We start from the raw sequence: 115,343 nt of genomic DNA, 5'->3' as shown, positions 1-115,343 counted from the left end.
CCCCGACGTATCCGGGCACCCTGGCCGTGGCGCGGGCGGCGGGGCTGCGGCCGGTGCCGGTCCCGGTGGACGCCGACGGGATCCGCACCGACCTGCTGGCCGACGCCTTCGCCGCCACCCGCGCCCGTCTGCTGGTGTGCCAGCCCCTCTTCCACAACCCCACGGGCGCGGTGCTGTCCGGGCCCCGCCGGGCCGAGGTGCTGCGGGTCGCGCGCCGGGCCGGCGCCTTCGTGGTGGAGGACGACTTCGCCCGCCGCCTGGTGCACGCCGGTTCGCCCGTGCCGGCGCCGCCGCTGGCCGCGGAGGACCCGGACGGGGTGGTCGTCCACATCCGTTCCCTCACCAAGTCGTCCGCGCCCAGCCTGCGGGTCGCCGCCCTGACCGCGCGCGGCCCCGCGCTGGAGCGGCTGCGCGCGGTGCACGCCGTGGACAGCCTGTTCGTGCCCCGGCCGCTGCAGGAGACCGCCCTGGAACTGGTCGGCTCCTCCGCCTGGGCGCGCCATCTGCGCGCGCTGGCCGCCGCGCTGCGCGACCGGCGCGCGGCCCTGCTGGCCGCCCTCACCGCCCGGCTCCCCGCCCTGCTGCCGGCGCGCCCGCCCCAGGGCGGGTACCACCTGTGGCTGCGCCTTCCGGAGGGCGTCGACGAGCGCGCCGTCGCGGCGGGCGCCCTCCGCCTCGGCGTGGCCGTCACCCCGGGCGCCGCCTACTTCGCCGCCGAGCCTCCCGCGCCGCACCTGCGGCTCAGCTACGTCAGCACCCCGGGCACGGCCCAACTGGAGGAGGGCGTCCAGCGGTTGGCCCGGGCGGCGGACGCGTGGGTCAGGCGGTGAGGTAGGCCATGTCGGCGGCCACCCAGTCGCCGCCGGTGCCGTACTGCGTGGAGATCATCACCTTGGTGCCCTCCGGCAGGTCGCCGGTCCTCCAGGAGGTGCAGTGACCGGCGGTGTGGCCGGAGGTGTTCACCTCGCGGGAGTGGGTCACGTGCGAGTAGGTGGTGAGCGTGGCCCGCACGGCATACCCGTCGGCCCTGGTGTCGCAGACGCGCAGCGCGTCGCCCGGGATGCCGCCGCTCGGGTCGGCCTGCCAGTACGCCGTTCCGCGGCCGTCGATCGGGATCGCCGTCGCGGCCGACGCCGACGTGGTGCCGCCCAGCGTCAGGGCGAGACCCGCCACCACGGTCACCGCGGCCTTCGGCCTCCGGTCGGTCCTCATGCGCTGTTCCCCCTTCCGGTCGCGAGTGCGGTAGGCACTCGTACGCGGGCGGCAGCCTTCCCGGCCGGCGCGTGGGGGGCCCACCGCTTTTCCGCCGACCGGCGCGATGTGGTCACCTGCCGGCCAGGGCTCGGAGGCCGTCGGCGGGGCCGTCGGCCGTCCCGCCGACGGTCTCCGGACCGCCCCGGACCCCGGTCCGGCCGGGGCCGGGACGACCGGGAATCGCCCCTCGGGAAGGGTACGCCCGCGCCGGTGCGGAACGCCCGTTCCCGTACCGCCACCGCACCGGCGCACCACCGCCGGCCACCCGCACCCCCACCGCGCCCTGCCGCGGTCAGAGCCCGATGCGCGCGCCCCACCGCATCGCGGCCGGTGCGAGCCGGCTGGTGACGCGGGCCAGTTTGGACTCCACGGTGACCGGGACGACCGGGCGCCGGCGCCGGACCGCCCGCAGGATCTGCGCGGCCACCTTGTGCGGCGGGTAGCCGCGGCGGGCGTACAGGCCCGTGAACCGGTCCTGCCGGGCGGCCTGGGCGTCGGCGTCGAGGCCGGAGAAGGTCGCGGTGCGGGTGATGTCGGTCTGCACGACGCCGGGGCAGATCGTGCTGACGCCGATCCGCTCGGCGGCGAGCTCGGCCCGCAGGCAGTCGGAGAGCATGAAGACCGCGGCCTTGCTGGTCGCGTAGGCGGCCAGCATCTTGGACGGCAGGTAGGCGGCGGCCGAGGAGACGTTGACGATGTGTCCGCCCTGGCCGCGCCGCCGCATCATCGCGCCGAACACCCGGCAGCCGTGGATGACGCCCCACAGGTTGACGTCGAGGACGCGCTGCCACTCCTCCTCGGTGGTCTCCAGGAAGGTGCCGGAGTGGCCGACGCCCGCGTTGTTCACCACGATGTCCGGCACGCCCTGTTCGGCGGCGACCTTCTCGGCGAAGGCGCTCATCGCCGGGCCGTCCGAGACGTCGACGCGGTGGGCCGTGACCTCGGCCCCGAGCAGGCGGGCGAGTTCGGCGGTGCGCTCCAGCCCGTCCGGGGCGACGTCGCACAGGGCGAGGGAGGCGCCGCGTTCCGCGAAGGCGAGGGCGGTGGCCCGGCCGATGCCGCTGCCGGCGCCGGTGACGACGACCAGGCGGTCGGCGAACTCGCCCGTGCGGGCGTCGGGGCGGCCCTGCCGGGCCTTGGCGAGTGCGGGGGTGGCGGGCGCGCCTTCGTGGTGGGCGGCGAACTCGCGGATCATGCCGGCCACGACGGGGCCCTTCCCGAGCAGCGCCGACCAGTGCGTGGCGGGCAGTTCGCGGCGCCACAGGGACGGGGCCCACTGCTCGAGCCCTTCGGTGAGGGCCGGGCTGACGTAGTTGTCCCGGGTGAGGGTGACCACCTGGACCGGGACGGAGGTGGGGCGCCGCCGCGGCTTCGACAGCCGGGGCAGCATGTTGGCGCGGTAGAGCTGGATGCCGCGCACGGCGTCGGCGGCGAGCGTGCCGTGCGGATGGCCGGGGCGCGGCGGGACGCCCTCGAGGACCCGCAGCACGGTGCCCCAGTTGCGGGCCAGCCCGAACCGCCAGGCGGCGGGCGCGACCACCGGCAGGTGGAAGAGGTAGATGTACCAGGAGTGCAGTGCCTGCGAGGAGAGCTGCCGCAGGTGGCGCGGGGTGGGCCTGCGCATCCGGTCGCGGAGCCAGTGGCCCATGTGGTCCAGGCTGGGCCCGGAGAGGGTGGTGTAGGAGGCGATGCGCTCGGCGGCCCGGGGGTCGGTCACGGCCTCCCAGGACTGGATGGACCCCCAGTCGTGGGCGACGACGTGCACCGGCCGGTCCGGGCTGACCGCGTCGGCCACCGCGAACAGGTCCTGCGCGAGCAGCGCGAGCCGGTACCCGTCCCGGCGGGCGGGGGCGTCGGAGTCGCCCGCGCCGCGGACGTCGTAGCGCACCACGTGGTGGTCGGCGGCGAGGTCGGCGGCCACGTCGTCCCACACGCGGTGGGTGTCCGGGTAGCCGTGGACCAGCAGCACGGTCGGCGCGGCGGGGTCGCCCTGCTCGTGGACCGCGAGGGAGAGGTCGCCGGACCGGACCCGGGTGACGCGCGGCTCGTGGACGGCGCTCATCGGCCCACCGCCCCGGCCGCCGCGGCGGTGAGGGCCGGGGTTCCGGCGAGGGACGCGCGGGGCCGTGCTTCGATCCTGCTCATGGAGAGAAGTCTCGCCTTCGTCACGGGAACGGCGGTGTTTCGGACGTCGATGTCGCAGCAGGCGCCCTCGTCGGCGCGGCGCGGACGGCAGCTCCTGGAGGGCGCAGGAGGCCGGTGATCCGCCCATTGACGGTTACTCAACAGTAGATTTCTTTGATTTCCTGTCAATAGTCCGGACGAACGGCTCCACTGCGGGGCGGTGGGGTGACCGGGCCGCGGCCGTCACCGCGGCGTCGATCGCGAGCGGCGGCCGTGACGACGTGGCGCCGCCGTCACGGGCCCTGCTGCTCGGCTCCTCGGTCACTCCGCCGTCGTGAGGCTCCCGCCGGCCGCGCCCAGCCGGGCCTGTTCCTCCTCGACGATCCGCCGGGCCAGCTCGGTGTCGGAGACGTCCACCGCGTCCGGGGTGGCCTCGGCGACGGCGGAGCGCCGGGCGTAGGCGTCGAACAGCCGGGTCTTGCGTTCCAGCATCCGCACCATCCGCTCGTCCACTCCCCCGGCGGCCAGCAGGCGGTACACGCGAACCGGCCTGACCTGGCCCATCCGGTGCGCGCGGGCCACCGCCTGGTGTTCGACGGTCGGCTTGACCTGCGGCTCGCAGATGATCACCACCGAGGCGGCCTGCAGGTTGAGGCCGACCCCGGCGGCCTGGATCTGCGCCAGCAGCACCGCGGGACCCTCGACGGCCGCGAAGCCGTCGACGATCCGCTGCCGCCGCTCCGCCGGGACGCTGCCCGTGAGCGGGCCGAACACGGGCGCGGCGGTGTCCGGCCGGGGGGCCTCCCGTCCGCCGTCTCGTGGGGCGAGCGCGCCCTCCACCACGCCCAGCACGTCCCGGAAGTGGGAGAACACCACCGTCTTGTGGCCGTTCTCCGCGGCCTCCTGGACGATCTCCCGCAGCCGGCCCAGCTTGGCCGACTTCTCGGGACGCGCGTACGCCGCCCGGCGCATCGCCATGAAGTTGCCCGCCAGCACGGCCTCCTGGTACGCCTCCTCGTCGGAGGCGCTCAACTCCTCCCATTCGTCCGTCTGTTGCAGGCTGGGCAGCTCGGCGAGGACGTCCTCCTGGTTGCGCCGCAGGTAGACGGGGGCGACGGCCTCGCGGAAGGCGACCGACCCGGCCGGGGCGTCCCGTCCGCCCAGGGCGTCGGCGATCCCGGGGTCCAGCATGCCGACCAGGTTCCGGAACTCCGCGACCCGGTTCTCCATCGGCGTCCCGGTCATGAACAGGGCCCGCTCGCACCGCTCCACCCACCGCGCGACCGCCTGCGACCTTTTCGCCAGGGGGTTCTTCACGGAGTGCGCCTCGTCGACGACGAGCAGTCCGACCTCGCCGCTGCCGTCACCGCCGTCGTCGCCGTCGCTGCCGCCGTCACCGGGCGCGGGGAAGCCGCGCAGCGCGTCGAAGGTGGTCACCGCGACCCCGCCGCGTTCCCGCCAGTCGGCGAACGCCTCGTGCCGGTCGGGTCCGTGGAGCACGGTGACCCGCAGGGCGCTGCGGGCCTCGATCTCCCGGGTCCAGTTGACCAGCACGCTCGCCGGGCAGACCACCAGGAAGCGGTTCCGCCCCTCGGCGGCCAGGTGGGCCAGCACGGCGATGGCCTGGACGGTCTTGCCGAGACCCATCTCGTCGCCGAGGATCACCTTGCGCTGCGCCAGCGCGAACCGGGCGCCGAACGCCTGGTAGCCGCGCAGCGAGACCCTGCGGTGGGTGTCGTCGAGGCGCTGGGCGCGCACCCGTTCGGCGATCTCGTCGGGCAGGAAGCCCTCGGCGGCGGCCCTGGGCGGCTGCCGCCCGGAGACCTCGGCGAGCAGGCCGTAGTACTCGGCGGACCTGAGGGCGAAGTCGACCCACGCGGCGGCCTCGGTGGCCGGCCCCCGCAGCAGGTCCACGGAGGCCTGGGCGAGCAGTTCGGGCACGCCCTCCCGTTCCGCCTCCTCGGTCAGCGAGCGGACGCCGGCCACCGCCGAGAGCGCGCGGGTCCGCGCCTCCCGGCCCGCCACCAGCATCCGCAGCCGCCCGGTCGCGGGTCCGGCCTCCGCCAGCAGCGGGCCGAGCCGTCGTTCCAGGCCGGCGGCCCGGTCCACCGCGCGCCGGACCTCCGGACCGGCCTCCACCAGGACGTGCAGCGCCGCGACCAGCGCGGTGGTGCGCGGCTCCGGCCGGTCGACGTCGAGGTGGACGGCGACCGTCTCCTGCGCGGCCTCCGCGAGCCGGCGGGCGGCGGCCAGCATCCGGTCCACGGTGCGCTGCCCGACCCCGGGTATCTGCCGCAGCCGGTAGGGGCCCGCGTCGAGCACCTCCCCCACCGTGCGCAGGCCGCTGCCGCCCACGCTGCCGAGCCGGAGCCGTCCCTCCGTCACGTCCTGCAGCCGGGACACGGGGATGGCGTCGAGTTCGCGCCGCACCGCCGCGTCCCGCAGCGGTTCCAGGGCGGCCCGGACCGCCTCGACCGCCCGTTCGTGGTCGGCGGTCAGGGCCCGCGCCGCCTCGTACAGCCGCGCGCCCCGCGCGACCGTGTCCCGTTCGTCCCGCCCCACGCTCCCCGCCCCTCCCACCGTTCCGGCTCCGTCCATCGTCCACCACCGGCGGCGCGGGCGGCCCCGGATCCGCGGCGGGCGGGGCCTGCCGGCGAGCCCCCCTGTCAGGACGGAAGAGCTTGAAGTAAGGTAAGGCTTACCTGACCTGAGTACGCCGAGGGCTGCGGATTCGGCCCGTACCGCCTGGAGTTGTCTTGCGCCCCTACACGACAGACGCCCTGCCCGGCCCGAGCGCCGCGGAGCGCGTGCGGACGGTCCTGGCCCGCGCCTCCTCGCTCTCCCTCACCACGACCGGGCAGGACTACGACCTGCTGGGCATGCACACCGTGGACCGGGACGGCCGGATCAGCCTGCACCCGCCGGCCGGGGACCCGTTGACCCGCCAGGTGGCCGAGGCCCCGCACGGCACCCTGGCCTGCCTGCTGGAGTTCACCGACATCGCCCCCACCGCCGCCCGCGAGCGGGTCCGCGCCCGGGTCACCGTCTCCGGCGTCCTCTCGGCCGCCGCCGTCCGCGACACGGACCGCCACGACCACGGCTGCGACCACGGCCACGGTGGCGGGACTTCCGGAGACGGTGACGGCGGCGCACTGCGCCTCGACGCCGGCTGGGTCCAGCTCCGCACCGCCACCGGCTCGGTGGACGTCCCCCTCGACGCCTACGCCCGCGCCGAGGCCGACCCGCTCGCCGTCGAGGAGGCGGCGATGCTGACCCATCTCGCGGACGCCCACGGCGATCTGGTCGGCGGCCTGGTCGAGGCGGCCGGCCTCCGGCTGCCCCGGGACATCGTCCGGACCGTCCCCTACGCGCTCGACAGCCGGTCCGTCACCCTGCGGTGCGAGCACGCCCACGGCCACTGCGACCTCCGCCTGCTCTTCCCCGCGCCGGCCCGCGACGGCGCCGAAGTGGGCGAGCGCATCCGCCAGTTGCTCACCGCTCCCCGCACCTGCGCGCACCGGCACCACACGACCGGCACGCACTGACCCCGGCCCCGGCCCCCGGCCCTTCGCCTCCGGCTCCGCCCCCGGCTCCGGCTCCGGCTCCGCCTCCGGCTCAGCCGCGTTCTTCGGCCTCCAGCAGCTCCGCGGCCCGGGCGCGCGCCTGGCGCAGCCACGCCTCGCGGGTCGCCCGGTCGGAGCCGGCGACGGTCCGGAACACGGTCCGGCGGACGTCACGGACCCCCACGTAGGGCAGCACGCACGCCGACCAGACGGAGTGCAACGGGTCGCCGAACTCGGTCTCCTCACGCTCGGAGGGGGTGTCGGAGGTGTTGAGCACCAGCGCCCGCCGGGCCTTCAGCAGCCCTTCGGGCCGGCCTTCCCCGGTCCCCAGCTTGTAGGCGACGCCGGGCGTCAGCACCCGCTGCACCCACCCCGTGAGGACGGCGGGCGGCATGCCCCACCAGTTGGGGTGGACGAACACGAGGACGTCCAGGGTGGCCACCTCCGCCCGGTGCAGCGCGACCTGCGCGTCCGCCGTGCCTTCCCCGCCCCCGACGGTGTCCGTCTCCTCGGCCCGCAGCACGGGCGCGAACCCCTCGGCACACAGGTCGTGCGCCCGGACCTCGCAGCCGCGGCCGCTCAACTCCTCCACCACGGCGTCGAACACCGCGTGGTTGAAGCTGCCGGCCCGCGGATGCGCGAGATACACCCCCGCACGCGTCATGCGTCCCCGTCCCCCTTCCGCCGCGGCGGAGCGCCGTCCCGCGACCGCCGGGTCCCATCATGCCGACACGGAGCCGCCCTTGCATCCCACACGTCGATCCCCTCCAGCAGCGGGAACGGCCCACCAACTCCCCGTGAGGGCACGCTTCCGGACGTCCCGTCACAGCAGACGCCCATGACGGCGGGGGACGGCGGGGGACGGCGGGGGACGTCACCTCACCCGCCGGACCACGCACAGCGCCCACACCACGAACCCGGCGAGCGCGATCACCACCAGCGACCACAGCGGGGCGTACGGCAGGGAGAGGAAGCCGGCGAGGACCAGGAAGACGGCGACGGCCACCCCGGCCACCCTCGCCCAGCGCGCGGACCGGAGCACCGCCGCGCCGACGAGCACGGCGAGCACGCCGAGCGCGAGGTGGATCCACGACCACGCCGTCAGGTCGAACCGGAACGCGTACTCGGGCGTCCGGAGGAACACGTCGTCCCCGGCGATGCCCATGATCCCCCGGAGGGCGTCCAGCAGACCGGCCAGGACCAGCATCACGGCGGCGAAGACGCGCAGGCCCCCTGCCCGCCCGGGCTTCACCGTGTACGCCGGTCCGTCGTGTGTCGCGGTCATCGTGCGCCTCCTCACGCGCCCACCGGGCGTTCCCGGCCTCCCCGGGTCCCGCGCGGGGGCGGGGCTCCGAGGGCGTTCCCGCGGTGGTGTCCGTCCGTTCAGCCTGCGCGGGGCGGACGTCACCGTGCCTCACCCGGCGCGGGTGAACCGGCGGGGCCGCTCCGGCGTGGTCACTCCGGCAGCTGCCGCATCTCCACCACCCGCAGTCCCAGCGACTGGCACCGCGCCAGGAGCCCGTACAGGTGCGCCTCGTCCACCACCGGGCCGTACAGCACGGTGTGCCCGGCCATGACCACGTGGTCCAGCTCCCGGAAGGTCTGGGCGAGCGTTTCCGACAGGTGGCCCTCGATCCGGATCTCGTAGCGCACGAGGTGTCCTCCCAGGAACGGCGTCGGCGACGGGTGGACGGTCCGCCCTCCCCCGCGATCCTCCGCCCCCCGTCCCGCGCGGGCCTCACCCGTCGGAGGTGACCGCCACGGAGGACCGCCACGGAGGACCGTCACCCGTGGCCGTCACCCGTGGCCGTCACAGGGTGGCCGTCACAGGGCTTCCCGCACGCCCGGGTCGGCGGGCGGGCGGCCGGTCGCCAGCCGCAGCACGCGCCGCCAGTCCGCGACGGCCGCCCGCGGCCGGCGGAGGCCGCCGTGCCGCACCGGGATCCGGACCCGCAGCGCCCTGGGGACGATGCGGCACACCACGGGGGACGGCAGGACGACGTGTTCGCCGTCGATGCCGACCGGCAGGGTGTCCGTGCCGGAGGTGACGAGGACCTGCGGGGCGGTCAGCCGGGTGAGGCCCTCGGCGTGCGGGCCGCGGGCCAGGCCCGCCGCCTGGGCGGCGTTGGCGACCCGCACGCCCACCACGCCGAGCAGCCCGGAGTCCAGCCGCTCCCGGCGTCCGGGATGGGACGCGTCGACGGCACGGCCGTAGGGGTTGTTGCTGACCAGCAGGGCCTGGAGCCCTTCCACCTCCGTCCCGTCGGCGCGCATCCCGAGCCGGGGCGCGTCCGGGCCGGTGAGCAGCGCGGGCAGGTTGCGCAGGGCGGTGCCGGCCTTGGCGTCGCGGTAGGCGGGGTCGGTGACGACGAAGGCGTACACGCCGAACGAGGCGTTGTTGACGAAGACCCGGCCGGCGGCGTAGCCGAGGTCGACGCGGCGCTCGGTGCCGTGGGCCAGGGCGTCCAGGGCCGCCGCCGGGTCGTCACGGTCCAGACCGAGGTCGAGGGCGAAGTGGTTGCGGGTGCCCGCGGGGATCACCAGGAACGGCAGGTCGTGTTCGGCGGCGACCTCCGCCACCAGCGCCTGCGTGCCGTCCCCGCCCGCCACCGCCAGCAGGTCGGCGCCCCGGGCGACCGCGTCCCGGGCCAGGGCGGTGACGTCCTGGCCCCCGTCCAGCAGGGTCACCCGGCAGCCCGCGGCCTCGGCCTTCTCCACCAGGCGGAACCGCTCCACCTTCCCGCCGCCGGAGCGCGGGTTCATCACCACCCACGGCGCCCGGGGCGCCTCGGCCACGGTGCGCCCGAGCCCCTTCGCGGAGTCCAGCGGGACCACGGCCGAACGGGCCGCCGTGACCGCCAGCACCCACAGCGCCAGGGCGACCAGCGCCGGCCCCAGCATCCCGAAGGCCGCGTACAGGGCGAGGACGGTCGCGGGCGCGGCCACGGCCAGGACGAGCCCGGCGGCGCGCACCGCGCCCGTGTAGGCCAGGAACCACCACAGCCCGACGGCGCCCAGCGCCAGTCCGGCGATGCCGACCAGCGCCCACAGCACGCTCCGCAGGCCCGCGGCGACCAGCGGCACCACCACGCAGGCCGCCAGGGCGAGCACGGCGACGCGCGCCCAGCCCGCGGAACCCGCGTGCGGCGGGGCCGCGGGACGCGCCGTCCCGGGCCCCGTCCCGCCGCCGCCCCGTGCCCTCGCCCCGTGTCGCTCCTTCACCGGCCGGTCCTTCCCTCGGGGGCGGCTGTCACGGACGCCCGGCTCAGACGCCCCAGCGTTCCTCGTGGTCGTCGCGCCGGACGACGCACAGCGCCCAGATCACGAAGCCGGAGATCGCGATCATCACCACCGACCAGATCGGGTAGTACGGCAGCGACAGGAAGTTCGCGATGACGACCAGCGAGGCGATGGCCACGCCGGCGACCCGGGCCCACGTCGCCGCCTTGAACAGCCCCATGCTGAGCAGCACGGCGACCGCGCCGAGGATGAGGTGGATCCAGCCCCAGCTGGTCAGGTCGAACTGGAACACGTAGTTGGGCGTCGTGACGAAGACGTCGTCCTCCGCGACGGCCATGATGCCGCGGAAGATGTTGAGCAGACCGAGGAGGAGCAGCATCACCGCGGCGAAGGCCGTCAGCCCGCTCGCCCATCCCTGCTTCGCCGAGTGGCCCGACCGGTCGTGCGGGGCGGGCGCGGAGTGCGCGGAATCTGTCGCGGCCATCGTGTGCCTCGTTTCTTGCGGTCCGGGGGCGCGGGCGCCCGGACGTCGGTCCGTGCCACGACCAGCCTGCTCCGGGCGCGGCCCCGTCGCCTCACCCGGCAGGGGTGAGCCCGGGGGGCCGTCCGGGTGGTGTCATGAAGGCGGTGGGACGGCCGGAGGGACCGCCCCGCCCGGGGCCACGGGCGGCCCCACGCCGTAGGCGGCGCCCCCCGCACGCCGACTCCGCACGACGCACACGCCGCACACCCCGACGCCGACGCCGCACGCTCCGCACGACGCACACGGCGCGCCCCGCACGCCGATGCCGGCCGCTCCGCACTCCGTACGCCGCACTCCGCACGCCCGACCAGGAGGCCGCCGCGATGACCGAGCCCAGCGCATTCACCCCCGCCCTGTCCCCCGCCGAGCGCGCGGCGTACGGCCGGGAGGCACGCCGCCGGGTGCCGCGTTCGAGCCACGGCCGGTACGAACCGGCGCGGGACCGCCCCGACCCGGTCCGGACGCTCGAGGAGCAGTCCGCGACCCGTGTGCCGGAGCTGGTGCCGATCCGCTACGGCCGCATGCTCGAGTCGCCGTTCCGCTTCTACCGGGGCGCCGCGGCGATCATGGCGGCGGATCTGGGGCCCTGGCCCGACACCGGGCTGCGGGTCCAGCTCTGCGGGGACGCCCATCCGCTGAACTTCCGGCTGCTCGCCTCGCCGGAGCGGCGTCTGGTCTTCGACATCAACGACTTCGACGAGACCCTGCAGGGACCGTTCGAATGGGACGTGAAGCGTCTGGCGGCCGGCTTCGTGATCGCGGCCCGGGCGAACGGCCTGTCCGTCAAGGAGCAGGAGCGCGTCGTGCGGGCCTGCGTGCGGGCGTACCGCGAGCGGATGCGCCGGTTCGCCGGCATGCCGGCCCTCGACGTCTGGTACGCCCAGGACGACGCCGACCACCTGCGGGAACTGGCCTCCTCGCTGGACGGCGAGGCGGGCCGCCGGACGGCGAAGGCGGCGGAGCGCGCCCGCACCCGCACCCACCTGCGGGCCTTCGCCAAGCTGACCCGGATGACCCCGGAGGGCCGACGGATCGCCGCCGATCCGCCCCTGGTCACGCCGCTCGGCCAACTGCGGGAGCCGTCGCCGGAGGGCGTGCGCGAGGAGGAGATCCGGAGCCTGCTGGAGGGGTACGCGCGGAGCCTGCCGCCCGAGCGCGCGCACCTGCTGCGGCACTACCGCCCGGTGGACATGGCCCGCAAGGTGGTGGGCGTCGGCAGCGTCGGTACCCGCTGCTGGATCGTGCTCCTGCTCGGCCGTGACGACGACGACCCGCTGCTCCTGCAGGCCAAGGAGGCCCAGGAGTCGGTGCTGGCCGCCCACGCGGGCGGGGCCCGCTTCGACAACCAGGGCCGGCGGGTGGTCACCGGGCAGCGCCTGATGCAGACGTCCAGCGACATCTTCCTCGGCTGGACCCGGGTGCGCGGCTTCGACGGGCGGTCACGGGACTTCTACGTCCGTCAGCTGTGGGACTGGAAGGGCATCCCCCGGCCGGAGACCATGGGCCCCGGCCTGCTGGCCCTGTTCGCCCGGCTGTGCGGGGCCGGGCTGGCGCGGGCCCACGCCCGCTCCGGCGATCCCGTCGCCATCGCCGCCTACCTGGGCGGCGGCGACGGCTTCGACCGGGCCCTCACGGTCTTCGCCCAGACCTACGCCGACCGCAACGAACAGGACCTCGCGGCCCTCCGCACCGCCCACGACTCCGGCCGCATCCACTCCGAACACCACTGAACCCGCGCGCCGCGCCCCCGACGGCCTCCCGTGCCGCACCGCCGGCGGCCGTCCGCGCCGCCCACCCACCGCCCGTGCCGCCGGTGAGGCCCCGCCGCCCGCACCGCACCGCCGTGCCCGACGGCACCCGCCCCCTCGCCGATGCCGCCCCCGCTCGATCGCGCCGCCGCCCGGGCTGCGACCGGGGCCGCCGTCCCCGCCGCCCACGCCTCACCGCCGTGCCGCCGCGCGGACAGCACCGGCCGCGCCGACCCCACCCCCGCACCCCGCAACTCCCTCGCCCGGGCCGCCCCCGCGGGCCCGCGCCGTCACCGCCCGGGCCCGCCCGGGCCCGCCCGGGCCGCAGGCGACGCCGTGGTGACGGCCGCAGTGACTGTCGCAGTGACGGTCGCAGTGACGGCCGCGGCCGGCGGCCACGGAGGCGGTGGCCGTGGTCAGAGGAGGCCGAGGGCGCGCGCACGGCGCACCGCGTCGCCCCGCCGGTTCACCGCCAGCTTCCGGTACGCGCTCTTGAGGTGGGACTTCACCGTGTTCACCGACACGTGCAGGTCCGCGGCGATCTCCTCGGCCGACATCATCCCGGCCAGCCGTTCCAGGACGTCGCGCTCCCGCCCGCTGAGCTCCGCCGCGGCGAGCTCCACGGGGGTCGTCGGCACGGTCCGGCCATCGGGTCGCGGCGCGTCGGGGGTGAGCCAGCCGGCCGCCAGCTCCCGCAGCGGGGGCGCGGCGAGAAGGGGCCGGAGCCATGCCCCCGCGTCGCGGAACGGTCCCCGCAGCCGCTCGCGCCGGGCGTCCAGCAGCGCCCGTTCCACCAGTTTCCGCGCGGCGTGCTCGTCCCCCGCGCGCCGTGCGGCCCCGGCCCTGACCAGCAGCGCGCGCACGGCCACCGCCGGCCCCGCCCCGCTTCCGGCCCGCACGGTGTCCAGCAGCGCGACGGCGTCCTCCGGGCGTCCCGCGGCGAGGTGGACCCCCGCCGCCTCCGTCGCGCACAGCGGCCGGTCGCCGGTGAGGTCCCGGACCGCTTCGGCAGCCGCGTCCGCCCGCCCCTCCGCGAGCCGGGCGGCGGCGACGACCAGGGCGGCGTGCCCCTCCGCCCAGGGCGAGGGCGCCTCGGCGGGGACCGGCCGCCGGGCGGCCTCGGCGGCGGCCCGCGGCTTGCCGTCCGCCAGCAGCAGGCGGGCGGTGACCAGCGCACGGAGTGCCTCCGGCACCGGGTCGGGCGGCCCCTCCGCACCGGCCCGCGCGCCCCCGTCGAGCAGGTGCCGCGCCCGCTCCGTCTCCCGGCGGTCCAGCGCCACGGCCGCCAGCACCAGCCGCCCCAGGCCGGAACCGGACTCCCGCGGCAGTCCCGCCCGTTCCTCCTCCGACACCGCGGCCAGCGCCTTCTGCTCCGCCCGTCCGAGCCATCCCGTGAGGTGGTCGAGGAGCGCCAGGTGGGCCAGCGCCTCCTCCTTGGCCACGGCGGCGCACGGGCTGCCCTGCGCGGCCCGCGCCACCGGTGTCAGGGCGGCCCGCGCCTCCTCGAAGCGCCCGGCCCACAGGTACGCCGCCCCGGCGTGGGCCCGCAGGAGGGCCAGGACCTCGGGGCGCTCCTCCAGCAGCCGCGCCGGCACGTCCCGTGCCGCCCGCTCCGCCGCGTCGAGCGCGGCCCCGGCACGCGAGGGGTCGCCGGTCCGCCGGGCGGCGAGCGCCTCGACCGCGGCGCGGCTCAGCCGGGCGGCCGCGGAGGCCCGGTCGCCGTCCGGCTGCCGTTCCCCGGCCCGGCGGAGGTGGAGCAGCGCGTCGTCGAGGTCGTGCCGGGACAGGTCGTTCCGGGCGAGCCGGAGAGCGGCCCGCACGAGGTCCCGCGCCGGGCTCCCCCGCTCCGGCCCCATCCCGGCGAACGGCCCGTCCGGGTCGCCGGCCCGCGGGCCGGCCATCAGCCGTCCGATCGCCAGGTCGTCGACGACGGCGTCCGCGGCGAAGTCCCACGCGCCGGCGGCGGCGCCGTGCGCGACGGCCTCCGCCGTGTGGCCGGACCGGCGCAGCCACCGGGCCGCCCGCAGGTGCAGCTCCGGTTCCAGACCGGGCAGCCGCACCCGCAGGTGCGCCCGGAGGATCTCCCGGAACAGCGGGTGGAGCCGGTACCACGTGTGCCCGAGGTCCTCGACGAACGCGTTGGCGCGGTGCAGTGTGACGAGGAGGGGCTCGGCGTCCCCCCGGCCGGTGAGCGCGTTGGCCAGCTCCGGGCAGAACCGCTCCAGGACGCTCACCCGCAGCAGGAGGTCCTGCGTCCGCTCCGCGCACCCTTCGAGGACCTCGGCCAGCAGGAAGTCCGCGATGGCGCTGTGGCCCGCCTCGAACTCCTTGAGGTAGACCTCCGGGTCGGCGCTGCGGGTGGCGGCCAGCGCGGACAGGCGCAGCCCCGCCGCCCAGCCCCGGGTGCGGTCCACGAGGGCGCGGGCGGCGGCGACCGGCAGGGTCAGCCCGTGCAGGTGCAGCAGGTCGACGGTCTCCTCCGGGGTGAACGCCAGCTCCGCGGCGCGGATCTCCGTCACCTCGCCGGCCGCGCGGTAGCGGTGCAGGGGGAGCAGCGGCTCGGTCCGGGTGACGAGGACCAGGCGCAGGCCCCGGCCGGCGTGGCGCAGCACGAACTCCAGTTGCTCCGCGACCTCCGGCGCGCCCACGCGGTCGAAGTCGTCCAGCACCAGGACCACGGGCCGCTCCCGCGCCTCGAGCGCGGCGGCGAGCCGGGCCGGCAGTCCCCCGGTCATCCGGGACGCGTCCGCCGGAAGGTCACCGGACCGCAGCGCGCCGCAGGAGCCGAGGGCCTTGAGGACGTACGACCAGAACACGCCGGGCCGGTTGTCGCCCGGCTCGACGGTGAGCCAGGCGACGGGCCCGTCCAGGCCGGCCACCCAGTCGGCCGTCAGCAGCGTCTTGCCGCCGCCGGCCGGCCCTTCGACCAGGGTGAGGGGCGTCCGCAGGGCCCCGTCGAGGCGGTGGAGCAGGCGCGGGCGGCGGAGGTAGGTGCCGGGGGTGACCGGCACCGCGATCCGGGTCCGCAGGAAGGGGTCCGGCAGAGGGTCCGGCAAGGGGTCCGGCAAGGGGTCCGGGCCGGTTGCGGCGGCCGTCTCGGCGCGTCCCGTCCCTCCACCGTCGGTCTCCGCCACGACGCTCACCACCGCTGTCCGCAGGTCCAGTGCCGCCCCGCCCTCCTGCCTCCAGCATCCCAGCCCCCTCCGCCCTCCGCAGGCCGGACCGGTCCGGCCGGGTGGCCCGACCCGGCCGGAACGGTACGCCCGGGTGGCCCGACCCGGCCGGGCTCCCGGTGCGCCGACCGTCCCGCCGGGCTCCTGCGCGGCGCGGGCGGCGTTGCCTGGCGGCCCACCTCGGCTACGGCCCGCCGAAGCTGCGGCTGCCGCCGCCGGGCGGGACCGCTGACGCCCGCCTCACCGCACCGCGCCGGGCCGCGCCGGGCCGCACCGCACTGCGCCGCACCGCACCGCGCCGCACCGGGAGGCGAGGGCCCGCGCTACCGCTCCGGCCGGTCCTGGGGGGCGAGGGCCGCCAGGAAGCGCTCGACCTCCTTCGGCGTCCTCAGCCGGTGGAAGACGAGGTGCGCGTTCCGCGGATCGCGCATGGCCGCCTCGTAGCGCTCCTGGACGCCCGGGTACGAGGTCCAGGCCCACCACAGGATCGATTCCTCGCCGCGCCAGAACAGCAGCCCGCGCCAGCTCTCACGGTTGCCGCTCCACAGCTCCTGCCCGGTCGCCGCCCTCCGCACCGTGCGGGTGAGGGAGCGCCACATCACCCGCCACCGGGGCGGGTTCACCCACACCACGGTGTCCGCGCGTTCCCACACGAGGGTGCCGATCTTGCTCTGGTAGTTGCCGTCCACGATCCACGCGTCGGCGGCCGTCGCCCTCCGCACCCGCGCGCTCAACTCCTCGGCCGAGGCGGCGGCCCAGTCGGGCCCCCAGTGCAACGCGTCGAGTTCGACGTACGGGGCGCCGAGGACGCCGGAGAGCCTCCGGGCGAGCGTCGACTTGCTCGACCCCGAACACCCCACCACCGAGACCCGCCGCACCCCGCCGCACCCCCTCCGACCGGACCGCCCGGCCGCCCAGGAGTATCCCACCGCCGGCCAACCGGCGGGCGGGAAACCCCTGGCAGCTCACCACGCCCCGCGCCGAGAATGCACGGAACCGCACCACGAGACGTCACCCCGGACCGCGCTGATGGCCCGGACCGCACCGACCGCACCGACCGCACGAACCGACCCCGAGAGGTGCCCCATGCCGTTCCAGGACCCCGAGGAGATCGGCTACGGCTACGTGATCGCGCGCTACGTGACCGGGAAGGAGACGGGCCGTCCGCGCTACCGCGAGCTGAAGAGCGGCCGCTTCCTGGAGTTCGACCGGCCCCTCGCCGACCGCTTCGTCCGCCACCTCGTGGACGACGCGGCCGCGGTCACCGACGACGAACTGGACGCCCTCCTCGGCTTCGAGTGGCGCTCACGCTTCACCACCGCCTGGCTGATCGGCGTGGACCGGCGCGACGAGTACCGCGAACGCCTCGGCGAACTGCTCCTGGCCGGCGAGTTCTGCTTGTCCGGCGGCGCCTACTGCTTCGCCCTGGCCCGCTTCGGCACCCCCGCGGACGCCGAGATCCTCACGGCCTACCTCGACCGCTACCTCCCCCGCACCGATCTCCGCCACGACCAGGCCGCGGCCCTGGGCGCCCTCCTCCGCCTCGACGCCCACCTCGGCACCCACCACGCCGACCGCTTCACCGCCCCCGGTGGCCTGTGGGACCGCTGGGTCGACGCCCTCCCCCACCTCCGCGACTCCCCCACCCACACCCTCGCCGCACTCCGCCGCCGGACCGACGCCCTCTGCGACTTCGCCAACGGCTGGACCCTCCCCTGACCGTCCCCCATGCCCACCGCCGTACGAGGCCCAACTGCCCCCGCGAGCCCGCGGATCGAAAGCCCTGCCCCGACACCGCCGGAGCACGACATCGCCCTCCCGGGCCGCAAGCCCTCGACCTTTCGACCCCCGTCGAATCAATGGGACGCCGCCCCACCCGATGCCAGTCTGATCCCGGCAACCGCAGGAAGCACACCCTCCCGAGACCAGGAGCAGTCACCGCCATGATCTTCGTCAACCTCACCACGACCGACCTCGAGCGCAGCAAGGCCTTCTACACGGCGCTCGGCTGCGCCATCAACCCGATGTTCACCGACGAGAACGCCGCCTGCGTCGTCTGGGACGAGCACACCAACTTCATGGTGCTCACCCACGGGCACTTCTCCCGGTTCACCGACAAGGAGATCGCCGACCCGCACAAGGTCGCCCAGGTCCTGGTGTCGTTCTCGCGCGACTCGCGGGAGCACGTGGACACCACCGTCGACGCCGGCGTCGCCGCGGGCGGCCGCGAGCCGCGGCCCGCGCAGGACCACGGGTTCATGTACGGCCGCTCCCTCGAGGACCCGGACGGCAACATCCTGGAGTTCCTGTACATGGAGCCCCAGGCCGCCCAGCAGGGCCCGGAGGCGTACGTCGCCGAGCACGGCACGGGACCGGACCCCGTCCCCGGGCAGTGACCGCCACGCCACGCGGCCCGGTCCCGGTCACGGTCACGGTCGCCCTCGTCCGCCGCGCCGGACCCGCCGGACCCGCCGGGCCCGTCAGACGCGGTGGACGAGGGCGTCGCCGAGCGGCGTACGCGCGTGCAGCACGCGCCGCCCGGCCCGCCGGGACGCTATGAGCCCCGCGGCGCGCAGGGCGTCGAGGTGGTGGGACGCGGTGGACGCCGCGACCCTCACCTCCGCCGCGGTCTCCGTCGTCGACAGCGGCACGCCGAGCGCGAGGAGCACCGCGGCACGGCTCTCCCCGAGCAGCCCCGCCAGCGCGTCCGCCGCATCGGCACGGTGCCACGCCTCGGACACGCCGAGGGCGGGGTAGAACAGCGTCGGCTGGGCCGGCGGCTCCGTGAGCACCGCGCAGTGCCGCCCGAAGAACGACGGCACCAGCACGAGGCCCCGCCCGTGGCAGTCGACGACCTCCTCGTGCCGCTCCATCCGCACGCGCACGGTGTCGAACCCGGTGGCGGGGCTCCACTCCACGGCTTCGCCGAGATCGGCCGCCACCCCGGCCAGACCGTCCGCGGTCATCCGCCGCACCCGGGAACCGATGTCCGCGTGCAGGATGCGTTCGATCTGCGCCCAGTACGGCGCCAGCGCGGTCTCCCAGAGCGCCTCGACGTGGCGCACGATCATGGCGCGGACCCTCTCGGGTTCGGCCGCCATCCTCTCCAGCGCGGCCCGGGCGACGCCGGCGCTGCGGATCGCGCGCTTGCGCAGGTCGACCGAGATCGGCTCGAGCGGCGCCTGCCTCAGCCGCGCGATCTCGTCCGCGGGCGTGAGATCCCACGACGGGGCCGACGTGAACAGATCGGGCGCGTACCCGGCCTCCCCCACCACGAGCCGCAGCAACTCCAGCGACTCCCGCGGCACATCGCCACGCACCGCACGCAACCACCCCCACTGCAGCGGCTGTTCCTGCGGCCTGCTGAGGGTCCGCACCGCGTGGACGATCTCGTGCCCCGGCGAAACACCGAAGCGGACGGTGGAGATGTCCTCCGAAGCAAGGCGGAACTCGACATACTTCTGCGGCACGCCGAGCAGGCTACCCCCGCCGCGACCGCTCCGCTGGAGCCCGCACGTGCGGGGACGACCGCTAGTCAGCCCGTCCTGCACCGTGGGGAACCGGAGCTACGTCCAAGTCCGGTCATGTCGTTCGGCAAGATGCGGCAATTTGGACCGCGCTCGGATTTCTGGTCGGCTTCCGGGAGGACGACGCGCTTGGACACCACCGTGCTCTGCTGGTGGCTGGGCCCTGACCTCGTCGGACTACCGGACAGCGACAACCCCACCGTCCGCGGATGGCCCTCCAGGGCCCTGGCGAGCCTGAGGATCGATGGCGCCGTGGAGGCCCTGCGCCGCGCCCACCGAGCCTGCCTGCGATGCGCGACCACACCCGACGAGACCGGCTCCAGCGACAACCGTCGAGCCCTGTCCGCGAAACCGCTGCGGATCTCACTTCGTGACGAGTCGCTCGGCCACGAGAGCGAGCCAGCCGCCAGATCCACACGTCACTGGCGGATCGACCTCCATGCCCAGTTCCGCCAAGGCCAGGGCAGATGCGGGCTCGTCGAGACCGAGCGCGAGCAGTTCGTGCAATTCGCCGACAAGCACGGTCACGAGGTGCGGGTGGGTGGCCGTGCGGTAGTCGTCCACGGCCGCGTCATGGTCGTCGAACTCGTCCGGCATGCCCTGGGAGAACCAGCCGGCAAGGAACCGGCCGAGCTCCGGGTAACGGGCGTTCCACTCCCAGTGGGTGGCAGGCGTGGCCGGCGGCGGGACGTCACCTTCCATGACACTGCTGCGGATGAAATCGGCGACCAGCGTCAACCAGTCGAGGATCTCCGCGTCGGGGACCGGCGTCCGGCAGGGCGAAGAACTCGCCGAGCCGGATCCGCAGCCGTCCCGGCGGGTTGCGGGCGTACCCCCGTAGTCGCGTCTGGGCTGTGGCGAGGGCCCATAGGCGGGTGTGCCAGGTGTGCCGTAGATACGCGGTGAGGGCCTCGCTCGGCTTTCCCTCGGCGTCGTCCGCCCGCTGGCCAATGTAGGCACGCAGGACCTGGTCAACCTCACCGTGACTGCGATCATGTTCGAGACGGGTGAGCGGCAGGATGCTATCACTTTCGTCAGATAGACGGGAAATGTGGCGTGCACCGTGAACCCGTTCGGGGTGGACGGTTCCCGGCGCAGGGTGACCCTGGCGGCGCGGGCATCGACCGCGCCGCGGCCGGCCAGTGCCATCGCCTGCAGCAACACGCGGCCGACAGGGGCCTCACCCGAAGGCCAGGCGGCCTCGAGGGAAAACTCCGGACACAGAGACCTCATCGCCTTCACCGGCCCCGGCCTGCTTGGCCTCGCCAGCTGGCACGGCACCATCGAGCCCTCGCGCCCCTTGCGCCTGCGTGTTCCTGGAGCAGTACGTCACCGCTGGCGACACCCCCGACGCCCTCGCCCAACGCGGCGTACTGACCGCTGAAACTGGGCCCTGGGCTGGCATCGCATGTGGCCGTCGAGTGGTTCATGGATCAGTCCATCCGGTGGGTCGACGACCCGGCCACCGACCCCGCCTACATCAAGGCCGTTCGCCGCCACCTCACCGACGTCCTCCGACTCCTGGAGATCTGGCCTGCTCGCCCAGGCATCCCCCTGGCACACCCACGCCCACCAGTGCACCGCCGCCCAGCCTCGCCGAACTCCTTTCGTATCCGCCCGGATGGAACGGACCACGAGACCCGGCCAAGGTCCCGGAGCCGATGCCCTCGGCCCCGGCCTGCGCAGCAAGCGCACGAGCCTTGTGCACTGGTGTGGCTGAGAGGTGTGGCGTGTGGATGATGTGCCCGTGATGGCGCTTCGCCTGCGTGCTGCCTGAGTACGCTTGCGGCGTCCCGCCCGTCGCCGGCCGCCCGGGCCGACCCCGCCGCCGCCCCGAGGCCCTCCTCGGAGGGAGACAAGGGCTACGACCCCGACCCCAACCGCCGCGAACTACGCAGACGCCGGATCCTCCCGGTCATCTCCCGCAGGCAGCCCGAACATCAAGGACCTCGGCAAGCTCCGCTACGTCGTCGAGCAGACCGTCGCCCTCCTCCACCAGGTCAAGCGCGTCGCCGTCCGCTGGGAACGCCGCACCGAACTCCACGACGCCCTCGTCTCCCTCGCCTGCAGCCTCATCTGCTGGAGACGCCTGATGAAGCCCAACTCGTGATGGTGTTACGAGCTCCAGGCAGGCGGGCGGGCGGCTCAGGGCTCAGGCGAGGTGCGCCTGCAGGAGTGCCGCGATAGCCGGCCGGTCCTCTTCGTCGTCGTCCCAGCCGTCCGCCCAGTCGAGCGCCGATCCGCCGTTGGTCTCCGGCAGGCGTGGATCTGCGCCATACCGCAGGAGCAGTTCGACCAAGGGCCGGTCCGCCTTGACGACGGCGGCGACGAGTGGGAGGCCCCGGCGCCAGCCGGTGGATTCCTGTGCGGGTGACGCGCCGGCGGCGAGGAGCAGTTCGGCGCAGCGGGTTTCGCCCTGCACGGAGGCAAGGTAGAGCGGGGTAGCTCCGTCCGGGCTGGGGGCGTTGGGGTCGGCGCCCTTGGCCAGCAGGTGCTTGACGGTTCCCGTCTTCCCGTCGGCTGCTGCCGCGGCCAGGCGCAGGGGGAGTTTTTTGCGTTGGCGGTTGTTCACGTGGTTCCTACGGGTGTCGCGGGTTACCGCTTGGCGCTGCGGAAGGTGCAGTGGTGGGTGCGGTAGCCCTTGCCGTACTTCTTGGCGACCTGTTCCTGGACGTTGCGCTGGGCTGCCCTCCCGGCCTCACCCTTGCTCTTGCCCTTGCCGGTCCCCTTGAGCTGCGTCTTGCCGTGGTCTCCAGTGCCGATCTTCTCGACGCCGCAGGTGGCGGTGGAGTGCCAGTACTTCGGCTTGGCGGCTTCCGTGTCAGCGGCGTGAGTGGTGCCGGTCAGGGTCAGCAGCGCGCATGCTGCGGCGGCGGCCCAGGTGGCGAAGATCTTCTTCATGCTGTCCGCCTTTCGTTGCGGTCGAATGACCGGAACGGTGGGATCCGCGAACGAGGCTGGCACATCCTGCGACGCAGCTCACCGTGGACGCGGGGAGCCACACGAACGAGCGACGGAAGATCTGGTGCGCCAGCTGGCGGCAGGACGCCACCACCCTGATCGGACCGCTCCTCGGCCTCCCGCCCCTGCCTCACGTCGTCCTGCCGCGCCCCAGGATCACCACCAGCCACTCCCACGGCTACCTGTGGAAACGCCACCACTTCGACACCTGGCTGGGCCACGCCCCCGCCGTCCGGATCGACGACGACTTCACCGCCCTCGACCACACCTGGGCGACGGAGCGGACAGCCGGAGGAACGCCGACCCTCCTCATTCAGCCAGACCCGCGCCTCGGTCTGCACCCCGAGCACCTGACCGAGATCACGAGGTGGGTCGCGCAGTTACCCACAGCCCGCGTCGCCTGACGACTGATGCCCTCGCTGCCACGAGCAGCGAGGGCATCAGAGTGTTGCCTGAGCGTGAGCCGTCTGCGGTCTGTGGCACGTATCGGCGGCGCTGATGTCGGAGTCGGCTGGAACACTGCGGCCGTGATCAACGAGATGGCCCCAGACCTTCCTGATGCTCCCGCCGGCTCCCTGCCTCCCGGAGCACAGGCAGAGCTTGCCGGCACCGCCTGGGAGGAGCTGCCGCACGTCTGTACGAGCCAGCACAGTGTGCCTGACACACCGGACATCCTCGGCGCTGTGCTTGCCACCGACCCGGCCCGCCGGGTGAGGGCGGTGGGGGATCTGTATCGGCTGCTCCTCAATCGGGAGCAGGTGTTTCCGGCGACCGCTCCGGCGGCCTTGGTCCTCGCTTGTCTTCTCGACGATCCGCGCACCCTCGCCGAAGACCGGTGGGAACGCAGGGCCGGCCGGCGATCACTTCGCGCCGAACTGTTGAACTGGCTGGCTTCGTTCGCCGACATTGCCCGCCTGGACGTCGAGGACGGCGTCGGCACGGCGCAGGATCTGGCTGCCGCTCGTGCGGCAAGGCCAATACTCCACGACCGCATCGCGGGTTTCCGCGACGACGACGATCCACTGGTGAGGGAGGCCGCGCTCGTGGCCACCGCCCTGCTCCTGGCCGACCCCGCCCTCGCCTCGTCCGTACCCCGGTACGCGGCTGCCGTTCGCGAGGTCCTTGCCGTGAGCGCGGACTCGTACTACCGATGGGTCGCCCGGGAACGGCTGGCTGCCTGGGGCGAGGATGTCACTGGTCTCGTCACCGCGGAGAAGGAGCGCCGCGCGGCCCTGGACCGGGCACACGTTTTGGCGGAGGACCCGTTCGGGGAGGGGCAGGAACAGGCGATCCGCTGGCTGGAAGAACAACCCGAGGACACCGCGGCTCCGGAACGACTCGGCCACCGGTGTAAGGACCGGACCGCGCCCAGCCCAGCCGCCCCGCAGGAGTCGGCACCCGAGCCGCCCGTGGCCGCTCCGGGTAGCGGGTCGGGGTACTGCGGCCCGTGGCGGATCGCCCGGGAGGAGGAGCGCGCCGAGTGGACGTTCACGCCGTATGCAGGAGTCGGCCCCCTGCACTTCGGGATGACCTTGGAAGAGATCACCCGCGTCCTCGGCGAAGGACCGGCCGCCTCGTCCTACTCCCACCACGGCGAAGGCCAGCAGCTCAACTACGCCGACTTCACTGAGAGTGGGATCAGGGCCCTCTTCCTCGACGGCCGCCTGGGGTGCGTCGCCGCAGACGCCCTCACCGGCCCCCAGGTGAGACTGGACGCAGCCCCGCTGACCGGCTGCGCACCTTCCCACGTGGAGGACTGGCTCGTCCACCGCACAACGCGGCCCGGCAGCCTGGCGTACAGCGTCGCCGGTGATCCGGTCTTCGCCGACCTCGGCCTGGCGATCCGATCCCAGCGAGCCGGCGACGTCGTCCTGACCCGCCCCCTCTTCCTGCTCCACGACTGGCTCGACCTGTGGCACGCGCTGCCCAGCGAGGAGTGGAACTGCCCCTGAAGCGTGTTCCGCCGGTCGGCCTCATCTGAGTGCGAGGCCGACCGGAGCGACATCTCGTCCACTCGAGCAATATCGGGTCGTAGATCACCGGCGGGGTGGGGAATCAACGTGAGCAGCTCTGCGGCCGACCGGGGTTAGGTTCTGTCCGGCGGATCATGGTGGCGTTACGGAATTAGAGTCATCGGCACCGTATCGATATGACCGTCGGAAGGGGCTGCTTGACGTGTGGTCGGACCTATGGTCTGTGGTGGCCGAATCCGACCGAGAGCAGTGGGACTACACGCCGCTGGAGCGCGTTGGCCCACTGCGGTTCGGTATGAGTGTGGAGGAGGCAACCGGTGCAATGCTGACGCGCGGCTTCACGGCCGACGCTGTTGCAGAGCTCGGCACGTTCGGTCCGTTCAAGCAGCTGCGCACGAGATTCCGCCGGGCGGATGCCCCGTGGTACCGCGCGGACGTGGTGACCTACTACGTCGGCCCGATGGGCTTGACCTGCATCGCGGTCGACGCCCTGAGTGGCCCCCAAGTCATATACGAGGGGATACGACTGATCGGTCGGCCTCCGTCCGAGCTCTCGGATGAACTTACCGCCCACCTGACGAGCACTGACAGGAGCGTCGAAATTACACCCGGCGGCGACATCGGGTCACAGGACCTGGGCATAATGCCGCGCGCCCAGCGAGCCGGAGATGTGCTGCTGACGCGTCTGGTTTTCGGTAGGCCCAACGACTGGGCCAACACCATGAGCGACTGCGTTCCGGCTGACGAAATGCTCGGGCACTACTGAGTGCTCAGGGCCTGAGCCAGAGCCGGATCGCTGCGGCGGTGACGGTGCCGTGGAAGACACAGGCCCGCTTGTCGTAGCGGGTGGCGACCGCGCGGGAGTTCTTGAGCCGGTTGATGGTCCGTTCGACCTCGTTGCGGCGGCGGTAGCGGTCGGGGTCGAAGCCGGTTGGCCTTCCGCCGTCTTTGCCTCGGCGCCGGCGGTTGGCCCGCTGGTCCTTCGGTTCGGGGATCGTGTGCTGGATGTGGCGTCTTCGCAGGTAGCGGCGGTTTCGGCGGGAGCTGTATGCCTTGTCGCCGCTGACGTGGTCGGGCCGGGTCCGGGGGCGTCCGCCCAGCGGCCGGGGCACCCGGATCCGGTCCAGGACCTCGATCAGTTGCGGGGCGTCGCCCCACTGGCCCGGTGTGAGCAGGAGGGCCATGGGGCGGCAGCCTCCTTCACCGGCGAGGTGGATCTTGCAGGTCAGACCGCCCCGGGACCGTCCGAGTCCCTCGTCGGGGCGGTGGTGCCGGGGCGTCGTCCTTTTTTCGGGACCCGCGGCCGGGCCTTGCGGGCACCGGCCGCGTGCTGATGGGCCCGGCAGGACGTCGAGTCGACGCCGACCATGGACCAGTCGATCCGCCCGGCGAGGTCGGCGTCGGCCTGGACCGCGTGCAGGATCCGGTCCCAGGTGCCGTCCGCCGACCAGCGGCGATGCCGTTCGTAGACGGTCTTCCACGAGCCGTAGCGTTCCGGCAGGTCACGCCACGGGACGCCGGTCCGGACCCGGAACAGGATCCCGTTGACCACGGTGCGGTGGTCGTTCCACCTCCCGCCCCGGCCACCCGAAGGCGGCAGATGGGGCTCCAACAATGACCACTCGCGATTCGTCAGATCCCCCCGACCCATGACCGATCCAACGAGTGACCGGTCAGAAGGTCACATGATCCGCCGGACAGAACCTAGTCGGCCCGTACGACGAGGGCGAGTGATGCACAGACTCGCCGAAAGGTCTGATGTCCAGCCCTGCCCGTGTGGCGCATGCACTCAAGGTCCACGGCTGCCCCGTCCTCCGAAGCCTTGGCCTTCCAGTTGCAGCTCAGGCACTCCGCTTCGAACGTCACATCCGTGTCCGGATGCTGTGCGATCCGATGCTCGACGTAACGCAGAATCGCTCTGCTCACTCGTCGCCCCCGTGTTCGTCGCGGAGGTGCGCTCGAAGGGCCACGTTTACGTCTGTCGCTTTGGAGTGGTCGCCGGAGGAGACGGCGTTCGTTCGCCTCACCGCGAGGTCCAGGCAGTGCCGGCAACCGGAGACCGGTTCAGGCCGTGCGATGGGCAGTGGCAGGTACACGGGTCCCGACTGGGTGCTGGCGCTTGTCCGCATGGCTCTCCCAACTGTGATCTCCTCTGGTCTCACATCGTCGGGCTGCCTGCATGGCGGGCCTAGTGTCTTTCCTGTTGCTGCAAGAACTCATCCCGGATGGCCTCTACGAGGCTGCGCATGTCATCCCCATAGACCGACACCGCGGCGAATCTGTCGAACGTGTCGACGTACGTCTGGACATCCCGGGGATCCCGTGTCGTGACCTCCGAGTGGAAGGTCTCGACGATGACCAGGCTGTCGTCGTGGATGCTGAAACAGGTCATGGGGAAGTCCGGCTTCCGGCCTGCTTGAGGTACGACGCCGATGGAGACGGCGGGCAGTCTGGACAGGGACACAAGGCGGTCGAGCTGTACAGCCATGACGGTGGGCTCGCAGATCAGCCACCGCAGTACGTGCTCGCAGATGACGAAGTGGAACGACCGCCCCTGCTCGTACATGGCGGCTTGCCGTTCCAGCCTGGCCGCGACCGTCCGCGCCTTGGTCTCGTCCGGCAGAGCCGGCGGGAGGGAGAACACCGCGGTGGCGTACTCAGGAGTCTGAAGAAGTCCAGGGATGAGCTGCCCCTGGAACAGCCTGAGTAGCTTGGTGTTGGCCTCGATGCCCTTGATCGTGTTCTGGTGCTTCCACGCCCCCATACGGCGCAGCAGGCGCCACGCTGTGGCTTCCGTGGCCTCGACTCGGGCCGCCGCGAGGAACTGTTCCTTGGCTTCCTCGGACACTCCGAGGGCGGACAGGACGAGGTCGACGTCCTGCACTGTGGGCATGGTCCGACCGTTCTCGATCTTCGAGAGCTTGGCTGCGGACATGGAAGCCCTACGGGCCACTGCGCTGCCGGTCAGTCCCGATGCCTCGCGCAGTGTCCGCAGTGCTTTTCCGAGGGATTCCGTGGTCAGTGGTGCCGCTCCCAGTAGGTCGCGAACGGCACGGCTCGGGAGAGTGCCAGGTCCCGGTATCCCCGGTACTCCGGCAGGCGGTCGGCGGGGAGGAGTTCACCGCCGAGGAACCGGCCCTGGGGGGTGTAGTGCATCCGGTACACGTCACGGTCATCGAAGAGCCAGAAGTCATGGTCGGGCAGACCGCGCACGTCCTGCTCGGCCAGGTCGATGATGCCGATCAACTCACCGGCCTTGAGGTTGCCGGGGTACGCCGCCAGCTCGTAGCGCAGGTAGTCGGTCAATGGTGAGCGCAGGACGTGGACTCGGGAGACCTGCTTGCCTTTGTCAGTCATGGACCGCACCCACGGGTTGTCGTCCCACTCCGGCCCCATGTCCTCGCCGGCCAAGAAGCGTGCGATCTCCTCTCGCTCCTCCTCCACGTCGTACTCAGCCAGCGTCTCCAGCCGGAACGCGGTCCGCTCGAACGTTTGGAAGAGGTGCCCGAACTGCTCACCGGTGAGCACGGAAGTACTCCTCCAGCACGGCCGCGGGGATCACGACCGCTGTCTCGCCCTCGGGCAGGTCGAGCTGCGCCAGCCGCTCGGGGTCGTTGATCACGTATCCCTGGACGACGTACTCCTTGCCGTCGGCCGTGCCCCACAGGGTGGGGCAAGTGCCGTTCTTGCAGTCCGGGTCTCCCGAGAGCTTCCGCAGCGGTGCGCTCACGGCTTTCCCCCTCCTGTCGACAGGCTTGGTCAAGCCGATGGTTCCGACCTGCCAACTTCCGGGTCAAGCTCCCCGGCTTTCCAGAACAGGAAACCCGGCAGACACCCGTTCATCAGGGACCCTGCATCTCGGGAGCAGCACTGGCCGAGGGGCGTTCGCGGGCACTCGCCCTGTTCTCACAGCTCTGTCGTAACCCCAGGTCAGCGCCGTCGTCATGCCCCTCAGCGCGTCAGCACCAAGTCAGCACAGGACCCGGAAACAGCCGGAAACAGCCGGAGAAAACAGGAAGGGGCCAGACCTCGCGATCTGGCCCCTGACCTGGGGTTTCACGCTCCGACCAGCGGTTCAGCCGATCAAGGAATCACCCGTCACACGTTGAAGCGGAACTCCACCACGTCCCCGTCCTGCATGACGTACTCCTTGCCCTCCATGCGGGCGCGGCCCTTCGCGCGGGCCTCGGCGACGGAGCCGGCCTCGACGAGGTCGTCGAAGGAGATGACCTCGGCCTTGATGAAGCCCTTCTGGAAGTCCGTGTGGATCACGCCGGCCGCCTCGGGGGCGGTGGCGCCCTTCTTGATGGTCCAGGCGCGGGTCTCCTTGGGACCGGCGGTCAGGTAGGTCTGCAGGCCGAGGGTGTCGAAGCCGACGCGGGCCAGCGTGGCCAGGCCGGGCTCCTCGGCGCCGACGGACTGGAGGAGCTCCATGGCGTCCTCCTCGTCGAGCTCGGCGAGGTCCGCCTCCAGCTTGGCGTTGAGGAAGATCGCCTCGGCCGGGGCGACCAGCGCGCGCTGCTCGTCCTTGAAGGTGTCGTCGGTCAGCTCGTCCTCGTCGACGTTGAAGACGTAGAGGAAGGGCTTGGTCGTGAGCAGGTGCAGGTCGTGCAGCAGCTCGTTGCGCTCGGTGCCCTGGACGATGCCCTGGGAGAAGAGCGTGTCGCCGCGCTCCAGGATCTCCTTGGCCTCCTCGACGGCCTTGACCTTCGGGGCGATGTCCTTCTTGATCCGCGACTCCTTCTGCAGGCGCGGCAGGACCTTCTCGATGGTCTGGAGGTCGGCGAGGATCAGCTCGGTGTTGATCGTCTCGATGTCGTCCTTCGGCGAGACCTTGCCGTCGACGTGCACGACGTTCTCGTCCTGGAACGCGCGGATGACCTGGCAGATCGCGTCGGACTCGCGGATGTTCGCGAGGAACTTGTTGCCCAGGCCCTCGCCCTCGCTGGCGCCGCGGACGATGCCGGCGATGTCCACGAAGTCGACCGTCGCCGGGAGGATCTTGGCCGAGCCGAAGATCTCGGCCAGCTTCGCCAGGCGCGGGTCGGGGACGCCGACGACGCCCACGTTGGGCTCGATCGTGGCGAACGGGTAGTTGGCCGCCAGCACGTCGTTCTTGGTCAGGGCGTTGAACAGGGTCGACTTGCCGACATTGGGCAGGCCGACGATTCCGATCGTGAGCGACACGTTGCGACTTCCCGTTACGTGAGGTGAAGAGGGCGGGCGGCCTGAAGGGGACCGATCCCCCAGTCTACGGCGTGCCGGACGGGGCACCCGTTGCCCGTCGAACATCAGACCAGTGCCGCCCCTGGGCGTGTCATTAGGGCTATTCAGCACATAAACAGACCTAGGTTGTGCGAGTGGAGCATCACAGGACGACGGGAACCTCACGGTCGGCCGCCCGGCCCGGAGCGGTGCCGCGGCGTGACACGCGCACGGCACTGCCTCCGCAGGCCCGCGGCGCCGGCTCCGGAAACGATCGAACGGGACGGGACGACCGACGGCCTCCCCGGCCGCGGCGCCCGCACGGCGGCCAGGCGGCCCCGGCGGGCGCCGGGCAGGCCGCGGCGCTGCCCGCGGGAGCGTCGATGGCCGGCGCGGCGGGCGCACGCGGAGGCGCCGCGGTGGACCGGGCGGGCCAGGCGATGGCGGGGCTGACCCGGTGGGCCGGGCGGACGGCCGAGTCGGCCCGCGACTCGCGGGTGCCGTGGATCGCCGCCACGGCGTCCCGGGGCTCGGCGGCCGCGCGGACGGTGCGCCGCTTCCCCAACCCCCGCCTCACGGGTCTCGGCTGCGGGTTGTTCTGCGCCGCCGCGATGGTGGTACTGGGGCTGCTGAGCATGCTGGTCGGCGGCTCGGTGACCGTGTACGGGCTGCTGTTCCTGCCGGTGAGCCTTCTCACGGCGCTCTGGGTGCGGCCCGGTGACCTGCTGACCGCGCCGATCATCGGACCGATCGCCTACGCCCTCGGGCTGCTGTTCGTCGCCGACGGCAGCGGGGTCGGCGGCCAGGCCATGGGCTACTTCACGGCGCTGGCCACGGGGGCGGGGTGGCTGTACGGCGGCACGCTGATCACCGGCCTCACGGCCACGGTCCGCTGGATCCACCTCACGTCCTCGCCGCAGCGCGCGGGATAACCAGGGACAGCCAGGGCGCGAGGGTGCGTCCGGCCCTCGTTCCCGTAGCGCTCCGCGGGGCGGCTGAAGCGGGCGCGGGCACCTCCCGGAGGCCGCCCCCGAGGCCCGGGCCCGCCCCCGCCGGGCCGCGCCGCCGAGCCGTTGCTGGGCCGCCGCGCTGGGCCGCGCTGGGCCAAGCCAAGCCAAGCCAGGCGGAGCTGAACCGATCCGGAAGAGGCCAGGCCCAACCAGGTCGGGCCCAGCCGATCCCTGCCGAGCCACTGCCGGGCCGATCAGGGCCAAGCCGAGCCACGTGGGGCTGAGCCGATCCGGACCGGGCCAGATCGAGCGCAGAGCCAGGCCGGGCCGGGCCGACCGGGCCGGCACGGCACAGCACGGCAGGGCCAAGCAGAGCTGCTGCCGGGCCGATCCGGACCAGGCGGAGCCGAGCTGATCCGAACCGAGCCGAGCCGAACCAGGCCGCGCTGGGCCCATCCCGCCCAGGTCAAGCCAAGACGATCCGGGGCCCAAGACGACCCGGGGCGCAAGTCGATCCGGGGCCAGGGCAAGCCGGGCCACGCCGAGCCAGGCCGGCCCGAGCCGACCCGAGGGGCGGGCCCCCGGGGTCAGCCCCGCCGCTGCGCCGCGTACATCGCCGCCCCCACGATGCCCGCGTTGTTCTGCAGCCGCGCCGGCACGATCTCCGCCCTGACCTTCGTGATCAGCGGCAGGAACTTGTCCGCCTTGCGGCTCACCCCGCCGCCCACGATGAACAGCTCCGGCGAGAACAGCATCTCGACGTGGCGGAGGTACTTCTCGACCCGCCGCGCCCAGTGCTCCCAGGACAGGTCGCCGTCCTCGCGGGCCTTGTGGGAGGCGCGCTTCTCCGCGTCGTGGCCGTGCAGCTCGAGGTGGCCGAGTTCCGTGTTGGGGACCAGGAGGCCGTCGGTGAAGACCGCGCTGCCGATGCCGGTGCCGAAGGTCAGCACGATGACCGTGCCCCGGCGTCCCATGCCCGCGCCGAAGTTCATCTCGGCCACGCCCGCCGCGTCGGCGTCGTTGACCACGGTGACGGGGATGTCGCCCAGGCGCCCGCCCAGCAGCGCGGCGGCGTCCGTGTCGATCCACGTCTTGTCGACGTTGGCCGCGGTGCGGATGGTGGAAGCGTCGGTGACCACGCCCGGGAAGGTCACCCCGACCGGGCCGTGCCAGTTGAAGTGGTCGACGACCTGCTTCACGCACTCCGCCACGTCGTCAGGGGTCGAGGGCTGCGGAGTCAGCACCTTGTGCCGCTCGGCGGCCAGATCGCCCCTCGCAAGGTCCACGGGCGCGCCCTTGATGCCGGAGCCGCCGATGTCCACACCGAAGATCTGCATGGCACCACGCTACGACGCCCGGTGGCACGTCACCGCCGGAAGGGTCCGCGCCCGTCCGGAACGCCCGGGAACGCCGGACCAGCACGCCCCGGAACGCCGGACCGGAACGCCGCCCCGAACAGCGGCGGCCCGCGCCCAGGACCGGGCACGGGCCGCCGGACGCGACGGGGACCGCCTCAGGCCTCGGCTCCGCCGGTCCGCTCGGCGACCAGCGCCGCCGCCTCGTCACGCAGGTCGCGGCGCAGCTCCTTGGGCAGCGAGAAGGTGATGGACTCCTCGGCCGCCTTCACGATCTCGACGTCCTCGAAGCCGCGCTGCGAGAGCCACTCCAGCACCTGCTCGACCAGCACGTCCGGGACCGAGGCGCCGGAGGTGACGCCCACCGTGGTGACGCCCTCCAGCCAGCCCTCCTCGATCTCGTCGGCGAAGTCGACCAGGTAGGCGGCGGAGGCGCCGGCCAGCTTGGCGACCTCGACCAGGCGCTTGGAGTTGGAGGAGTTGCGGGAGCCGACCACGATGACCAGCTCGGCCTGGGCGCCCATCTCCTTGACCGCGAGCTGGCGGTTCTGCGTGGCGTAGCAGATGTCGTCGCTCGGCGGGGAGATGAGCTGCGGGAACTTCTCCTTGAGCGCGCCGACCGTCTCCATCGTCTCGTCGACCGAGAGCGTGGTCTGGGAGAGCCAGACGACCTTGGACGGGTCGCGGACCTCGACCTTGGCGACGTCCTCGGGGCCGTCGACGAGCTGGATGTGGTCGGGGGCCTCGCCGGAGGTGCCGATGACCTCCTCGTGGCCCTCGTGGCCGATCAGGAGGATGTCGTAGTCCTCGCTCGCGAAGCGGACGGCCTCCTTGTGCACCTTGGTCACCAGGGGGCAGGTGGCGTCGATGGTGGCGAGCCGGCCGGCCTTGGCCTCGTCGTGCACCGTCGGGGCGACGCCGTGGGCGGAGAACATCACGATGTTGCCGGGCGGCACCTCGTCCGTCTGCTCGACGAAGATCGCGCCCTTCTTCTCGAGGGTCTGCACGACGTACTTGTTGTGGACGATCTCGTGACGGACGTAGATCGGGGCCCCGTACTGTTCGAGGGCCTTCTCCACGGCGATCACTGCGCGGTCGACACCGGCGCAGTAGCCGCGGGGAGAGGCGAGCAGGACACGGCGGCGGCCAGGAGAGTCGGTCATGCGCCCCATCGTACGGGCCGTATCCGGTGCGGGCCCGTGGCCGCCCCTCCACCGGGGAACGCGCGGGCCCCGTGTCCGACGCGGCGGCTACGCTCGGGCGCATGGCTGTGAACACGACCCCCGAGACGGCCCTGCCCGTCGGCCAGGTGTCCCGGATGATCGGGGGCTGGATCGACCGGCTCGGCGCGGTCTGGGTGGAGGGGCAGATCACCCAGCTCTCCCGCCGCCCCGGCGCGGGCGTGGTGTTCATGACGCTGCGCGATCCGTCGCACGACATCTCGGTCAAGGTCACCTGCTACCGGCAGGTCTTCGACGCGGTGGCCGACGTCGTCGGCGAGGGCGCCCGCGTGCTCGTGCACGCCAAGCCGGAGTGGTACGCGCCGCGCGGCGAGCTGTCGCTGCGGGCGGCGGAGATCCGGCCGGTGGGCGTCGGTGAGCTGCTGGCCCGGCTGGAGCAGCTGAAGAAGACCCTGGCCGCGGAGGGGCTGTTCGCGGCGGACCGCAAGAAGCCGCTGCCGTTCCTGCCGCAGTTGGTCGGCCTGGTCTGCGGCCGGGCCTCGGCGGCCGAGCGGGACGTCCTGGAGAACGCGCGCCGCCGCTGGCCGGCCGTGCGCTTCGAGGTCCGCAACGTCGCCGTGCAGGGGGTGCACGCCGTGCCGCAGGTGGTGCGGGCGGTGCGGGAACTGGACGCGATGGAGGACGTCGACGTCATCGTGGTGGCGCGCGGCGGCGGCAGCGTGGAGGACCTGCTGCCGTTCTCCGACGAGGAACTGGTCCGCACGGTCGCCGACTGCCGCACCCCGGTGGTCTCCGCGATCGGCCACGAACCCGACACGCCGCTGCTGGACCACGTCGCGGACCTGCGCGCCTCGACGCCGACCGACGCCGCCAAGAAGGTGGTGCCGGACGTCGGCGAGGAGGCGGAGCGGGTGCGGCTGCTGCGCGACCGGGCGCGGCGGTGCGTGGACGCGCTGGTCTCCCGTGAGGAGCGCGGCCTGCAGAACGCCCTGGCCCGCCCGGTGATGCAGGACCCGCACCGGATGATCGACGACCGTGCCGAGCAGGTCGCCGCGCTGGCCGACCGGGCCCGGCGCACGCTGGGGCACCTGCTGGACCGCGCGGAGTCGGAGCTGACCCACACCCACGCCCGGGTGGTGGCCCTCTCCCCCGCCCGGACGCTGCGCCGCGGTTACGCGGTGCTCCAGCGGCCCGACGGGCAGGTGGTCCGCGACCCGGCCGAGGTGGCGGCGGGCGAGCCGCTGCGGGCCCGGGTCGCCGAGGGCTCCTTCACGGTCGTGCGCGGCGACGACATCACCAACGACAGCGAAGCGTGAGGACGGACGGAATGAGCAGCATGGCCGACGAGCAGTCCGCCGGGGCGACCGAGGCGGGCAAGGCGATGCTCGGTTACGAGCAGGCGCGGGACGAGCTGATCGAGGTGGTCCGGCGGCTGGAGGCCGGCGGGACCTCGCTGGAGGAGTCGCTGGCCCTCTGGGAGCGCGGTGAGGAGCTCGCCAAGGTGTGCCGCCGCTGGCTCGAGGGCGCCCGCAAGCGGCTCGACGCCGCCCTCGCCGAGGAACCGGCCCCCGACCACCCCGAGTCCTGACCCTCCGCCCTCCCCGGCGCGGGCGTGGGGCCACCCCGGGCGGCACCACGGCCCCGGCCCCGCCCGGAGCCACCGGCAGCACCACGCCCCGAGCGTCCTGGGCACCCCGAGCACCCCGAGCACCGCGAGCACCGTGACACCCCGTCCCAGGCCGGCCGGGCCTGGGGTCCGGGCCCGGTCCCCGGGCCTGGGGTCCGGGCCCGGTCGGCACCACCCCCAGGGCAGACCAGGGGCACCCCCGGCAACCTCCCCTGCCCCGGCCCACCGGGCCCAGAGCCGGGCCCGCCCCGCCTGCGCCCGCCGACACCGCACCCCACGCAGCCCAGGGACCACCCCCGGAAACCCCCTGGAGACCACCCACCCTCGGGCCCACGGGCCTGGGGGCGTCGGGCCCGCCCCGCCTGCGCTCGTCGACACGGCGCACCCCACGCGCACACGCACACTCCCGGCAGCCGCCCCGCCCTGGGCCCGGGGTCTGGCCACCCCGCCCCGCCCCGCCCCGAGCCTGCCGAACACCCCCGCCCGCGCGCCCCCGGGTGGGGCGGAACCAGCGCCGGTCGTGCCCCGCAGCCACCCGCCCGTGCCCCGCGCCCTCCCGGAGCCCCCGGCCGGGAAGAAACCCCCAACGACTGTTTGAACTTTCAACCTCTTGGGATCTAGACTGACCGCGCCGTCCCACCGGATCACCGAAAAGGCTGACGCATGTCTCTCGCTCTTGACCCCGCCGCCCAGGACCTGCTGTTCCGCGAGGCGCACACCGCCCAGAAGTTCTCCTCCGAGCCGGTGACCGAGGAGCAGCTCAGGGCGATCTACGACCTGGTCAAGTTCGGCCCGACCGCCTTCAACCAGTCGCCGCTGCGGATCACGCTGGTCCAGTCCCCCGAGGCCCGTGAGCGTCTGGTCGCGCTGCTGTCCGACGGCAACAAGGCGAAGACCGCCACCGCCCCGGTGACCGCGATCCTCTCCGCCGACGTCGAGTTCCACGAGGAGCTCGACACGCTGCTCCCGGCGATCCCGAACGCCAAGCACCTGTTCTTCAGCGAGCGCCCGGTGCGTGAGCGTTCCGCCCTCGCCAACGCGCACCTCCAGGCCGCGTACTTCATCGTCGGCGTCCGCGCCGCCGGCCTGGCCGCGGGCCCGATGACCGGGGGCGACCTGGAGGGCATCCGCAAGGAGTTCCTCGACGACGACCACCTGCCGCTGATGGTCGTCAACATCGGCCGGATCGCCGACGAGGAGGGCGCCCACTACCCGCGCGCCCCGCGCCTGACCTACGAGCAGGTCGTCAGCACCGTCTGACCCCGCCTCCCGGCAGCCCGGCGGCCCGACGGCGGGCAGCAGCCCCGCGGCCGCCCGCCCGGGAACGCCGAAGGCCCCCCGCACCTCGCGGGGGGCCTTCGGCGTACTCACGCGCGGTCGCGTCGCGCCGTCGCGCGGCCGGTCACCCGGCCGGCTTCTCCTCCGTGCGCAGCGCCCCGGCCATGGCGGCGAGGTCGTCCAGGCCGCCGCTGCCGGTCACCACCGTGGTGACGCCCTCCTCCCGGAGGACCAGGGCGTCGTAGCGCTCACCCTCGTAGCGGTCCCAGTCGCGTCCGCCGACGCTCCGCGTTCCGGCCTTCCTGGCGCCCTGGGTGGCCGAGTCGACGAACTTGTCCGGCTCCTCGGTGGACTGCTCCAGCGCCACGTAGCCGCCGTCCGGGTCGGCGAAGCCGAGGTGCCAGCGCGCGTTCTCGGCGCGGTAGCGCACGGACGTCGCGGTCCAGCTCTCCGGCAGGCCCTCGGGCGCCGCGACCGGGTACGGCGCGGCGCGGCGTGCCGTCAGGAGCTCCACCCGGTAGTCCACCCGCTTCGGCTCCGGCGCGGTGTCGTCGTGCGGGACGAAGAGGTAGATCACGCCCGCCGCGAGGAGAATGAGGCCCAGGGAGAGAACCATGTCCCGGACCGACTGCTTGCCTTTCATACCTGCCACGCCCCCTATCGTCGCAGGTGCCCTTCGCGCTCATCCGTGGGGTCCTCTGCTCATAATTTCAGTCGGAGGCTAGAGTCAAGGGCGAACGACCCTCATCCGGCCGTCGTCGTACAGGGAAGGTGCGCTCCGATGACCGAGCACAATCTGCTGCCGTCCGAACTCGAGGTCCCCTCCGAGGCCCCCGACCGCAACCTGGCCCTGGAACTGGTCCGGGTCACCGAGGCCGCCGCGCTGGCGGCGGGCCGCTGGGTGGGCCGCGGTGACAAGAACGGCGCCGACGGCGCCGCGGTGCGCGCCATGCGCACGCTCGTCTCGACCGTCTCGATGAACGGCGTCGTCGTCATCGGCGAGGGCGAGAAGGACGAGGCCCCGATGCTGTTCAACGGGGAGCAGGTGGGCGACGGAACCGGGCCCGACTGCGACATCGCCGTCGACCCCATCGACGGCACCACCCTCACCGCCAAGGGCATGACCAACGCGATCTCCGTGCTGGCCGCCGCCGACCGGGGCTCGATGTTCGACCCGTCGGCGGTGTTCTACATGGACAAGCTGGTCACCGGCCCGGAGGCCGCCGACTTCGTCGACATCAACGCGCCGGTGTCGGTGAACATCCGCCGCATCGCCAAGGCCAAGCGCTCCACGCCCGAGAGCGTCACGGTGGTCATCCTGGACCGGCCGCGGCACCAGCAGCTCATCCAGGAGGTCCGGGAGACCGGCGCGCGGATAAAGCTGATCTCCGACGGCGACGTGGCCGGCTCCATCCTCGCCCTGCGCGAGGGCACCGGCATCGACCTGCTGCTGGGCGTCGGCGGCACGCCGGAGGGCATCATCTCGGCCTGTGCGGTGAAGTGCCTGGGCGGCACCATCCAGGGCAAGCTCTGGCCGAAGGACGACGAGGAGCGCGAGCGGGCGATCGAGGCGGGCCACGACCTGGACCGCGTCCTCACCACGGACGACCTGGTCTCCGGCGACAACGTCTTCTTCGTCGCCACCGGCATCACCGACGGCGAACTGCTGCGGGGTGTGCGGTACCGCTCGGAGACGGCGACGACCTCGTCGATCGTGATGCGCTCGAAGTCCGGAACGGTGCGGGAGATCCACTCCGAGCACCGCCTGAGCAAGCTGCGCGCCTACAGCAACATCGACTTCGACCGGGCCAAGTAACCGGCTCCGGACGGCCACGCGGGGCGCGGGGCCCGGGCGGGCCCGTGCACCCGTGACCTCGTGACCGTGGCCTTGTGACCGTGACCTCGTGGCCCCGTGACCTCGTGGACCCGTGACCTCGTGGACCATGACCCCGCGACCGGCGGTGGCCCTGCGGGTCGAGCGGCGGCGGACGAAGGGCGTGCCCGGTGCGGCGGGTGCGCCCTTCGGCGTCCTGCGGGAGTCGGCGGGCGTGCCCGGTGCGGCGGGTGCGCCCTTCGGCGTCCTGCGGGAGTCGGCGTCGCGCGCCCTTCGGCGTCCTGCGGCCGTCGGCCCTCGATGCGGCGATACGCCCGCTGCCCGCGAGGTGCGGGAGGTGCGGGAGGCCCGGGGCAACCAGGGAAACCCGGGCGCCGCCGTGCGGAGGAGCCGCGCGAAGGCCCGTCGCGGAGGTCAGCCCGCCGCGGCTATGCGGCCGCCGGCCGAGGCGTGCGCCGCCTTCTTCAACTCGATGTCCCGCCGCCGGCGGCGGGCCAGCACCAGGCGCCGCTCCGCGGCGGTCAGGCCGCCCCAGACGCCGTAGGGCTCCGGCTGCAGCAGGGCGTGCTCCCGGCACTCGACCATCACCGGACAGCCGGCGCAGACCCGCTTCGCCGCCTCCTCACGGGACAGGCGGGCGGCCGTGGGCTCCTTGGACGGGGCGAAGAACAGCCCCGCCTCGTCCCTGCGGCAGACGGCCTCGTTGTGCCAGGGCGCGTCCTGGTCGCGGTCCCTGCGGGCGCTCCGCGGGCCCGGGACCGGGGGGACCTGTGCGACCTTGGTGACCTGCAGGGACGAACGCGTGTGCTGCGGCACGGTCTACTCCTGACGAAGGCTTCGCGAGCGAGCGGCGATGCGTCAAGCACTACCCCTCGAGCACGCCGCGTATGCACCTCCTATACGCCCGGCGACCGAGTGCCGCGTGTCACAACTCCTTTGTGCCGCCCCCGAGATGGCCGCCTCCGAGGTGCTTGGAGAGCGACCGGTCCACGCTCCGCTGGACCCGGTGCAGGATGTCCGCCACCAGGCGTCCGCGACGCGGCCGCGCCTCGACGTTCCCCAGCACCGCCCAGCCGTCCACGTACACCACGGGCGCGTTGGAGTCCTCGGCGTCCGCCGTGTCCACCTCGAAGTTGCCGAGCACGCCGCCACCGGTGCCGCGCAGGGTGACGTTCTCCGGCACGAGGACCTCGACGTTGCCGAAGACCGAGACGGCCTTCACGGTGACCTGCTGGTGCTCGAAGACGGCCTGGCTGAGGTCGATCTCCACGCTGCCGAAGATGGCGTACGCGTTGATCCGGCGGCCGGCGCGCCAGCGGCCCTTCCGGGTGGAGGCGCTGAATATCGCCGTCACGTTCTCGTCGGCGACGGGAAGGGACTCGAGGTCCAGCGGCGCGCGCGACGGCGCGACCTGCTCGCCGGGCAGGTCCCGCACGTACCCCTCCAGCTCGCCGAGGGTGCGGGCGGCCAGCGCGCCCTCGACCCGCTCGACGTGCTCCTCCGGCGTGATCCGGCCCTCGGCGACGGCCTCGCGCAGCTGGTCCACGACGCGGTCCCGGTCGGCGTCCGAGGCCCGCAGCTCCTGCTTCTTGTGAAGGTCCACCCACGCAGCGTAGCAGTCGCGATGTATCGCGAACAGTCCTCGCACGGGCGAACTTCCGGAAGGACGCGGCGGACCCGAAGCGGCGGACCCGAGGCGGCAGGCCCACCCCCGGGGGCCGGGCCAGGGCCGGACCGTTGCTCACATGCGGGGCACACCCGTCAAGTGAGCCTTACCTCACAGCGGACGCCGTTCCGGCAGGTTCTACGCTGTTAGACGCCGGCAATGCTTCGAGTGAGGAATGGGCGACATGCCTGAGTTCGCGTACACCGATCTGCTCCCCGCAGGAGAGGACACCACCCCCTACCGGCTGGTGACCTCCGAGGGCGTGTCGACCTTCGAGGCCGACGGCCGCACGTTCCTCAAGGTGGAGCCGGAGGCGCTGCGCAAGCTCGCCGAGGAGGCCGTGCACGACATCCAGCACTACCTGCGCCCCGACCACCTCGCCCAGCTCCGCAAGATCATCGACGACCCCGAGGCGTCCGCCAACGACAAGTTCGTCGCCCTGGACCTGCTGAAGAACGCGAACATCGCCGCCGCCGGCGTCCTGCCCATGTGCCAGGACACCGGGACCGCGATCGTCATGGGCAAGCGCGGCCAGAACGTGCTGACCGAGGGCGGCGACGAGGAAGCCCTCTCCCGCGGCATCTACGACGCGTACCGGAACCTCAACCTGCGCTACTCGCAGATGGCTCCGCTCACCATGTGGGAGGAGAAGAACACCGGCTCCAACCTCCCCGCGCAGATCGAGCTCTACGCGACCGACGGCGGCGCGTACAAGTTCCTCTTCATGGCCAAGGGCGGCGGCTCGGCCAACAAGTCGTTCCTCTACCAGGAGACCAAGGCGGTCCTCAACGAGGCCTCCATGATGAAGTTCCTGGAGGAGAAGATCCGCAGCCTGGGCACGGCGGCCTGCCCGCCGTACCACCTGGCGATCGTGGTCGGCGGCACCTCCGCCGAGTTCGCGCTGAAGACCGCCAAGTACGCCTCGGCGCACTACCTGGACAACATGCCCACCGAGGGCTCCGAGCTGGGCCACGGCTTCCGCGACACCGAGCTGGAGGAGAAGGTCTTCGAGCTCACCCGCGAGCTCGGCATCGGCGCCCAGTTCGGCGGCAAGTACTTCTGCCACGACGTCCGCGTCATCCGTCTCCCCCGGCACGGCGCGTCCTGCCCGGTGGCGCTCGCGGTGTCCTGCTCCGCCGACCGCCAGGCCGTCGCGAAGATCACCGCCGAGGGCGTCTTCCTGGAGCAGCTCGAGAAGGACCCGGCGCGCTTCCTGCCGGACACCACCGAGGCCGACCTCATCCAGGCCGGCGACGTCGTCAAGATCGACCTCAACCGGCCGATGGACGAGGTCCTCGCCGAGCTCACCAAGCACCCGGTGAAGACCCGGCTCTCCCTGACCGGTCCGCTGGTCGTGGCCCGCGACATCGCGCACGCCAAGATCAAGGAGCGCCTGGACGCCGGCGAGGGCATGCCGCAGTACCTGAAGGACCACCCGGTGTACTACGCCGGTCCCGCGAAGACCCCCGAGGGCATGCCCTCCGGCTCCTTCGGCCCGACCACGGCCGGCCGCATGGACTCCTACGTCGAGCAGTTCCAGGCGGCGGGCGGCTCCAAGGTGATGCTGGCCAAGGGCAACCGCTCCCAGCAGGTCACCGACGCGTGCGCCGCGCACGGCGGCTTCTACCTGGGCTCCATCGGCGGCCCGGCCGCCCGCCTGGCGCAGGACTGCATCAAGAAGGTCGAGGTCCTGGAGTACGAGGAGCTCGGCATGGAGGCGGTCTGGCGGATCGAGGTCGAGGACTTCCCGGCGTTCATCGTGGTGGACGACAAGGGCAACGACTTCTTCCAGAACCCGGCGCCCGCCCCCACGTTCACCTCCATCCCGGTCCGCGGCCCCGGCCTCTGACCCCACCGGAGCCGGCGCACCCGGCGCATCCGGCGCGGCGTGACCACGGACGGCCCGTGGTCACGCCGCGCCGGCGTCTCAGGCGCCGGCCACCCCGGTGCTCGCGCGAGCACCGCCCGCGCGGGCACCGCCCGTCCGGGCGCCGGTCACGCGAACCCGCCGGTCACGCGAACCGCTGCTCGGCCGCCCCGGTGCAGGCGCGCAGCACCAGGCCGGCGGTGGCCGAGGGCAGCGTCACGCACAGCCCGGTGGACGAGGCGGGGCGCAGGGTCCCGCCCTGCCGGACGAACTGCTGGTTGGCGTTGCCGTGGCAGTCCCACAGCACCAGCCGTGCCCCGGCCGTGAGCGAGCCCCCGCGGACGTCGAGGCAGCGGTCGTGGGAGAGGGCGGAGTGCAGGGTCCTGCGGGTGCCGTCGTACCACCAGTCCTGGTTGCGCCCGCCGTGGCAGGCGTACCCCTGGGCGGCGGTGTCGTTGGCGGTGGACTCGCCGTCCGCGTCCACGCAGGTGCCGGTGGCCTCGTTGCGCAGCGGACGGAACTTGTCGTCCCAGGCGCCGTCGATCACCTGCACCCCGGCCGTGCCCGCCGGGTCGGCGCAGCTGCCCTCACGGGAGGCGGAGGCGTAGAACTGCCGGAAGCACTCGGCGAACGCCGTGTGGCCGCGGTAGTTGGGGTGGAAGGACTGCCGGACCGCGTTCTCGTCCGGCGGGAACGGGTTGGCGGCGACCGTCAGGCCGCGGACCCAGGTGTCGTCCATGCAGACCTCGTGGCCGTGGAACAGCCGCGAGTTGTCCAGGTAGTGGGCGCCGCTGAGCCGCGCCGCCTCCCGGATGCCGCGTTCGAACGACGGCACCGCCTCGTTCCGCGCCCAGGCGAGGTCCTGGTCGGCGAGGGTGCAGCCGCCGGCCAGCTTGCCGGGGAAGTCGGGGTTGTCGTGGATGTCGGGGCCGCCCGGGCTGGGGTAGCCCATCACGACCAGCTTGTAGGCGCCGTCGGCGTAGCCGGCGCCGCGCATCACGGTCCTGAGGTCGTTCACCGTCGCGGTGACCTTGGGCACCAGGCCGTCGATGCGGGCCTGCCAGCCGGCCTCCAGCTCGGGCGAGCAGGGGCCCTGGAGCAGGAACCAGTCGAGCGTGCAGTCGGTGACCACCGGCCCGAACCGCAGGTCGTCGTTGGCGCCCACCACCAGCGCGATCATCTTGATCCTGGTGTTGCGCGCCTTCACGGCCAGGCTGTCGCTCTGGACCAGCTCGTCGGCGTACTGCGCGGAGCCGCCGATCCGCACGTTGACGGTGCTCGCGCCGGAGCAGGAGACGTTGTACGTGACGTCGGCCGGGATGCCCGTGCGGTGGATCGCCGCGTCCTTGGAGCGGTGGCACCAGTTGTCCGGGCCGTCGGTGGGCGACTCGTAGTTGCCGACGCCCTCGCCGGAGATCTCGCTGTCGCCCAGCGAGATCAGCGAGGTCTTGCGCTGATCGAGGGGCCGCTCGGCGGGGTCGCCGTACAGCTTGAGCGCCTCGGCCGCCCGGACCGCCTCCAGCGGGGCCGGCAGCGGGGTGGACGCGGCCGTCACCCGTTGCCCGTCCCGCGCGTCCGGGGCGGCGCCCGCTCCGGGGGCCGCGAGCCCCAGCAGCGCGGTGGCGGTCACCGCGACCAGGGCGGCCGCCCTCCGGAAGGCCGGCCGTCCCGCCGGCCGGCCGGATCTCCTCGTGCCGCCGCCCCGTCCGGGCGTGAGTCCTGCGTGGTGCACGACGCCTCCTGAATGGTCCGATGTCCCGTTCGGATGTCCCCTTGGGTGTGTACTGGCGAGTAGGCGGGGTTGGGAAGAGGGCGAACCGGTCAAGCGGTTGAGGGGGACGTGAGGCGGACCGGCCGGCGCCCGGCCGGGCAGCGGTCCGGACGAGGAGAGGGACGACGATGACGAGCGGGACGGAACGGGAAGTCGCGGCCGACGGGCCGGGGCAGGACGCCCTGGACGGGGCCGGACAGTGGCGCCTGGAGCACGACTCGATGGGCGAGGTACGGGTTCCGGCCACCGCCAGGTGGCGGGCGCAGACGCAGCGCGCGGTGGAGAACTTCCCGTTGTCGGGACAGCGCCTCGAGCGGGCCCACATCGAAGCCCTGGCCCGTATCAAGGGCGCGGCGGCCAAGGTGAACGCCGAACTCGGCGTGCTGGACCCCGGCGTCGCGGAGGCGATCCGCTCGGCGGCGGCCGAGGTCGCCGAGGGCCGGTGGGACGAGCACTTCCCGGTGGACGTCTTCCAGACCGGCTCGGGGACCTCGTCCAACATGAACATGAACGAGGTGCTCGCCACCCTGGCGACCGAGCGGCTCGGCCGGGACGTCCACCCCAACGACCACGTGAACGCCTCCCAGTCCTCCAACGACGTCTTCCCCTCGTCGCTGCACATCGCGGCCACCGCGGCGGTCACCCGCGACCTGGTCCCGGCGCTGGAGCACCTGGCGGAGGCCCTGGAGCGGAAGGCGGAGGAGTTCGCCGACGTGGTGAAGGCGGGCCGCACCCACCTGATGGACGCCACCCCGGTGACCCTGGGCCAGGAGTTCGGCGGTTACGCGGCGCAGGTCCGGTACGGCGTGGAACGGCTGACGGCCTCGCTGCCGCGGCTGGCCGAACTGCCGTTGGGCGGCACTGCGGTCGGCACCGGGATCAACACCCCGCCGGGCTTCTCGGCGGCGGTGATCGCGGAGGTGGCGCGGGGCACCGGGCTGCCGCTGACCGAGGCGCGCAACCACTTCGAGGCGCAGAGCGCCCGCGACGGCGTGGTGGAGACCAGCGGTCAGCTGCGCACGATCGCGGTCGGCCTCACCAAGATCTGCAACGACCTGCGCTGGATGTCCTCCGGGCCGCGCACCGGCCTCGCGGAGATCAGCCTGCCCGACCTCCAGCCCGGCTCCTCGATCATGCCCGGGAAGGTCAACCCGGTGGTGCCGGAGGCGGTGCTGATGGTGGCCGCGCAGGTGGTCGGCAACGACGCCACGGTGGCCTGGGCGGGCGCGGCCGGCAACTTCGAGCTCAACGTGATGCTGCCGGTGATCGCCAAGAACGTGCTGGAGTCGGTGCGGCTGCTCGCCGGCGCCTCCCGGCTGCTGGCCGACCGCACGGTGGACGGGATCGTCGCCCACCGCGAGCGGGCGCTGGAGTACGCCGAGTCCTCGCCGTCGGTGGTGACGCCGCTCAACCGGCACATCGGCTACGAGGAGGCGGCCAAGGTGGCCAAGCGGGCGCTGGCGGAGCGCAGGACCATCCGTGAGGTGGTCCTGGAGTCCGGTTACGTGGACCGCGGCGACCTCACCCTGGAGCAGTTGGACGAGGCGCTGGACGTGCTGCGGATGACCCGTCCGTAGCACGCGCCGCGAGCACCCGGCCCCGCGCGGGCCACCCCCCGGCCGGCCGCCGTGCCGGCCCCGGCCCCGCGCGGGCCACGCCCAGGCCGCCCGCCACGCCCAGGCCGCCCGCCGCCGCCCGCCCCGGTGGCCGCGGGCGGCCGGTGCCGTTCCGCCGCCGTGCCGCGCGTGATCCGTACCGCAGCGGTTGCGGCGGGCCGCCGCCTAGGATCACCCCATGACAGCAGACTGCGGAGCGGCACGGCGGGGCGGAAGCGGGGCGACGGAGTACTGGGCCCCCGGCAGCCGGATCCTGTGGCGGTACCGGGAGAACGGCGGGCCGCGCTTCCACATCTGCCGCCCCGTCACCGTGGTCCGTGACGACGCCGATCTGCTGGCGGTCTGGCTGGCGCCCGGCACCGAGTGCGTCAGACCGGTGCTGGCCGACGGGACCCTCCCGCACCAGGAGCCGCTGGAGTCCCGCTACACCAAGCCCCGAGTCGTGCGCCGGGGCGGCTGGTTCGGCACCGGCGTGCTGAAGCTGGCCCAGCCGGGCCGGCCGTGGTCGGTGTGGCTGTTCTGGGAATCGGGCTGGCGGTTCAAGAACTGGTACGTCAACCTGGAGGAACCGCTGGCCCGTTGGGCGGGCGGCGTGGACTCCGAGGACCACTTCCTGGACGTCGTGGTGAACCCGGACCGCAGCTGGGGCTGGCGGGACGAGGACGAGTTCGCCGAGGCGCAGCGGGTGGGGCTGATGGACGCGGAGACCGCCGCGCGGGTGCGCGAGGCCGGACAGCAGGCGGTGGAGGTGGTGCGGGCCTGGGGCGCGCCCTTCTCCGACGGCTGGGAGGACTGGCGGCCGGACCCGTCCTGGCCGCTCCCGCCCCTGCCCGATGACTGGGACCGCACGCCCGCGCACGTCTCCTCGTGAGACCCTTGATGTGCCCTGGGAACCGAACCGTAGGATCGTCCTCCGGTACACGCCCGGCCGACAACGACAGCTCGCCGCACGAGGCTTGACGTCCTGTCAGTGCGGTGCGCCGATGTAACCGGAACAGAAGGAGGAAGGTTCGCGAGGGCAGCGCCGGCGAGCGCCGGCGAGCACGGGATTGGCCTTTGGCGGCCCCGGACGGATGGATTCGACACGCGTGACGGAGCACTCCACACCCGACACCCCGGCCTCCGTGCGCCCCGACGCCGACCCCGGCGCGGCCGCGGGGCGGCCCGGCACGGCCCGGTCCGCGGCGCCGCGCGAGCGGCGCCCGGCGCCCTCCGGCCCGCGTTCCGAGCACAGTCAGCCGGACGCGGCGGCCGGCCCGTCCGACGCCCCGCGTCCGCGTCCCGCGCCCGACTCCATCCCCGCGCAGCCCAAGCCGCCGCGGCGGCGGGGCGCGAAGCAGGCGTCCGGCGGCAAGGGCAAGGGCGGCCGCGGCAACGGCCGCTCCGCCCCCGCCGTGAAGACCGCTCCCCCGGCGAAGACGTCCGCGGCTTCCAAGACGTCCGCGGCTTCCAAGACGTCCGCGGCTTCGAAGACGTCCGCGGCCGCGAAGACCCCGCCGGGCAGGACGGCGGCCGGGGTGCCGGGCGCGCCCGGCGGCAAGGACCGCCGCAGCGCGCGGACGGCCGGACCGGCCTCCGGGCCGGTGCCGATGCGGCGTGACGGCGAGCGGCTGCGGTTCGTCGGGGCCGCCACCCGGCGCATCGCCCGCGGCATGGACCTGGACGAGATCGTCATGGGCCTGTGCCGGGCCACGGTCCCGGCCTTCGCCGACGCCATCCTGGTCCACCTGCGCGACCCGCTGCCGGTCGGCGACGAGCGCCCGGCGGGCCCCGTGATGCTGCGGCTGCGGCGCACCGACCGCATCCCGCCGGACCGGGTGTCCGGCGCCCCCGACCCGCTGCCGCCGCTGCCCGCGCTGACCACCGGTGAGGCGTCGCCCGCCGAGGTGCGGCCGGGCGGTCCGCTGGACGAGGTGCTGCGCGGCGTCCGCCCGGTCTTCTGCGACGCGCCGACCGCCCGGGAGGCCCTGGTCGACCTGCTCGGCGAGGGCGCCGACACCTCGGTGGCCACCGGCCAGCACGCCATCCTCGCCCCGCTGCGCGGCCGCCGCCGGGTGATCGGCGCGGCGGTGTTCCTGCGCGGCCCGGACCGCATCCCGTTCGAGGGCGACGACCTGCTGGTGGCCGCGCAGCTCGCCACCCACAGCGCGCTGGGCATCGACAAGGCGGTGCTCTACGGCCGCGAGGCGTACATCGCCGACGAACTCCAGCGCACCATGCTCCCGGAGACCCTGCCGCGCCCCACCGGCGTGCGGCTGGCCTCCCGCTACCTGCCGGCCGCCCAGACCGCGCGGGTGGGCGGCGACTGGTACGACGCCATCCCGCTGCCCGGGAGCCGGGTCGCCCTGGTGGTCGGCGACGTGATGGGCCACTCGATGACCTCGGCCGCGATCATGGGCCAGCTCCGCACGACGGCGCAGACCCTGGCCGGCCTGGACCTGCCGCCGCAGGAGGTGCTGCACCACCTCGACGAGCAGGCGCAGCGGCTGGGCACCGACCGGATGGCGACCTGCCTCTACGCCGTGTACGACCCGGTCGCGCACCGCATCACCGTCGCCAACGCCGGGCACCCGCCGCCGGTGCTGCTGCACCTGGGCGGTCACGCCGAGGTGCTGGAGGTTCCGGCGGGCGCGCCGATCGGGGTCGGCGGCGTCGACTTCGAGGCCGTGGAGCTGGACGCCCCGGCGGGGGCGACGCTGCTGCTCTACACCGACGGCCTGGTCGAGTCGCGGCTGCGGGACGTGTGGACGGGCATAGAGCAGCTGAAGGACCGGCTGGAGGCGACCGCCCGGCTCACCGGCCCGGACCACTCCCCGCCGCTGGAGGCGCTCTGCGACGAGGTGCTGGACATGCTGGGCCCGGGCGACCGCGACGACGACATCGCGCTGCTCGCGGCGCGGTTCGACGGCATCGCGCCGAGCGACGTGGCGTCCTGGGAGCTGTACCCGGAGAACGCGGCGCCCGGCCGGGCCCGGCGGCTGGCGCGCACGGCGCTGGAGGACTGGGGCCTGGAGGGGCTCACCGACGCGGTGCAGCTCCTGGTCAGCGAGGTCGTCACCAACGCGGTGCGGTACTCGACGCGGCCGATCACGCTGCGGCTGCTGCGCACCGACGTGCTGCGGTGCGAGGTGGTCGACGACGTGCCGCAGCTGCCCCGGCTGCGGCAGGCCCGGGCCACCGACGAGGGCGGCCGGGGCCTGTACCTGGTGAACCGGCTGGCCCGCCGCTGGGGCGCCACCCGGCTCTCCACCGGCAAGGCCGTCTGGTTCGAGCTCAACCACCCCTGACGCCACCCGGCGCCCGGCTCCGGACGCCCCGCGCCTGACGCCCTACGCCCGACGCGTGACGCCCGACGGGGAAGGGGCCGTACCGCCGGCGTCGGCGGTACGGCCCCTTCCCCGTTCCGTGCGGACGGGCCCGCGGGGCGGGCTCCCCGGGCTACCGGAGGAAGCCGCCCTCGTCCTCGACGACCGGGTCCCCGTCGTCACCGGGCCGGCCCGGCCTCGGGTCCGTGGTGGTCTCCTCCTCGGTCGGACGGCCCGGCAGCGACGGGGTCACCGACTCGGTGGGCGTCTCGGTCGGGGTCTCGCTGGGCGACTGGGTGGGCGTCTCGCTCGGCGTCGGGGAGGAGGGCTCCTCGGTCGGCGTCGGCGACGGCGTCTCGGTGGGCGTCGGGGTCACCGCGGCGCCCTGGTCGGTCCGCAGGTCGAACCGGGCGGTGCCGTCGGTCACGCCGAAGGTGTAGTCGGCCCAGATCTGCGCCGGGTAGCCACCGCCGTTGACGCGGCCCTTGCCGGGCAGGAGACCCGTGGCGCCGGTGAGCGAGGCCTGCTTGTTGGCCTCGGTGTCCTCGCCGAACATGCCCACGGCGGTCACCAGGTCCGGGGTGTAGCCGACGAACCAGGCCGACTTGTTGTTGTCGGAGGTGCCGGTCTTGCCCGCCACCTGCTGCCCGGCCCGAGCCGGGTTGTCGCGCACCGAGGCGCGGGCGGTTCCGTCGTCGACGACGCCGGTCAGCACGGAGGTGACCGTGTCGGCGGTGTTCCGGCTGACGGCCTGCTCACCGATCGGGTCGGGCATCTCGACCTCGGTGTTGTCCTTCTCGGCCTTCTTGACCAGGGTCGGCGTGACCTGGACGCCGTGGTTGGCGAGCGTGGCGTAGGCGCTCGCCATCTCCAGCGGGCTGGAGGTCATGGTGCCCAGCGCGTTGGCGGGGTCCGGATCGTCGTCACCGGTGTCCATGCCGACCCGCTCGGCCGTCTCCAGCACGTCGCGCATCCCCACGTCCACGCCCATCTGCGCGAACACCGAGTTGACCGACCTGTTCATGGCCGTCTGCACGGGGATGTCGCCGTAGTCGACGTCGTCCTGGTTGGGCGGGGCGAAGGGGATGTCGCTGCCGACCACGGGCCGCTTGCTGGTGCCGTCGTAGATGGTGCCGGCGTTGATCGGCCGCCCGTCCTGGGTGGTCGCGCCCTCCTCCAGCGCCGCCGCGAAGACGAGCGGCTTGAAGGTGGAGGCGGGCTGGTAGTCGGCGCGGGTCGCGTTGCTGAAGTAGTGCTCGAGGTAGTCCTGGCCGCCGTAGAGCGCCACGATCCGCCCGGTCTCCGGGTCCACGGACACCGCGCCCGCCTGCACCCTGCCGTCGACCTTCCGCTTCTCGGGGTCCAGCTTGCTGGTGAGCTGCTCCTTGACGGACGCCTCCAGCGCCTTCTGCTTCTTCTTGTCGATGTTGAGGGTGAGGTCCCAGCCCTGGCCCTCCACCTTGGCCTCCGCCTCGGCGGCGGAGATGCCCTCGACGTCCATCAGCTGCCGCTGGAGCTCCGTGTTCGCGAGCTGCACCAGGTAGCCGGCCTGTCCCTGGAGCCCGGCCGCGGGGCGCGGCTCCTTGGGCACCGGGAACTCCATGCCGGCGCGCTCGGAGGCGCCCAGCCACTTCATCTCGACCATGTTGTCGAGCGCGTAGTCCCAGCGCTCCTTCGCGAGCCGCTTGCCGGTCTCGGAGGCGATCGCCCAGTCGTACTGGTTGGGGGCCTGCAGGAGGGCCGCCAGGTAGGCGCCCTGCTCGACGGTGAGCTTCTCGGCGTCGGTGTGGTAGTAGGCCTGGGCGGCGGCCTGGATGCCGTAGGCGCCCCGGCCGTAGTAGCTGGTGTTGATGTACCCGGCGAGGATCTCGTCCTTGGTCATCTGCCGGTCCACCTTCAGGGCGATGACCACTTCCCGCATCTTGCGGGTCACGGTCTGCTCCTGGGTGAGGTAGTAGTTCTTCACGTACTGCTGGGTGATCGTCGACCCGCCCTGCTTGCCCTCGCCGCGGAGGGTGTTGAACAGGCCGCGGGCGGTGCCCTTGATGTCGACGCCGGGGTCCTTGTAGAACGTCTTGTTCTCCGCCGCGACGAAGGTCTTCTGGACGTCCCGCGGCACCTCGTCGAGTGCGACGATCTCCCGGTTCACCTCGCCGCGGCGGGCGAGGACGCTGCCGTCGCTGTAGCGGTAGACGTTGCTCTCGCTCTGCGCCAGGGCGTTGCCCTCGTCCGGCACGTCCACGATGACGTACAGCGCGATGAAGGAGCCGATGCCGAGCAGGCAGATCCCGAGGAACGTCCCGAGCAGCTTCCGCCAGGTGAAGAACCTGCGTATGCCCCGTCGGCGGCGCGCGTGTCGTAGGTCGGCTCGCCCCATGGTCCTCTTTCGCCCCGCTTCGTGTCGTTCGTACTCCCGCACACCGGCCGTCACCCGAATGCGCGGCCGGTCCCGAAAGTTAACACCGCACCCTGTGACAAACAGGGGTCGATCCGGTCTTTTACGGACGTGAGAATCAGCACCCCAAACTTTCGGCTTCTACCGCATCGGACGTCCCACGAGGTCGAAGGGTTGCCCGGTTACGCGCCGCGGGGGTTACGTCACGCCAAAAAAGTGATATCACTTAGCTAGGCCGAAGCTAAGGTTCGGCCTCATCGCCACACGAAACGGGGGCCTCCTGTGTCCACTCCTTCCAGCCCGTCCACCCCTCCCGCTCCGCCCTCCTCCCCGGCAGGCGCGGCCGACGTGCCGGAGATGCCGCGTCCGAGCGTGCGGGAGTTCCCGGCCCGCTCCGTCGGCGGCGGCCTGGCGCTGCTGCTCGGGCTGCTCGGCGTGCTGCTCGCGGTCGGCCTCGGTTACCTGGGCGCCACCCGGACCTCCGGCGGGGCCGCGGCCGCCCTGATCGTGGGCGCGGTGCTGCTGGCGCTGCTCTCGCTGGCCGCGATGGCGGGGCTGAACATGGTCGCGCCCGGCGAGGCCCGCGTGGTCCAGCTCTTCGGCCGCTACCGGGGCACGGTCCGCGAGGACGGCCTGCGCTGGGTGAACCCGCTCACCACCCGCTCCCGCATCTCCACCCGGGTCCGCAACCACGAGACCGCGATCCTCAAGGTCAACGACGCCTACGGCAACCCGATCGAGCTCGCCGCCGTGGTCGTCTGGCGGGTGGAGGACACCGCGCAGGCCAAGTTCGAGGTCGACGACTTCCTGGAGTTCGTCTCCACCCAGACCGAGGCGGCCGTCCGGCACATCGCGATCGAGTACCCGTACGACGCGCACGGCGAGGACGAGCTGTCGCTGCGCGGCAACGCCGAGGAGATCACCGAGAAGCTGGCCGTGGAACTGCACGCGCGGGTCGAGGCGGCGGGCGTCCAGATCATCGAGTCCCGCTTCACCCACCTCGCCTACGCCCCGGAGATCGCCTCCGCGATGCTCCAGCGCCAGCAGGCCGGCGCGGTGGTCGCCGCCCGGCGGCAGATCGTCGACGGGGCGGTCGGCATGGTCGAGTCGGCGCTCGAGCGGATCGCCGAGCAGGACATCGTGGAACTGGACGAGGAGCGCAAGGCCGCCATGGTCTCCAACCTGATGGTGGTCCTCTGCGGACACGGCTCGGTGCAGCCGGTGCTCAACACGGGAACGCTGTACCAGTGAGCGAGGACGACGAGAACCCCGCGCCGGCGCCCGACGCGGAACCCCCCGCGCGGCGTCGGCGCACCGCGGAGCGCAAGCAGGTCCTGCTGCGGCTGGACCCGCTGGTGCACGACGCGCTCGCGCGGTGGGCGGGGGAGGAACTGCGCTCCACCAACGCGCAGATCGAGTTCCTGCTGCGCCGCGCGCTGGGCGAGGCGGGCCGGCTGCCGAAGGGCGCCGGCCCGATGCCCCGACGGGGCCGGCCGCGCGGGGAGTGACCGCGCTCCCGGCCCCCTCGGGGCCCACCCGGGCGCCGGTGAACTCCCCGCCCTCGCACACCTGCCCGGCACGTCGCCCTCAGGGGGCGAGGTCCCGCAGCGGTCCGGCGCCTACCGGCCGCGGGTGAGCGAAACTGTCGCCGGCTGACGGACGACGACCGGTCCCGGGGCCCAACCCCCCTCGCGGGACACGCGGGTGACCGATCGGGGGCCGGTACCGCCGCACCGCCCCCGCACCCCTCCCCCGCCCCGAAAGCCACGAGTTGGCGTATTTCCGGAAACACCCCCCTCTGTGCCACGATCACGGGGAACGTCCACCCCCCTGCAAGGGAGAGCCCGTGCTCACTGTCGGTGACAAGTTCCCGGAATTCGAACTCACCGCCTGCGTCTCGCTGGAGAAGGGCAGGGAGTTCCAGCGGATCGACCACAAGACCCACGAGGGCCAGTGGAAGGTCGTCTTCTCCTACCCGAAGGACTTCACCTTCGTCTGCCCCACCGAGATCGCCGCCTTCGCCCGGCTGAACGACGAGTTCACCGACCGTGACGCCGTGGTCCTCGGCTTCTCCGGCGACTCGGAGTTCGTCCACCACGCCTGGCGCAAGGACCACCCGGACCTGCGCGAGCTGCCGTTCCCGCTGCTGGCCGACCCCCGGCACGAGCTGATGCGGGCGCTCGGCATCGAGGACGAGGACGGCTACGCCCAGCGGGCGGTCTTCGTCGTCGACCCCAACAACGACATCCAGTTCACCATGGTGACGGCCGGGTCGGTGGGCCGGAACCCGCAGGAGGTGCTGCGGGTGCTCGACGCCCTGCAGACCGACGAGCTCTGCCCGTGCAACTGGAACAAGGGCGACGCCACCCTGGACGCGGCCACCCTGCTGGCGGGTGGGTGACCGATGGCGCTCGCGGAACTGAAGTCGGCCATACCGGACTACGCCAAGGACCTCCGGCTCAACCTGGGCACCGTGATCGGGAACTCCCTGCTGCCCTCGCAGGCGCTGTGGGGGACGGTGCTGGCCTGCGCCATCGCCAGCCGGTCCCCCTTGGTCCTGCGGGAGCTGGAGCCGGAGGCCCGGGAGAACCTGAAGCCGGAGGCGTACCGCGCGGCGAAGACGGCGGCGGCCGTCATGGCGATGAACAACGTCTTCTACCGGACCCGCCACCTGCTCTCCGACCCCGAGTACGGGTCGCTGCGCGCCGGGCTGCGGATGAACGTGCTCGGCGACCCGGGCGTGGAGCGGGCGGACTTCGAGCTGTGGGCGTTCGCGGTCTCCGCGGTGAACGCCTGCGGCGCCTGCCTGGACGCGCACGAGCACAAGCTGCGGGAGGCGGGCGTCTCCCGCGAGGTGGTGCAGGAGGCGACCAAGATCGCCGCCGTCCTCCAGGCGGTGGCCGTCACCCTCGACGCGGAGGCCGTCCTGGCCTCCTCCTGATTCCCCGGGAACCGAAGGGAGGGGCGGGCGCCGCACGGCGTCCGCCCCTCCCTTCGCGCCGGACCGGCCCGGCCCGCCCCGGCGTCAGACCGCCGTGGCCCCGCCCGGCGGCACGCTCGCCCGGTGCGCGTGCCGGTGCAGGTAGGTGACCACCGTGTTGATGACGGCGACCAGCGGGACGGCCACCACCGCGCCGCCGATGCCCGCGATCATGCCGCCCGCCGAGACGGAGAGCACCACCGCCAGCGGATGCACCCGCACGGCCCGTCCGAGGATGAACGGCTGCAGGATGTGGCCCTCGATCTGCTGGACCGCGAGCACCACCACCAGCGTCATCACCGCCACGAACACGCCCTGGGTGACCAGCGCGACCAGCACCGCCAGCGCGCCGGAGACGAACGCGCCGACGAGCGGGATGAAGGAGAACAGGAAGATGACGACGGCCAGCGGCACGGCCATCGGCACGTCCAGGAAGTAGATGCCGAGGCCGATGAAGACGGCGTCGATGAGCGCCACCACCACCGTGCCCCGCACGTAGGAGGTGAGCGTCCGCCAGGCCATCGGACCGGCGCCCGCGACGCCGGGGCGGGCCGCCATCGGGACCAGCTTCAGGGTCCACCGCCAGATCTTCTTGCCGTCGTGCAGCAGGAACAGCGTGCAGAAGATCATCAGCAGCAGCATGGTCAGCGCCTCGACGACCACCGTGACGCCGGTGAGGCCCGCCGAGGTGATGGACTCGGTGTTGGAGCCGACCGCCTCGCGCAGGTTCTCGGCGATGCCGTTGATCTGGCTCTCCGTCACATGGAGCGGGGAGTTGAGGAGCCAGCGCCGCAGGTCGTCGATGCCGCCCTGCACCTGGCGCGACAGGTTCTCGACGTTCTCCATGATCTGCCAGGTCACGAACCAGCCCAGCAGGCCCAGCACGGCGAAGCCGAGCACCGCGGTGAGGGCCGTGGCGGCGCCGCGCGGCAGTCCCCTGCGGTGCAGGCGGGCGGCGAGCGGCTGGAGCAGCGCGGTCACCAGGAGGGCGCCCGCGAAGGAGAGCACGATCAGCCGGACCGAGCTGATGACTCTCATCAGCACCCAGACCGTGCCGGCCAGCACCAGCAGCCGCCAGCCGGCCTCCGCGGCCACCCGCAGGCCCCACGGCACCACCTGTGCGGGGTCGGGGCGCACCACCACCTGCTGGACGAGGATCGGCTCGTGGTCGGAGTCGTTCCCCTCCTCGTGGCGCGCCTCGGCCCGCCGTTCCTCCCACCGCTTGCCCGCGGCGTTGAGTCCGGCGCCGAGCCGGCCCGCCCAGTCAGGAAGTCGCGCCATGGTCGTCCTCTGCCCCCGTCTCACCCCGTCACTCCGGGCGTGTCGTTCACGTACCGGACGACCGTACATGGCGGCAGCCCCTCACCGTAGGACGGTGAGGGGCTGCCACACGAACGCGGGGTGTCCCCGGGGCGAACCCCGGGTCACGGTGGTACGGACCTGGTCAGTACCAGTGGTTGGCCTGCCAGAAGTCCCAGGCGCCGCAGGGGCTGCCGTAGCGGGACTCCATGTAGTTGAGGCCCCACTTGATCTGGGTGGCCGGGTTGGTCTGCCAGTCGGCGCCGGCGGACGCCATCTTGCCGGCCGGAAGGGCCTGGAAGAGACCGTAGGCGCCCGAGGACGGGTTGACGGCCTTGTAGTTCCAGTCCGACTCGTGGTCGACGATGTTGCTGAAGCACTGCCACTGGTCGGCGGCGACCATGGAACGCGCCATCGCCTGGATCTGCGCGACCGTGTAGGAGGACTGCGCGGCGAAGGTCGTGGTGGTGGCCTCGCGGGCGGCGCGGTCGGCCTTCTTCTTCTCGGCCTCGCGCTCGGCGGCGGCCTTCTTGGCCACGGCCTGCTGGGCGGCGGCCTTGCGGGCCTCCGCCTCGGCGTCCTTGCGGGCCTCGTAGTCGGCGGCGATCGCCTGTGCGTCGGCCTGGGCCTCCAGGTGCGCGACCTGGACGTCGGCCTGCTGGCCGGCCGGGATGTCCGCGAGGAGCAGCGTGGTGCCCTCGGTGGCAGCCTGGGTGTCGTTGGGCTGGGCGGTGCTGCCCGTCGCGACGCCGACCACACTGCCGACAGCGGTGACCGCAGTGGCCGAAGCCACCGCGAATCCCCGGACCGAGATCCGGCTCACACGATTTCCTTCCAGCATCGCCCGCATCGGTGACCCTGGCGGACGCGTTCGTGCCCCTGGCGCTGGCCTCCCAACAACGGGGTCACGGAGGCGCGGACCCGGTGGGCGACTCCCGGTGCGGGAGAGCCACGTGTAGCTCGGGCGGCATACGGCTGCGCTATGCAGTTGGCCTTGAAACTCATGGGGGGCGGGACCGCTGGGGGTACCGATGAGCCGTATGCGGGGCCTGACAGGAGTGAGACTCTGCCGCAACCGGACACCGCAAGGCAATTCCCAGTGCCGTGTGAAAGCTCACATGGCCCCCGCGCAGGCGAATTTCACCGATCCGGAGGACGTGCGAACGCCGCCCGGCTAGGCTCTCCTGCCTTTGCCGGGCGGCGTCCGAGTTCCCTGCGGTGGGGGCGAGTTGGCCGGAGGTTGTCGGACGATCCGATGACCGTCAGGCTTTCCGAGCGTCCCGCCTTCCGGGGCGTCACATGGCGCTCTCCTCGAGCATCTCCGTGACCAGCGCGGCGATCTGGGACCGTTCGGACCGGTTGAGGGTGACATGGGCGAAGAGCGGGTGGCCCTTGAGCCGCTCCACCACGGCGACCACGCCGTCGTACCGCCCCACCCGCAGGTTGTCGCGCTGGGCGACGTCATGGGTCAGCACGACCCGCGAGTTGGCGCCGATCCGGGAGAGCACGGTCAGGAGCACGTTGCGCTCCAGGGACTGCGCCTCGTCGACGATCACGAACGCGTCGTGCAGCGAGCGGCCGCGGATGTGGGTCAGCGGCAGGACCTCCAGCATCCCGCGGGAGGTGACCTCCTCGATGACCTCGCGACCGGTGACCGCGGAGAGCGTGTCGAAGACCGCCTGCGCCCAGGGGTTCATCTTCTCGCTCTCGGACCCCGGCAGGTAGCCGAGGTCCTGGCCGCCCACCGCGTACAGGGGCCGGAACACCATGATCTTCTTGTGCTGGCGCCGCTCCATCACCGCCTCCAGGCCGGCGCAGAGCGCCAGCGCGGACTTGCCGGTGCCGGCCCGGCCGCCCAGCGAGACGATGCCGATGTCCGGGTCGAGCAGCAGGTCCAGGGCGACCCGCTGTTCGGCGCTGCGCCCCTTCACGCCGAACGCCTCGCGGTCCCCGCGCACCAGGCGGACGTCACCGTCGGCGGTGACCCGGCCGAGCGCCTTGCCGCGCTCCGAGCTGATCCGCAGCCCGGTGTGCACCGGCAGGTCGTTCGCCTCGGGGACGTGGACCACGCCCTCCTCGAAGAGCAGGTCCACCTGCTCCGCCGAAAGGGTGAGTTCGGACATTCCGGTCCACCCGGAGGAGTCCGTGATGGCAAGCTCGGCGCGGTACTCCTCGGCGAGGAGCCCCACCGACGACGCCTTGATCCTGAGCGGGAGGTCCTTCGAGACGACGGTGACGTCGTGCCCCTCGGCCTGGAGGTTGCGGGCGACGGCGAGGATGCGGGAGTCGTTGTCGCCCAGCCGGTAGCCGGACGGCAGCACGCTGGGGTCCGAGTGGTTGAGCTCGACCCTGAGGGTCCCGCCCAGGTCTCCGATCGGGATGGGCGCGTCCAGCCGCCCGTGCCGCACCCGCTGGTCGTCGAGCAGGCGGAGCGCCTGCCGTGCGAAGTAGCCCAGCTCGGGATGGTGCCGCTTGGCCTCCAGCTCCGTCACCACCACGACGGGGAGCACCACTTCGTGCTCGTCGAAGCGGTGGACGGCGTTGGGATCGGCCAGCAGGACGCTGGTGTCGAGAACGTAGGTGCGCCGGTCGGGCTTGTGGCGCTGTGCGCTGGTCACCACGGAAGGACGTACCCCCTCGGGGAAGGTCGGGGAGCGACGACGGGTCTCGGGCCGGTCTCGGGCGCCGTTGCGCGGGCCGAGAGCCGGCCCCCCGCTTCGTCCGTGACCGCCGCTGCGGCACGCTCGGGCTGGTGCAAAGGGCCTCCCGGACGGACGGCCCCTGTGCCGCCCGCTGAGGTGTGACGCCCGGGGTTCGGGCGTCGACCTGCTGGGGTTATGCCCGTCCGCGACCCTCACCATGCCGTCGCCGCGCCTCGTCGTACGACTGCTCCCGCGCACGCCACGACGGGTACGGCAACTCGCGCTTGGTACAGGGGAGTTGAGGAATCCGGCCCGTCAGGGAGGTTGGTGCGCCCGGCGTACGCGGGTCCGCACGGGGGTCGCGCGGCGGTCCCGCGGTGGTCCTGCGGCGGTCCCCGCGGTGACCCGGCGGCGGCTCCGCGGCGGTCCCGCGGTGGTCGTCAGCCGCCGAAGCGGCGGTGGCGGGCGGCGTAGTCCCGCAGCGCGCGGAGGAAGTCGACCTTGCGGAAGGCGGGCCAGAAGACCTCGCAGAAGTAGTACTCCGAGTGGGCCGTCTGCCAGAGCATGAAGCCGGACAGCCGCTGCTCCCCGCTGGTGCGGATCACCAGGTCGGGGTCCGGCTGGTCCCCGGTGTAGAGGTGACGCCCGATCAGCTCGACGTCCAGGGTCTCGGCGACCTGGTCCAGGGTCACGCCGCGCGCGGAGGCGTCCTGGAGCACCGACCGCACCGCGTCGACGATCTCCTGCCGCCCGCCGTAGCCGATGGCAACGTTGACGAGTATCCCCTGGTTGCCCGCGGTGGCCTCCTCGGCCTCCTTGAGCGTGCGCCGCATCCCGTCCGGCAGCAGGTCCGTGGTGCCGACGTGGTGGATGCGCCAGCGCCCGTCCGCGGCCAGCGAGGTCACCACGCCCTCGATGATGCCGAGCAGCGGGACGAGTTCCTCCTGCGGACGGTCGAAGTTGTCCGTGGAGAGCAGCCAGAGGGTGACGACCTCGACGTCGGTCTCGGCGCACCAGCCGAGGAACTCCTCGATCTTCTCCGCGCCGGCCTGGTGACCCTCGACGGTGGTGCCGCCGGCCGCCTTCGCCCAGCGCCGGTTGCCGTCCATGATCACGCCGATGTGCTTGGGCACCTGGTCGTGGTCGAGGTGGCCCTCGACGCGGCGTGCGTAGACCCTGACAAGCAGGCGGCGAAGGTTGTCGCGCAGCTTCACGTGAATGTCAGCCCCTCCGTGCGGGATCCCCCGGGAAGCGTACCCCTGTCATGCACCGCCCCGGCCCGCCCCCTGGGGCCCGAGGCCCTGCGCGCACCGGACGGCCGGGGCAAAGAAAAACGGGCCGGTCCGTGGGGGGGAGACGGACCGGCCCGAGGGGGGGAGTTCCACCATAACCCTTCGTAAGGGATGGCGCGTACATTGGCGGCAAACAACTACTCTCCGAAGTCGCACGACGACGCGGCGCGTAGCGCAAAACGCGCATTTCCTCCTCTCCGCTTGGCAGTGGAAGGCTGATTGTCCATCCCTGAGGCCGACATCACATTTCATTCTAAGGCTTCACCCTCCCCCCACCCGTTGATTCCCAGACCACCGTCCCATCAGGCCCCACGCGTCCCACATCCCCCGTCCGGGGGATGCCCGACACGCCGGGGCTGACGTGTTCCGCGTGTCAGAGCCGGATCCGCGCCCGGAGCGGGAGGTGGTCGCTCGCGGTGGGGGGCAGGGGCTCGACGGCGATGCCCCGGGCGCCGCGGGCGAGGACCTGGTCGATGCGGGCGACGGGGAGGTCGGCGGGCCAGGTGAAGGAGAGCCCGTGGACGGGGGCGGGGAGGCGGGAGGTGAGGGGGTCGAGGCCGCGGTCGTCGAGGGTGGCGTTGAGGTCGCCGAGGAGGAGGACGCGCGGGGAGCGCTCCGCGTCGAGGGCGGCGGCGAGCAGGCGGGCGCTCTCGTCGCGGCGGGCGGAGGTCAGGCCGGCGGTCGGGGAGACCCGGACGGACGGGAGGTGGGCGACGTGCACGGCGATCCCGCCGTGTGCCGGGAGCCGCACGGTGGCGCGCAGGGCCCGCTGCCAGGACGGGTCGACGCCGGAGGGGCGGATGTCGACCGGGCGGACGTCGGTGAGCGCGTGGCGGGAGAACAGGGCGACCGTGCCGTGGACGGCGTGGTGCGGGTGGTCCGCGGCCAGGGCGGTCCGGAGCGCGGGCAGTGCCGCCGGGGTGACCTCCTGCAGGGCGATCAGGTCGGGCCGGGGCTCGGACGTGGCGAGGGCGCGGGCCGTGGCGGCCGGGTCGGGGTTCTCGTCGCTCATGTTGTGCTGGACGACGACGAGGTCCTGGCCGCTCTCCCGCCACGGGAGCAGGTGCGGGCCGAAGAGCCACGCCCAGGCCACGGCGGGGAGCAGTACCGCGGTCACGGCGGCCGCGGTGCGGCGGCGGAGCAGGACCAGGAGCAGCAGCGGCGGGACGGCCGGTCCCAGCCAGGGCAGGAAGGTCTCGAGCAGGCTGCCGAGTCGGGGACCGGCGTTGGGTACCAGCGCGTGCCCCGTGAGCAGGGCGAACACCAGCAGGGCGAGCGCGGCGGGGGCGTGCCGCCGTATCGGGATGCGGGCCATGTGGGGGCAGGACGCGTGCGGGAGCGGTGCGGTTCCACCGGGCCGCCCTGGCCGCGTTGGCCGGCTCGGCCGCGTTGGCCGGCTCGGCCGCGTTGGCCGGCTCGGCCGCACCGGCCACCCGGGCCGCCCTGGCCGCACCGGCCGCCCGGCCCGTGGTCAGTCCTTGCGGTGGTGGAGGAGGACGACGCCGTTGGAGAAGGTGCGGGTGTCGACGAGGGTGAGGCCGGTGCGGAGGGAGTCCAGCTCGGGGAAGAGCCGGCGGCCCCCGCCGACGAGCACCGGGTTGACGTAGAGGTGGAACTCGTCGACCAGCCCGTGCCGGAGGAACGACTCGGCGAGCACGGCGCCGCCGACGAAGAGCGGTCCGCCGGGCTGCTCCTTGAGGGCGCGCACCTCCTCGGGGACGACCTCGCGGACCAGGGTGGCGTTCGGGCCGACCTCGTCCAGGGTGCGCGAGTAGACGACCTTGGGGGTGTCCCGCCAGAGGGCGGCGAACTCGCGGGTCACCGCGTCGCTGTCCGGGTCCTGGTCGGCGTGCGGCCAGTAGCCCTCCATCAGCCGGTAGTTGTGGCGGCCGCAGAGGAAGCCTCCGGCGGGGGCGAGGTAGGCGTTGACCTGCCGGTGCACCTCCTCGTCGACCAGGTGCCAGGAGATGTCCCGGCCCGGCGCCTCCATGTAGCCGTCGAGCGACACGGACATGTTCAGGACCACGTTCCTCATGACCTCACGGACGCCTTTCGCTCGCCGCCAGCAGGTCGGCGGTCACCGCGGCGGGGTCCGGGTCCGGCTCACCGGTGGGCCACCACGCCCCGCCCTGTCGCAGGTATCCGTACCACCGCCCGTCGCGTCCCAGGCGCAGTTGCGGCCCCTGTGCCCCGAAGGTGAAGCGGTTGTCCTCCACGGTGAGCGCCGGTTCCTCGTCCGGCGACCACGCCTCGGCCAGCGCCGTCCTGGCCCGCGCGGTCTCCCGCCGGCCGGGCGTCCAGGGGCGTTCCAGCACCTCCAGGCCCGCCGCGCCGCCCGTGCGCCACGCCTCGGCCAGCAGGTCGGGGTCCAGGCCGAGGCCTCGGCGCGCCGCCCGGTCGGCCACGGCCTGCCGCAGCCGTTCCCGGGCCCGCGGGTCCGGGTGGGTGGCGGCGAGCCGGACGGTGTCCTGCCAGTCGTCCCACGGGGGCGGCGGCTCGGCGTCCCCGGCTCCGTGCAGATGGGCCAGGAGTTCCCGCGCGCGGACCGCCGCGTCGGCGACCAGGCGGTCCAGCGGGTCGGCCTCGATGCCGGTGGCGGGCGGATCTTCCATGTCGGCGGGGGGCGGCGGGAGCGGGGGGAGGTCCGGCAGCGGCAGCCGTTCGCGGGTGTACAGGGCCCGGCTGCCGCGGGGGGCCCGGGCGTCGGGCTCGGGCGGGCCGGCGGCGAAGGGGTCGTCGTGCTCCTCCTCGTCCTCCTCGGTTCCGCCCGGCTCCCCGGCGTCCCAGGGCTCCGTTTGCTCCGTGGGCTCCGTGTGGTCCGCGCCGTGCGTGCCGCCCGCGCCGTGCGTGCCGTCCCCGTCGTGCGCGTCGTCTTCGGCGTCCGACGGCTGCGACGGCTCCGCCTGGTCCTCCGGCTCCTCCGACTCACCCGGCTCCCAGGCGCGGTCGTCGCCGTGGGCCGTGACCTCCGTCATCGCCCGGAGCAGCAGCTCGGCCTTGAGGTCGTCCACCACCGCCTCGCGGGTCCGCCCGAGCAGCAGCGGCAGCAGCCAGGGGTCCTGGTCCAGCAGCCACGCCGTCTGGACGGCCAGCCCCGTCGCGTGCGGGCACGGGTGCTCCGGCGCGTCGCAGCCGCAGTGCGTCGCGAGGTCGCCGTGGCCGGGCAGCAGCGGCGCACCGGCCTCCTCCGCCGCCTCGGCGAACTCCGCGGGCAGTTCCTCCTCCAGCAGCGCCGCGGTCAACCGGGGCCGCGCCGCCGCCACTTCGAGCAGCCGCTCCCAGTCGGCTTCGTCGAGGACGGGCACGGTGAGTTCGGTCGGGTACGCGGCGGCGCCGGTGTAGCTGACGGCACGGACCCGGCCGGGGGCGACGGTGACGGCTCCGAGGCGTCCGGTGCGGGCGAAGGCGCGGCCCCGCTTGAGCGGTTCGGGCTCCGGCCAGATCTCCTCCACGGCGGCCGACCAGGCCCGCGCCCAGACGGTGCGGCCCCGGACGGGTCCGCCGCGCCGGGCGGGGAAGGCGGGGAGGGTCCGGGCGCCCGGTGTCCCGGACGGCGGTTCTGCCGGGTGGCTCATGCGGTGCTCCTCAGCGCGACCAGGTCGGCGAGTTCGTCGTCGGACAGCCGGGCGAGCACCTGCTCCCCGGAGCCGAGGACGGCGTCGGCGAGTTCCTTCTTGGCCTCCAGCAGGGCGGCGATGCGGTCCTCGACCGTGCCCTCCACGATCATGCGGTGCACCTGGACCGGCCGGGTCTGGCCGATGCGGTGGGCGCGGTCGGTGGCCTGCGCCTCGACGGCCGGGTTCCACCAGCGGTCGTAGTGGACGACGTGCTCGGCGCGGGTGAGGTTGAGTCCGGTGCCGGCCGCCTTGAGGGAGAGCAGGAAGACCGGGGCCTCGCCGTCCTGGAACCGCCGTACCAGCCGCTCCCGTTCGGCGACCGGTGTGCCGCCGTGGAGGAGCAGCGCGGGGATCCCGCGCGCGGTGAGGTGGCGTTCCAGGAGCCGGGCCATGGTGACGTACTGGGTGAAGACCAGGGCCGCGCCGTCCTCGGCGATGATCGTGCCGAGCAGTTCGTCCAGCAGCTCCAGCTTGCCCGACCTGCCCGCCAGCCGGGCCGCGTCCGGGTCCTCCTTGAGGAACTGCGCGGGGTGGTTGCAGATCTGCTTGAGCGAGGTGAGCAGCCGCAGCACCATTCCGGCGCGGGCGAACGCCCCTTCGCCGCGCTCCGGTTCACCCGCGGCGCGGATCCGGGCCATGGCCCGGTCAACCTGGGCGCGGTAGAGCGCGGCCTGCTCGGCGGTGAGCGGAACGGGGCGGTCGGTCTCGGTCTTGGGCGGCAGCTCGGGGGCGATGCCGGGGTCGCTCTTGCGGCGCCGCAGGAGGAACGGGCTGACCAGCGCCGCCAGTTGCTCGGCGGCGGGCAGCTCGCCCGCGCCGGCGCCGGCCGGCGGGGCGGTTCCGGCGCGTTCGGCGTCGATGCGGGCGATCCAGCGGCGGCGGAAGCGGGCGTGGCCGCCCAGCAGGCCGGGGGTGGTCCAGTCGAGGATCGCCCAGAGTTCGGAGAGGTTGTTCTCGACCGGGGTGCCGGTGAGGGCGATCCGGACGGCGTCCTGGCCGATGCGGCGCAGCGCCTTCGCCGTGGAGGAGTACGCGTTCTTGACGTGCTGGGCCTCGTCGGCGACGACCAGGTCCCAGCCCACCTCGGCCAGGCGCGGCGCGTCCAGGCGCATGGTGCCGTAGGTGGTGAGGACGAAACCGTCCTCGACGCCCTCCAGGGTGCGGCCGGGGCCGTGGTGGCGGCGGACCGGGACGCCCGGGGCGAAACGCTTCACCTCCCGCTCCCAGTTGCCGAGCAGGGAGGCGGGGCAGACCACCAGGGTGGGTCCGCCGGTGGCCTCGCCTCGCTCGCGGCGCAGCAGGTGGAGGGCGATGAGCTGCACGGTCTTGCCGAGGCCCATGTCGTCGGCGAGGCAGCCGCCGAGTCCGAGCGAGGTGAGCCGGTGCAGCCAGGTCAGGCCGCGGAGCTGGTAGTCGCGCAGGGTGGCGTCGAGCGCGGCCGGGGGGTCGAGGAGGTCCGTGTCGTCGCCCCGGCCGGGTGCGGTGAGGCGGCGGGCGATCTCCACCAGCCGGTCGTCGGGCAGCACGGGCACCTCGGCGCCGTGCACCTCGGTGCCGCCGGTGAGCGCGGCGGCCAGCGCCTCGACGGCGGTCAGGGGGCGCAGGCCGCCCCGGTCGCGGACGGTGCGGGCGGGGGCGTCGCCGATCAGCACCCACCGGCCGCGCAGCCGGACGGCGGAGCCCCCCGCCTCCACCACGGCGGTGACCTCGGCCGCCTCCTCCTCGGTGAGCGGGTCGTCGTCCAGGCAGAGCTGCCAGCTCAGGTGGACGGGGCCGGCCTGCCGGGCCTCAAGGGCCTGCCGGGCTTCCTGGGCCTCCTGACCCTCCCCGTCCTTGTTCTCCTCCCCGGCCCCGGCCGTGCCCGGGCGGCCGAAGAAGGGCCCGGCGTCCCCGGCGCCGCCGGGCACGGGGCCGGCCACCGCGCGGGCGGTGAGGGCGCCGGCCTGCGCGCCCGCCGGGCGGACGACCTCGACGCCGTGCGCCGCCAGCCGGTCACCGACCGGGCCCAGCAGCTCGCGCAGTTCGCGGGGGGTGAGGTCGAGGGCGCGGGGCACCGGCAGCAGGCGCTCCAGCGGCGGCCACACGTCGGCGGCGCGGCGCAGGGCGCGGACCATGTCCGTCTGCGCGGCGGGTCCCAGCGCGTGGTCGGCGCCGGCGAACAGGGCGTCGGCGTCCATCGCGACGGTGGGGTCGGCGAGGCTGTGGGCGCGCGGGACCAGGCGGGTGGCGGGAGCGTTGCGGGAGGCGTCGCCCGGACCGGGCTGCTCGACGATCTCGATCCGCAGCGAGACCCGTACCCCGGAGTCGACGCCGGAGGAGATCTCGTCGGCCCAGGCCCGTAGTTGCGGCACGTACTGCGGCTCGACGGCGGCGAAGGCGGCGCGTCCGGTGGCGGTCCGGGCGGCGGGGGTGCGGGGCAGGGTGTCGGCGACGGCGTCCAGGAAACCGCGCACCAGGGCCGTCACGTCCGCGTCGGGCCCGGCGACCGCCTCCGGCGGGACGGCGCGCACCAGTTCCCGCAGCCGCTCCACGTCCTCCGCGTCGAAGGGGCCGGCCCGCCAGGTGTCGTACCCGCCCGGCGAGACGCCGGGCAACGCCCGCTCCCTGGCGAGGAGTTGCAGGCCGAGGGCGAGGACTCCGCCCCAGAAGGCGGCGGCGGGGTGCGGGGCGTCCGCGGCCTCCCCGTCGGGTCCGCCGACCGGGTGTCCGCCCGGAGGTGTGCCGCGGTCCGGTCCGCCGCCGCCGGACGTGCGGGCGGGTGTGCGGGCGGGTGTGCCGGTGCCCGCGGTGGCGGACGGGGCGGGGGTGGCGGTCGGCCCGGCGGCGGACGGGCCGGTGGTGGCCTCGCGCCGGGCGAGGGCGAGGACGGGGATCGCCTCGCCGACGGTGAGCCGCAGGACCGGGACGGAGCGCAGGACCGGGGCCGCCGTGCCGTCCCGCACGACCAGCCGGGCCCAGCCGCGCTCCCCCACCGGGGCTTTCGGCGGCGGGGAGCCGTCGGGGCGGCGGAAGGCGACGCGCCCGGTGCGGGCCGGGTCCCCCGGTTCGAAGACCGCGGCACACCGCGCCAGCTCCGCCGCCAGGCCACGCGTCAACCACACCATGCGCACAGTCTCCCTCAGGGTGAACGGCGCGCCCGGCGCGTCGGCGTCGGCGGGCCTGCCGGATGCTCCACCGGGTGGGGGACGGCCGGGTTCCGCGGGGCAGGAGAGGACGTCGAACGGGCCGGCTGGTGTCGCCGTCCCCCTCGTCATGCGCACGACCTTAATGACGGCTTCCGCGGCCGGGGCGGGTTTTCCCGGAGTACCGCGACCGGGCCGCTCCGCGGGAGCGGGGGGCCCGGTCGTGCGGCGTGCCGGTTCAGCGGGCGAAGTGACCGCGGCAGTGCCGGTCCAGCCAGTCCGTCCAGCCGGGGGCGAGGATCTGGGCGGGGGTGAAGACATGGGTCTCCACCGCGCCGGTGACGACCTCGACGGTGTCCGGGCCCGGGGTGATCACGGCGACCTCCAGCTGGGCCTCCGTGCCGCTCCCCCAGTTGTAGGCCGGCGGGAACCAGTGCTCGTTCTCCTGCCAGAACGGCAGCGTCTGGGTCTTCTGGTTGCCCAGCATCCCGGCCTTCACCTCCGCCTCCTCCATGCGGAACCCGAGCTCGGCGAAGGCCTGCAGCACGGCGTCCTGCGCCGGCAGGGCGTGCACCTCCACCTCGTCGAAGTCGCCGCGGTCCACGGCGTTGTCGATCTCCAGGCGGGTGCGGACCGCGCAGCGCGGGCCCTTGACGCGCAGGCCGCGGGAGTGGGTGAACGGCATCTCCCACGGCAGGCGGAACGTTCCGTCGAGCCGGCGCACCTCACCGGCCTCGAGGGTGTAGGGGCCGGCGAGGACGTTCTCCAGCAGGACGTGCGGGTCGGTCCAGCCGCTCTCCGTCTCCTCCTTGTCCTCGAGACGGATGATCAGCTCGACGGCGAGCCGTTCGAGCTCCACGTCCGCGCCACCGCCGTGCAAGGTGACCGTGTACGGCAGTTCCTCCCCCGGGCGGACCCGGTCGCCGCCGAGCACGGTCTCGACCTTGGGCGCGTCGGCGCCCAGCGTCCGCAGGAACGTGCGCAATGCCATGGTGTCGTCTCCCCTCCCGGCGCCCCCCTTCGGTCCGCCGCGGGGCGACCCTAACGAGGCCTGCCGGTCCCCGTGACGGGCGGGAGAGGGCCTGTGGCGATCCTGCGACGATCTTCGGACGCGGTCGTCGCAGCCGCACCGCGACGCGGACAATCGCCCGCCGCGACGCGAGCGGTCCCGCGGTGGCCGCGCACGACGCCGCCCCGTCGTTCCCGCCCCGTCGTTCCCGTCCCGTCGTTCCCGCCGCGTCGTTCCCGCCGCGTCGGACGTACCGGCGGTGACGACGAGGCGGCGTGCTGCCGAGCGGTCCCCGGCGCGGGTCGGCGCCGTAGGCGGGCCGTCAGCGCGGGGAGACCACCGTGCTGTTGGCCGCCGTGCCGTCCGGCCGCTGGCGCACCAGCGCGTCGCGGATCTCCTGCAGGACCTCCAGCTCGGTCACGGTCACCGGCTCCGCCGCCAGCGCCTGCTGCGCCTCCTTGGCCTTGCGCCGCGCCGCCTGACGGGCCAGCACGCGGGACATCGGCAGGACCATCAGGAAGTAGACGACCGCGGCGGTGATCAGGAAGGTCAGGGTGGCGCTGAGCACCAGGCCCCACATGATCTCGACGCCCTGCCCCTCCTTGGTGCAGTCGCCCTTGACGCAACTGCTGTACCGCGCCAGGTCCATGGTGCCGAAGGCGCCGACGAGCGGATTGATCACGCCCTCGACGATCTTGTTCACGATGTTGGTGAACGCCGCGCCGATCACGACCGCGACGGCCATGTCGATGACGTTGCCCCGCATCAGGAAGGCCTTGAAGCCCTCCAGCACACTGACCTTCTCCTCGCTCACCCGAGGCCCCTTCCGTACCGAGAAGCGCCGGCACGCGTGCCGCCGTCCAGAACACAACGATCCCGAACCCTAGGCGGCGGGCGTCAGCCCACCACAATCCGGTTCGCTCGATCGAGTGGGCCGCGCGCGGCCTGGCGCCCTGCCGCGCATGCGCTTCCCGGGCCGGTTCTCCGCGGCTGTGTGGTGGGGCGTTCCCCCGCGAACCCGGCGTCCGTGCCGGGTTGCCGGGAAGGCGGGCCGCGCCCTGAAGGGGGTCCACCGCCGAGGGGGGAGAGGGGGTCGTCGGGGCCGGGGCGCAGAAGGGGACGTCGCCGTCGTGCGGCACGGGGCCGCACACGCCCCGTTCGGCGCACCCGGCCGCGACGTTCTCCCCTAATTGCCCGGACCCGCCGGATCATGCGCCGGAACGGAGGAAATCTTCCCGGTTCGGGCGAAGCCCCTGGTTGTCACCCGTTCGGCCGACCGCTGGAACTCACGCATTTTCACGCTCGTTCCCGGAACAAGCGTCGAACTCCTGTGGACGGCAGGGTGCCGGACAGGGGCTCTGCGAGAGGTGCGGGGCCGGCAGGCCCCGCCTGCGTGGAGGGAGTACCGACCGTGACGGACCTCAGCGACCATCCGCTCGCCCACCGATCCGTACTGACCGTTCCCGATGCCGACACCCTTTTCCAGGACGTGCGCCGGACCAGCGCCCGATGGCTGGAGAGCAGGTTCGGCGCCGCTCCCCTGGAACCCGGCCGGCACCGCCTGGACGCGACCACGGTGCTGACCAACCACACGGCCTGCCTCCCCGACGGCACCGAACGCGCGATACGCCTGCAACTGCGCGAGGAGCGGGACGAGGCGGTGTGGCGCACCACCATCACCGCCCTGGCCTCGGAGGACGTGGCCGCGGTGTCGGTGGGCCTCGAGGTGTTCCCCGACCGGCTCCGCGCCGCGGGCGCGCACCTCGGACCCGGCCGCCCCGAGCTGGTCCGGGACCTGGTGGCGGCGCTGCGGCCCGAGGACGGCTCGGCCCGGCTGACGCCGGACGCCCAGTGCGTGGAGGCCGGCGGGGTGGAGACGCTGATGGACGTGCTCTGCGACCCGGACCGCAGGCTGCCGGTCGTGGTGGCGGCGCAGCCGGTCCGGCCCGCCGCCGAGGGCGTCTGGTCGGAGCGGCTGGAGCGGATCGTGCGGCAGGCCGCGGGGGCGGCCTCCCTGTACCGGCTGGCCGACCTGGAGGCGGTGGACGCCTTCCGGGAGGCGATAGGCGAGGACCACGGGGTGGCGCCGGGCGCGGTGCGGACCTACCTCACCGACGTGGACCCGGCCTGGGGCAGGGACGCGTCACGGCACCGCTTCCTCAGCGCGGCGCGGATGTGCGACGCCGAGGACCGGGCCTGGTTCGGCATGGTGCGGGCCGTGCAGCGGCTGTCCACCGAGGCGCCGGTGCCGCGGCCGCTGCGGACGGTGCTGTTCCCGCACGAGACGGCGCCGCGCCCCCGCGCCGGCGCGGACCGCGGCTCCGCCGCCCCCGCGGCCCTCCTCCCGCCCGGCCCCGACGAGGCGTCGCGCCTGCGCCGGGAGAACGAGGAGCTGCGGGCCGAGCTCGACCGGGTCCGCGAGGACCTGCGCCGGGCCCAGGAGGACGCGGAGCTGTCGGCGCGCGCCATGGCGTCGCTGGAGGACCGGTACGCCGAGGCCGTCGTCCGGGCCGAGGAGGACATGGAGACGGCCCTGCGGGCGATGGACGGCGAGGAGGCCGCCCGGTCCGAGCTGTACGTCCTGCGCGAGCGGCTCTGCGAGGAGGGCCGTTACGAGGAGACGGTCGTCAAGGACCCGGCCGGCGCCCCCGAGTCCTTCCGCACCGTGTGGGAGCGCCTGGACACCCTCGACGGCGTCCTGGTCACGGCCGACCTCCAGCGCGCGCTGGAACTCGACGACGCCCAGCGCGGCCACATCTGGGCGGCCAAGGCGTGGAAGGGCCTCCGGGCGCTGAACTCGTATGCCCGGGCGGCCAAGGACGGTTTCAAGGGCGGCTTCTACCAGTACTGCTCCTCCCCCCGGTCGGGCGGCGAGTGGCCGCGCAAGCAGGTCGCCCTGGTGGAGTCGGAGACCACCATGAACCGGTGGGGCGAGGAGCGGATCTTCCCGGTGCCGGAGGCCGTGGACGCGTCGGGCACGGCGGAGATGCAGTCCCACCTGAAGATCGACAGCAAGGGGAGCACCTCGCCCCGGGTCTACTTCCTCGACGACACCAAGGGCATCACCGGCCGGGTCATCGTCGGCTACATAGGCGCCCACCTGACCAACACGCGCACCAACTGACACCCGGCGCGAGGCCCGGGCCCGCGCCTCACACGGAGTGAGCCTGATCACTCGGAAGCAGGGCAGACGGACAGCACGGGCGGGCGGCGGCCACGGCTCGGGGACGCAAGGCCGCCGCCCCCCGTCCGAGACGACGGAGACAACCGAACAAGGAGTCAGCCCATGCTCGCGATAGCCGGTGCCGTGCTGTTCGTCATCGCCTTCCTGATCAACGTCACCGAACTGGACACCAACGCCGTGTTCAGCTCCGGCAACCTCACCCTGCTGGGCCTCGCGGCCGTCGCCCTCCACCTCGCCGGTCTGGGCGGCCGCCGCACGCGCCACTGATCTCCGGGGCCGCCGGCTCCGGGCTGCCGGCGGCCCGCCCCGCACCACCGGCGCCGCACACCCCTGGCGTCGCACGACCGGCGCCGCGGACGCGGCGCCGCGCGTCCTGCCCCCGTAATGGACCGGACGCCATGCGGACAATCTGAGAAACTTCTGCACGGACGACCGATACCTGCCGACGACGTTCGCCCGCACCCGGGCGTCGGCCGGCACCCCGCCCATCCCGCCCGCCCGCCTCCGCGTGACACCTGTCACCCGGAGGCGGGCGGAGGAATGCCCCCGCTCCCGCGCGGGTTGCACGCGCGGGAGCACGGCACACGGTCGCCCAGTCACCAGCAGCAGCCCGGAGGTTTCATGGACACCGCGTCCGCCCGCCCGAACACACCGTCGCCCGAGGTCAACGGGGAACACGCCCCGCCGGTGACGACGGATCCGCCGGCGGCGCCCGCGGCCCCCGTGGACCCCGCGGCCCCCGTGGACGGCAAGCTGGCCCGCAACCACTTCACGGTGATCGCGCTGCTGCTCGTCGCGGCGTTCGTGGTGATCCTCAACGAGACCACCATGGGCGTGGCGCTGCCGCCGATCATGGACCACTTCGGCGTCTCGGCCGGCGTCGGCCAGTGGCTGACCACCATCTTCATGCTGATGATGGCCGTGGTCATCCCCATGACCGGCTTCCTGCTGCAGCGCCTCGGCACCCGCGGCTCCTTCCTCATAGCCATGGGCCTCTTCACGGCGGGCACCGCCCTGGCCGCCCTGGCCCCGACCTTCGGCGTCCTGGTCGTCGCCCGCGCCGTCCAGGCCAGCGGCACGGCCGTGATGATGCCGCTGCTGATGACCACCGTGATGAACCTGGTCCCGCCCGCCCGGCGCGGACGCTTCATGGGCAACGTCTCGCTGGTGATCGCCGCCGCCCCCGCCCTGGGCCCCACCATGTCCGGCGCGCTCGTCGGCCCCCTCGGCTGGCGCGGCGTCTTCGGCGTGATGCTGCCCATCTCGGTGGCCGCGCTGGTCCTGGGCGCGGTCATGGTCAAGGACGTCTCCGAGCGCAAGCGGCAGAAGCTGGACCTGCCCTCGCTCCCGCTCAGCGCCCTCGGCTTCGGCGGCCTGGTCTACGGCCTCTCCGCCATGGGCGAGGGCGGTGGCGCCCCCGTCCACCCGGCGATCCCGGTCGTCGGCGGCCTCGCGGTGCTGACCGTCTTCGCCTTCCGCCAGGTCCGCCTGCAGCGCACGGACGACGCCCTGATGGACATGCGCGCCTTCCGCGCGCCCGGTTTCTCCAAGTCCCTGGCCGCGATGTCCGTGGCCGCCCTGGGCATGTTCGGCTCGCTGATCCTGCTGCCGCTGGTCCTGCAGGAGGCCATGCACCTCGACCCCCTGTCCACCGGCCTGATCGTCCTGCCCGGCGCGATCCTGATGGGCCTGCTCGGCCCGGTGGTGGGCGGCTGGTACGACCGCGTGGGCCCGCGCCCGCTGGTCGTCCCCGGTTCGGTCCTGACCATCCTGTCCATGCTCGGCATGTCGACCGTGCAGCCGGACAGCACCTGGGTCCTGATCCTCTTCTCCCACATCGCGCTCTGCCTCGGCCTGTCGATGATGTTCACCCCGCTCTTCACCACCGCCCTGGCCGGCCTCACCCCGGCGCTGTACTCCCACGGCTCGGCGGCCCTGAACACCGTCCAGCAGGTCGCGGGCGCCGCCGGCACCGCCCTGTTCGTGGCCCTCTTCTCGGCCCGCTCCGAGTCGCTGGCCGACGAGGGCGTCAAGGGCGCGGCGGCCCTCACCGGCGGCGCGCAGCTCTCCTTCCTGGTCGGCGCCGGCGTCCTCGTCACCGCCCTCCTCATCGGCATCACCCTGCGCCGGCCCGCCCCCGTGGGCGGCGACGTGAAGGGCGCGATGCCCGCCGGTCACTGACCCCGTCCGGCAGACCTCCGCGCCCGCCTCCGCGAGCGCCGCTGCTGGAGCCGCCCGCCTGCCCCGCACCCCGGGCGGCGGGCGGCTCGTTCTTTTCGCCGTGGCCGATTCCCGCGCTTTCCTTCCGCGGCCCCGCCCCCGCGTGTTACGTCTGGTCACGTCCGGGCCGGTGACGTGAGGCGAACGAGGGGGACACATGGTCGCGGAGGCAGCGGCGCTGCGCCTGGGGAGCACGGTGGCGACCGCCGCCGCCCGGCTGTGGCTCGGCGGCAGACGCCGCGAGCAGGAGCGGCACCTCTCGATGGACGAGCTGGTCCGCACGAAGGTCGGCGGGCTCCGCCTCCAGCGCGAGGTCCGCAACCAGTTCGAGCAGATCACCGACGCCGTCTTCGACCGCCTCGAGCCCTACCTCGACCACGAGTTCCGCCGCCTGGAGGAGAGCTCCCGCGAGGCCGTCGTCGACGCCGTCTGCGACACCCTCGCCGCCGCCGACCTGTCCGACGACGCCATCCTCGCCGCCGACGCGAAACCGGCCGAGCTCACCCGCCGCATCACCTCCGCCGCCCGGCCACCGGTCGGCCTCGGCGAGGCGGAGTCCCGCCTCCACGCGGTCCTCTTCGCCGAGTGCGTCGAGTACTACGTCCACGTCGTCCGCAGCCTGCCCGTCTTCGAGGAGCGCGCCGCCGCCGAACTCCTGGAGCGGACCACCACCCTCGGGCGCGAGGTCGCCCAGCTCCTGCGCCGGCTCCCGGACCGTTCCCTGCTCGCCCCCGAGGGCACCGACCAGGACACCGCGTTCCGCCGCCGCTACCTGGAACTGGTGAGCTCGCAGCTCGACGAGATCGAACTCTTCCGCAGCTCCCCCGGCCGGACCGAAGCCTCCCGCGTCCGCCTGTCCGTCGCCTACGTCAGCCTCCGCGCCAGCGGCGACGACGGCCGCGGCGGTGGCCGCCGCCGCTCCCTGCCCCTGCTCCGGCCCGACATGAGCCAGTGGGACCCGGGCGCCGAGGACTCCGGTGCCGGCGCGGGCATGCACATGGAAACCGCGCTCGGCGGCGCGACCCGCGTCCTGCTCCGCGGCGAGGCCGGCTGCGGCAAGACGACGCTGCTGCGCCGGCTGGCCGTCACCGCCGCCCGCGGCGCGTTCACCGGCGACCTGGCCGCCTGGAACGGCCTGACCCCCGTCTTCGTCAAACTCCGCGAGTACAGCGGGCGCGCCCTGCCCCGCCCCGAGGAGATGCTGGACGGCGTCGCCGCGCCCATCACCGGCATCATGCCGCGCGGCTGGGTCGAACGGCAGCTCGACAGCGGCAACGCCCTCCTCCTCATCGACGGCGTCGACGAACTCCTCGACCGCGAGCGCCGCCGCGTCCGCGACTGGCTGCGCACGCTGCTGGCCGCGTACGACCGGGTCCACGTGGTCGTCACCTCACGCCCCGCCGCCGCCACCGCGGACTGGCTCGCCGAGGAGGACTTCACCCACCTCCAGGTGGACCGCATGACCCCGCCCGACCTCGCCGCCTTCGTCCGCCAGTGGCACCGGGCGGTGCGCGAGCTGGGCGGGGCGCTGCCCTGCCCCGTCGAGGAACTCCCGCAGTACGAGCAGTCGCTCCTCACCAGCCTCATGGACCGCCCCCACCTGCAGTCCCTCGCCGGCACGCCGCTGCTCGCCGCGATGCTCTGCTCCATGCACCTCAACCGCGGCCGCCGGCTCCCGCGCGACCGCATGGAGCTGTACCGCAACGCCCTCCACACCCTCGTCCACGACCGCGACGCCGAACGCAACGTCCCCAGCGCCGTCGACGGCAGGCTCAGCCTCGGCGACAAGCTGATCCTGCTCCGCGACCTCGCGTGGCGCCTCTCCGACAACAACCGCACGGAGATCGACGTGGCCCGCGCCGCCGGATACGTCGACGCGCGGCTGCGCGCCATGCGCCACCTCGATCCGATGGACGGTACGCAGGTCCTGGACCACCTCCGCGACCGCTCCGGCCTCCTGCGCGCACCCGCCCTCGACCGTCTGGACTTCGTCCACCGCACGTTCCAGGAGTACCTGGCGGCGGAGGAGGCCGCCGAGGAGGACCGCATCGGCAACCTCGTCGGCCGCGCCCACCTCGACGTGTGGCGCGAGACGATCGTCATGGCCGCCGGCCACGCCAACCGGGGCCAGCGCGAGGAGCTGATCAACGGCATCCTCGACCGCGCCGAGACGGAGCCCCGCCACGCCCGGGCCCTGCGACTGCTCGCGGCGGCCTGCCGGGAGACGATGCCGACCGTGTCGGACGCGTTGGCGGCCCGGCTGGAGTCGGCCGTGGACCTGCTCCTGCCGCCCCGGCGCAAGACGGACCCGCCGGCCCTGGCCGCGGTGGGCCCGAGCCTGCTGCGGAGGATGCCGACGTCCCTGGAGGGGCTGTCGGACGCGGCCGCGGTGCAGACGGTGCGCACGGTGGGGCTCATCGGCGGGGAGGAGGGGCTGCGGCTGTTGGAGGGATACGCGGCGCAGGACGCGCGGAGCGCGGTGGTGGGCGAGCTCATCACCGTCTGGCGGTACTTCGAGGCGCACCGTTACGTGGACCGGGTCCTCGCCGGTCTGCCGCTGGAGAACCACCACGTTTCCCTGGCTCACGCCGGCCAGGTGACTGCCGCTCGACGCCTGCCCCGACTGCGCCGCATCGACGTCACCTTCCCGTTGCACGACCTCCGCGAACTCGGGGACCGTCCCGCCCTCAACTGGCTCGGATTCGTCGGGCTCCGGGGCGAGATCGACCTCGCCCCGCTCGCCGCCTACCCCGCCCTGGACGCTCTCCTGCTGTGGTCGCCCACATCCTTTCGGGGCGCCCACGCGCTGGACCGTCTGCAGCACCTCGAGTACATGGGCATGCCGGCGGAGGCCATCTCCTCCCTCGGCGGGTCCTCCGTGTTCTCGCGTCTCCGCAACCTGTACGTCCTGTCGAACGACCCCGGGTCGGACCTCTCGCCGCTCAGCGCCTGCACGGAACTCGGCCTCCTCTCCCTCTCCTCGGTGGAGGACGGCGACCGCCTCCCGATCCCGGCCGGAGGCGGCCTCCTCGCCGCGATGTCCCGCCTGAGCACCCTCAGGTGCGCCTTCGCGGACGTCTCCGACTGGCTCGGGACGACCCCGCTGCCACCGCGGCTCCAGCGGTTGGAGCTCGACCGGTGCACACTTCCCGAGAACGCGTCGGCGCTGCTCGACCTCCCCGGCGTGGACGTCACGATCACGTGACTCCCGCACCGGCTGCCGCGGGGGCGCCTAGGTGCCCGCGGGGGTGGAGGCGGCGGCCAGGTCGGGGTCGGGGGCCTTCTGGAAGGTGATCTCCACGCGGCGGTTCTTGCGGCGTCCCTCCTCGGTGGAGTTGTCGGCGATGGGGTAGTCCTCGCTGTAGCCGCGGACCTCGTAGGAGACGTCCCCGCCCAGGTGGGCGGCGAGTTCGCGCTGGACCTGGTTGGCGCGGTCCTTGGACAGCTTCTCGCCGTGCGCGTAGCTGCCGAGGTTGTCGGTGAAGCCGAAGACGCGGACGGTGGTGGCGTCGTGGCCCTTGATCTCCTCCGCGATCGCGGCGATGCGGGACTTCGCCTCCGGGTTCAGGCGGGAGCTGTTCTTGGGGAACAGGACCTCCGCCTGGAGGGCGAGGGTGACGGTCGCGGGGGTGTCCTCGCGGCGTTCCTCGCCGCCGAGGTCCTCGACGACGGACTTGATGTCCAGCACCTTCGCGGGGGCGAGCTGGGCGCCCGGCTCCAGCCGCAGGCCGGATGCCCCGCCGTCCACCTCCGGCGGCGCGACGGACCTCACCGACCCGGGGGGTTCGCTCGGCCCGCCGTCGTCGGCGTGCGCGGGGGCGCCGGCGAGGGTGAGGGTGACGAAGACGGCGAGGGTGGTGAGGGCGGTGGGGGTGGGGCGAGGGGTGGGCGGCATGGCTACTCCCCCGTTGACAGGGCGACGGTGGCGGGCGGCATCGAGCCGACCTGGAACTTGACCTCGGTGGTGTCCTCGGGCGGTGCGGGGAACTGGGCGTACCAGTCCTTTGACTCGCCGGGGCTTACGCGGCTGAACTTCGTGCACAGACAGCGGCCGTTGGTGTCCCGCAGGACCAGATAGCGCTTCTTGCCCTTGTCATCCACCAGACTCGCGCCTGCCATCGAGACACCGTTTCCGGCAAGCTCCGTCTCTGCGCTCTGCCAGTCCTCGGCGTACCAGGCCCTGGATCCGTTGTTGGTGAGCGAGCCCGTAAGCGTGATGAAGCCCCCTGCATCACGGTTCGCGGAGGTGACTGTCACGGTGACGTCGCCGTCCTTGGACGTAGCCAGGACGGCCCCCTCCGACGGCGCAGAGGACTCAGGCGGGGCTTCCTCCGATGCGCCGGCTGCGCTCTTCGAGGGCTTCCCCTTTTCATCACCCCCGTCATCCGAGCCGCTGCAACCGGCCAGAGCGATGGCGCAGCTGGAGGCCACGACAATCAGGCCACGCCTGACTTTGCGGTTCATGTTGCTGGTGATCCTTTCAATCGGCCAAGTAGACGGAGAACAGCACTGCGGCGTCGGGCAGGTCGGCCGGGTCGAAGTCGTTCGGGTCCAGGGTCACGAGCCCTCCCTCACAATCCAGCTCAACCATCTCGGACTCTTGCGCATCGGCGTCGACTTGGCAGCGTGGTTGCAGAACAGCGGTTGCGGACGCCTCCGCGCTGGCACTCTCGGTGCCGGGAATGACCGACTCCCCCGCGGTGAAGTTGGTGCGAACGGCAACCCGATAGCCGAGGAATCCGTTCTGGACCACTGGTTCGGCTCCGCCTTGCAGCGTCGCGTCGTTCTCTGCAGCCAACTCCTGCGCTGCGGCGGTCGCCCCACTGCCCGTCGCCTGCTGCGGATCCAGCCAATCGAGCCAGTCCCCGTCGCCCGCCAAGGCAGCCTCAAGGCCGTCGATCAGCTCGTCGCGTGTCTCTTGGGCAGCGGCGAGAGCGGCAGCGTCCGCAGCGGTCTGGGCCTGATTCCGCACGGACGCTGCCTGAGCCCACGCGAAGAACGCTAGACCAGCGAACAGCAGGATCGAGGTGAGCCAGATGTAGAGCGGGAGTGTCTGTCCACGATCGCCGCGGACAACAGGAAGACGGCTCAGCCACCGCCGACCACACGCTGCACCGCGTCGCCGATGGCGTTGGAGATCATCCCGTCGAGACCCAAGCCGTCGATCAGCACGAAGATCCCCGCGACGATGATAAGGAGTCCGGCGTACTCGATGAAGCTCGCCCCCCGGTCCCCCCGTAGGCGGGTGAACGTGGTCCTGGTCCAGGTGTGGAGTCGGGTCATGGTGGGCCTCCCGTTGGGTGGGTGGGGTGGGGGTTCCTGTGGGCGGGGGCGTGGTCATTCGCCCCCCAGGATGGAACCGATACCCGTGGACGTGCCGAGGAACATGCCCGTGGCGATGAGGATCAGCGTCGCGGGGAGCATGAACAGCAGGGTCACGAGCGTGGCCTTGGGGATCGTCTTGGCGGCGCGCCGCCGCGCGTTCTGGGCGTCCGTGCGCCGCATGTCGGTGGCGATCTGGATGAGGGTCTCGGCGATGGGCGAGCCGAGCTCCTCCCCCTGCTGCAGCGCGGAGACGAACTGGGCGACCTGTTCGCTGTCGTTGCGGCGCCGCAGCTCGTCGAAGGCCTGGCGGCGGGGGACGCCCATGTCCATCTGGCGCAGCGTGATGCGGAGTTCGTCGGCCCACGGCCCCTCGTACCGTTCGGCGACGCGGTCCAGGGCCTGGCGGAAGGCGAGGCCCGCGGAGACCACGACGGCGAGGACGTCGAGGAAGTCCGGCAGCGTGCGGTCGATGACCTCGCGGCGTTCGCGGACCGCCTGCCAGATCTGCGCGTCGGCGGCGAGGAGGCCGAAGGCCAGCGACACCAGGGCCATGGGCCAGGACCGCGCGCTCGCGAAGACGAGGAACATGAACGCGCCGAAGAGGCCGTAGACGGCGCGGCGCGCGGCGTAGCGCTGCAGCGTCAGCCCTCCGGGGTTGCCGGCCATGTCGATGCGGCGGCGTTTGGCGTCGGCGCGGCGGGGACCCATGAGCCGCAGGACGGTGGGGGCGAAGCGCATGCCGAGGCGGTCGACGGCGGAGTCGCGGCGCCCGACGCGGGTGGCGCCGACCTCGAGGGCGAGGGCGAGGTCGTCGGGGAGCTTGGCCTCGGCGCGGATCAGGCGGATGCCGAGGAGGGCCCCGGCGACGGCCAGGCCCATGACGGTGGCGAGGAGGAGGGGCAGCAGCGGCGTGGTCGTCATCGGGTCACACCTCGATCCGTCCGAGGCGGCGGATGGCGAGGAAGCCGACGACGTACAGGCCGAGGGCGATCAGGACGAGGACCTGTCCCACGGGGGAGCCGGTCACCCGGGCGAGCGCGCCCTCGTTGGAGGTGTCGATCAGGAGCAGGGAGCCGATGCCGAGCAGCGGCACGGTCAGGGCGGTGGCGTTGACCTCGGAGAGCATGGTGCGAACCTCGCGCCGGGTCTCCTTGCGTTCCTCGAGGGTCTTGGTGAGGTTGCGGAGGGAGGAGACGACGGAGCCGCCGGCCTTGTTGGAGAGGACGAGGGTGGTGACGAGGACGACCAGTTCGCGGGAGGGGAGGCGCTCGGCGAGCTCGCCGAGGGCGTCGTCGATGGTGCGGCCGAGGGTGAGCTGGTCGGCGACGCGGGCGAGTTCGGAGCCGGCCGGGTCGTCCAGCTCCTCCGCGGCCATGGCGAGGGCGGTGCGCAGGGCGAGACCGGCCGCGGTGGCGTTGGCGATCAGGCGGGCGACGTCGGGGAGTTGGTTGATGAACGCCTCGATGCGGCGCTGCCGCTGCCAGTTGAGGTAGACGCCCGCGGACCAGAGGGCGACGAAGGCGGCGATGGGCCCGAAGAAGGGCGCCAGGACGGTGGAGGCGATGAGCCACAGCGCGACGGCCGCCCCGGTGGCGTACGCGGCGAACTCGCCGACGGTGACGTCCAGTCCGGTGGCGGCGAGGCGGAGCTGCATCGCGCGGCCGAGGCGGGTGCGGCGCAGGCGGCGGTCGACGGCGGTGAAGCGGCGGGGGCGGCCGCCGACCAGGCCGACGGCGCCCTGCTCGGCCTCCAGCCGGTCGACCAGGGCCTGCCGCTGGGCGCGGCCGGAGGCGTAGACGTGGACGCCGCCGACGGCGAGGAGGCAGGCGAGGAGCGTGGCCCCGAGGGCGAGGAGCGACCAGTTCACGTCAGCGCCTCCCGGGTGTTGCGCGCGTCGAGCGCGTCGGTGACGCCGTAGGCGGGCGGGACGGCCTCGTCGGCGAGGAACAGTTTGTCGGCGGCCTCCCGCGGGAGGGGCAGGTGCTGGTAGTGGCCGCGGACGACGCGGTCGGGCGTCATCGGCTGCGGGACGAACCGGGAGACGGTGGCGATGCGGTACGGCTGCCGGCCGCGTGAGACCAGCAGCGCGATCTCGACGACGCGGCGGGTGCCGTCGGCCTGCCGGGCGAGCTGGACGACGACGTCGACGGCGGAGTTGATCTGGTCGGTGAGGGCCTCGAAGGGGATGCCGACCTCGGACATCGAGCCGAGGGTCTGGAGCCGCATCAGGGCGTCCTCGGCGGTGTTGGCGTGGACGGTGGCGAGGGAGCCGTCGTGGCCGGTGGACATGGCCTGGAGCATGTCGAGGGTCTCGCCGCCGCGGACCTCGCCGACGATGATCCGGTCCGGGCGCATGCGCAGGGAGTTGCGGACCAGGTCGCGGATGGTGACCTGGCCCTTGCCCTCGATGTTGGGCGGGCGGGACTCCAGGCGGATCACGTGCTGCTGCTGGAGCTGGAGTTCGGCGGAGTCCTCGATGGTGATGATGCGCTCGTGGGAGGGGATCAGGCCGGAGAGCGCGTTGAGCAGGGTGGTCTTCCCGGAGCCGGTGCCGCCGCTGACGATGATGTTGAAGCGGGCGCGGACGAACGCGGCGAGGAGGAGCAGCATCTGCTCGTCGAGGGAGCCGAGGCCGATCAGCTCGGGGAGCGTGTAGGAGCGCGGGAAGCGGCGGATCGTGAGGGTGGGGCCGGTCAGGGCGAGCGGCGGGATGATCACGTTGACGCGTTCGCCGGTGGGGAGGCGGGCGTCGACCATGGGGTTGGACTCGTCCACGCGCCGGTTGACCGTGGAGACGATGCGTTCGATGGTCTGCATCAGCTGGTCGGCCGAGGCGAAGCGGAGCGGGAGGTGTTCGACGCGGCCGGCGCGCTCCACGAAGATCGAGTCGGGTCCGTTGACCATGATCTCGGTGATGGACGGGTCGGCGAGGAGCGGTTCGAGGACGCCGAGGCCGAGGGCCTCGTCGACGACGCGGCGGATCAGGCGGGCGCGCTCGGTGGAGGAGAGGACGGGGCCCTCGCGGCTGATGATGTGGCCCAGCACGCGTTCCAGGCGCGTGCGGCGCTCGGTGGCGCCGAGGGCGGACATCTCGGCGAGGTCGATCTCCTCGAGCAGCTTGGCCCGGTAGACGGCGACGAGGTGGTTCTCCTCGCGGTGGCCGGCGGCGCCGTCCTGGCCGGGCGCGGCGGACGGGGCGCCCTCGGGGCCGGTGGCGGCGAGGCGGGAGCGCAGGCTCATGGGCGGTCTCCTTTCCCGTCAGCCGGCGGCGGCCGTGCGGTCGGTGGGCATGGTGGCCTCGCGGACGACGTCCCAGCCGTCTCCGAAGAGGGGGATCACGGACGGGACGTGCACGGTCACCCGGGCGGTCGTGGTCTCGGGTCCGGGGGCGGTGCTGACGGCGGGGTCGAGCCAGTCGCTCACGGCGGCGGTGCCGGCGGCCGCGCCGTCGCCGTCCTGGGAGGCCGCGCGGGCCGCGGCGCGGGCGGCGGTGCCTGCCTGGTTGGCGCCGTAGCCGACGAGGCCGAGCTGCAGGGCGGCCATGGCGATGACGATCAGGACGGGCAGGTAGCCGGCGAGCTCGAGCGACGACACGCCGCGGTCGCCGAGGGCCCGGCGGCGCCGCCCGCCCGGCCCCGCCGCACGCGCGCACGCCTCCTCCCCCGCCGTGCGGGGGCCCGCCCCACGCGCCGTGGCGCAGCGGGCCTCAGCCGCCGCGCGGGGGCCCGCGGTCGTCGTCACCCCAGGTCACCCCCTTCGAGCGCCGCCCCCGCCGTGCCGTTCACGGACCAGCCCGCGTCGACGCCGGGGAAGAACAGCGGGACGTCCGCGCGGACCGTGGCGCGCATCAGGTCGCCGTCGGGGGCGCAGCTGATGTCGGCGCCGCTCCAGGCGTCGGGCAGGTTGCGCGTGCCCGCGGCGGAACAGGCTCCGGCCACGTCGCCGTGGACGGCGTGGGCGGCGGTGGCGGCGCGGGCGGCCTCGTCGGCGGCGTTGCCGGCCAGGGAGAAGGTGTAGCCCCAGAGCACGGCCTGCCAGAGCAGCCCCATCACGACCAGCAGGATGGGGAAGATCCCGGCGAACTCCAGGGTCACGGAGCCCCGGTCGCCCGCGCCCCGGCGCAGGGCGAGCCCGCTGCCGGGTTTGCGGCGGCGGCCCCGTCCGCCGGTGTCGTCGTCGGGCGCGGCGGCGACCAGGCCGAGTTCGCCCGCCAGCGTCCACAGGGCGCGTTTGACGGAGGACTTGGCGTCGAGGTCCTGGAGCCGCCCGGCGTCCACCACGGCGGAGAGTTCCTTGTACGCGGCGGGCACGTGGGTGGCGGCGGTGCGGGTGCCGGTGACCCGCTGGACGAGCTGCGGGTTGATCTCGGAGCCGCGGGCGTGCCGGTTGACGACGGTGAGGGTGTCCTCGGCCTTGCGGATCTGGAGGCGGTCCCAGAGGCGGACCATGCGCTTGGCGGCGCGCACCGCGATGACGTCGGGGGTGACGACCAGCAGCGCGTGGTCGGCGGACTCCACGGCCGCGGCGGTGGCGGCGTCCATCCGCGCCCCGCAGTCCAGGACGACGACGTCGTAGCGGGAGCGCAGGACGGAGAGGATCTGGCGGGCCGTGCGGTCGGCGACCTCCTCGCCGCGTTCGCCCTCGGCGGGGGCGAGGAGCAGCGCGATGCCGCTGTCGTGGGTGTAGACGGCGTCCTGGAGGACCCGCGGGTTGATGTCGTGGATGCCGGCCAGGTCGGCGATCGAACGCCGGTACTGGACGTCGAGGTAGGAGGCGACGTCGCCGGCCTGGAGGTCGAGGTCGACGAGCGCGACGGTGCGGCCGGAGGCGCGGGCGGCGAGGGCGAGCTGCACGGCGGTGACGGTGGCGCCGACGCCGCCCTTGGCCCCGGTGACGGTGACCACGGTGCCGCCCGCCCCTCGGCCGTACGGGTCGCCGCCGGTCCCGGCGGAGAGGTGGCGGCGCATCCCGGCGGCCCAGGCGGCGGCGGCGTGGACGCGTTCGGCGAGGCCCTCGGGGCTCAGCGGGAGGGTGACGATGCCGCGGGCGCCGGAGTCCATGGCGGCGGTGAGGGTGGTGGAGGAGGAGTCGGCGGTGATGAGGACGACGCCGACGGCGGGGTGACGCAGGACGATCTCGCGGATCAGCTCCAGCGCGGGCACCGGGCCGATCCGCTCGTGCACCAGCACCACCTCGGGCAGCTCGTCCACCGACTCGGCCGCACCCGCGCCGAGGGCGTCGAGCAGGGTGGCGGAGTCGTGCACGGGTGGCGCGGGGACGACGTCGGGGAGCTGGTCGAGGAGCGCCGCGAGGGCGCGGGCGGAGTCGACGTCTCCCACGGCGGGGAGGATGCGGACGGTCATCGGCGGCCCCTCACTGCTTGTCCTGCTGGAGGGTGTACGTCCGGTCGGCGGACGGCACGGAGCCGTCGTCGCCGCCGGCCACCAGGGCGAGGCGCACGTGTTCCGCGAACGACTCGGCATAGGCGACGCGCTGGGCGTCGGCGGCGGAGAGGGCGAAGGTGATCGGCACGGCCTCGGTGGCGGCGCGGCGGTTCGCGCCGCTGCCGTCGGGCTGGAGGGCGGTCAGTTTGCCGACGTCGATGACGCGGGCGTTCTGCACGATGAGGCGGGACTGGTCCTGGGTCTTCTCCTCGCCCTCGAAGGTGGCGTAGATGTTGACCCGCGCGCCCGCGGTGATCTTGCCGGCGACGCCGGTGGAGGCGTCGATCATGATGGCGATCTCCTGTTCCCCGGACCGGAGTTCGGGGCGGTCGACCACCATGTCGGACTGGAGCAGGGAGCCCTTGCGGAGCTGGGTGACGGCGATCTTCCCGCGTATCCCGGACAGGTCGGTGACGGCGGTCGCGGACAGCCAGCGCTCCGGCATGCTGATCCTCTCGAACTGGCCGGGGTCCAGTTCCTGGTACGGCGCGACGTCCGCCTTCAGCCGGTAGGCGGTCACCTCGGGGCCGACCTTGGAGTTCACGTCGCGGACCACCGCGAGCACTCCGGCGAACGCCGCGAGGGCGGCGGCCACCGAGAGGACCAGCAGCAGGACGCCGCGGCGCTGGCGGGAGTTCACGGTCTGTCTCACCTCGAGGATCGGGGGCGGTGCGGTTCTGTTCTGTTCTGTCGGTTCTGTTCTGTCGGGCCCGTCGGACCCGTCGGACCCGTCGTTCGCGCGTCGGGCCCGTCGGACCCGTCGTTCGCGTCGTTCGCGTCGTTCGCGTCGTTCGCGTCGGGCTCAGGGTGCGGGGGGCGGGGGTACCGGTCCTCCGGGAGCGGGCGGCCCCTCCGTCCGGCCCTCACCGGGCGCGGGCCCGCGTGGGTCGTGCCCCCTCCGCGCCTCGCCGCCCGGCACGGACCCGCTCCAGTCGTACCCCTCCGGCGTGCCGGGACGCCGGACGGCCCCGGCGACGCCGCCGGCCCCGTGGTCCCCGGAGGCTTCGGCGGCCGCGGCGGCACCCGCGCCCGGCCGCTGCGCGGGCACCGGGGCGGGCCCGGCCGCCGTGGTGCCCGAGCCCGGCCGGGTCGCGGGGCCCGCGGCAGCCGGGCGCGGGGCGGGGATCGGGCGGAGCCCGTCGGCGCCGGTGCGGGGCCCGCCGCCCGGCCCTATGGCGGCGGCGGGCCCCGGCGCCCGGGTGAGCCCGGCCGGGGCGGCGGCACGGGCGGACACGGCACCGGTGGCGTGGGAGGTGGCGGTGGCGGCCGGGAACTCCGGCGGCGGGGCCAGCGGCGAGGAGCAGAACGCGCAGCGGTCACCGATGATCTCGAGCCGGCACCACCGGCAGAGGTCCCGCCGCACGGAGGACACCAGCTGGTACAGCACGGAGACGTCCGGCAGCCCCGCGGCGAACTCGACCAGCTTGGGCGTCCCCCACCAGGACGCGGACTCGGCCGGCGCCGGCACCGTGGAGAAGTGCTGGACCCGCCAGCCGGGCGCGAGCGTCGCGCTCACCCAGTCCGGCGGGGTGGCGCCGCCGAACCCCGGGCCGGTGGCGGAGACCATGCGCGTGGCGAACTCCGGCCCCGGCAGCCGGTCCTCGCCGCCCAGCCGCACCAGCGCGGGCCGCGGCGTGGCCAGGACCGCGAACTGGGCGCCGGGCATCCAGGACTTGGCGTGCGCGGTCAGCGTCACGGGCACGTGGTCCAGCTTGGCCACGGAGTTGAGCAGCGCCCCGGAGTAGATGTAGTGCGCGAGCAGCCGCGCCGCCGAGGCGAGCACGCCCGGCCCGAAGTCGCAGACGCTCAACTGCCGCAGCTGGCGCACCAGTACGGCGACGCCGAGCGGCGGGAGGTCGGCGGGCACGATGGCGACGCGGTCGGTCTCCAGCAGTGAGCGGGCGGTGTGGAGCCGGCGGACGACCGCGGGGTCCGTCACCGCCGGGTGCACCGCGACGACGTAACCCTGCTGCTCCACGAGCGCGTTGAGCTCGTAGACGGTCTCCTCGACGGTGGCCCGGGGCTGGAGGACGGCGGGCGGGGTGTGCCGGTCGTCGGAGGGGAGCACCAGGCCGGGACCGGACACGCTGATGGCAGTCGGCACCGCTCCACCCTCCCCGTCGGCCCCCGTCTTCACGTGCGCAGCGCATTCACCAGCACGATATCCCCGGGTTCCGGCCTCCGACACCTGATTGGTCGAGATCGTCTCAACCGCGACCTGTCCGATGATCACGCCGTGTCGGCATATGCGACAACTGGCGTTCGCCGCACGCCGGTTGCCGTGGACGCACCACTCTTGACACCGGCATTGGTCTGGACCAAGTTGGTCTAGACCGGCTTGAACCCGCCGTCGGAGGAGCGGCCTCCCGGCCGCCCCGCCTCCTCGGCGACCCCGCACCTCCCACCCCTCATCCGCAGGGAGCCCCCATGCAGCTCACGCGCTCCACCACCACTCCTCCCCCGGCGAGACCCCGAGTACTCGCGACGGCCCTGACCGCCGCTCTGGCCCTGGCCGGCACCGCCCTGGGGGTCACCCCGGCCGCGGCGGCCGACGTGAACAACGTGCGCAACGGCGGCTTCGAGTCGGGTCTCACCGACTGGACCTGTTCGGCGGGCAGCGGCGCGGCCGTCACCTCCCCGGTGCACGGCGGCTCACGCGCCCTCAAGGCCACCCCGGCCGGGCAGGACAACGCCCGGTGCACCCAGGTGGTCGCCGTGCGGCCCAACTCCACGTACACGCTGAGCACCTGGGTGCAGGGCGGCTACGCCTACCTGGGCGTGACCGGCACCGGCACCACCGACACCTCCACCTGGACCCCGGACTCGGCGTCCTGGAAGCAGCTGCGGACCACCTTCACGACGGGTGCCAACACCACCTCGGTGACGGTCTACACCCACGGCTGGTACGGCCAGGCCGCCTACCACGTCGACGACTTCTCGGTCCTCGGCCCCGACGGCGGGGGCGGCGGGGGCGGCGAGCCCGAGCAGCCGGCCGTGCCCGCGGCCCCGGCCGGTCTGACGGTCGCCGGGACGACGTCCTCCTCCGTCTCCCTCACCTGGAACACCGTCCAGGGCGCCACCGGCTACACCGTCTACCGCAACGGCACCCGGGTGGCGACCTCCACCGGCACCTCGGCCACGGTCACCGGGCTGACGGCGTCCACCGCGTACGCGTTCCAGGTCACCGCCACCAACGCGGCCGGCGAGTCCGCCAGGTCGGCGACCGTGAACGCCACCACCCAGGCCACCGGCGGCGGTGGCGGCGGCGGGGACCTGCCCAAGCACGTGGTCACCGGGTACTGGCAGAACTTCAACAACGGCGCGGCCGTGCAGACCCTGGCCCAGGTGCAGAACCAGTACGACATCATCGCGGTGGCCTTCGCCGACGCCACGGCCACGCCGGGCACCGTCGACTTCACCCTCGACTCGGCCGGCCTGAACGGCTACACCGAGGCGCAGTTCAAGGCCGACGTCAAGGCCAAGCAGGCGGCGGGCAAGAAGGTCATCATCTCGGTCGGCGGCGAGCTCGGCTCGGTCCGCGTGGCCGACTCCGCCTCCGCCACCAACTTCGCCAACTCGGTGTACGCGCTGATGCAGGAGTACGGCTTCGACGGCGTCGACATCGACCTGGAGAACGGCCTCAACGCCACCTACATGACGCAGGCGCTCCGCTCCCTGTCGGCGAAGGCCGGGCCGGACCTGATCATCACCATGGCGCCGCAGACCATCGACATGCAGTCGACGTCCAACTCGTACTTCCAGACGGCGCTCAACGTCAAGGACATCCTGACCGTCGTCAACATGCAGTACTACAACAGTGGTTCCATGCTGGGCTGCGACGGCAAGGTCTACTCGCAGGGCTCGGTGGACTTCCTCACCGCGCTCGCCTGCATCCAGCTCGAGGGCGGGCTCGCGCCCTCCCAGGTCGGCATCGGCGTCCCCGCCTCCACCCGGGGCGCGGGCAGCGGCTACGTCTCGCCGACCATCGTCAACAACGCCCTGGACTGCCTGACCAAGCTCACCAACTGCGGCTCCTTCAAGCCGTCCAAGGCCTACCCGGACCTGCGCGGCGCGATGACCTGGTCGACCAACTGGGACGCCACCGCCGGCAACGCCTGGTCCAACGCCGTCGGCCCGCACGTCCACGCCCTCGGCTGAGCCGCCCGGCTCCTCCGCCCCGCCTCCGCACCGTCCCCCCGCCACGGAGGCGGGGCCCGCCCCCGCGGCCTTCCCGGCCCCGGGGGCGGGTCTGTCCGCGGGACCCGCGCCATGGCAGGCTCCCGCCGCCCCGACGTGCGCGATCTCGCCAGGGCGGTCGGATAGCCTGCGGCCCATGACCGACGACCCGCGGTACACCGCCGCGTTCTGGGACGACCGCTACTCCTCCGCCGACCGTCTGTGGAGCGGCAACCCCAACCCCGCCCTGGTGGACGAGGTGGCCGGCCTGACGCCCGGCCGGGCGCTGGAGGCCGGGTGCGGGGAGGGCGCGGACTCCCTCTGGCTGGCGCGCCAGGGGTGGACGGTCACCGGTACCGACGTCTCGGAGGTGGCCCTGGAGCGGGCCGCCGCGCACACGCCGCCGGAGCTGGCCGCCCGGGTCACCTGGCGGCGCGCCGACGTGCTCGACTGGCTTCCGGAGGCGGGCGCCTACGACCTGGTGGTCACCGCGTTCCTGCACCTGCCGTCCGCCACCCGCCGCCCGGTCTTCGCGGGGCTCGCCCAGGCCGTCGCCCCGGGCGGCAGCCTGGTGGTGATCGCCCACCACCCCCGCGACCTCACGGACGGCGTGGTCCCGCGGCCCCCGGAGCCGGACCTGTTCTTCACGGCCGAGGAGCTGGCCGGCGACCTGCTGCCGGCCGGCGGCTGGACCGTCCGCACCCAGGACGCCCGGCCGAGGACGGCGACCCACGAGGGACGCGAGGTCACCGTCCACGACACCGTGCTGCGCGCGGAGCGCCACACCTCCTGACCGGGCGGCCGGGGCCTCGGCTCCGGCCGCCGCCCGGAAGGGCCCGGACGAGGGGCCTAGAAGAACGCGGCCCAGTCCTGGTCCCACACCTGCTTGACGCACAGCACCAGGAAGAGCAGGCCGGCGACGGCGAGCATCACGTTGCTCAGGGTGCCGTTGCGCCACTCCGCGGGCGTGCGCGAGGAGTTGAGCAGCCAGATCAGGGTGAGCGCGAGGAACGGCATGAAGGCCGCGCCGAGGACGCCGTAGATGATGATCAGGCGGAACGGCTGGCCCTGGAAGAGCAGCACGATCGGCGGGAAGGTCAGCCAGAGCAGGTAGCCGCGGAAGGCCCAGGACGTCTCGCGGCGGCCCTCGGCGACCTCCTCACCGGTGGCGGCCCGCTTGCTGCGGTAGCGGGCGACGAAGTCGGCGAACATCAGGCTCACGCCGTGCCAGACGCCGATCAGGGAGGTGAAGGAGGTCGCGAAGAAGCCGATCAGGAAGAACTTCGCGGTGGCCGTGCCGTACTCCTCCTCCAGGATGTCGCCGAGCTGGATCAGCCCCTTGTCGCCGGAGGCGATCGCGACGCCCGAGGAGTGCAGCAGTTCGGCGCCGACGACGAGCATGGCGACGACGAAGACGCCGGTGGTGATGTACGCGACCCGGTTGTCCAGGCGCATGACCTTCATCCAGCCGGTGTCGGTCCAGCCCTTGGCGTTGACCCAGTAGCCGTAGGCGGCGAGCGTGATGGTGCCGCCGACGCCGCCGATCAGGCCCAGGGTGTTGAGGATGGAGTCCTGCCCGTCGGGCAGCACCGGCAGCAGGCCGGCGAGAAGACCACCCAGATTGGGGACGACGCGGATCGCCAGGTAGACGGTCACCAGGAACATGACACCCACGAGGACGGTCATGACCTTCTCGAACACCGCGTACCGGTTGAACCAGACGAAGACCAGCCCGACCAGACCGGTCGCGACGGCCCACCACTCCAGGTCCATCACGCCGGGGAACAGCGCCTGCAGCGGCAGTCCGCTCGACGACATGGCGGCGGCCCCGTAGACGAAGCCCCAGATGACGACGTAGACGACGAAGAAGGCGGTGGTCCACCTGCCCAGGGATGCCCAGCCGTCGAACAGCGTGCGGCCGGTGGACAAGTGCCACCGGCCGGCCGCCTCGGCGAGGGCGATCTTGACCACGCAGCCGATGACGGCGGCCCAGAGCAGCGTGTAGCCGAAGTTGGCGCCGGCCACCAGGGTCGCCACCAGGTCACCCGCCCCGACGCCGGTCGCCGCGACCACGATGCCCGGGCCGATGTACTTCCAACTCGATTTGCGCGGTGGGGTGTTGCTCGTGTTGTCAGCCATGGTGATCACCTAACGGACAACACCGCCCCCGGGCAAGGGTCCCGGCAGGACGGAACCCTTCACCCGCCCCGGTCAGGCCTGCTTCTTGTCCCCGTCGGCGACGCCCTCCGCCTCGGCGGCCCCGGCGGCCCCGGCCTCGGCGGCCCCGGCGGCTTCGGCCGGCTCCGCGGGCTCCTCGCTCGCGTCCTCGAAGTAGGCGTCGAGGACGGCGTCCAGCTCGGTCTCCCACCGGGCGACGTCCGCGCGGGACTTGGCATCGATCTCGATCCAGTACCACCGCCGTTCCGGGGTGTGGACGACGACCGTGTACCGCCTGCCGAAACGCGAGGTCGACGTCTCCACGGCGCCGATCTCGTCCCAGCGGAAGTCGCACTCCTGGTCGTCCAGGCTCAGGCGGACGCCCGCGTGGTCGGCGACCATGCGCGCGCGGAAGTCCTTGGCCTCGAAGACCGGGCCGTCCGGCACGGCCCCGGAGTCCTCGGCCGGCTCCTCGGCCGCCTCCTCCGCGGCATCCTCGGCGGCGTCGGCGGCGGCGCCGCTCTCCGCGGCCTCCTCCGGCTCCGGCGCGGCGTCCTCCACGACGGCGGCCTCGTCCGCCGCCGCGTCGCGCGCGGGGTCCTCGGGCGTGCCGTCGGCCGCCACCGGCACCGTCAGCCCCGGAATGAGGGCCGGGTCCACGGCGGCGGGCGGGGTCAGGGGCTTGGTGTTCGAACCGATGCTCTGCTCCACAGCCCGCAGTATGGTCCACGACGGCACCCCGCGGAAAACCCGTCGTCGCATCGTTACGAGGAACAGGTGAGGCCGGCGGGGGACTTACATGGCATCCGCGGCGAAACGGATGGACCGCTCCAGCGCCTCCTCGGGCGGCGTCCCCGCCCCCTCCTCCCAGGCCCGGGCGTAGCCCTCCTCGCCCAGCACGGCCCGCAGGTCCGCCACGCACTCCTCGGTGCCCAGCGGATCCGTCCGGTAGGCGACGAGCGTGGTCTCCTCACGCGGCCAGCAGGCCTGCGAGGCCCCGAACAGGCGGGCGGCGTCCTCGTGCCGGCCGAGCAGCCAGGCGCTGTGGGCGAGGGCGTCGTGGCCGAGGGCGAGGGCGCGCGGGTCGGCGAAGACGCGCTGGGGCTCCAGGACCGCGCGGGCGTGCGCCAGCGCGCCGTCCGGCCCGGTGAGCCTCCGCTCGGTGACCCGGTTCAGGGACAGCACCCAGCTCAGGTAGGGCCGGTGCCAGGTCTCGCCCAGCGTGCTCGCGAGGCGCATGCCGCGGTGCACGTACGCCGCCGACTCCTCCCGCCGTCCCACCGCCCACAGCGTGCTCGCCAGGATGCTGAGCAGCTGCTGCTCGCCGTAGCGGTCGTCGCTCGCCTCGAAGTGCCCCAGTCCCGCCCGCAGGTGGGCGAGCGCGGAGTCCGGGCGGCCACTGACCTCGGCGGACAGGCCCAGGACCAACTCGCCCCAGCCGACCGAGGCGGCGTCGCCCTCGGCGAGGCCCCGTTCGACGGCCGCGTGGGCGAACTCCCCGGCCGCCTCCAGGCGCGCGGGGAACACGCACAGGAACGCGCAGGCCGCCATGGCCCGGGTGCGGGCGGCGCGGACCTCCGGTTCGTGGTCGGCGGGCGCGGTGGCGGCCAGGGCGCGGCGCACCCAGTCGGTGCCCTCGCCGGCCGTCCCGGTGGCCGTCCAGTACCACTGCATGCAGCGGGCGATGTCGAGGGCGGCGAGCGCCTGCCCCGGTCCGGCTGCCGCGCGCAGGCCGTACTCCATCGCGTGGCGGATGTTGGGCAGCTTGTGGCGCAGCAGGTTCAGCCGTTCCGGCTGCCCGGGGCCCGCCCAGTGCTCGTGGGCGTCGCGCACCCGGTCGCGGAACCACCGCAGGTGCCGGTCGCGTGCCTCGTCGAGGTCCCCGGCACGGGCCAGCCGGTCGCGGCCGTACTCGCGGACCGTCTCGAGCATGGTGTAGCGCAGGCCGTCGCCGCCGCCGGGCTCGGTGAGCAGCAGGGAGTGGTCGATCAGACCGCCGAGGGCGTCCAGCAGCTCCTCCGGGTCCTCCGGGTCCTCCGGGTCCTCCGGGTCCTCCGGGTCCTCCTGGCCCTCCGGGTCGTCAGGGGCCTCCTGCCCGTCCGTCCCGTGCCCCCGGCGGGCGGCGGCGCCCCCGCGGGCCGCGCGGCTCCCGGTGTCCTCCCACAGGGCGTGCGCGGCCTCCAGCGACACCGGGCCGGCGAAGACCGACAGCAGGGCCCAGAGCCTCTGCTGGGCGGGCGTGCAGAGCTGGTGGCTCCAGTCGAGCATGGCGCGCAGCGACCGGTGCCGTTCGGGGGCCACCGGGTCGCCCTTGCTGAGCAGGGGCAGGCGCTCGTCGAGGCGGTCGAGGAGCTGGCCCGGCGAGAGGGCGCGCAGCCGCCGGGCGGCGAACTCGATGGCCAGCGGCAGGCCGTCCAGACGGTGGATGACGGCGCGGGCGTGTTCCAGATCGTCCGCCGACCAGCAGGCGCCGGACAGCAGGGCGGCGCGGTCGGTGAGGAGGGCGAGCGCGGCGTCCTCGGGCAACGGCGGCACCACGTACAGGCGTTCGGCGGCCAGGCCGAGCGGCAGCCGGCTGGTGGTGAGGAGGCGGACGCCGGTGGTGCCGGCGAGCAGCCGGTGCGCGAGCCGGGCGCAGGCGGCGGCCAGGTGCTCGCAGTTGTCCAGCACCAGCAGCAGTTCGCGGTCGCGCAGCGCGTCGACCAGGTGGTCCGCCGGGGTGGACTGCGGCGGCACGGGCGCCAGCCCGAGGCCCTCGACGAGGACGTACGGCAGGACGTCCGGGCTGGTGACCTCGGCGAGCTCCACCCAGCAGGCGCCGTCCCTCAGCAGCAGCCCGGCGGTGCGGGCGGCGCGCTGGGCGAGGCGCGTCTTGCCGACGCCGCCGACGCCCGTGAGGGTGAGCAGCCGGTGGTCGTCCAGCAGCCGGCAGACCTCGTCGACCTCGCGTCCGCGGCCGACGAACCGGGTGGGCGGGTCGGGCACGCCGCGTGGTGCGCGGCCCTCGCCGAAGCCGCCCGTCCCGGCGCCCGCCCCGTCCGGCGCGCGGGCTCCCGGCGCTCGGGCTCCCGGTCCGCGGGATCCCGGGGCGCGGGCTCCCGGTCCGTGGGATCCCGGGGCGGAGGCCACCCGGGGCCGGGGGCCCGCCGCCGGTCCGGGCGGGCCCCCGTGGCCGTGCGGCGGCACGCCCGGCGCCCCGTCGGGCGCGGGCGCGTGCGGCGCCGTCGCGGCGGGTCCGGGGGCGGGTTCCGGCGGCAGGCCGGCGGCGTCCCGCCAGCGGCGGTACCACTCGGCGGTGCCGGCGACGCCGCAGGCCGCGAGGTAGGCGGCGACCACCGGCCAGGCCGGCAGCCGGTGCCCCGAGGCGGCGGCGGAGAGGCTGGAGGCCGAGTAGGGGACGCGGGAGGCGAGTTCGCGGTAGGGCACGTTGCCGGTGCGGCGCCGCAGCGCGCGGAGGTCCGCCGCGAAGTCGGCGGCCTTTCCCTGCCCGGGCTCGATCGGCTTCTCCCGGCGTCCCATGACGTGTGCCCCCCGGCCGTTCGGCGATGCTCGCTTTGATCTCACGTTGACCCGGAATTGTCCAGTGGCGCCCGGGCGCCGGGTGGTCAACGCGTCGGAGGGTCAGGATGGGTCCGGCCGCGCTCTCCGGGACCCGGGGGACCGTCGAGCGCGGTCCTCCTTCGCGGGCGCCGGGGAACATGGGGGCCATCATGTGGGCCCCCGCGAAGGAGAGGTCCCCGCCGGGCCTCGTCGGCGTGGCCCGGCGGGGACCGCGGACCGGGCGGATCAGCCCAGGACGGCCAGCGCGTCGATCTCGATCAGCAGCCCGGGCGGCAGGCCCACGTAGACGGTGGTCCGGCAGGCCGGGGGCTGGGTGAGGTGCTCGGCGAAGTAGGCGTTCCAGATCTCGTTCATCTCCGCGAAGTGGTCCACGTCGGTCAGGTAGACGCGGAGCATCATCACGTCGTCCCAGCCGGCGCCGCCCTCGTCGAGCACGGCCTTGACGTTGGCGAGGGTCTGCAGGGTCTGCTCGCGCAGGGTGGGGCCGGCCGGCGTCGGCGGCCGGCCCTCCTCGGCGGGCAGGAAGCCGACCTGTCCGGCGACCTGCAGGATGTTGCCCTTGCGCAGCCCGTGCGAGAAGGCCGCGGGCGGCGCGGTGTGGGTGGCGGGGGTCAGCGCGGTCTTCTCGGTCATGCGGGAATCCTCCGGGTGCTCGTGGGCGGCGTTCCGATCATGGGAGAGTGAACCAGCCCCGCACCCCCCAGCGCACAGGAGGCCGTATGTCCGCGGATGCCGTCGCCCGTCTCGCCGAGGAGCGGATCGACCACCGCTTCAGGGGCCTGCCGCCGGACGCGGACGGTCTGACCGTGGGCGAACTGGCCGCGCAGCGGCGGAACCTGTTCACCGGCGGCTTCACCACCCCGGTGCTCACCCTCTCCGCGGAGCGGCTGCGGCACAACCTGCGGCTGATGAAGGAGTACACCGAGCGCCACGGCCTGGCGTTCGCCCCGCACGGCAAGACGACCATGGCCCCGCGCCTCTTCCGGGACCAGCTCGACCACGGCGCCTGGGGCATCACCCTGGCCGTGCCGCACCAGGTGCGGGTGGCGCGGGCCTTCGGGGTGCGGCGGATCTTCCTCGCCAACGAGCTGGTCGACCCGGCGGCGCTGCGCTGGGCCGCGGCCGAGCTGCGCGCCGACCCCTCCTTCCGCCTCGTCTGCTACGCCGACTCGGTGCGCGGGGTGGAGCTGATGAGCGCCGCCCTGGGCCCGGACGCCGGGCGGCCCCTCGACGTGGTGGTGGAGCTGGCCGCCGGGGACGGTGCCCGGACCGGGGCGCGCACCGAGGCGGAGTGCCTGGCCGTCGCCGAGGCGGTGTCGGCGGCGCCCTCGCTGCGGCTGGCGGGCGTGGCCGGTTACGAGGGCGAGGTCCCGGACGCCACGCCGGAGCGGGTCCGCGCCTGGCTGGTGCGGCTGGTGGAGCTGGCCGCGAAGCTGGACGGGGCGGGGCTGTTCGCCGGCACGGGCCTGGAGGAGATCGTGGTGAGCGCGGGCGGCAGCGCCTGGTTCGACACGGTCGCCGAGGTCTTCGCCGAGCTGCCCGGCCTCAGCCTGCCCGCACTGAAGCTGCTGCGCTCCGGCGCCTACGTCTCGCACGACGACGGCCACTACCGGACGGTCACGCCGTTCACCCGGATCCCCGAGGAGGGCGCCCTGGAGCCCGCCTTCCGGCTGTGGGCGCAGGTGGTCTCCCGCCCGGCCGGAGGGCAGGCCTTCCTCAACGCCGGCAAGCGGGACGCCGCCTACGACCTGGGGATGCCCGAGGCGCAGGTGGTGCGCCGCGGCGGGGCCGAGCGGGCGGCGGAGGGCGTCACCGTCACCAAGCTCTCCGACCAGCACGCCTGGCTGGAGACCGCCCCGGGCGCGGACCTGGAGGTCGGCGACTGGGTGGGCATGGGGCTCTCGCACCCGTGCACCGTCTTCGACAAGTGGCAGCTGATCCCCCTGGTGGAGGCGGACGGCACGGTGGTGGACTACATCCGCACCTTCTTCTGACCGACAGCCGGTCCTCGCGACCGGCAGCCCTTCTGGAGCCGCCATGCACCTCGCCGATCTGGTCGTCCGGGACGCCGAGGTCGTGGACGGCTCGGGAGGGCCGTCCTACCGGGCCGACGTGGCGGTGAAGGACGGCCGCGTCGTGCAGGTCGTCCGCGAGGCCGCGGCGGCCGGCTGCCAGCGCCCCGCCGGCACCCGGACGCTGGACGCCGAAGGGCTCGCCCTGGCGCCCGGGTTCGTGGACATGCACGCCCACAGCGACCTGGCGCTGCTCACCGATCCCGACCACTCGGCCAAGCTGGCGCAGGGCGTCACCCTGGAGGTCCTGGGCCAGGACGGCCTCTCCTACGCCCCCGTCGACGACCGCACCCTCGCCGAGGTGCGGCAGGCGGTGGCCGGCTGGAACGGCCCGGGCGACGACATCGACGTCGACTGGCGTTCGGTCGGCGGGTACCTGGACCGGCTGGACCGGGGCTTCGACGGCGAGGGCATCGCCCTCAACGCCGCCTACCTGGTGCCGCAGGGCTCGGTGCGCATGCTGGCGATGGGCTGGGAGAAGCGCCCGCCGACCGCCGCCGAGCTGGACCGGATGCGGGAGCTGGTGGCGGACGGGCTGCACGAGGGCGCGGTGGGCCTGTCCTCCGGGCTGACCTACGCGCCCGGCATGTACGCCGACCGTGAGGAGCTGACCGAACTCTGCCGCGTGGTCGCGGAGTTCGGCGGTTACTACTGCCCGCACCACCGGTCCTACGGCGCGGGCGCGCTGGACGCCTACCGTGAGGTGATCGGCATCGCCCAGGACGCGGGCTGCGCCCTCCACCTGGCCCACGCGACGCTCAACTTCGCGGAGAACAAGGGCCGTTCCGGCGAACTGCTGACCCTGCTCGACCAGGCGCTGGACGCGGGCCGCGACCTGACCTTCGACACCTACCCCTACACCCCGGGCGCCACCACCCTGGCCGCGCTGCTGCCCGGCTGGGCGAGCGAGGGCGGACCGGGGGCGATCCTGGAGCGGCTGCGGGACGACGCGGTCGCCGAGCGGATCCGGCACGACCTGGAGGTGACCGGCTCGGACGGCTGCCACGGGGTGCCCGTCGAGTGGGAGACGGTGGAGATCTCCGGGGTGGTCGACCCCTCCCTCGCGGACCACGTCGGACGGACCGTCGCCGCCGCGGCGGCCGCGGCGGGGACCTCCGCGTGGGAGACCGCCCGCCGCCTGCTGCTGGCCGACCGGCTCGGCACGGCGATCCTCCAGCACGTCGGCCACGAGGAGAACGTCCGCGCGCTGATGCGGCACCGGGCGCACACCGGCGGCTCGGACGGCATCCTGCGGGGCGCCAAGCCGCACCCGCGCGCGTACGGCACCTTCCCCCGCTACCTCGGCACGTACGTGCGGGAGCAGGGGGTGCTGACCCTGGAGGAGTGCGTCGCCCACCTCACCTCACGGCCGGCCGCGCGGCTGGGGCTCGCCGACCGGGGCCTGGTCCGCGAGGGCTACCGGGCCGACCTGGTCCTCTTCGACCCCGCCACGGTGGCCGAGGGCGCGACCTTCGCCGCGCCCCGGACCGGGCCGCTGGGCATCCCGTACGTCCTGGTCGACGGGCGGTTCGCCGTCGAGGACGGGCGCCGCACCGACGTCCTGGCGGGGCGGGCGGTGCGGCGGGGCCGGTGACGCGTCAGCGGGGGCGGCGGCTGCCGTTGCCCCAGCCGTTGCCGCGGCCGTCGTCGTCCTCGTCCTCGCCCCACCCGTCCTCGTCGTCGTCCCAGGGCCGGTCGGCGGGCGCCGACGGGGAGGGGGAGGCATCCTGGGCCGGGGTCCTGCTCGGCGAGGGCGGGGCGGACGTCCCGCGGGTGGCCGACGGGGAGGCGCTCGCGCTGCGGGTCGGCCGGGGGTCGGGCGTGGGTGCGCCCGACGCCTCCCGCGGCGCCTCGGCGGACGGCATCGGCGAGGGATCGGTCAGGTCGCCCACCGACAGCCCCGGCCCGGTGGGCGCGGCGCCGCCGCCGCGCCGGACCGGTTCCTCGGAGCCGGAGGACAGGGCGACGCCGAGCACCGTCAGCGCGCCCAGCCCCACCAGGCCGACGCCGGACGCCAGCAGCGTCTGCCGGCTCCGCGTCCACCGCTGCCGCGTCGCCTGCCGTTCCGCCGCCCGTCCGGCCGCCCGCGCCGCGGCCCGTCCACCCGGCGCCCCCACGACGCCCCCCGGCTGCGGCGCCCCGTACGGCACGGGGTCGGCGTGGACGCGGGCCGCGTAGGCGCCGGCCCCACGGTCCCCGGCAGCGTAGGACCCGGGTCCCCCCGCCCCGGGCGCATGGCCGCCGCCGGGGGCCGCGTGGCCGCCGAGGGCCGCGTGCGCGCCAGGTGCCGCGTGCGCACCGTGGCCCTCAGGAGCACCGTGGCCCTCGTACGCGCCGGGGGCCGCGTGGCCGCCGAGGCCCGCGTGCGAGACAGGCTCAGGCGCCGCGTGCCCCTGCGGCCCGGTGTGCGGGTACGCCCCGGTGGCGGGCGGCCCGGGGTGTGCCCCGTGGCCCGCGTGGCGCGCGGGACCGGCGGCCGCCGCGTACGGGTCGCCCGGTGTCACCGGCAGCTCGCGCGTCGGCTCCTCCCCCCGCGGCGGCCCCCCGTACCCCTCCGCGCCCCCGGACGGCCCGGGCGGCACCGGCGGCACCGGCGGCAGGACGCGTGTGGCCTCCGCGTCACCCGCTCCCGGCCACGCGGCGGACGGCGCGGGTCCCGCGGACGGGGGACGCGCCGGTGGCTCCGGGACCCCGTACGTGCCGGGCCCGTGATCAGGGGTGGTGGACATGGGTGCGAATTGTAAGGACCCGCGTGGCGCAGGCCACACCCGGAGCCCCGGTCCGCCGCGCCGCGACGTGTCGGAGAACACGAGGCGGCCGTCGCCGTCTCCCCGTAGGCTCACGTCATGCAGGTGATCCAGTCGTCCAAGCTCGCCAACGTCTGTTACGAGATCCGGGGCCCGGTGCTCGAGGAGGCGACCCGGCTGGAGGCCGCAGGTCACCGCATCCTCAAGCTGAACACCGGCAACCCCGCCGCCTTCGGGTTCGAGTGCCCGCCGGAGATCCTCGAGGACATACTGCGCAACGTCGGCTCGGCGCACGGCTACGGCGACGCCAAGGGCCTGCTGGCCGCCCGCCGCGCGGTGGTGATGCACAACCAGACGCTGGGCGTGGAGACCGACGTCGAGCACGTCTTCGTCGGCAACGGCGTGTCCGAGCTGATCGTGATGGCCATGCAGGGCCTGCTGGACAACGGCGACGAGGTGCTCGTCCCCGCCCCGGACTACCCGCTGTGGACGGCGGCCGTGGCGCTCTCCGGCGGGACCCCGGTCCACTACGTCTGCGACGAGCAGGCGGACTGGATGCCGGACCTCGCCGACATAGAGGCCAAAATCACCGACCGCACCAAGGCGATCGTGATCATCAACCCGAACAACCCGACCGGCGCCGTCTACAGCGACGACCTGCTGCGCGGGCTCACGGACATCGCGCGCCGCCACAACCTGCTGGTCTGCTCGGACGAGATCTACGACAAGATCCTCTACGAGGACGCCACCCACACCCCCACCGCGGCGATCGCCCCCGACCTGCTGACCCTCACCTTCAACGGCATGTCCAAGTCGTACCGGGTGGCGGGCTACCGGGTGGGCTGGATGTCCATCTCGGGCCCGAAGGCGCACGCGGACTCCTACATCGAGGGCCTCAACATCCTCGCCAACATGCGGCTGTGCGCGAACATGCCGGGCCAGCACGGCGTGGTCGCCGCCCTCAGCGGGCGGCAGTCGATCCAGGACCTGGTCCTGCCGGGCGGGCGGCTGCGCGAGCAGCGGGACGTCGCGCACGAGATGCTCACGCGCATCCCCGGCGTCACCTGCGTCAAGCCCAAGGGCGCCCTCTACCTCTTCCCGCGGCTGGACCCCAAGGTCTACCCGGTGAAGGACGACCGGCAGATGGTCCTCGACCTGCTCCGCCGCGAGAAGATCATGGTCGTCCAGGGCACCGGCTTCAACTGGCCCGAACCGGACCACTTCCGCATCGTCACGCTGCCCTCGGTGACCGATCTGCGGGACGCCATCGGCCGCATCGGACGCTTCCTGGAGGGGTACCGGCAGGGCTGAGAGACCGCACGGCACGTCACGTCCGGACCCGGCGTCCACGCTTCACGACTCCGGACAACTTTAGACTCATTCCAATGTAGGATGGTTTCCTGCCAGAGCACAGGAGGCCATCCCATGTACGAACCGATCCGCGGCAAGTCGGTGCACACCATGGCCGCCGAGGGCTCGGACGTCCCCCGCCGGTCCCGTGAGGCGGAGCTGGAGTTCCAGCTCGCCGGGCACCTGGCCGCGCTGCTCGCCCTGACCGACGAGCTCCGCTCCCAGGCGCCCTGCGAGGACCTCGACGAGGCCGCCGAGCAGCTGGCCCAGCAGGTGGCACGCCTGCGGGGCGGCGCTCTGCCGGCCCGCGCGGCCCTCCCGGTCACGGCGCGGGAGGACGACCCGCAGACCCGGGTCGCCGCCCTGCACCGCCGGGCGCACGACCTGGCCGGACGCGCGCTCGTGGTCGCCGCGTCCCGCGCCGACACCCGGGCGGCGATCCTCGCCGCCCAGCGCATGGAGGCCCACGCCGAGGCCCTCGCGCGCCCCCTGAGCCCCTGCTGAGGCTCCCCCGATCGGCCCCGGTCCGCGCCTGCCACGAAGCGGCGCGGACCGGGCGCCACGAGCCCCGACCGGGCGCCGCGGCGGTCAGCGGCGCACGCGCACCGTGGCGGAGGCCTCGGCCCCCTCGTGCAGGGCGTCACCCGGCCAGCCGACCGTGTACGTGACGTTCCCCCGGCTCGGCGCGGTGTCCCGGACGGTGAAGGAGCCGTCGGCGGCCACGGTCACCGGGGCGAGTTCCACCGTGCCGTCCCGGCCGGTCGCGCGCACGGTGAGCACCGCCGGGTCGTCCAGCGGCACGCCCCCGACGCGGAGGACGCCGGTGATCTCGACGCCGGCGGCCCGGGAGGCCTCCGCCGGCACGGTCAGCGAGATCCCGGACGCGGCCCTGGCCACGTCCACCGTGAGGACGGCGTCCTCGGCCGGGCGGACCCGCAGGTCACCGGCGTAGGTGATCCGGTAGGTGGCCCGGCCCGCCCGCTCCGGCTCGTCGTAGACGACGAACGTCCCGTCGTCGCGGACCGTCGCCCCGAGGATCCGCTGCCGGCCCCCCGCGTCCTCGCGTACGGCGGTGAGCCGCGGGGTCTCCACCGGCTCGGAGCCGCCCAGGTCCAGCCGCCCGTGGAGCGCGACCGGCTCGCCCGCGACCACCCGGCCGGGGCGGTGGGTGAGCCCGCCCACGAAGGCGGAGCCGGTCTGCTGGACGGCATGCACGGCGTGGACGATGTGCAGCCAGAACTCGTCGCCCTCCGCGTCGGTGGTGACGACGTGCAGGTCGCGGCCGTCGGCGGAGAAGCGCACCCCGCGGGGTGCCACCCGGTCCCCGGTCCCCGTGCCCTCGAAGGCGAACTCCAGCGGCGCCCCCTCCCATGCGGGGTTCCAGGACTGCACGGTGAGGTCGGGCGTCCCCCCGGAGGCCGCGCCGCCCAGGGCGAGGTTGCCGCTCGGGTCGAGGTCGACCGCGGTCGTCCCCACGCCCTCCGGCAGCCCCTCGTAGTGGGTGGCGGCGTCGCCCAGTGTCGCGGCGTCCAGCATCCGCAGGCCCTGCCGGGCGTCGGCCACGGCCAGCAGGCCGCCGTCCTCGGACCACGCGGCGTCGCGGAAGTCCAGCCCCGCGTCGCCCTCCCCGCCGAAGCGGCGTTCCGCCACGGCGGGCGACACGTCCCCGTCGGCGACCCGGTGGTACGCCAGGACGGGATCGGGCTCCGCCTCGCCGCGCGCCTGCGCCAGCAGGACCCGGTCGCCAGGCCCGGGCTCCAGGTGGACCCTCCCGCCCGGTGCGGAACCGGCGTCGTGCCAGCCCTCGTCGGTGAGGACGCCGAGCGTGGTCCCCGCGGTGGCGCAGTCGCCGGACCCGGAGGTGTGCTGGGTGAACAGCAGGCGTCCGCCGACATGGGCGAGCTCGCGACCGCAGACGTCCCGCTCCAGGTCCACCTGACCGAGGCCGGGCGACGACGCCTCCAGGCGCCTGATCCGGGAGGGCTCACCCGAGTACACCGCCTCACCGGACGGATCGACGGCCACGCCCGAGACCTCGTCCGCCTTCAGGTGGTAGGCGGCCCGCGGGGAGCCGTCGGAGGACGCGTAGGCCAGCAGCCGGCCGGGCTCCGGCTCGTCCTGCCAGGTTCCCTTCGCCCCCGCGATCCAGACGGTGCCGCGCACCGGATCGGCCACCATCTGCGTGAACGCGGTGATCGGCAGCTTGACCACCGTGTGCCGCGGCTGCACCTCGGCGGCGGCCGGTCCCGCCCCGGCCACCAGCCCGCCGGCCGCCAGCGCGGCCACCAGGCCGAGCGCGGCCGGTCCCTGTGCGCGTAAGGCTCTTCTTCTCATCCGTGCCTCCATGACTGGCCTCCACCGGGCACCGCACACCACGGCACCCACGAGCCACCATGAAAGCGGCGTCAACAGGATTACACAAGGGCCTTTCGTCACTGCCGTGCAACAGTCCGTGGTGAGGAACCCGCCGCCTTCGAGGAGGCCCGCCGCCGGGACGTCCCGGTGCTGCCCAGCGTGGGGTACAGCAGTCGTCACTGGTGCCAGTGCACACACGGACCGAGGCCGCGGCCGACGTGTCTGTTTGATGCGCGGGGCGACACGCTCAAGAGCAGGTGACTACCTGACGGCAGGGAAGCCTGAGCCGAACGGGCCGCAAGTTGACGGGACGTGGCAAGGCATCCGGCACCATTGCCGATGAAAGAAACGGAGTTGCTGCTGGCCGCAGATGAGGTCGACCGTGCCCTTACCAGGTGGTCCAAGGGGCGAGGCCTGGCCTCAGCCCTGTTGAGCTGAACGGCTGCCCTTCCTGATACACAGGCCCACAGCCGCGGAGTCCTTCGCCTCCCAGGGGTGCGGAGGCTGACGTCGGGCATCTCCGCAGCTTGAAGTGCAAAAATCGGGTGCCGGATTCCACCGTCTGCGAGTATTGCTGCGGCTAAGCCGGCGCGCCGCTGGAGCGGTGTCGCTGAGGTCGACACGGCCTCGCCAGACATGCTTTGACCGAACGGGAGCCCAGGTGTCGTTGGAACGGTTCTCGCTGGAGAACTATCGCTGCTTCAGGGAGATACAGGAGGTGGAGCTTGGAAAGATCACCGTGGTGCTGGGACGCAACAACTCCGGCAAGAGCGCGGTCGTGCGAGCGCTCCCGCTCATTTCCCTCGGTATCCGCGGCGACTCCTCGTACCCTCTTGACCTGGACCTGATCCAAGGCTTCACCCCTTCGTTCGCCGATCTGGTCCACGGCTCTTCACCCCATGGGCACATTCGCCTGGGAGCGTCGATCGGGCGCGAGGACGGCGAGACCGTCAGTGCCACCGCCGAGGTCCAGAACATCGCCAATCAAGGAATGCAGCTGGTCTCCTCGGTGCAGATCTCCTGCGGGACGGAGGTCGCGGACCTCTCCTGGATCCCCGGCATCGACGCCTACTCCCCCGAGAAGCGCGCATATCTTGTCGACGGCCAAGAGGCCAAGGTGGGATTTCGCGGGCTGCTGCCCGATCCGGCCGACTGGCCGGACTCCGTCGGCGGTGTCAGCGGAGTCACTGGGCTCATTCGGGAAGGTCTCGACGAGATCCGGTATCTCGGTCCGTTCAGGAAGAGCCCGGAACGCATCTTCCGGGCTCCGGCCAGAACCCTGGGCAGCGTCGGCTATCGAGGCGAGAGAGCGCTCAGCATGCTCGCCGCGGACGAGGTCTACGGGCGCGGTCTGATCGGCCGTGAGGTGAACGCCCTGCTGGAAGGCATCCTGCCTGGGTGGCGACTCGAAGTCACCGATGTCGGCTCCGGGATGTACATCCCCAAGCTGCGTTCCCTGCGCGACCCCGATCTCGTCGTCCACATCGACGAGGTCGGCACCGGTGTGGTCCAGTTCCTGCCGATCGTGATCCAGCGGGCTGCGGACCGCGCGGAACCGCCCGCAGGCCCGGTGATCGAGATCGTGGAGGAGCCCGAGCTGCATCTCCACCCTTCGGCTCACGCCGCAATCGCCGATCTCTACGTTGACGCGGTGCAGGAGTCGCAGGTGCGCTTCCTGGTAGAGACACACAGCGAGAACTTTCTCCTCAGGCTGCGCCGACGGGTCGCTGAGCGGAAGTTGGCACCGGAGGATGTGAGGATGTACTTCGTCGAGCAGATCGAGGGGGCCTCCACCCTGCGGAAGATCGAGATGGACGCCCTCGGCAATCTCGACTACTGGCCGCGGGGGGTTTTCGCGGAGGACTTCGAAGAGGTGCGCGCCCTCGCGGACGCGCAGGCGAATCGGATCGACGATGCGCGTTGAGATTCCCGTCGACTTGCTGAAGGGCCATCAGGGCGACGAGAACGCAGAGCTCATATTGAAGCTGATCGCGTTCTTCAGGGAGGCGCGGCATGAATGGGCAATTACCCCACGTGACGTGGATGCCGTCCATGCGTTCTTGGAGCGCCACCTCCCGATCCTGGCGCAGAGCTACATGTTGCTCGCACAGAAGGCGAGCATGGCGCAGGCCTGGGCGCCGCAAGGAGGGACCCGGGGCGTGGTCAGAGTGGCCGGCGCGACGCTCGCGGCGGACATCCGCGACCTGGAACGGCCGGCCGTGTTGGTCGTGGAGAACGCGATCTACGACTGGCAGATGATCGAGGCGCTCGCGCGCCTGCTCGGCTGCGAGGACGTCATCGACGCCAAGGAGGGCGGCCGCCTCGGCGTGTACAACGGCGGCGGCAAGGACGGGGCGACCAGGCACGCCGTCGACCAGGCCGCGCAGTTCTCCCGAACCAAGCGTGTGGTCCTCGTCATCGACAGCGACAGCTTCCACCCAGCGGACCGGACCGGCAATCACGAGAAGGCCGAAGCCGCAGCCCGCGATGGCGTGAGTGCGCACGTCCTGGCATTCCGAGAAATGGAAAACTACATTCCCAACCGGGTCCTGGCCCGGCAGCCAAAGAATGGCGTTGGCATGTCCTCCATGGCCAAGCGCTTGGAGTCCCTCAAGACCTTCTCGCCCGAGCAGCGCGCTCACTTCGACATGAAGCACGGATTCAAGGGGAAGCCACAGAAGAGCGCCGGCCAGAGGAGGCGCCACTCCGGGAAGGCTGGGACCACTTACGTCATCCCGCAGCGCCACGGTAATTTGTACAACGAAGTGGCGGAGCGGGACCTCATCACTCTACAGGAAGGATTTGGAACGGACTTGCCGGGTCTGTTCCTCCAAGAGGTGCTGCGCGGCGGCATATCGGAGCGGGACTTGGACAGCCTGGGCCCCGGAGCAAAACAGGAATTGCGAACGATGTTCAAAATAATTCAGGGCGTGATCTGAGCATGGGAGACATCGAGGTGGTCAAGGATATCTCCGTGGTTCCGGAGGTCCATTTCCTGGAACAGGTCCTGGAGCTTATTGCGCAGGGTGAGCTGCGGGTGCCCAAGTTCCAGCGCCCCTTCCTGTGGCGCCCCGAGCAAATGCTCCAGCTTTTCGACAGCATGGAGCGCGGATACCCGATGGGCAGCCTGCTCATCTGGGAGACCAACATGCCGCTCGAGAGCCTCGACACCATCGGTGGGCGCAAAATTCCGCCGACACCGGGAGGGGCGAAGGTCGCCTACGTCCTGGACGGTCACCAGCGACTATCGACGCTCTTCGGCGTCCTCCACCGCTCGGCTGACGCCCCGCGGTCCACGCGCCAGGAGGACTGGATGTGGTGGGTCTACCGGCCGCTCGTTCGGTCGGAACAGGACGGCGTGCGCTACCGCCACTGGAAGAGTGGCGAGCCCGTGCCCAGCCACTTCCTGCCCATGCGGTCCGTACTGGGGACCCTGGACTTCCTCGAATACGCACGGACACTGTCCGACGTTTCCCACTCCCGTGAGGAGGCCGACCGCCTCACCAAGGAGAGCGAGCGCATCGCCAAGCGGGTGAAGAACTACAAGGTCTCCGTAGTGCGCATGGAGGGCGGCACTCTTCAGCAGGCCATCGAGGTCTTCTCCAGGATCAACAGCAGCGGCCAGAAGATGCGTCCCGACCAGATGGTCTCCGCACTGACCTACGGGACCATCGGCTCGGAGACGCTCAGCGACAAGATGGAGGAGATCAAGGGGCGGATCGCGGCTTCGGGCTTCGGCGAGATCCCGATCATGACGATCTTCCAGACCGTCCTCGCGCTGTCCGGCGAGGAGGACGTGCAGCGGGACACTTCCTGGGAGACGATGGCCCGCAAGGTGCAAGGCCAGCTCATGACCGCGGTGACGGACACCGACCTGATCCTCCAGCAGGTGGTCGAGTTCCTGCGGGAGGAGGTCCGGGTCCCGCTGGCTCGTCTAGTGCCCTACAACATCCAGATCCTGCTGCTCGCCGTGTTCTTCCACTTCTCCGACCAGGTCGAAGCGGAGCAGCGGGTCAAGCTCCGGCACTGGTTCTGGACCACATCCCTGGCGGGCACCTTCGCCGGGTCCACCACCACGCAGGTCCGGAACTTCATCACGGAGATGAAGGCCTTCGCCCGGGGCGAAGGTGGGCTCAGCTACTCCGCCGAGCGTGCCCGTTCCTTCCCTGCACGCTTCGACCTGCGCAGCGCGCGCGTGCGCGCCTACCTCCTCTGGGACCTGCAGACGTTCCCGGACCGGAAGACCCTCGACGGCGGCACCGTCAACGTGTTGGAACAGCTGGCAACGGCGCACAGCGAGACCTATCGACACGTCATCACCCAGAGCGGGGTCCCCGGGGCTTCCAGTCCCGCCAACCGGATCGTCATGACGACGCCGCCGGGGGTGTCGATTCGGCAGGCGCTCATCAGGCTCGCGGAGGAAGGGCGGACCGACATCCTGGACTCGCATGGAGTCAGCCTCGCGTCTATCGAGCACCTCAAGGCCGACGAGTTCACCGAGTTCATCCTCGCCCGGCAGCACGAACTGGCGGCGCGAGAGCGACAGTTCATCGAAAGCCTGGGCATCAAGTCGGCCGACAAGGAGGTCGGCGAGGCCGACATCGACACCGAGTGAGTGGCTGCGCGTCCAGGCTTGTACGGCCTCGAAGGGGCAATGCAGCTGTTTCAGCATGGCCGTGCGGGGTGCTTCTCCCGCACGGCCTACGCACGACTCGTGCGAATAGTCCTGCCCTCCTGTATCGCTACCGACGGCTGGCGTCAGCCCGTGCGTATTGACGCGCCTGTAACTAAACAGGCGAGCTTGGCTCGCTCATTGGAGGGCTGCCCCGTTGCCGCGGCCGTCCGACCATGTCCCTTTGGGGCAGCCTCTCATCAGGCACTACTGCACGATTGCGTACGAGCTCGAGTTCGCACCGGCACGTAGCGCATTGCTCCGTAGCGGGAACATGTACTGATCGATCCGTGAAGCCCCGTGATACGGAAGCTGGCGGTCAAGCGTCGATAGCGGGGCGGCTTCCAGGCGCCTTATACGAGTGCAGGATCCACCGTGACAGACAATGGCACGGTGGCCTTCACGGTCCCGGTGAACATTTCGCCGTCCCGGTAGACCTTCGTGGCGGGGTCGTGGACGTAGGTGTAGACGATCGGGACCCCAGTGGCGGCCTGCTCGAGCCTCCGGTAGAAGGTAATGCCGGCCTTGGCGTACTGGTCCACCTACACGATCCGGTCGGTGGTCTCCGCCCGGCAGACGATGACGTCCGGGCGGCGGTTGGTCAGCGGAACGTCCTGCAGGCGGACGTCGAAGGCCGTGTCCGCGTTCCAGTCCGGTCCCGCGGCGGCGTCCAGGGCATTGGCCAGGACCCGCGCCAGCCGGTTGAGTCGCTTGGAGGCGCTCGGGCCTACGACGACCATCGCCCGGCGTACTGTTCCAGAACCCTGGAGGGCAGCCGCGATGCGGGCCCGTGCGGGCTTCGGCCCGCGGGTCGGGTGGCGTGAGAGGCTGGGGCGTATGAACCGTCTCGCCGATGCGACCTCGCCGTATCTGCTCCAGCACGCGGACAACCCCGTCGACTGGTGGGAGTGGGAACCCGCCGCCTTCGAGGAGGCCCGCCGCCGGGACGTCCCGGTGCTGCTCAGCGTGGGATACAGCAGTTGTCACTGGTGTCACGTGATGGCGCACGAGTCGTTCGAGGACGGGACGGTCGCCGCGTACCTCAACGAGCACTTCGTCTCCGTCAAGGTGGACCGCGAGGAGCGGCCGGACGTGGACGCCGTGTACATGGAGGCGGTGCAGGCGGCGACCGGTCAGGGCGGCTGGCCGATGACGGTGTTCCTGACGCCGGACGCCGAGCCGTTCTACTTCGGCACCTACTTCCCGCCCTCCCCCCGGCACGGCCAGCCCGGCTTCCTCCAGGTGCTGCAGGGCGTGCGGGCGGCCTGGGCGGACCGGCGGGACGAGGTCACGGAGGTCGCCGGCACGATCGTGCGGGACCTGTCCGGCCGGACGGCGCCGTTCGGCGACGCGGGCGACACCGCGCCGGGCGAGGAGGACATGGCGGCGGCCCTGCTGGGCCTGACCCGCGAGTACGACCCGGCCCGCGGCGGCTTCGGCGGCGCGCCCAAGTTCCCGCCGTCCATGGTGCTGGAGTTCCTGCTCCGCCACCACGCCCGCACCGGGTCGGAGGGGGCCCTGCAGATGGCCGCCGACACCTGCGGGCGGATGGCCCGCGGCGGCCTCTACGACCAGCTCGGCGGCGGCTTCGCCCGGTACTCCGTCGACCGGGACTGGGTGGTGCCGCACTTCGAGAAGATGCTCTACGACAACGCCCTGCTCTGCCGCGTCTACGCCCACCTGTGGCGCTCCACCGGCTCGGAGTCCGCCCGCCGGGTCGCGCTGGAGACGGCCGACTTCATGGTCCGTGAACTGCGCACCGCCGAGGGCGGTTTCGCCTCCGCGCTGGATGCCGACAGCGACGACGGCAACGGCAGGCACGTCGAGGGCGCGTACTACGTCTGGACGCCGGAGCAGCTCACCGAGGTGCTCGGCGAGGAGGACGGCGACCTGGCCGCCCGCTGGTTCGGGGTGACGGAGGAGGGCACCTTCGAGGAGGGCGCCTCGGTGCTGCGGCTCCCGCAGGTGGAGGGCGTGTTCGACGCCGCGCGGATCGACGGCATCCGGCAGCGGCTCCTCGCGGCCCGCGCCCGGCGGCCCGCGCCGGGCCGGGACGACAAGGTGGTCGCCGCCTGGAACGGCCTGGCGATCGCCGCGCTGGCGGAGACCGGCGCGTACTTCGACCGGCCGGACCTGGTGGAGGCTGCGGTGGCCGCCGCGGACCTGCTGGTGCGCGTCCACATGGACGAGCACGCCGCGCTCACCCGGACCAGCCGGGACGGCCGGGCCGGCGCCAACGCGGGCGTGCTGGAGGACTACGGCGACGTCGCCGAGGGGCTGATCACGCTCGCCGGGGTCACCGGGGAAGGCGTCTGGCTGGACTTCGCGGGACTGCTCCTCGGACACGTTCGGGAGCGGTTCACCGACGCGGAGTCCGGGGCGCTGTACGACACGGCGTCCGACGCCGAGCGGCTGTTCCGCCGCCCGCAGGACCCCACGGACAACGCGGCCCCGTCGGGCTGGACGGCGGCGGCCGGGGCGCTGCTGTCGTACGCGGCGCACACCGGGTCCGAGGAGCACCGGACGGCGGCCGAGCGGGCGCTGGGCGTCGTGAAGCTGCTGGCCCGCCGTGTCCCGCGGTTCGTGGGGTGGGGGCTCGCCGTGGCCGAGGCGTGGATCGACGGTCCCCGCGAGGTCGCGGTGGTCGGCCCGCGCGACGCGGACGCCACCCGGGCCCTGCACCGCACGGCGCTGCTCGGCACGGCACCCGGCGCGGTCGTCGCCACGGGTCCCGAGGGCGGTGAGGAGTTCCCCCTCCTCGCCGACCGGCCCCTGACCGACGGCGCCCCCACCGCCTACGTGTGCCGGAACTTCACCTGCGACGCCCCGACCACCGACCCGGGCCGCCTCGCCGCCGCGGTCCTGGTCCAGACCCCGTAACGACGCCTGCCCGCCGCAAGGGCACCACGCCCGCGGCGGCGGCCACTGCCACCGGGGGCGGCGGGGGGTGCCGTGAGGCAGCAGGACCGGGTCCGGCGGCACGGGTACGCGCCGGCCCCGGAAGCCGCCGGGCGGGCGCGGCGTCAGCGCCGCCGTCCGCGGCGGGCACTGCCGTGCGGCGGCGGGCACCGCTGCCCGGCACCACGCACCGGTACCGCCCGGCCCCGGAAGCCGCCGCCGGGGCGAAGGGTGCCGCCCGAGGCGAAGGGTGCCGCCCGGCGGCGGACCCGGTACGGGCGCCGGGGGGGGTCAGGACGTGCCGGTGCCGTACTCCGTGACGGCGCGGTCGACGATGGCGACCAGTTGCTCGTGATGGGCGCCCCTCCAGTACACGCGCCCGCAGTCCCCGCACTCGGCGAACACCTCGTAGTTCCGCGAGGTCCCCGCCTCCAGGCGGTCGGCGACGTCCGCCTTGGACGCCTCCCGGAGCTCGCCGTTGCAGGCGGTGCAGCGCGTCCACGGCCGCAGCCGGGGCGTGAACCGGCGCAGCACCTCGCCGAGCTGCTCGTCGGGCCGGGTGCTGTAGACGTACGCCCCGGCCCAGATCTCGCGCCGCCGCAGCAGCCCGCGGTCGCGGCTCAGCAGGACCCGCCGCTCGGCCGCGGACCGGGCGGCCAGCGCGGGGTCCCCGATGTCGGTCGACTCGTAGGCGACGTCGACCCCCAGCAGCCGCAGCCGCCGCGCCAGGGTGCCCAGGTGGACGTCGAGCAGGAACCGCAGCGGCACCTCGGGGGCGCCGGGCGTGAGCTGCGGCGGCGCCACCGGCCGGACCTCGACCGACTCCCCCGCCGACGGCGTGTGCGACACCGGCACCGTCCGGCCGTCGACCAGGAGCTCGCCGACCTCGGTGAGCGGCACCCCCAGCGACTCCACGACGTGGCCCAGCGTCGACACCCCGTCGACCGCCGCCGTCGCCTCTCCCCCGCGCACGAAGAGCCGCAGCTCCGGCGCGACCCTCACGTGGATTCCCGTTGACCCCGTAGCACTCGCACTGCCGACCATGCGGCCAGAATGACACGCCCGGCCCGCCGGACCGGCGGAATTTCCCCACCGGCACCCACCGGCACCACCGGCACCTCCGGGACCCCGCCGGCACCCACCGGCCCGCCCCGGCGCCCCTCGGCCCCGGTCCCCGGCCCGGCCCGCCCCTACGCGCGGGTGTACGCCACCAGCGAGATCCCGACGTAGTGCACGATGAACGCCGCCAGCGTGAACGCGTGGAACACCTCGTGGAACCCGAAGTACCGCGGCGACGGGTTCGGCTTCCGGAGCGCGTAGATTACGCCGCCCACGCTGTAGAGCACCCCGCCGACCACCACGCACACCAGGACCGCGACCCCGCCCGTGCGCAGGAAGTCCGGCAGGAAGAAGACCGCGGCCCATCCCATGGCGATGTAGCAGGGCGTGTAGAGCCACCGCGGGGCGCCGACCCAGAAGACGCGGAACAGGATGCCGGCCACCGCGGCGGCCCAGATCCCCCACAGCAGCCACTCCCCCTGCGCCCCCGGCAGGAGCAGGATCGTCAGCGGCGTGTAGGTGCCGGCGATGATCAGGAAGATGTTGGAGTGGTCCAGCCGGCGGAGCACGCCGTCCATTCGGGGGGACCAGGTGCCGCGGTGGTAGAGAGCGCTCACGCCGAAGAGAAGACATGCCGTGAGCGTGTATATCCCGCAGGCGATGCGTCCCCTGGTGGAGTCGGCGAGGGCGGTGAGGACGAGTCCGGCGATCAGAGCTGTCGGGAACATCCCGAGGTGCAGCCAGCCGCGCAGCCGGGGCTTGATCTGCTCCGGAAGTGAGGGTGCGGTCATATCGGCCATCGTACCTACGCAACCGTAAGTTACAGGTGAGTCCAAGGTCGGCGGGCGCCTGCGACCAGCCAACTTCGCCTTGCCCCGAAAGCAAACCCTCCAATCAGTGAGGTTGCTCACTCCGCTCAGGTGTGCGGCCCCCTGGACAGATGGGCACTCGTCATCGAAGATCATATGAGTAAGGTCCGCTCCGAATGAGCACCCGAAATCGACCGGGGCGGCCGACATGCACCAAAAGGGCACCACCCCGCACCACTCACGTCCCGGGCAACAGCACACCGGCAGCAACCCTGATTAGGAGCAATTCGTGGCGCGCGACATCGAGGCTCCCCCGGCCGTCTCCACCGACGCGGCGGAAGAACCCCCCACACAGCACCGACAGCTGATCTCGTGGGTCGACGAGATCGCCGCACTGACGCAGCCCGACAGGGTGGTCTGGTGCGACGGCTCGGAGGCCGAGTACGACCGGCTGTGCGAGGAGCTCGTCAGCAAGGGCACCTTCACGAAGCTGGACCCGATCAAGCGCCCGAACTCCTACTACGCCGCCTCCGACCCGACGGACGTCGCCCGGGTCGAGGACCGGACGTTCATCTGCTCCGAGCGCGAGGAGGACGCGGGCCCGACCAACCACTGGATGGCCCCCGCCGAGATGCGGGAGACCTTCGAGGGCAAGGACGGCAAGGGCGGCATCTTCCGCGGCTCGATGCGCGGCCGGACGATGTACGTCGTCCCGTTCTGCATGGGCCCGCTGGGCTCCGACCTCTCCGCCATCGGCGTCGAGATCACCGACTCGGCCTACGTGGCCGTCTCCATGCGCACCATGACCCGCATGGGCCGCCCGGTCCTGGACGAGCTCGGCGAGGACGGCTTCTTCGTGAAGGCCGTCCACACCCTGGGCGCTCCGCTGGAGCCGGGCCAGGAGGACGTGCCGTGGCCCTGCAACTCCACCAAGTACATCTCGCACTTCCCCGAGTCCCGTGAGATCTGGTCCTACGGCTCGGGCTACGGCGGCAACGCGCTGCTCGGCAAGAAGTGCTACGCGCTGCGCATCGCCTCGGTGATGGCCCGCGACGAGGGCTGGCTCGCCGAGCACATGCTGATCCTCAAGCTGACGCCGCCGCAGGGCGAGTCCAAGTACGTCGCCGCCGCGTTCCCGAGCGCCTGCGGCAAGACCAACCTCGCCATGCTGGAGCCGACGGTCCGCGGCTGGACGGTCGAGACCATCGGCGACGACATCGCCTGGATGCGCTTCGGCGAGGACGGCCGCCTGTACGCCATCAACCCGGAGGCCGGCTTCTTCGGCGTCGCCCCGGGCACCGGCGAGCACACCAACGCCAACGCCATGAAGACCCTGTGGGGCAACGCGGTCTTCACCAACGTGGCGCTCACCGACGACGGCGACGTGTGGTGGGAGGGCATGACGGAGGAGCCCCCGGCCCACCTCACGGACTGGAAGGGCAACGACTGGACGCCGGAGTCCGGCACGCCCGCCGCGCACCCCAACGCCCGCTTCACCGTCCCCGCCGCCCAGTGCCCGATCATCGCGCCCGAGTGGGAGGACCCGAAGGGCGTGCCGATCTCGGCGATCCTCTTCGGCGGCCGCCGCGCCAGCGCGGTGCCGCTGGTCACCGAGTCCTTCGACTGGAACCACGGCGTCTTCCTGGGCGCCAACGTGGCCAGCGAGAAGACGGCCGCCGCCGAGGGCAAGGTCGGCGAGCTGCGGCGCGACCCGTTCGCCATGCTGCCGTTCTGCGGCTACAACATGGGCGACTACATGGCCCACTGGGTCGAGGTCGGCAAGGCCGCCGGCGAGGACGGCCAGGCCAAGCTGCCGAAGATCTACTACGTCAACTGGTTCCGGAAGGACGAGTCCGGCCGCTTCGTGTGGCCCGGGTTCGGCGAGAACAGCCGGGTCCTGAAGTGGATCGTCGACCGCCTCGACGGCCGGGCGGAGGGCGTGGAGACGGCGATCGGCATCCTGCCGGCCAAGTCCTCCTTCGACACCGACGGCCTCGACATGCCCGAGAAGGACCTCGACCTGCTCCTGTCCGTCGACAAGGACGTCTGGAAGCAGGAGGCGGCGCTGATTCCCGAGCACTTCAACACCTTCGGCGACCACACCCCCAAGGAGCTCTGGGACCAGTACGAGTCCCTGGTCCGCCGCCTCGGCTGACCCTCCCGACCCCGCGGCCGGCCCCGACGTATGCCCTGACCTGCGACGTCCCTCGGCCGGCCGCGGAACCGCCGTCCCCGCGGAGCACACCGCGGGGTTCCGCCGTCCCGGGCGGGCCCGCCCCGCCCACCGCGCCCGGTCGCCGCACCGGGCGCACGCCCGGGCGGTGGACGGTTTCGGAACGGGGGAGGGCGGGGGAGGAACACTGGGCGGCGCCTCGGGCGCCCGGGCGGCGAACCCCGCCCCGGACCCCGCCGCAGGCGCACGGCATCGCCACCGGAGGGGGACCGGACATGCGCGACCCGCACCGCCAGGACGCCCTGAACCTGCTCCAGCGCACCGTCACGGAGGAGGCCCGGCGCACCGGCGCCGATCCCGCCGCGCTGCTCTCCCGGGCCCGCGCCGCCCTGGACGGCATGGCCCGCGCCGCCCAGCCGGAGTACGAGGCCTACCTCCGCGCCCTGGACGCGGCGAACCCCCCGCGTCCGACCTTCGCCCAGCGCTTCGCCCGCGACGGCGGAGGCCCCACCACCCTGCTGGTCGCCGGCGTCGCCGCGGCCACCGCCACCGTCGCCGACCTCGCCCTGGGCACCGGCGGCGCGATCGCCCTCGGCGCGGGCCTGTCCGTGGGGGTGACCGCCTCCGCCACCGCCGTCGTCCGGGCCGCCGTCTCCCACCTGCCCGCCGCGCACCACCACGCGGGGGCGGTCGGGCAGCCCGGCGGACCCGAGGCCCTGCGCCTCACCTGGCTCACCGCCCTGGAGCTGCGCGGCGTCCGCCCCTGGCTGGAGCAGCAGCGCCGCCTGCTGCGTCCCGCCTCGGCGCCGCCCCGGCTGCGCGGCGCCGACAAGAGCGCCGCGGCCCGCCGCCGCGCCGTACTGGAGCGCTCGTTCGAACAGTTACCCCCGGCCGACGCCCCCTTCGCGGGCCGCCGCGAGGAACTGGCCGCCATCCGCCGCTGGGCCCGCGCCGCCCGCGCGGACGCCGACAGCCGCCCCACCGTGGTGGTGCTGCACGGCTCCCCCGGCGCCGGCCGCACCGCGCTGGCCGCCCGCGCCGCCCACGACCTGCGGGACGAGTACCGCGGCGCCTGCCTGGTCGACCTGCGCGGCGACTCCCCCTCGGACCCGCCGCCGCCCACCCGCCCCCAAGCTCTCGGCTCCGCTCGAGCAGGGGGCACCCCCATGGCGCTGCTCCACCTCCTGAACCGCCTCGGCGCACCCCGCGAACAGCTCCTGTTCCGCGAGGGATCCACCCCCGAGCAGCAGCTCACCCGCCTCACCGAGCTGTACCGCCGCCACCTGGCCGGCCTGCCGGTCATCGTCCTGCTGGACGACGCCTCCGACCCCGAGCAGGTGCGCGCCCTGCTGCCGGAGCGCTCGGAGAGCCTGCTGCTGGTCACCTCCCGCACACCGCTCGTCCTGCCGCGCGACCTGCCCGCCCGCGTCCACCAGCTCGCCGTGGAGCCGCTGCCGGCGGACGCCGCCCAGGAGGCCCTGGCCGCCTACACCCCGCCCGGCGCCGACCGGCCGCAGGACGACGCGGCCCTCGAACGGGTCCACCGGCTGTGCGGGGGCCTCCCGCTGGCCCTGCGCGTGGCGGGCACCGCCCTCGGCGCCCGCACGCCCGCCCGGCTCGCCGACGACCTCGGCGCCTACGGCCCGGTCACGCCGGTGCAGCGCGCCCTGTGGCTGCGCTACACCGACCAGTCGGAGCAGGCCCGTCGGCTGCTGCGCCGGCTGGCCCTGGCCGGCCGCGCCTCGCTGGGCGCGGCGGCGGCCGCCTCGCTGCTGGACACCGACGAGCAGGACGCCTGGCGGCACCTGGCCTCCCTGGCCCGCGCGGGCCTGGTCGAGCCGGTCCGCGGCACCCGCTGCCGGCTGCACGACGTGGTCCGCGCCTTCGCGCAGGAACGCCTCCAGGAGGAGGAGACCCCGGCCGAACGCACCGCCGCGCAGGAGCGGCTGATCAGCACCTACGCCCGGCTCGCCGACTCGGTGCTGCGCCTGATCGACGGCAACACCTCCACCCGCACCGGCCTGTCCGCGCCGGCCGGCGCCGCCCCGCAGGGCTTCTCCTCCCTGAAGGAGGCGCTGCGCTGGCTGGACGACGAGTCCGCGTTCATCACCGCCGCGCTGCGCCACGCCGAGGGCGTGGACAGCTCGGCCGTGCACGCCCTGCTGGGCGCGCTCTGCGACTACTGCCTGCTGCGCGGCGACCTGTACCGGCTGGGCGAGATCAACGAGCTGGCCAGGTCCGTCGACGAGGGCCTGATGCTCCGCTCGGTGACCTGGCGCACCGGGATCGCCGCCCGCCAGATCGGCGACCTCGACAAGGCAAGGACCACGCTCTCCACCCTCGTCGACGACTTCCGCGCCTCCGAGCAGGAGGCCGACGCGGCGCGGGCGCTGGGTTCCCTCGGCATCACCCTGCACCACCAGGGCAACCTCCCGGAGGCCGCCGCGAAGCTGCGGGAGGCGGTGCAGCTGCAGTCCGCGCCGGAACTGGCCGCGGACCGGGCGTGGACGCTGCACGCGCTCGGCGCGGTGGAACGCGACCGCGGCGACCTCGCGGAGGCCCGGCAGCTCCTGCGGCAGTCGCTGGCGCTGCACCGGGCGGCGGAGGCGGTGCACGGCGAGGCATGGGCCCGGTACCAGTTCGGCCAGCTGGCGCTGCGCACCGGTGACGTGGAGCGGGGCCGGCAGGAGCTGCGGACCGCGCTGGACCTGTACCGGCGCACCCGGGACACGCGGGGCCAGGCGTGGACGCGGACCCAGCTGGAGCGGGCCCGGCTGGCGGACGGCGAGGCGGCGGCCGCGGTGGAGGGGCTGCGCAAGGCGGTCGCGCTGCACCGGGAGGTCGAGGACCTGCGCGGCGAGGCGTGGACGCTGCACTACCTGGGGCAGGCGCTGGAGGAGGCGGGCGACCTCGACGAGGCCGGCCGTGAGCTGGAGCGCTCCCGGGCGCTGTTCTCCCGCATGCGGGACGTCTACGGCCTGGGCTGGGCCCGGCACCACCTCGCCCGGGTCACCCGCGACCAGCGCGCGGCGCGGGCCGGGTCG

At 73.5% G+C, this 115,343-nt stretch carries 92 protein-coding genes and 5 pseudogenes (2 of these 97 only partly in view); 40 read left to right on the top strand and 57 right to left on the bottom strand.

Features of this window, described 5'->3' with window-relative positions:
* Window positions 1–830, top strand: partial view of a PLP-dependent aminotransferase family protein gene (locus ABZ836_RS02190; protein WP_361138396.1) — the 3' portion only. It extends 628 nt beyond the left edge of the window; 830 of the gene's 1,458 nt are visible here — the last part of the coding sequence; its start codon lies beyond the left edge, outside the window; its stop codon occupies window positions 828–830.
* On the opposite strand, the gene ABZ836_RS02185 is transcribed toward ABZ836_RS02190, so the two are convergent.
* The 3 genes from ABZ836_RS02185 to ABZ836_RS02175 all read right to left on the bottom strand — a co-directional run bounded on the left by ABZ836_RS02185 (window position 820) and on the right by ABZ836_RS02175 (window position 5,976).
* Window positions 820–1,212, bottom strand: coding sequence for a hypothetical protein (locus tag ABZ836_RS02185; protein ID WP_356137092.1), 393 nt, complete (start codon window positions 1,210–1,212; stop codon window positions 820–822). The two genes, ABZ836_RS02190 and ABZ836_RS02185, sit on opposite strands and share 11 nt — an antisense overlap.
* A gap of 334 nt (window positions 1,213–1,546) precedes the next feature.
* Complete coding sequence (locus tag ABZ836_RS02180) at window positions 1,547–3,316, bottom strand: SDR family oxidoreductase (protein WP_361138393.1); 1,770 nt, start codon at window positions 3,314–3,316, stop codon at window positions 1,547–1,549.
* Between the two features lie 383 nt (window positions 3,317–3,699).
* Entirely contained in the window at window positions 3,700–5,976 is a 2,277-nt protein-coding gene (locus ABZ836_RS02175) for a DEAD/DEAH box helicase (protein ID WP_361138390.1), read from the bottom strand.
* Window positions 5,977–6,134: 158 nt separating this feature from the next.
* Here ABZ836_RS02175 and ABZ836_RS02170 point away from each other — a divergent pair, with 158 nt between their 5' ends.
* The gene (locus tag ABZ836_RS02170; protein WP_361138387.1) at window positions 6,135–6,923 is read left to right on the top strand and encodes a DUF2470 domain-containing protein; all 789 of its coding nucleotides are present in this window, start codon (window positions 6,135–6,137) and stop codon (window positions 6,921–6,923) included.
* Window positions 6,924–6,993: 70 nt separating this feature from the next.
* Here ABZ836_RS02170 and ABZ836_RS02165 read toward each other — a convergent pair whose 3' ends face one another.
* The 5 genes from ABZ836_RS02165 to ABZ836_RS02145 all read right to left on the bottom strand — a co-directional run bounded on the left by ABZ836_RS02165 (window position 6,994) and on the right by ABZ836_RS02145 (window position 10,665).
* A complete protein-coding gene (locus ABZ836_RS02165; protein WP_361138384.1) occupies window positions 6,994–7,605 on the bottom strand; it encodes an NAD(P)H-dependent oxidoreductase in 612 nt (203 codons plus the stop codon).
* Between the two features lie 210 nt (window positions 7,606–7,815).
* A complete protein-coding gene (locus ABZ836_RS02160; RefSeq protein WP_361138381.1) occupies window positions 7,816–8,226 on the bottom strand; it encodes a hypothetical protein in 411 nt (136 codons plus the stop codon).
* A gap of 170 nt (window positions 8,227–8,396) precedes the next feature.
* Window positions 8,397–8,594, bottom strand: a complete 198-nt coding sequence (locus ABZ836_RS02155) for a hypothetical protein (protein WP_356137080.1) — start codon at window positions 8,592–8,594, stop codon at window positions 8,397–8,399.
* 171 nt (window positions 8,595–8,765) lie between these two features.
* A complete protein-coding gene (locus ABZ836_RS02150) occupies window positions 8,766–10,052 on the bottom strand; it encodes a diacylglycerol kinase family protein (protein ID WP_361138551.1) in 1,287 nt (428 codons plus the stop codon).
* Between the two features lie 154 nt (window positions 10,053–10,206).
* Window positions 10,207–10,665, bottom strand: coding sequence for a hypothetical protein (locus tag ABZ836_RS02145; RefSeq protein ID WP_356137078.1), 459 nt, complete (start codon window positions 10,663–10,665; stop codon window positions 10,207–10,209).
* 362 nt (window positions 10,666–11,027) lie between these two features.
* Here ABZ836_RS02145 and ABZ836_RS02140 point away from each other — a divergent pair, with 362 nt between their 5' ends.
* Window positions 11,028–12,434, top strand: a complete 1,407-nt coding sequence (locus ABZ836_RS02140; RefSeq protein ID WP_361138376.1) for a DUF2252 domain-containing protein — start codon at window positions 11,028–11,030, stop codon at window positions 12,432–12,434.
* A gap of 434 nt (window positions 12,435–12,868) precedes the next feature.
* Here the strand turns inward: ABZ836_RS02140 and ABZ836_RS02135 are convergent, their stop codons facing one another.
* Together ABZ836_RS02135 and ABZ836_RS02130 are read right to left on the bottom strand one after the other, a co-directional pair.
* Window positions 12,869–15,508: a LuxR C-terminal-related transcriptional regulator gene (locus tag ABZ836_RS02135; protein WP_361138372.1), complete on the bottom strand. Its 2,640-nt coding sequence runs from the start codon at window positions 15,506–15,508 to the stop codon at window positions 12,869–12,871.
* 440 nt (window positions 15,509–15,948) lie between these two features.
* Entirely contained in the window at window positions 15,949–16,503 is a 555-nt protein-coding gene (locus tag ABZ836_RS02130) for an adenylate kinase (protein WP_361138369.1), read from the bottom strand.
* Window positions 16,504–16,711: 208 nt separating this feature from the next.
* Between ABZ836_RS02130 and ABZ836_RS02125 the strand changes: the two genes are divergently transcribed.
* Both ABZ836_RS02125 and ABZ836_RS02120 read left to right on the top strand, forming a co-directional pair.
* On the top strand, window positions 16,712–17,344 hold the full coding sequence (locus ABZ836_RS02125) for a DUF6000 family protein (protein ID WP_361138367.1): 633 nt from the start codon (window positions 16,712–16,714) through the stop codon (window positions 17,342–17,344).
* A 224-nt stretch (window positions 17,345–17,568) separates the two neighbouring features.
* Window positions 17,569–18,021, top strand: coding sequence for a VOC family protein (locus ABZ836_RS02120; protein ID WP_356137070.1), 453 nt, complete (start codon window positions 17,569–17,571; stop codon window positions 18,019–18,021).
* An 84-nt stretch (window positions 18,022–18,105) separates the two neighbouring features.
* On the opposite strand, the gene ABZ836_RS02115 is transcribed toward ABZ836_RS02120, so the two are convergent.
* On the bottom strand, window positions 18,106–19,095 hold the full coding sequence (locus tag ABZ836_RS02115) for a DUF5937 family protein (protein ID WP_356137068.1): 990 nt from the start codon (window positions 19,093–19,095) through the stop codon (window positions 18,106–18,108).
* A gap of 420 nt (window positions 19,096–19,515) precedes the next feature.
* Window positions 19,516–19,890 carry a contact-dependent growth inhibition system immunity protein gene (locus tag ABZ836_RS02110; protein ID WP_361138548.1) on the bottom strand — a complete coding sequence of 125 codons (375 nt, stop codon included), beginning with the start codon at window positions 19,888–19,890 and terminating at the stop codon, window positions 19,516–19,518.
* A gap of 496 nt (window positions 19,891–20,386) precedes the next feature.
* Between ABZ836_RS02110 and ABZ836_RS02105 the strand changes: the two are divergent.
* Both ABZ836_RS02105 and ABZ836_RS02100 read left to right on the top strand, forming a co-directional pair.
* A pseudogene (locus ABZ836_RS02105) lies at window positions 20,387–20,682 on the top strand (aminoglycoside phosphotransferase family protein); the annotation flags it as partial.
* A gap of 4 nt (window positions 20,683–20,686) precedes the next feature.
* A pseudogene (locus ABZ836_RS02100) lies at window positions 20,687–20,845 on the top strand (SAM-dependent methyltransferase); the annotation flags it as partial.
* A 222-nt stretch (window positions 20,846–21,067) separates the two neighbouring features.
* Here the strand turns inward: ABZ836_RS02100 and ABZ836_RS02095 are convergent.
* From ABZ836_RS02095 to ABZ836_RS02085, 3 genes are all read right to left on the bottom strand, one after another.
* A complete protein-coding gene (locus tag ABZ836_RS02095) occupies window positions 21,068–21,196 on the bottom strand; it encodes a hypothetical protein (protein ID WP_356137066.1) in 129 nt (42 codons plus the stop codon).
* 108 nt (window positions 21,197–21,304) lie between these two features.
* On the bottom strand, window positions 21,305–21,724 hold the full coding sequence (locus tag ABZ836_RS02090; protein ID WP_361138364.1) for an ankyrin repeat domain-containing protein: 420 nt from the start codon (window positions 21,722–21,724) through the stop codon (window positions 21,305–21,307).
* Between the two features lie 23 nt (window positions 21,725–21,747).
* The gene (locus ABZ836_RS02085) at window positions 21,748–22,053 is read right to left on the bottom strand and encodes a hypothetical protein (RefSeq protein ID WP_361138362.1); all 306 of its coding nucleotides are present in this window, start codon (window positions 22,051–22,053) and stop codon (window positions 21,748–21,750) included.
* A 119-nt stretch (window positions 22,054–22,172) separates the two neighbouring features.
* Here ABZ836_RS02085 and ABZ836_RS02080 point away from each other — a divergent pair.
* The 3 genes and pseudogenes from ABZ836_RS02080 to ABZ836_RS02070 form a co-directional block, all read left to right on the top strand.
* Window positions 22,173–22,517: pseudogene (locus ABZ836_RS02080) on the top strand (hypothetical protein); the annotation flags it as partial.
* Window positions 22,518–22,640: 123 nt separating this feature from the next.
* Window positions 22,641–24,065: a hypothetical protein gene (locus tag ABZ836_RS02075; protein WP_361138360.1), complete on the top strand. Its 1,425-nt coding sequence runs from the start codon at window positions 22,641–22,643 to the stop codon at window positions 24,063–24,065.
* 247 nt (window positions 24,066–24,312) lie between these two features.
* Entirely contained in the window at window positions 24,313–24,852 is a 540-nt protein-coding gene (locus ABZ836_RS02070; RefSeq protein ID WP_356137058.1) for a hypothetical protein, read from the top strand.
* 4 nt (window positions 24,853–24,856) lie between these two features.
* On the opposite strand, the gene ABZ836_RS02065 is transcribed toward ABZ836_RS02070, so the two are convergent.
* From ABZ836_RS02065 to ychF, 5 genes are all read right to left on the bottom strand, one after another.
* Window positions 24,857–25,737 (bottom strand): IS5 family transposase gene (locus ABZ836_RS02065; RefSeq protein ID WP_356137056.1). Its coding sequence is split into 2 segments (ribosomal slippage): window positions 24,857–25,377 and window positions 25,377–25,737, totalling 882 coding nucleotides; the frame shifts between segments, so codons are not numbered across the junction.
* 537 nt (window positions 25,738–26,274) lie between these two features.
* On the bottom strand, window positions 26,275–27,081 hold the full coding sequence (locus ABZ836_RS02060; protein WP_356137174.1) for a helix-turn-helix transcriptional regulator: 807 nt from the start codon (window positions 27,079–27,081) through the stop codon (window positions 26,275–26,277).
* A 23-nt stretch (window positions 27,082–27,104) separates the two neighbouring features.
* The gene (locus tag ABZ836_RS02055) at window positions 27,105–27,614 is read right to left on the bottom strand and encodes a DUF6879 family protein (RefSeq protein ID WP_356137054.1); all 510 of its coding nucleotides are present in this window, start codon (window positions 27,612–27,614) and stop codon (window positions 27,105–27,107) included.
* Window positions 27,601–27,816, bottom strand: a complete 216-nt coding sequence (locus ABZ836_RS02050; protein ID WP_356137052.1) for a hypothetical protein — start codon at window positions 27,814–27,816, stop codon at window positions 27,601–27,603. Before ABZ836_RS02050 ends, ABZ836_RS02055 begins: the two co-directional genes overlap by 14 nt.
* Before the next feature lie 368 nt (window positions 27,817–28,184).
* Window positions 28,185–29,273, bottom strand: coding sequence for a redox-regulated ATPase YchF (ychF, locus tag ABZ836_RS02045; protein WP_356137050.1), 1,089 nt, complete (start codon window positions 29,271–29,273; stop codon window positions 28,185–28,187).
* 401 nt (window positions 29,274–29,674) lie between these two features.
* Here ychF and ABZ836_RS02040 point away from each other — a divergent pair, with 401 nt between their 5' ends.
* A complete protein-coding gene (locus tag ABZ836_RS02040; RefSeq protein WP_356137048.1) occupies window positions 29,675–30,223 on the top strand; it encodes a DUF6542 domain-containing protein in 549 nt (182 codons plus the stop codon).
* Window positions 30,224–30,828: 605 nt separating this feature from the next.
* Here ABZ836_RS02040 and ppgK read toward each other — a convergent pair.
* A complete protein-coding gene (gene ppgK, locus ABZ836_RS02035; protein ID WP_356137046.1) occupies window positions 30,829–31,578 on the bottom strand; it encodes a polyphosphate--glucose phosphotransferase in 750 nt (249 codons plus the stop codon).
* Between the two features lie 176 nt (window positions 31,579–31,754).
* Complete coding sequence (locus ABZ836_RS02030; RefSeq protein ID WP_356137044.1) at window positions 31,755–32,768, bottom strand: 4-hydroxy-3-methylbut-2-enyl diphosphate reductase; 1,014 nt, start codon at window positions 32,766–32,768, stop codon at window positions 31,755–31,757.
* 92 nt (window positions 32,769–32,860) lie between these two features.
* On the opposite strand from ABZ836_RS02030, the gene xseA reads away from it, so the two are divergent.
* The 3 genes from xseA to ABZ836_RS02015 all read left to right on the top strand — a co-directional run bounded on the left by xseA (window position 32,861) and on the right by ABZ836_RS02015 (window position 35,664).
* A complete protein-coding gene (gene xseA, locus ABZ836_RS02025) occupies window positions 32,861–34,093 on the top strand; it encodes an exodeoxyribonuclease VII large subunit (protein ID WP_356137042.1) in 1,233 nt (410 codons plus the stop codon).
* Between the two features lie 11 nt (window positions 34,094–34,104).
* The gene (locus ABZ836_RS02020) at window positions 34,105–34,365 is read left to right on the top strand and encodes an exodeoxyribonuclease VII small subunit (protein WP_356137040.1); all 261 of its coding nucleotides are present in this window, start codon (window positions 34,105–34,107) and stop codon (window positions 34,363–34,365) included.
* Window positions 34,366–35,067: 702 nt separating this feature from the next.
* A complete protein-coding gene (locus tag ABZ836_RS02015) occupies window positions 35,068–35,664 on the top strand; it encodes a malonic semialdehyde reductase (protein WP_356137038.1) in 597 nt (198 codons plus the stop codon).
* A gap of 142 nt (window positions 35,665–35,806) precedes the next feature.
* Here the strand turns inward: ABZ836_RS02015 and ABZ836_RS02010 are convergent, their stop codons facing one another.
* Window positions 35,807–36,334, bottom strand: a complete 528-nt coding sequence (locus ABZ836_RS02010; protein ID WP_356137036.1) for a DUF4245 domain-containing protein — start codon at window positions 36,332–36,334, stop codon at window positions 35,807–35,809.
* Window positions 36,335–36,463: 129 nt separating this feature from the next.
* Between ABZ836_RS02010 and glpX the strand changes: the two genes are divergently transcribed.
* The gene (gene glpX, locus ABZ836_RS02005; protein ID WP_356137034.1) at window positions 36,464–37,498 is read left to right on the top strand and encodes a class II fructose-bisphosphatase; all 1,035 of its coding nucleotides are present in this window, start codon (window positions 36,464–36,466) and stop codon (window positions 37,496–37,498) included.
* Window positions 37,499–37,930: 432 nt separating this feature from the next.
* Here glpX and ABZ836_RS02000 read toward each other — a convergent pair whose 3' ends face one another.
* Together ABZ836_RS02000 and ABZ836_RS01995 are read right to left on the bottom strand one after the other, a co-directional pair.
* Window positions 37,931–38,308, bottom strand: a complete 378-nt coding sequence (locus ABZ836_RS02000; RefSeq protein WP_356137172.1) for a WhiB family transcriptional regulator — start codon at window positions 38,306–38,308, stop codon at window positions 37,931–37,933.
* Between the two features lie 133 nt (window positions 38,309–38,441).
* Window positions 38,442–39,119, bottom strand: a complete 678-nt coding sequence (locus tag ABZ836_RS01995; RefSeq protein ID WP_356137032.1) for a DUF1707 domain-containing protein — start codon at window positions 39,117–39,119, stop codon at window positions 38,442–38,444.
* Window positions 39,120–39,357: 238 nt separating this feature from the next.
* Here ABZ836_RS01995 and ABZ836_RS01990 point away from each other — a divergent pair, with 238 nt between their 5' ends.
* A complete protein-coding gene (locus ABZ836_RS01990) occupies window positions 39,358–41,031 on the top strand; it encodes a fumarate hydratase (RefSeq protein WP_356137030.1) in 1,674 nt (557 codons plus the stop codon).
* A 163-nt stretch (window positions 41,032–41,194) separates the two neighbouring features.
* Here ABZ836_RS01990 and ABZ836_RS01985 read toward each other — a convergent pair whose 3' ends face one another.
* Window positions 41,195–42,604, bottom strand: coding sequence for a ricin-type beta-trefoil lectin domain protein (locus ABZ836_RS01985; RefSeq protein ID WP_356138454.1), 1,410 nt, complete (start codon window positions 42,602–42,604; stop codon window positions 41,195–41,197).
* Window positions 42,605–42,948: 344 nt separating this feature from the next.
* Here ABZ836_RS01985 and ABZ836_RS01980 point away from each other — a divergent pair, with 344 nt between their 5' ends.
* The 3 genes from ABZ836_RS01980 to ABZ836_RS01970 all read left to right on the top strand — a co-directional run bounded on the left by ABZ836_RS01980 (window position 42,949) and on the right by ABZ836_RS01970 (window position 47,723).
* Window positions 42,949–44,397 carry a class II fumarate hydratase gene (locus tag ABZ836_RS01980; RefSeq protein ID WP_356138394.1) on the top strand — a complete coding sequence of 483 codons (1,449 nt, stop codon included), beginning with the start codon at window positions 42,949–42,951 and terminating at the stop codon, window positions 44,395–44,397.
* Between the two features lie 217 nt (window positions 44,398–44,614).
* Entirely contained in the window at window positions 44,615–45,307 is a 693-nt protein-coding gene (locus tag ABZ836_RS01975) for a DUF402 domain-containing protein (protein ID WP_356138396.1), read from the top strand.
* A gap of 202 nt (window positions 45,308–45,509) precedes the next feature.
* Window positions 45,510–47,723, top strand: a complete 2,214-nt coding sequence (locus tag ABZ836_RS01970; RefSeq protein ID WP_361138352.1) for a SpoIIE family protein phosphatase — start codon at window positions 45,510–45,512, stop codon at window positions 47,721–47,723.
* A 151-nt stretch (window positions 47,724–47,874) separates the two neighbouring features.
* Here the strand turns inward: ABZ836_RS01970 and ABZ836_RS01965 are convergent, their stop codons facing one another.
* Complete coding sequence (locus tag ABZ836_RS01965) at window positions 47,875–50,118, bottom strand: transglycosylase domain-containing protein (protein WP_361138350.1); 2,244 nt, start codon at window positions 50,116–50,118, stop codon at window positions 47,875–47,877.
* Window positions 50,119–50,493: 375 nt separating this feature from the next.
* Here ABZ836_RS01965 and ABZ836_RS01960 point away from each other — a divergent pair, with 375 nt between their 5' ends.
* The 4 genes from ABZ836_RS01960 (at window position 50,494) to ABZ836_RS01945 (ending at window position 53,077) form a co-directional block, all read left to right on the top strand.
* A complete protein-coding gene (locus ABZ836_RS01960; RefSeq protein ID WP_356138402.1) occupies window positions 50,494–51,387 on the top strand; it encodes an SPFH domain-containing protein in 894 nt (297 codons plus the stop codon).
* Window positions 51,384–51,644: a hypothetical protein gene (locus tag ABZ836_RS01955; protein WP_356138403.1), complete on the top strand. Its 261-nt coding sequence runs from the start codon at window positions 51,384–51,386 to the stop codon at window positions 51,642–51,644. The genes ABZ836_RS01960 and ABZ836_RS01955 overlap by 4 nt, the downstream gene beginning before the upstream one ends.
* A 338-nt stretch (window positions 51,645–51,982) precedes the next feature.
* On the top strand, window positions 51,983–52,537 hold the full coding sequence (locus tag ABZ836_RS01950) for a peroxiredoxin (protein ID WP_356138405.1): 555 nt from the start codon (window positions 51,983–51,985) through the stop codon (window positions 52,535–52,537).
* A gap of 3 nt (window positions 52,538–52,540) precedes the next feature.
* Window positions 52,541–53,077, top strand: coding sequence for a carboxymuconolactone decarboxylase family protein (locus ABZ836_RS01945; protein WP_356138407.1), 537 nt, complete (start codon window positions 52,541–52,543; stop codon window positions 53,075–53,077).
* 84 nt (window positions 53,078–53,161) lie between these two features.
* Here ABZ836_RS01945 and ABZ836_RS01940 read toward each other — a convergent pair whose 3' ends face one another.
* From ABZ836_RS01940 to mscL, 10 genes are all read right to left on the bottom strand, one after another.
* The gene (locus tag ABZ836_RS01940; protein WP_356138409.1) at window positions 53,162–54,397 is read right to left on the bottom strand and encodes an AI-2E family transporter; all 1,236 of its coding nucleotides are present in this window, start codon (window positions 54,395–54,397) and stop codon (window positions 53,162–53,164) included.
* A 163-nt stretch (window positions 54,398–54,560) separates the two neighbouring features.
* Window positions 54,561–55,256: a transglycosylase SLT domain-containing protein gene (locus ABZ836_RS01935; RefSeq protein WP_361138347.1), complete on the bottom strand. Its 696-nt coding sequence runs from the start codon at window positions 55,254–55,256 to the stop codon at window positions 54,561–54,563.
* A gap of 454 nt (window positions 55,257–55,710) precedes the next feature.
* Window positions 55,711–57,036 (bottom strand): PhoH family protein, encoded by a 1,326-nt coding sequence (locus ABZ836_RS01930; protein ID WP_356138412.1) that lies wholly within the window; start codon window positions 57,034–57,036, stop codon window positions 55,711–55,713.
* Between the two features lie 461 nt (window positions 57,037–57,497).
* Window positions 57,498–58,271, bottom strand: a complete 774-nt coding sequence (locus ABZ836_RS01925; RefSeq protein ID WP_356138414.1) for an isoprenyl transferase — start codon at window positions 58,269–58,271, stop codon at window positions 57,498–57,500.
* A 451-nt stretch (window positions 58,272–58,722) separates the two neighbouring features.
* Window positions 58,723–59,664 (bottom strand): endonuclease/exonuclease/phosphatase family protein, encoded by a 942-nt coding sequence (locus ABZ836_RS01920; RefSeq protein WP_356138416.1) that lies wholly within the window; start codon window positions 59,662–59,664, stop codon window positions 58,723–58,725.
* Between the two features lie 156 nt (window positions 59,665–59,820).
* Window positions 59,821–60,384: a dihydrofolate reductase family protein gene (locus tag ABZ836_RS01915; RefSeq protein WP_361138344.1), complete on the bottom strand. Its 564-nt coding sequence runs from the start codon at window positions 60,382–60,384 to the stop codon at window positions 59,821–59,823.
* A 4-nt stretch (window positions 60,385–60,388) separates the two neighbouring features.
* A complete protein-coding gene (locus tag ABZ836_RS01910; RefSeq protein WP_361138342.1) occupies window positions 60,389–61,924 on the bottom strand; it encodes a hypothetical protein in 1,536 nt (511 codons plus the stop codon).
* Window positions 61,921–65,070, bottom strand: a complete 3,150-nt coding sequence (locus tag ABZ836_RS01905) for an SNF2-related protein (RefSeq protein ID WP_361138340.1) — start codon at window positions 65,068–65,070, stop codon at window positions 61,921–61,923. Before ABZ836_RS01905 ends, ABZ836_RS01910 begins: the two co-directional genes overlap by 4 nt.
* Before the next feature lie 256 nt (window positions 65,071–65,326).
* Window positions 65,327–66,079 carry a sporulation protein gene (locus ABZ836_RS01900; protein WP_356138421.1) on the bottom strand — a complete coding sequence of 251 codons (753 nt, stop codon included), beginning with the start codon at window positions 66,077–66,079 and terminating at the stop codon, window positions 65,327–65,329.
* Window positions 66,080–66,419: 340 nt separating this feature from the next.
* The gene (gene mscL / locus ABZ836_RS01895; RefSeq protein WP_356138423.1) at window positions 66,420–66,911 is read right to left on the bottom strand and encodes a large conductance mechanosensitive channel protein MscL; all 492 of its coding nucleotides are present in this window, start codon (window positions 66,909–66,911) and stop codon (window positions 66,420–66,422) included.
* Window positions 66,912–67,508: 597 nt separating this feature from the next.
* Between mscL and ABZ836_RS01890 the strand changes: the two genes are divergently transcribed.
* From ABZ836_RS01890 to ABZ836_RS01875, 4 genes are all read left to right on the top strand, one after another.
* Window positions 67,509–69,221: a hypothetical protein gene (locus ABZ836_RS01890; RefSeq protein ID WP_356138425.1), complete on the top strand. Its 1,713-nt coding sequence runs from the start codon at window positions 67,509–67,511 to the stop codon at window positions 69,219–69,221.
* Between the two features lie 162 nt (window positions 69,222–69,383).
* The gene (locus tag ABZ836_RS01885; RefSeq protein ID WP_356138426.1) at window positions 69,384–69,548 is read left to right on the top strand and encodes a hypothetical protein; all 165 of its coding nucleotides are present in this window, start codon (window positions 69,384–69,386) and stop codon (window positions 69,546–69,548) included.
* A 354-nt stretch (window positions 69,549–69,902) separates the two neighbouring features.
* Window positions 69,903–71,462 (top strand): DHA2 family efflux MFS transporter permease subunit, encoded by a 1,560-nt coding sequence (locus tag ABZ836_RS01880; protein WP_361138334.1) that lies wholly within the window; start codon window positions 69,903–69,905, stop codon window positions 71,460–71,462.
* 196 nt (window positions 71,463–71,658) lie between these two features.
* Complete coding sequence (locus ABZ836_RS01875; RefSeq protein ID WP_361138332.1) at window positions 71,659–74,706, top strand: NACHT domain-containing protein; 3,048 nt, start codon at window positions 71,659–71,661, stop codon at window positions 74,704–74,706.
* Between the two features lie 27 nt (window positions 74,707–74,733).
* On the opposite strand, the gene ABZ836_RS01870 is transcribed toward ABZ836_RS01875, so the two are convergent.
* From ABZ836_RS01870 to ABZ836_RS01820, 11 genes are all read right to left on the bottom strand, one after another.
* Window positions 74,734–75,396 carry an OmpA family protein gene (locus tag ABZ836_RS01870; RefSeq protein ID WP_356138432.1) on the bottom strand — a complete coding sequence of 221 codons (663 nt, stop codon included), beginning with the start codon at window positions 75,394–75,396 and terminating at the stop codon, window positions 74,734–74,736.
* 2 nt (window positions 75,397–75,398) lie between these two features.
* Window positions 75,399–75,965 (bottom strand): hypothetical protein, encoded by a 567-nt coding sequence (locus tag ABZ836_RS01865; protein ID WP_356138433.1) that lies wholly within the window; start codon window positions 75,963–75,965, stop codon window positions 75,399–75,401.
* A gap of 16 nt (window positions 75,966–75,981) precedes the next feature.
* The gene (locus ABZ836_RS01860) at window positions 75,982–76,593 is read right to left on the bottom strand and encodes a pilus assembly protein TadG-related protein (RefSeq protein WP_361138544.1); all 612 of its coding nucleotides are present in this window, start codon (window positions 76,591–76,593) and stop codon (window positions 75,982–75,984) included.
* Window positions 76,590–76,784, bottom strand: coding sequence for a hypothetical protein (locus ABZ836_RS01855; RefSeq protein WP_356138435.1), 195 nt, complete (start codon window positions 76,782–76,784; stop codon window positions 76,590–76,592). The genes ABZ836_RS01860 and ABZ836_RS01855 overlap by 4 nt, the downstream gene beginning before the upstream one ends.
* A gap of 54 nt (window positions 76,785–76,838) precedes the next feature.
* Window positions 76,839–77,747: a DUF5936 domain-containing protein gene (locus ABZ836_RS01850; RefSeq protein WP_356138437.1), complete on the bottom strand. Its 909-nt coding sequence runs from the start codon at window positions 77,745–77,747 to the stop codon at window positions 76,839–76,841.
* Window positions 77,748–77,751: 4 nt separating this feature from the next.
* Window positions 77,752–78,693 carry a type II secretion system F family protein gene (locus tag ABZ836_RS01845; RefSeq protein WP_361138329.1) on the bottom strand — a complete coding sequence of 314 codons (942 nt, stop codon included), beginning with the start codon at window positions 78,691–78,693 and terminating at the stop codon, window positions 77,752–77,754.
* Window positions 78,690–80,066, bottom strand: coding sequence for a CpaF family protein (locus ABZ836_RS01840; protein WP_356138441.1), 1,377 nt, complete (start codon window positions 80,064–80,066; stop codon window positions 78,690–78,692). The genes ABZ836_RS01845 and ABZ836_RS01840 overlap by 4 nt, the downstream gene beginning before the upstream one ends.
* Window positions 80,067–80,084: 18 nt before the next feature.
* Entirely contained in the window at window positions 80,085–80,567 is a 483-nt protein-coding gene (locus tag ABZ836_RS01835) for a TadE/TadG family type IV pilus assembly protein (protein ID WP_356138443.1), read from the bottom strand.
* Window positions 80,564–82,189 (bottom strand): AAA family ATPase, encoded by a 1,626-nt coding sequence (locus tag ABZ836_RS01830; protein ID WP_361138327.1) that lies wholly within the window; start codon window positions 82,187–82,189, stop codon window positions 80,564–80,566. The genes ABZ836_RS01835 and ABZ836_RS01830 overlap by 4 nt, the downstream gene beginning before the upstream one ends.
* Before the next feature lie 10 nt (window positions 82,190–82,199).
* A complete protein-coding gene (gene cpaB / locus ABZ836_RS01825; RefSeq protein ID WP_356138457.1) occupies window positions 82,200–82,910 on the bottom strand; it encodes a Flp pilus assembly protein CpaB in 711 nt (236 codons plus the stop codon).
* Window positions 82,911–83,072: 162 nt separating this feature from the next.
* A complete protein-coding gene (locus tag ABZ836_RS01820) occupies window positions 83,073–84,374 on the bottom strand; it encodes a hypothetical protein (RefSeq protein ID WP_361138325.1) in 1,302 nt (433 codons plus the stop codon).
* A gap of 323 nt (window positions 84,375–84,697) precedes the next feature.
* On the opposite strand from ABZ836_RS01820, the gene ABZ836_RS01815 reads away from it, so the two are divergent.
* Together ABZ836_RS01815 and ABZ836_RS01810 are read left to right on the top strand one after the other, a co-directional pair.
* A complete protein-coding gene (locus tag ABZ836_RS01815) occupies window positions 84,698–86,428 on the top strand; it encodes a glycosyl hydrolase family 18 protein (RefSeq protein WP_361138323.1) in 1,731 nt (576 codons plus the stop codon).
* Window positions 86,429–86,603: 175 nt separating this feature from the next.
* Window positions 86,604–87,239 (top strand): class I SAM-dependent methyltransferase, encoded by a 636-nt coding sequence (locus ABZ836_RS01810; protein ID WP_356138448.1) that lies wholly within the window; start codon window positions 86,604–86,606, stop codon window positions 87,237–87,239.
* 56 nt (window positions 87,240–87,295) lie between these two features.
* Here the strand turns inward: ABZ836_RS01810 and ABZ836_RS01805 are convergent, their stop codons facing one another.
* The 4 genes from ABZ836_RS01805 to ABZ836_RS01790 all read right to left on the bottom strand — a co-directional run bounded on the left by ABZ836_RS01805 (window position 87,296) and on the right by ABZ836_RS01790 (window position 92,797).
* Window positions 87,296–88,585: an Nramp family divalent metal transporter gene (locus tag ABZ836_RS01805; RefSeq protein ID WP_361138321.1), complete on the bottom strand. Its 1,290-nt coding sequence runs from the start codon at window positions 88,583–88,585 to the stop codon at window positions 87,296–87,298.
* A gap of 72 nt (window positions 88,586–88,657) precedes the next feature.
* Window positions 88,658–89,314, bottom strand: a complete 657-nt coding sequence (locus tag ABZ836_RS01800; RefSeq protein ID WP_361138319.1) for a hypothetical protein — start codon at window positions 89,312–89,314, stop codon at window positions 88,658–88,660.
* Window positions 89,315–89,398: 84 nt separating this feature from the next.
* Complete coding sequence (locus ABZ836_RS01795; protein WP_361138317.1) at window positions 89,399–92,122, bottom strand: AAA family ATPase; 2,724 nt, start codon at window positions 92,120–92,122, stop codon at window positions 89,399–89,401.
* A 267-nt stretch (window positions 92,123–92,389) separates the two neighbouring features.
* Window positions 92,390–92,797, bottom strand: a complete 408-nt coding sequence (locus tag ABZ836_RS01790) for a RidA family protein (protein WP_356129185.1) — start codon at window positions 92,795–92,797, stop codon at window positions 92,390–92,392.
* An 86-nt stretch (window positions 92,798–92,883) separates the two neighbouring features.
* On the opposite strand from ABZ836_RS01790, the gene ABZ836_RS01785 reads away from it, so the two are divergent.
* Window positions 92,884–94,158, top strand: a complete 1,275-nt coding sequence (locus ABZ836_RS01785) for an amino acid deaminase (protein WP_361138314.1) — start codon at window positions 92,884–92,886, stop codon at window positions 94,156–94,158.
* A gap of 43 nt (window positions 94,159–94,201) precedes the next feature.
* Entirely contained in the window at window positions 94,202–95,830 is a 1,629-nt protein-coding gene (locus tag ABZ836_RS01780; protein WP_361138312.1) for a D-aminoacylase, read from the top strand.
* A 4-nt stretch (window positions 95,831–95,834) separates the two neighbouring features.
* Here ABZ836_RS01780 and ABZ836_RS01775 read toward each other — a convergent pair whose 3' ends face one another.
* On the bottom strand, window positions 95,835–96,353 hold the full coding sequence (locus ABZ836_RS01775) for a hypothetical protein (protein WP_361138310.1): 519 nt from the start codon (window positions 96,351–96,353) through the stop codon (window positions 95,835–95,837).
* Between the two features lie 729 nt (window positions 96,354–97,082).
* Here ABZ836_RS01775 and ABZ836_RS01770 point away from each other — a divergent pair.
* Both ABZ836_RS01770 and ABZ836_RS01765 read left to right on the top strand, forming a co-directional pair.
* Entirely contained in the window at window positions 97,083–98,294 is a 1,212-nt protein-coding gene (locus ABZ836_RS01770; protein WP_356129177.1) for a pyridoxal phosphate-dependent aminotransferase, read from the top strand.
* A 114-nt stretch (window positions 98,295–98,408) separates the two neighbouring features.
* Complete coding sequence (locus ABZ836_RS01765) at window positions 98,409–98,837, top strand: hypothetical protein (protein WP_361138308.1); 429 nt, start codon at window positions 98,409–98,411, stop codon at window positions 98,835–98,837.
* A gap of 84 nt (window positions 98,838–98,921) precedes the next feature.
* Here ABZ836_RS01765 and ABZ836_RS01760 read toward each other — a convergent pair whose 3' ends face one another.
* Window positions 98,922–100,667: an Ig-like domain repeat protein gene (locus ABZ836_RS01760; RefSeq protein ID WP_361138306.1), complete on the bottom strand. Its 1,746-nt coding sequence runs from the start codon at window positions 100,665–100,667 to the stop codon at window positions 98,922–98,924.
* Window positions 100,668–100,808: 141 nt separating this feature from the next.
* Here ABZ836_RS01760 and ABZ836_RS01755 point away from each other — a divergent pair.
* From ABZ836_RS01755 to ABZ836_RS01740, 4 genes and pseudogenes are all read left to right on the top strand, one after another.
* Window positions 100,809–100,949, top strand: a pseudogene (locus ABZ836_RS01755) (hypothetical protein); the annotation flags it as partial.
* A 400-nt stretch (window positions 100,950–101,349) separates the two neighbouring features.
* Window positions 101,350–102,612 (top strand): DUF3696 domain-containing protein, encoded by a 1,263-nt coding sequence (locus ABZ836_RS01750; RefSeq protein WP_361138304.1) that lies wholly within the window; start codon window positions 101,350–101,352, stop codon window positions 102,610–102,612.
* Entirely contained in the window at window positions 102,602–103,627 is a 1,026-nt protein-coding gene (locus ABZ836_RS01745) for a hypothetical protein (protein WP_361138302.1), read from the top strand. The genes ABZ836_RS01750 and ABZ836_RS01745 overlap by 11 nt, the downstream gene beginning before the upstream one ends.
* Before the next feature lie 2 nt (window positions 103,628–103,629).
* On the top strand, window positions 103,630–105,303 hold the full coding sequence (locus ABZ836_RS01740; RefSeq protein ID WP_361138300.1) for a DUF262 domain-containing protein: 1,674 nt from the start codon (window positions 103,630–103,632) through the stop codon (window positions 105,301–105,303).
* A 410-nt stretch (window positions 105,304–105,713) separates the two neighbouring features.
* On the opposite strand, the pseudogene ABZ836_RS01735 reads toward ABZ836_RS01740, so the two are convergent.
* Window positions 105,714–106,100, bottom strand: a pseudogene (locus tag ABZ836_RS01735) (Uma2 family endonuclease); the annotation flags it as partial.
* Between the two features lie 97 nt (window positions 106,101–106,197).
* Here ABZ836_RS01735 and ABZ836_RS01730 point away from each other — a divergent pair.
* Window positions 106,198–108,240: a thioredoxin domain-containing protein gene (locus tag ABZ836_RS01730; RefSeq protein WP_356129163.1), complete on the top strand. Its 2,043-nt coding sequence runs from the start codon at window positions 106,198–106,200 to the stop codon at window positions 108,238–108,240.
* A gap of 309 nt (window positions 108,241–108,549) precedes the next feature.
* Here ABZ836_RS01730 and ABZ836_RS01725 read toward each other — a convergent pair whose 3' ends face one another.
* Together ABZ836_RS01725 and ABZ836_RS01720 are read right to left on the bottom strand one after the other, a co-directional pair.
* Window positions 108,550–109,302 (bottom strand): Mut7-C RNAse domain-containing protein, encoded by a 753-nt coding sequence (locus tag ABZ836_RS01725; RefSeq protein ID WP_361138298.1) that lies wholly within the window; start codon window positions 109,300–109,302, stop codon window positions 108,550–108,552.
* Window positions 109,303–109,448: 146 nt separating this feature from the next.
* A complete protein-coding gene (locus ABZ836_RS01720; protein WP_356129157.1) occupies window positions 109,449–110,108 on the bottom strand; it encodes a hemolysin III family protein in 660 nt (219 codons plus the stop codon).
* A 307-nt stretch (window positions 110,109–110,415) separates the two neighbouring features.
* On the opposite strand from ABZ836_RS01720, the gene ABZ836_RS01715 reads away from it, so the two are divergent.
* Both ABZ836_RS01715 and ABZ836_RS01710 read left to right on the top strand, forming a co-directional pair.
* Window positions 110,416–112,281, top strand: a complete 1,866-nt coding sequence (locus ABZ836_RS01715) for a phosphoenolpyruvate carboxykinase (GTP) (protein ID WP_361138296.1) — start codon at window positions 110,416–110,418, stop codon at window positions 112,279–112,281.
* Between the two features lie 293 nt (window positions 112,282–112,574).
* Window positions 112,575–115,343, top strand: the 5' portion of a protein-coding gene (locus ABZ836_RS01710; RefSeq protein WP_361138294.1) for a tetratricopeptide repeat protein. 435 nt of this gene lie beyond the right edge of the window; 2,769 of the gene's 3,204 nt are visible here — the first part of the coding sequence; its start codon is at window positions 112,575–112,577; its stop codon lies off the right edge, out of view.

Origin of the sequence: Streptomyces sp. NPDC047130, from assembly GCF_040643475.1 — a bacterium.
Lineage (GTDB): Bacteria > Actinomycetota > Actinomycetes > Streptomycetales > Streptomycetaceae > Streptomyces.
This window is presented reverse-complemented; position numbering and strand designations above follow the sequence as displayed.

Bases quoted from the DNA above. Each gene is read 5' to 3' on its own strand.
- ABZ836_RS01745 (WP_361138302.1), top strand. From the start codon at position 102,602: ATGCGCGTTGAGATTCCCGTCGACTTGCTGAAGGGCCATCAGGGCGAC.
- ABZ836_RS01830 (WP_361138327.1), bottom strand. From the start codon at position 82,189: ATGACCGTCCGCATCCTCCCCGCCGTGGGAGACGTCGACTCCGCCCGC.
- ABZ836_RS01960 (WP_356138402.1), top strand. From the start codon at position 50,494: ATGCCGCGTCCGAGCGTGCGGGAGTTCCCGGCCCGCTCCGTCGGCGGC.
- ABZ836_RS01785 (WP_361138314.1), top strand. From the start codon at position 92,884: ATGTCCGCGGATGCCGTCGCCCGTCTCGCCGAGGAGCGGATCGACCAC.
- ABZ836_RS01770 (WP_356129177.1), top strand. From the start codon at position 97,083: ATGCAGGTGATCCAGTCGTCCAAGCTCGCCAACGTCTGTTACGAGATC.
- ABZ836_RS01850 (WP_356138437.1), bottom strand. From the start codon at position 77,747: ATGACGACCACGCCGCTGCTGCCCCTCCTCCTCGCCACCGTCATGGGC.
- ABZ836_RS02140 (WP_361138376.1), top strand. From the start codon at position 11,028: ATGACCGAGCCCAGCGCATTCACCCCCGCCCTGTCCCCCGCCGAGCGC.
- ABZ836_RS01865 (WP_356138433.1), bottom strand. From the start codon at position 75,965: ATGAACCGCAAAGTCAGGCGTGGCCTGATTGTCGTGGCCTCCAGCTGC.
- ABZ836_RS01965 (WP_361138350.1), bottom strand. From the start codon at position 50,118: ATGGGGCGAGCCGACCTACGACACGCGCGCCGCCGACGGGGCATACGC.
- ABZ836_RS01815 (WP_361138323.1), top strand. From the start codon at position 84,698: ATGCAGCTCACGCGCTCCACCACCACTCCTCCCCCGGCGAGACCCCGA.
- ABZ836_RS01945 (WP_356138407.1), top strand. From the start codon at position 52,541: ATGGCGCTCGCGGAACTGAAGTCGGCCATACCGGACTACGCCAAGGAC.
- ABZ836_RS02085 (WP_361138362.1), bottom strand. From the start codon at position 22,053: ATGAAGAAGATCTTCGCCACCTGGGCCGCCGCCGCAGCATGCGCGCTG.
- ABZ836_RS01855 (WP_356138435.1), bottom strand. From the start codon at position 76,784: ATGACCCGACTCCACACCTGGACCAGGACCACGTTCACCCGCCTACGG.
- ABZ836_RS01720 (WP_356129157.1), bottom strand. From the start codon at position 110,108: ATGACCGCACCCTCACTTCCGGAGCAGATCAAGCCCCGGCTGCGCGGC.
- ABZ836_RS02125 (WP_361138367.1), top strand. From the start codon at position 16,712: ATGCCGTTCCAGGACCCCGAGGAGATCGGCTACGGCTACGTGATCGCG.
- ABZ836_RS02160 (WP_361138381.1), bottom strand. From the start codon at position 8,226: ATGACCGCGACACACGACGGACCGGCGTACACGGTGAAGCCCGGGCGG.
- ABZ836_RS02040 (WP_356137048.1), top strand. From the start codon at position 29,675: ATGGCCGGCGCGGCGGGCGCACGCGGAGGCGCCGCGGTGGACCGGGCG.
- ABZ836_RS01810 (WP_356138448.1), top strand. From the start codon at position 86,604: ATGACCGACGACCCGCGGTACACCGCCGCGTTCTGGGACGACCGCTAC.
- ABZ836_RS01730 (WP_356129163.1), top strand. From the start codon at position 106,198: ATGAACCGTCTCGCCGATGCGACCTCGCCGTATCTGCTCCAGCACGCG.
- ABZ836_RS01805 (WP_361138321.1), bottom strand. From the start codon at position 88,585: ATGGCTGACAACACGAGCAACACCCCACCGCGCAAATCGAGTTGGAAG.
- ABZ836_RS01760 (WP_361138306.1), bottom strand. From the start codon at position 100,667: ATGAGAAGAAGAGCCTTACGCGCACAGGGACCGGCCGCGCTCGGCCTG.
- ABZ836_RS02165 (WP_361138384.1), bottom strand. From the start codon at position 7,605: ATGACGCGTGCGGGGGTGTATCTCGCGCATCCGCGGGCCGGCAGCTTC.
- ABZ836_RS01880 (WP_361138334.1), top strand. From the start codon at position 69,903: ATGGACACCGCGTCCGCCCGCCCGAACACACCGTCGCCCGAGGTCAAC.
- ABZ836_RS01840 (WP_356138441.1), bottom strand. From the start codon at position 80,066: ATGAGCCTGCGCTCCCGCCTCGCCGCCACCGGCCCCGAGGGCGCCCCG.
- ABZ836_RS01790 (WP_356129185.1), bottom strand. From the start codon at position 92,797: ATGACCGAGAAGACCGCGCTGACCCCCGCCACCCACACCGCGCCGCCC.
- ABZ836_RS02030 (WP_356137044.1), bottom strand. From the start codon at position 32,768: ATGGGGCGCATGACCGACTCTCCTGGCCGCCGCCGTGTCCTGCTCGCC.
- ABZ836_RS01935 (WP_361138347.1), bottom strand. From the start codon at position 55,256: ATGCTGGAAGGAAATCGTGTGAGCCGGATCTCGGTCCGGGGATTCGCG.
- ABZ836_RS01990 (WP_356137030.1), top strand. From the start codon at position 39,358: ATGGGCGACATGCCTGAGTTCGCGTACACCGATCTGCTCCCCGCAGGA.
- ABZ836_RS01765 (WP_361138308.1), top strand. From the start codon at position 98,409: ATGTACGAACCGATCCGCGGCAAGTCGGTGCACACCATGGCCGCCGAG.
- ABZ836_RS01900 (WP_356138421.1), bottom strand. From the start codon at position 66,079: ATGGCATTGCGCACGTTCCTGCGGACGCTGGGCGCCGACGCGCCCAAG.
- ABZ836_RS01875 (WP_361138332.1), top strand. From the start codon at position 71,659: ATGGTCGCGGAGGCAGCGGCGCTGCGCCTGGGGAGCACGGTGGCGACC.
- ABZ836_RS01980 (WP_356138394.1), top strand. From the start codon at position 42,949: ATGACGAGCGGGACGGAACGGGAAGTCGCGGCCGACGGGCCGGGGCAG.
- ABZ836_RS02015 (WP_356137038.1), top strand. From the start codon at position 35,068: ATGTCTCTCGCTCTTGACCCCGCCGCCCAGGACCTGCTGTTCCGCGAG.
- ABZ836_RS01725 (WP_361138298.1), bottom strand. From the start codon at position 109,302: ATGGTCGGCAGTGCGAGTGCTACGGGGTCAACGGGAATCCACGTGAGG.
- ABZ836_RS01915 (WP_361138344.1), bottom strand. From the start codon at position 60,384: ATGAGGAACGTGGTCCTGAACATGTCCGTGTCGCTCGACGGCTACATG.
- ABZ836_RS01795 (WP_361138317.1), bottom strand. From the start codon at position 92,122: ATGGGACGCCGGGAGAAGCCGATCGAGCCCGGGCAGGGAAAGGCCGCC.
- ppgK (WP_356137046.1), bottom strand. From the start codon at position 31,578: ATGCAGATCTTCGGTGTGGACATCGGCGGCTCCGGCATCAAGGGCGCG.
- ABZ836_RS01780 (WP_361138312.1), top strand. From the start codon at position 94,202: ATGCACCTCGCCGATCTGGTCGTCCGGGACGCCGAGGTCGTGGACGGC.
- ABZ836_RS01905 (WP_361138340.1), bottom strand. From the start codon at position 65,070: ATGGTGTGGTTGACGCGTGGCCTGGCGGCGGAGCTGGCGCGGTGTGCC.
- glpX (WP_356137034.1), top strand. From the start codon at position 36,464: ATGACCGAGCACAATCTGCTGCCGTCCGAACTCGAGGTCCCCTCCGAG.
- ABZ836_RS02145 (WP_356137078.1), bottom strand. From the start codon at position 10,665: ATGGCCGCGACAGATTCCGCGCACTCCGCGCCCGCCCCGCACGACCGG.
- ABZ836_RS01920 (WP_356138416.1), bottom strand. From the start codon at position 59,664: ATGGCCCGCATCCCGATACGGCGGCACGCCCCCGCCGCGCTCGCCCTG.
- ABZ836_RS01940 (WP_356138409.1), bottom strand. From the start codon at position 54,397: ATGGCGCGACTTCCTGACTGGGCGGGCCGGCTCGGCGCCGGACTCAAC.
- ABZ836_RS01975 (WP_356138396.1), top strand. From the start codon at position 44,615: ATGACAGCAGACTGCGGAGCGGCACGGCGGGGCGGAAGCGGGGCGACG.
- xseA (WP_356137042.1), top strand. From the start codon at position 32,861: ATGGCTGTGAACACGACCCCCGAGACGGCCCTGCCCGTCGGCCAGGTG.
- ABZ836_RS02020 (WP_356137040.1), top strand. From the start codon at position 34,105: ATGAGCAGCATGGCCGACGAGCAGTCCGCCGGGGCGACCGAGGCGGGC.
- ABZ836_RS02175 (WP_361138390.1), bottom strand. From the start codon at position 5,976: ATGGACGGAGCCGGAACGGTGGGAGGGGCGGGGAGCGTGGGGCGGGAC.
- ABZ836_RS01885 (WP_356138426.1), top strand. From the start codon at position 69,384: ATGCTCGCGATAGCCGGTGCCGTGCTGTTCGTCATCGCCTTCCTGATC.
- ABZ836_RS01740 (WP_361138300.1), top strand. From the start codon at position 103,630: ATGGGAGACATCGAGGTGGTCAAGGATATCTCCGTGGTTCCGGAGGTC.
- ABZ836_RS02180 (WP_361138393.1), bottom strand. From the start codon at position 3,316: ATGAGCGCCGTCCACGAGCCGCGCGTCACCCGGGTCCGGTCCGGCGAC.
- ABZ836_RS01910 (WP_361138342.1), bottom strand. From the start codon at position 61,924: ATGAGCCACCCGGCAGAACCGCCGTCCGGGACACCGGGCGCCCGGACC.
- ABZ836_RS02120 (WP_356137070.1), top strand. From the start codon at position 17,569: ATGATCTTCGTCAACCTCACCACGACCGACCTCGAGCGCAGCAAGGCC.
- ABZ836_RS01870 (WP_356138432.1), bottom strand. From the start codon at position 75,396: ATGCCGCCCACCCCTCGCCCCACCCCCACCGCCCTCACCACCCTCGCC.
- ABZ836_RS01970 (WP_361138352.1), top strand. From the start codon at position 45,510: ATGGATTCGACACGCGTGACGGAGCACTCCACACCCGACACCCCGGCC.
- ABZ836_RS02185 (WP_356137092.1), bottom strand. From the start codon at position 1,212: ATGAGGACCGACCGGAGGCCGAAGGCCGCGGTGACCGTGGTGGCGGGT.